This is a genomic window from Sphingomonas populi, from assembly GCF_004208535.1.
Lineage (GTDB): Bacteria > Pseudomonadota > Alphaproteobacteria > Sphingomonadales > Sphingomonadaceae > Sphingomonas > Sphingomonas populi.
In genome coordinates, this window is the sequence record NZ_SGIS01000012.1 from 1 (window position 1) to 114,308 (window position 114,308).

General features: G+C 65.2%; 100 protein-coding genes and 4 pseudogenes. 56 read left to right on the plus strand and 48 right to left on the minus strand.

Annotation, left to right across the window (positions count from 1 at the left end; genetic code table 11):
- Positions 1–223: 223 nt before the first annotated feature.
- The 4 genes from EWE75_RS09475 to EWE75_RS24970 form a co-directional block, all read right to left on the minus strand.
- Positions 224–571 (minus strand): hypothetical protein, encoded by a 348-nt coding sequence (locus EWE75_RS09475; RefSeq protein WP_130156784.1) that lies wholly within the window; start codon positions 569–571, stop codon positions 224–226.
- Between the two features lie 37 nt (positions 572–608).
- Positions 609–1,427, minus strand: coding sequence for a DUF1444 domain-containing protein (locus EWE75_RS09480; RefSeq protein ID WP_130156786.1), 819 nt, complete (start codon positions 1,425–1,427; stop codon positions 609–611).
- A 336-nt stretch (positions 1,428–1,763) separates the two neighbouring features.
- On the minus strand, positions 1,764–2,153 hold the full coding sequence (locus tag EWE75_RS09485; RefSeq protein WP_130156788.1) for a DUF4259 domain-containing protein: 390 nt from the start codon (positions 2,151–2,153) through the stop codon (positions 1,764–1,766).
- 40 nt (positions 2,154–2,193) lie between these two features.
- The gene (locus EWE75_RS24970) at positions 2,194–2,343 is read right to left on the minus strand and encodes a hypothetical protein (protein ID WP_165388323.1); all 150 of its coding nucleotides are present in this window, start codon (positions 2,341–2,343) and stop codon (positions 2,194–2,196) included.
- Between the two features lie 87 nt (positions 2,344–2,430).
- On the opposite strand from EWE75_RS24970, the gene EWE75_RS09490 reads away from it, so the two are divergent.
- On the plus strand, positions 2,431–3,618 hold the full coding sequence (locus EWE75_RS09490) for a glycoside hydrolase family protein (protein ID WP_165388324.1): 1,188 nt from the start codon (positions 2,431–2,433) through the stop codon (positions 3,616–3,618).
- A gap of 236 nt (positions 3,619–3,854) precedes the next feature.
- Here EWE75_RS09490 and EWE75_RS09495 read toward each other — a convergent pair whose 3' ends face one another.
- From EWE75_RS09495 to EWE75_RS09510, 4 genes are all read right to left on the minus strand, one after another.
- The gene (locus EWE75_RS09495; protein WP_130156792.1) at positions 3,855–4,559 is read right to left on the minus strand and encodes a hypothetical protein; all 705 of its coding nucleotides are present in this window, start codon (positions 4,557–4,559) and stop codon (positions 3,855–3,857) included.
- Positions 4,560–4,633: 74 nt separating this feature from the next.
- Positions 4,634–5,236: a hypothetical protein gene (locus EWE75_RS09500; RefSeq protein ID WP_130156794.1), complete on the minus strand. Its 603-nt coding sequence runs from the start codon at positions 5,234–5,236 to the stop codon at positions 4,634–4,636.
- Between the two features lie 133 nt (positions 5,237–5,369).
- On the minus strand, positions 5,370–6,020 hold the full coding sequence (locus EWE75_RS09505) for a hypothetical protein (RefSeq protein WP_130156796.1): 651 nt from the start codon (positions 6,018–6,020) through the stop codon (positions 5,370–5,372).
- A gap of 113 nt (positions 6,021–6,133) precedes the next feature.
- Entirely contained in the window at positions 6,134–6,484 is a 351-nt protein-coding gene (locus tag EWE75_RS09510; RefSeq protein ID WP_130156798.1) for a hypothetical protein, read from the minus strand.
- Positions 6,485–6,815: 331 nt separating this feature from the next.
- Here EWE75_RS09510 and EWE75_RS09515 point away from each other — a divergent pair, with 331 nt between their 5' ends.
- Together EWE75_RS09515 and EWE75_RS09520 are read left to right on the plus strand one after the other, a co-directional pair.
- Entirely contained in the window at positions 6,816–7,325 is a 510-nt protein-coding gene (locus EWE75_RS09515; RefSeq protein ID WP_130156800.1) for a hypothetical protein, read from the plus strand.
- A gap of 230 nt (positions 7,326–7,555) precedes the next feature.
- A complete protein-coding gene (locus EWE75_RS09520) occupies positions 7,556–8,065 on the plus strand; it encodes a DMP19 family protein (protein ID WP_165388325.1) in 510 nt (169 codons plus the stop codon).
- 49 nt (positions 8,066–8,114) lie between these two features.
- Here EWE75_RS09520 and EWE75_RS25515 read toward each other — a convergent pair.
- Positions 8,115–8,374, minus strand: a pseudogene (locus EWE75_RS25515) (hypothetical protein); the annotation flags it as partial.
- Between the two features lie 306 nt (positions 8,375–8,680).
- Positions 8,681–9,133 carry a YbjN domain-containing protein gene (locus EWE75_RS09530; RefSeq protein ID WP_165388326.1) on the minus strand — a complete coding sequence of 151 codons (453 nt, stop codon included), beginning with the start codon at positions 9,131–9,133 and terminating at the stop codon, positions 8,681–8,683.
- 669 nt (positions 9,134–9,802) lie between these two features.
- Here EWE75_RS09530 and EWE75_RS09535 point away from each other — a divergent pair.
- The 5 genes and pseudogenes from EWE75_RS09535 (at position 9,803) to EWE75_RS09550 (ending at position 14,559) form a co-directional block, all read left to right on the plus strand.
- Positions 9,803–10,639 carry an SPFH domain-containing protein gene (locus tag EWE75_RS09535; RefSeq protein WP_130156806.1) on the plus strand — a complete coding sequence of 279 codons (837 nt, stop codon included), beginning with the start codon at positions 9,803–9,805 and terminating at the stop codon, positions 10,637–10,639.
- A complete protein-coding gene (locus tag EWE75_RS09540) occupies positions 10,636–11,172 on the plus strand; it encodes a hypothetical protein (RefSeq protein WP_130156808.1) in 537 nt (178 codons plus the stop codon). Before EWE75_RS09535 ends, EWE75_RS09540 begins: the two co-directional genes overlap by 4 nt.
- Before the next feature lie 48 nt (positions 11,173–11,220).
- Positions 11,221–12,222, plus strand: a complete 1,002-nt coding sequence (locus tag EWE75_RS09545) for a zinc transporter ZntB (RefSeq protein WP_165388327.1) — start codon at positions 11,221–11,223, stop codon at positions 12,220–12,222.
- An 837-nt stretch (positions 12,223–13,059) separates the two neighbouring features.
- A pseudogene (locus EWE75_RS26240) lies at positions 13,060–13,176 on the plus strand (IS5/IS1182 family transposase); the annotation flags it as partial.
- Positions 13,177–13,236: 60 nt separating this feature from the next.
- The gene (locus EWE75_RS09550; RefSeq protein ID WP_130156812.1) at positions 13,237–14,559 is read left to right on the plus strand and encodes an alpha/beta hydrolase; all 1,323 of its coding nucleotides are present in this window, start codon (positions 13,237–13,239) and stop codon (positions 14,557–14,559) included.
- A 24-nt stretch (positions 14,560–14,583) separates the two neighbouring features.
- Here EWE75_RS09550 and EWE75_RS09555 read toward each other — a convergent pair whose 3' ends face one another.
- The gene (locus EWE75_RS09555) at positions 14,584–15,831 is read right to left on the minus strand and encodes an arsenic transporter (protein WP_130156814.1); all 1,248 of its coding nucleotides are present in this window, start codon (positions 15,829–15,831) and stop codon (positions 14,584–14,586) included.
- A 31-nt stretch (positions 15,832–15,862) separates the two neighbouring features.
- The gene (locus tag EWE75_RS09560) at positions 15,863–17,146 is read right to left on the minus strand and encodes an MFS transporter (protein ID WP_130156816.1); all 1,284 of its coding nucleotides are present in this window, start codon (positions 17,144–17,146) and stop codon (positions 15,863–15,865) included.
- Between the two features lie 212 nt (positions 17,147–17,358).
- On the opposite strand from EWE75_RS09560, the gene EWE75_RS09565 reads away from it, so the two are divergent.
- Together EWE75_RS09565 and EWE75_RS25295 are read left to right on the plus strand one after the other, a co-directional pair.
- Positions 17,359–18,291, plus strand: coding sequence for a VOC family protein (locus EWE75_RS09565; RefSeq protein ID WP_130156818.1), 933 nt, complete (start codon positions 17,359–17,361; stop codon positions 18,289–18,291).
- Positions 18,288–19,121, plus strand: a complete 834-nt coding sequence (locus EWE75_RS25295; RefSeq protein WP_206364733.1) for a hypothetical protein — start codon at positions 18,288–18,290, stop codon at positions 19,119–19,121. Before EWE75_RS09565 ends, EWE75_RS25295 begins: the two co-directional genes overlap by 4 nt.
- Here the strand turns inward: EWE75_RS25295 and EWE75_RS09575 are convergent.
- Positions 19,118–20,677 carry a carboxylesterase/lipase family protein gene (locus EWE75_RS09575; RefSeq protein ID WP_165388328.1) on the minus strand — a complete coding sequence of 520 codons (1,560 nt, stop codon included), beginning with the start codon at positions 20,675–20,677 and terminating at the stop codon, positions 19,118–19,120. The genes EWE75_RS25295 and EWE75_RS09575 overlap by 4 nt on opposite strands.
- Positions 20,678–20,845: 168 nt before the next feature.
- Here EWE75_RS09575 and EWE75_RS09580 point away from each other — a divergent pair, with 168 nt between their 5' ends.
- The 3 genes from EWE75_RS09580 to EWE75_RS09590 are packed head-to-tail and all read left to right on the plus strand — an operon-like array spanning position 20,846 to position 23,822.
- Positions 20,846–21,169 carry a DUF485 domain-containing protein gene (locus EWE75_RS09580; RefSeq protein ID WP_130156822.1) on the plus strand — a complete coding sequence of 108 codons (324 nt, stop codon included), beginning with the start codon at positions 20,846–20,848 and terminating at the stop codon, positions 21,167–21,169.
- Entirely contained in the window at positions 21,169–22,869 is a 1,701-nt protein-coding gene (locus EWE75_RS09585; protein WP_130156824.1) for a cation acetate symporter, read from the plus strand. Before EWE75_RS09580 ends, EWE75_RS09585 begins: the two co-directional genes overlap by 1 nt.
- Positions 22,870–22,916: 47 nt before the next feature.
- Positions 22,917–23,822 (plus strand): diacylglycerol/lipid kinase family protein, encoded by a 906-nt coding sequence (locus EWE75_RS09590; RefSeq protein WP_130156826.1) that lies wholly within the window; start codon positions 22,917–22,919, stop codon positions 23,820–23,822.
- Here the strand turns inward: EWE75_RS09590 and EWE75_RS09595 are convergent.
- Both EWE75_RS09595 and EWE75_RS09600 read right to left on the minus strand, forming a co-directional pair.
- Positions 23,810–24,919, minus strand: coding sequence for an alpha/beta hydrolase (locus EWE75_RS09595; RefSeq protein ID WP_130156832.1), 1,110 nt, complete (start codon positions 24,917–24,919; stop codon positions 23,810–23,812). The two genes, EWE75_RS09590 and EWE75_RS09595, sit on opposite strands and share 13 nt — an antisense overlap.
- Positions 24,906–27,296 (minus strand): DUF3772 domain-containing protein, encoded by a 2,391-nt coding sequence (locus tag EWE75_RS09600; protein ID WP_165388329.1) that lies wholly within the window; start codon positions 27,294–27,296, stop codon positions 24,906–24,908. The genes EWE75_RS09595 and EWE75_RS09600 overlap by 14 nt, the downstream gene beginning before the upstream one ends.
- 116 nt (positions 27,297–27,412) lie before the next feature.
- Here EWE75_RS09600 and EWE75_RS09605 point away from each other — a divergent pair, with 116 nt between their 5' ends.
- Complete coding sequence (locus tag EWE75_RS09605) at positions 27,413–27,670, plus strand: hypothetical protein (RefSeq protein ID WP_130156836.1); 258 nt, start codon at positions 27,413–27,415, stop codon at positions 27,668–27,670.
- Positions 27,671–27,741: 71 nt separating this feature from the next.
- On the opposite strand, the gene EWE75_RS09610 is transcribed toward EWE75_RS09605, so the two are convergent.
- On the minus strand, positions 27,742–28,389 hold the full coding sequence (locus EWE75_RS09610) for an outer membrane protein (protein WP_130156838.1): 648 nt from the start codon (positions 28,387–28,389) through the stop codon (positions 27,742–27,744).
- A 207-nt stretch (positions 28,390–28,596) separates the two neighbouring features.
- On the minus strand, positions 28,597–31,713 hold the full coding sequence (locus EWE75_RS09615; protein ID WP_130156840.1) for a helicase-related protein: 3,117 nt from the start codon (positions 31,711–31,713) through the stop codon (positions 28,597–28,599).
- Between the two features lie 185 nt (positions 31,714–31,898).
- Here EWE75_RS09615 and EWE75_RS09620 point away from each other — a divergent pair, with 185 nt between their 5' ends.
- The 3 genes from EWE75_RS09620 (at position 31,899) to EWE75_RS09630 (ending at position 35,863) form a co-directional block, all read left to right on the plus strand.
- Positions 31,899–34,286 carry a membrane-bound PQQ-dependent dehydrogenase, glucose/quinate/shikimate family gene (locus EWE75_RS09620; protein ID WP_130156842.1) on the plus strand — a complete coding sequence of 796 codons (2,388 nt, stop codon included), beginning with the start codon at positions 31,899–31,901 and terminating at the stop codon, positions 34,284–34,286.
- 73 nt (positions 34,287–34,359) lie between these two features.
- Positions 34,360–34,557, plus strand: a complete 198-nt coding sequence (locus EWE75_RS09625; protein ID WP_130156844.1) for a hypothetical protein — start codon at positions 34,360–34,362, stop codon at positions 34,555–34,557.
- A 94-nt stretch (positions 34,558–34,651) separates the two neighbouring features.
- On the plus strand, positions 34,652–35,863 hold the full coding sequence (locus EWE75_RS09630) for a dicarboxylate/amino acid:cation symporter (protein ID WP_130156846.1): 1,212 nt from the start codon (positions 34,652–34,654) through the stop codon (positions 35,861–35,863).
- Positions 35,864–35,881: 18 nt separating this feature from the next.
- Here EWE75_RS09630 and EWE75_RS09635 read toward each other — a convergent pair whose 3' ends face one another.
- Both EWE75_RS09635 and EWE75_RS09640 read right to left on the minus strand, forming a co-directional pair.
- Positions 35,882–36,847 (minus strand): methyltransferase, encoded by a 966-nt coding sequence (locus EWE75_RS09635; RefSeq protein ID WP_130156848.1) that lies wholly within the window; start codon positions 36,845–36,847, stop codon positions 35,882–35,884.
- Complete coding sequence (locus EWE75_RS09640; RefSeq protein ID WP_427915780.1) at positions 36,844–37,737, minus strand: iron-containing redox enzyme family protein; 894 nt, start codon at positions 37,735–37,737, stop codon at positions 36,844–36,846. Before EWE75_RS09640 ends, EWE75_RS09635 begins: the two co-directional genes overlap by 4 nt.
- 292 nt (positions 37,738–38,029) lie before the next feature.
- Here EWE75_RS09640 and EWE75_RS09645 point away from each other — a divergent pair, with 292 nt between their 5' ends.
- The 7 genes from EWE75_RS09645 to EWE75_RS09675 all read left to right on the plus strand — a co-directional run bounded on the left by EWE75_RS09645 (position 38,030) and on the right by EWE75_RS09675 (position 45,620).
- The gene (locus EWE75_RS09645; RefSeq protein ID WP_130156850.1) at positions 38,030–39,943 is read left to right on the plus strand and encodes a CocE/NonD family hydrolase; all 1,914 of its coding nucleotides are present in this window, start codon (positions 38,030–38,032) and stop codon (positions 39,941–39,943) included.
- A gap of 61 nt (positions 39,944–40,004) precedes the next feature.
- Positions 40,005–41,798, plus strand: coding sequence for a diguanylate cyclase (locus EWE75_RS09650; RefSeq protein ID WP_130156852.1), 1,794 nt, complete (start codon positions 40,005–40,007; stop codon positions 41,796–41,798).
- Between the two features lie 32 nt (positions 41,799–41,830).
- Positions 41,831–42,508: an HAD-IA family hydrolase gene (locus tag EWE75_RS09655; protein WP_130156854.1), complete on the plus strand. Its 678-nt coding sequence runs from the start codon at positions 41,831–41,833 to the stop codon at positions 42,506–42,508.
- Positions 42,509–42,655: 147 nt separating this feature from the next.
- Positions 42,656–43,792, plus strand: a complete 1,137-nt coding sequence (locus tag EWE75_RS09660; RefSeq protein ID WP_130156856.1) for a Gfo/Idh/MocA family protein — start codon at positions 42,656–42,658, stop codon at positions 43,790–43,792.
- A complete protein-coding gene (locus EWE75_RS09665) occupies positions 43,789–44,277 on the plus strand; it encodes a cupin domain-containing protein (RefSeq protein ID WP_130156858.1) in 489 nt (162 codons plus the stop codon). The genes EWE75_RS09660 and EWE75_RS09665 overlap by 4 nt, the downstream gene beginning before the upstream one ends.
- On the plus strand, positions 44,274–45,287 hold the full coding sequence (locus EWE75_RS09670; protein ID WP_130156860.1) for an SMP-30/gluconolactonase/LRE family protein: 1,014 nt from the start codon (positions 44,274–44,276) through the stop codon (positions 45,285–45,287). The genes EWE75_RS09665 and EWE75_RS09670 overlap by 4 nt, the downstream gene beginning before the upstream one ends.
- 60 nt (positions 45,288–45,347) lie before the next feature.
- On the plus strand, positions 45,348–45,620 hold the full coding sequence (locus EWE75_RS09675; RefSeq protein ID WP_130156862.1) for a hypothetical protein: 273 nt from the start codon (positions 45,348–45,350) through the stop codon (positions 45,618–45,620).
- Between the two features lie 37 nt (positions 45,621–45,657).
- Here the strand turns inward: EWE75_RS09675 and EWE75_RS09680 are convergent, their stop codons facing one another.
- Together EWE75_RS09680 and EWE75_RS09685 are read right to left on the minus strand one after the other, a co-directional pair.
- Positions 45,658–46,968 carry a sigma-54-dependent transcriptional regulator gene (locus EWE75_RS09680; RefSeq protein WP_130156864.1) on the minus strand — a complete coding sequence of 437 codons (1,311 nt, stop codon included), beginning with the start codon at positions 46,966–46,968 and terminating at the stop codon, positions 45,658–45,660.
- Positions 46,965–48,737 (minus strand): ATP-binding protein, encoded by a 1,773-nt coding sequence (locus EWE75_RS09685; RefSeq protein ID WP_130156866.1) that lies wholly within the window; start codon positions 48,735–48,737, stop codon positions 46,965–46,967. The genes EWE75_RS09680 and EWE75_RS09685 overlap by 4 nt, the downstream gene beginning before the upstream one ends.
- Before the next feature lie 209 nt (positions 48,738–48,946).
- On the opposite strand from EWE75_RS09685, the gene EWE75_RS09690 reads away from it, so the two are divergent.
- Complete coding sequence (locus EWE75_RS09690) at positions 48,947–50,278, plus strand: dicarboxylate/amino acid:cation symporter (protein WP_130156868.1); 1,332 nt, start codon at positions 48,947–48,949, stop codon at positions 50,276–50,278.
- A 368-nt stretch (positions 50,279–50,646) separates the two neighbouring features.
- Here the strand turns inward: EWE75_RS09690 and EWE75_RS09695 are convergent, their stop codons facing one another.
- Genes EWE75_RS09695 through EWE75_RS09705 form a run of 3 tightly spaced genes read right to left on the minus strand, consistent with a single transcriptional unit; the run spans position 50,647 to position 53,353 of the window.
- Positions 50,647–51,570 (minus strand): sugar phosphate isomerase/epimerase family protein, encoded by a 924-nt coding sequence (locus EWE75_RS09695; protein WP_130156870.1) that lies wholly within the window; start codon positions 51,568–51,570, stop codon positions 50,647–50,649.
- 19 nt (positions 51,571–51,589) lie between these two features.
- Positions 51,590–52,546 (minus strand): sugar phosphate isomerase/epimerase family protein, encoded by a 957-nt coding sequence (locus EWE75_RS09700; protein WP_130156872.1) that lies wholly within the window; start codon positions 52,544–52,546, stop codon positions 51,590–51,592.
- A 33-nt stretch (positions 52,547–52,579) separates the two neighbouring features.
- On the minus strand, positions 52,580–53,353 hold the full coding sequence (locus tag EWE75_RS09705) for a TIM barrel protein (RefSeq protein ID WP_130156874.1): 774 nt from the start codon (positions 53,351–53,353) through the stop codon (positions 52,580–52,582).
- A gap of 195 nt (positions 53,354–53,548) precedes the next feature.
- Here EWE75_RS09705 and EWE75_RS09710 point away from each other — a divergent pair.
- A pseudogene (locus EWE75_RS09710) lies at positions 53,549–53,644 on the plus strand (IS5 family transposase); the annotation flags it as partial.
- A 170-nt stretch (positions 53,645–53,814) separates the two neighbouring features.
- Here EWE75_RS09710 and EWE75_RS09715 read toward each other — a convergent pair.
- Both EWE75_RS09715 and EWE75_RS09720 read right to left on the minus strand, forming a co-directional pair.
- Positions 53,815–54,123, minus strand: a complete 309-nt coding sequence (locus EWE75_RS09715) for a hypothetical protein (RefSeq protein ID WP_130156876.1) — start codon at positions 54,121–54,123, stop codon at positions 53,815–53,817.
- A 34-nt stretch (positions 54,124–54,157) separates the two neighbouring features.
- A complete protein-coding gene (locus tag EWE75_RS09720; protein WP_130156879.1) occupies positions 54,158–56,896 on the minus strand; it encodes a glycosyl hydrolase 115 family protein in 2,739 nt (912 codons plus the stop codon).
- A gap of 596 nt (positions 56,897–57,492) precedes the next feature.
- On the opposite strand from EWE75_RS09720, the gene EWE75_RS09725 reads away from it, so the two are divergent.
- From EWE75_RS09725 to EWE75_RS09740, 4 genes are read left to right on the plus strand one after another with little or no spacing between them, the layout of a single operon-like run.
- Complete coding sequence (locus tag EWE75_RS09725) at positions 57,493–58,398, plus strand: diacylglycerol/lipid kinase family protein (RefSeq protein ID WP_165388330.1); 906 nt, start codon at positions 57,493–57,495, stop codon at positions 58,396–58,398.
- Positions 58,395–59,309 carry a hypothetical protein gene (locus EWE75_RS09730; protein WP_130156883.1) on the plus strand — a complete coding sequence of 305 codons (915 nt, stop codon included), beginning with the start codon at positions 58,395–58,397 and terminating at the stop codon, positions 59,307–59,309. The genes EWE75_RS09725 and EWE75_RS09730 overlap by 4 nt, the downstream gene beginning before the upstream one ends.
- Positions 59,306–60,049, plus strand: coding sequence for a nucleotidyltransferase family protein (locus EWE75_RS09735; RefSeq protein WP_130156885.1), 744 nt, complete (start codon positions 59,306–59,308; stop codon positions 60,047–60,049). The genes EWE75_RS09730 and EWE75_RS09735 overlap by 4 nt, the downstream gene beginning before the upstream one ends.
- Positions 60,046–60,720: an HAD family hydrolase gene (locus tag EWE75_RS09740; RefSeq protein ID WP_130156887.1), complete on the plus strand. Its 675-nt coding sequence runs from the start codon at positions 60,046–60,048 to the stop codon at positions 60,718–60,720. Before EWE75_RS09735 ends, EWE75_RS09740 begins: the two co-directional genes overlap by 4 nt.
- 5 nt (positions 60,721–60,725) lie before the next feature.
- On the opposite strand, the gene EWE75_RS09745 is transcribed toward EWE75_RS09740, so the two are convergent.
- Complete coding sequence (locus EWE75_RS09745) at positions 60,726–61,202, minus strand: DUF2141 domain-containing protein (protein ID WP_231708291.1); 477 nt, start codon at positions 61,200–61,202, stop codon at positions 60,726–60,728.
- Positions 61,203–61,392: 190 nt separating this feature from the next.
- On the opposite strand from EWE75_RS09745, the gene EWE75_RS09750 reads away from it, so the two are divergent.
- Positions 61,393–62,304 carry a glucosamine inositolphosphorylceramide transferase family protein gene (locus EWE75_RS09750; RefSeq protein ID WP_130156889.1) on the plus strand — a complete coding sequence of 304 codons (912 nt, stop codon included), beginning with the start codon at positions 61,393–61,395 and terminating at the stop codon, positions 62,302–62,304.
- Here EWE75_RS09750 and EWE75_RS09755 read toward each other — a convergent pair.
- On the minus strand, positions 62,279–63,598 hold the full coding sequence (locus EWE75_RS09755; RefSeq protein ID WP_165388331.1) for a lipopolysaccharide biosynthesis protein: 1,320 nt from the start codon (positions 63,596–63,598) through the stop codon (positions 62,279–62,281). The two genes, EWE75_RS09750 and EWE75_RS09755, sit on opposite strands and share 26 nt — an antisense overlap.
- A gap of 75 nt (positions 63,599–63,673) precedes the next feature.
- Between EWE75_RS09755 and EWE75_RS24975 the strand changes: the two genes are divergently transcribed.
- Complete coding sequence (locus EWE75_RS24975) at positions 63,674–64,792, plus strand: hypothetical protein (RefSeq protein ID WP_165388332.1); 1,119 nt, start codon at positions 63,674–63,676, stop codon at positions 64,790–64,792.
- Positions 64,789–65,952 (plus strand): hypothetical protein, encoded by a 1,164-nt coding sequence (locus tag EWE75_RS24980; RefSeq protein WP_165388333.1) that lies wholly within the window; start codon positions 64,789–64,791, stop codon positions 65,950–65,952. Before EWE75_RS24975 ends, EWE75_RS24980 begins: the two co-directional genes overlap by 4 nt.
- Positions 65,953–66,052: 100 nt before the next feature.
- Here the strand turns inward: EWE75_RS24980 and EWE75_RS09765 are convergent, their stop codons facing one another.
- On the minus strand, positions 66,053–66,280 hold the full coding sequence (locus tag EWE75_RS09765; protein WP_130156893.1) for a hypothetical protein: 228 nt from the start codon (positions 66,278–66,280) through the stop codon (positions 66,053–66,055).
- Positions 66,281–66,403: 123 nt separating this feature from the next.
- Between EWE75_RS09765 and EWE75_RS09770 the strand changes: the two genes are divergently transcribed.
- The gene (locus EWE75_RS09770; protein WP_130156895.1) at positions 66,404–67,147 is read left to right on the plus strand and encodes a prolyl hydroxylase family protein; all 744 of its coding nucleotides are present in this window, start codon (positions 66,404–66,406) and stop codon (positions 67,145–67,147) included.
- Positions 67,148–67,159: 12 nt separating this feature from the next.
- On the opposite strand, the gene EWE75_RS09775 is transcribed toward EWE75_RS09770, so the two are convergent.
- The 3 genes from EWE75_RS09775 to EWE75_RS09785 all read right to left on the minus strand — a co-directional run bounded on the left by EWE75_RS09775 (position 67,160) and on the right by EWE75_RS09785 (position 72,119).
- Entirely contained in the window at positions 67,160–67,897 is a 738-nt protein-coding gene (locus tag EWE75_RS09775) for a L,D-transpeptidase (RefSeq protein ID WP_130156896.1), read from the minus strand.
- 1 nt (position 67,898) lies between these two features.
- Positions 67,899–70,367 (minus strand): two-partner secretion domain-containing protein, encoded by a 2,469-nt coding sequence (locus EWE75_RS09780; RefSeq protein WP_130156898.1) that lies wholly within the window; start codon positions 70,365–70,367, stop codon positions 67,899–67,901.
- A 69-nt stretch (positions 70,368–70,436) separates the two neighbouring features.
- Positions 70,437–72,119, minus strand: a complete 1,683-nt coding sequence (locus EWE75_RS09785) for a ShlB/FhaC/HecB family hemolysin secretion/activation protein (protein ID WP_130156900.1) — start codon at positions 72,117–72,119, stop codon at positions 70,437–70,439.
- Between the two features lie 677 nt (positions 72,120–72,796).
- On the opposite strand from EWE75_RS09785, the pseudogene EWE75_RS25520 reads away from it, so the two are divergent.
- Positions 72,797–73,004: pseudogene (locus tag EWE75_RS25520) on the plus strand (site-specific integrase); the annotation flags it as partial.
- 184 nt (positions 73,005–73,188) lie between these two features.
- Here EWE75_RS25520 and EWE75_RS09795 read toward each other — a convergent pair.
- Genes EWE75_RS09795 through EWE75_RS09825 form a run of 7 tightly spaced genes read right to left on the minus strand, consistent with a single transcriptional unit; the run spans position 73,189 to position 80,473 of the window.
- Positions 73,189–74,211 carry an NADP-dependent oxidoreductase gene (locus tag EWE75_RS09795; RefSeq protein WP_130156902.1) on the minus strand — a complete coding sequence of 341 codons (1,023 nt, stop codon included), beginning with the start codon at positions 74,209–74,211 and terminating at the stop codon, positions 73,189–73,191.
- Entirely contained in the window at positions 74,208–76,277 is a 2,070-nt protein-coding gene (locus tag EWE75_RS09800) for a 3-hydroxyacyl-CoA dehydrogenase NAD-binding domain-containing protein (RefSeq protein ID WP_130156904.1), read from the minus strand. The genes EWE75_RS09795 and EWE75_RS09800 overlap by 4 nt, the downstream gene beginning before the upstream one ends.
- An 11-nt stretch (positions 76,278–76,288) precedes the next feature.
- A complete protein-coding gene (locus EWE75_RS09805) occupies positions 76,289–77,806 on the minus strand; it encodes a class I adenylate-forming enzyme family protein (protein WP_130156906.1) in 1,518 nt (505 codons plus the stop codon).
- Entirely contained in the window at positions 77,796–78,593 is a 798-nt protein-coding gene (locus tag EWE75_RS09810; protein ID WP_130156908.1) for an SDR family NAD(P)-dependent oxidoreductase, read from the minus strand. Before EWE75_RS09810 ends, EWE75_RS09805 begins: the two co-directional genes overlap by 11 nt.
- Positions 78,586–78,924, minus strand: coding sequence for an EthD family reductase (locus EWE75_RS09815; protein ID WP_130156910.1), 339 nt, complete (start codon positions 78,922–78,924; stop codon positions 78,586–78,588). The genes EWE75_RS09810 and EWE75_RS09815 overlap by 8 nt, the downstream gene beginning before the upstream one ends.
- A 3-nt stretch (positions 78,925–78,927) precedes the next feature.
- A complete protein-coding gene (locus EWE75_RS09820; RefSeq protein WP_130156912.1) occupies positions 78,928–79,725 on the minus strand; it encodes an enoyl-CoA hydratase/isomerase family protein in 798 nt (265 codons plus the stop codon).
- A gap of 43 nt (positions 79,726–79,768) precedes the next feature.
- The gene (locus EWE75_RS09825; protein WP_130156914.1) at positions 79,769–80,473 is read right to left on the minus strand and encodes a carboxymuconolactone decarboxylase family protein; all 705 of its coding nucleotides are present in this window, start codon (positions 80,471–80,473) and stop codon (positions 79,769–79,771) included.
- Between the two features lie 216 nt (positions 80,474–80,689).
- On the opposite strand from EWE75_RS09825, the gene EWE75_RS09830 reads away from it, so the two are divergent.
- The 5 genes from EWE75_RS09830 to EWE75_RS09850 all read left to right on the plus strand — a co-directional run bounded on the left by EWE75_RS09830 (position 80,690) and on the right by EWE75_RS09850 (position 88,133).
- A complete protein-coding gene (locus tag EWE75_RS09830; protein ID WP_130156916.1) occupies positions 80,690–81,898 on the plus strand; it encodes an acyl-CoA dehydrogenase family protein in 1,209 nt (402 codons plus the stop codon).
- Positions 81,895–82,977: a phosphotransferase family protein gene (locus EWE75_RS09835; protein WP_130156918.1), complete on the plus strand. Its 1,083-nt coding sequence runs from the start codon at positions 81,895–81,897 to the stop codon at positions 82,975–82,977. Before EWE75_RS09830 ends, EWE75_RS09835 begins: the two co-directional genes overlap by 4 nt.
- A gap of 66 nt (positions 82,978–83,043) precedes the next feature.
- Positions 83,044–85,320, plus strand: coding sequence for a TonB-dependent receptor (locus EWE75_RS09840; RefSeq protein ID WP_130156920.1), 2,277 nt, complete (start codon positions 83,044–83,046; stop codon positions 85,318–85,320).
- Positions 85,321–85,403: 83 nt separating this feature from the next.
- Positions 85,404–86,627, plus strand: a complete 1,224-nt coding sequence (locus tag EWE75_RS09845; protein WP_231708292.1) for a spinster family MFS transporter — start codon at positions 85,404–85,406, stop codon at positions 86,625–86,627.
- Positions 86,628–86,696: 69 nt separating this feature from the next.
- On the plus strand, positions 86,697–88,133 hold the full coding sequence (locus tag EWE75_RS09850; RefSeq protein WP_231708293.1) for a DUF1254 domain-containing protein: 1,437 nt from the start codon (positions 86,697–86,699) through the stop codon (positions 88,131–88,133).
- Between the two features lie 9 nt (positions 88,134–88,142).
- On the opposite strand, the gene EWE75_RS09855 is transcribed toward EWE75_RS09850, so the two are convergent.
- The 8 genes from EWE75_RS09855 to EWE75_RS09890 all read right to left on the minus strand — a co-directional run bounded on the left by EWE75_RS09855 (position 88,143) and on the right by EWE75_RS09890 (position 95,380).
- Positions 88,143–89,144: an acyl-CoA dehydrogenase family protein gene (locus tag EWE75_RS09855; RefSeq protein ID WP_130156926.1), complete on the minus strand. Its 1,002-nt coding sequence runs from the start codon at positions 89,142–89,144 to the stop codon at positions 88,143–88,145.
- Between the two features lie 2 nt (positions 89,145–89,146).
- Positions 89,147–90,322, minus strand: a complete 1,176-nt coding sequence (locus EWE75_RS09860) for an acetyl-CoA C-acetyltransferase (protein WP_130156928.1) — start codon at positions 90,320–90,322, stop codon at positions 89,147–89,149.
- Between the two features lie 20 nt (positions 90,323–90,342).
- On the minus strand, positions 90,343–91,521 hold the full coding sequence (locus tag EWE75_RS09865) for an acyl-CoA dehydrogenase family protein (RefSeq protein WP_130156930.1): 1,179 nt from the start codon (positions 91,519–91,521) through the stop codon (positions 90,343–90,345).
- 4 nt (positions 91,522–91,525) lie between these two features.
- Positions 91,526–92,674, minus strand: coding sequence for a thiolase family protein (locus EWE75_RS09870; RefSeq protein WP_130156932.1), 1,149 nt, complete (start codon positions 92,672–92,674; stop codon positions 91,526–91,528).
- Positions 92,671–93,087, minus strand: coding sequence for a Zn-ribbon domain-containing OB-fold protein (locus EWE75_RS09875; protein ID WP_130156934.1), 417 nt, complete (start codon positions 93,085–93,087; stop codon positions 92,671–92,673). Before EWE75_RS09875 ends, EWE75_RS09870 begins: the two co-directional genes overlap by 4 nt.
- A 66-nt stretch (positions 93,088–93,153) precedes the next feature.
- Complete coding sequence (locus tag EWE75_RS09880; RefSeq protein WP_130156980.1) at positions 93,154–93,924, minus strand: helix-turn-helix transcriptional regulator; 771 nt, start codon at positions 93,922–93,924, stop codon at positions 93,154–93,156.
- Positions 93,925–93,951: 27 nt separating this feature from the next.
- A complete protein-coding gene (locus EWE75_RS09885; protein ID WP_130156936.1) occupies positions 93,952–94,569 on the minus strand; it encodes a TetR/AcrR family transcriptional regulator in 618 nt (205 codons plus the stop codon).
- Between the two features lie 55 nt (positions 94,570–94,624).
- On the minus strand, positions 94,625–95,380 hold the full coding sequence (locus tag EWE75_RS09890; protein ID WP_130156938.1) for an SDR family NAD(P)-dependent oxidoreductase: 756 nt from the start codon (positions 95,378–95,380) through the stop codon (positions 94,625–94,627).
- A 90-nt stretch (positions 95,381–95,470) separates the two neighbouring features.
- Here EWE75_RS09890 and EWE75_RS09895 point away from each other — a divergent pair, with 90 nt between their 5' ends.
- Positions 95,471–96,223, plus strand: coding sequence for an SDR family NAD(P)-dependent oxidoreductase (locus EWE75_RS09895; protein WP_130156940.1), 753 nt, complete (start codon positions 95,471–95,473; stop codon positions 96,221–96,223).
- A gap of 6 nt (positions 96,224–96,229) precedes the next feature.
- Here EWE75_RS09895 and EWE75_RS09900 read toward each other — a convergent pair whose 3' ends face one another.
- Complete coding sequence (locus tag EWE75_RS09900) at positions 96,230–96,916, minus strand: carboxymuconolactone decarboxylase family protein (RefSeq protein WP_130156942.1); 687 nt, start codon at positions 96,914–96,916, stop codon at positions 96,230–96,232.
- 174 nt (positions 96,917–97,090) lie between these two features.
- Here EWE75_RS09900 and EWE75_RS09905 point away from each other — a divergent pair, with 174 nt between their 5' ends.
- The 15 genes from EWE75_RS09905 (at position 97,091) to EWE75_RS09975 (ending at position 114,197) form a co-directional block, all read left to right on the plus strand.
- The gene (locus EWE75_RS09905; protein ID WP_130156944.1) at positions 97,091–97,978 is read left to right on the plus strand and encodes an SDR family NAD(P)-dependent oxidoreductase; all 888 of its coding nucleotides are present in this window, start codon (positions 97,091–97,093) and stop codon (positions 97,976–97,978) included.
- A complete protein-coding gene (locus EWE75_RS09910) occupies positions 97,975–98,727 on the plus strand; it encodes an SDR family NAD(P)-dependent oxidoreductase (protein ID WP_130156946.1) in 753 nt (250 codons plus the stop codon). The genes EWE75_RS09905 and EWE75_RS09910 overlap by 4 nt, the downstream gene beginning before the upstream one ends.
- A complete protein-coding gene (locus EWE75_RS09915; RefSeq protein WP_130156948.1) occupies positions 98,724–99,884 on the plus strand; it encodes an acyl-CoA dehydrogenase family protein in 1,161 nt (386 codons plus the stop codon). The genes EWE75_RS09910 and EWE75_RS09915 overlap by 4 nt, the downstream gene beginning before the upstream one ends.
- Before the next feature lie 23 nt (positions 99,885–99,907).
- On the plus strand, positions 99,908–101,317 hold the full coding sequence (locus EWE75_RS09920) for a DUF1254 domain-containing protein (protein ID WP_130156982.1): 1,410 nt from the start codon (positions 99,908–99,910) through the stop codon (positions 101,315–101,317).
- A gap of 43 nt (positions 101,318–101,360) precedes the next feature.
- On the plus strand, positions 101,361–102,431 hold the full coding sequence (locus tag EWE75_RS09925) for a phosphotransferase family protein (protein WP_231708294.1): 1,071 nt from the start codon (positions 101,361–101,363) through the stop codon (positions 102,429–102,431).
- Positions 102,428–103,216, plus strand: a complete 789-nt coding sequence (locus EWE75_RS09930; RefSeq protein WP_130156950.1) for an enoyl-CoA hydratase/isomerase family protein — start codon at positions 102,428–102,430, stop codon at positions 103,214–103,216. Before EWE75_RS09925 ends, EWE75_RS09930 begins: the two co-directional genes overlap by 4 nt.
- 34 nt (positions 103,217–103,250) lie before the next feature.
- A complete protein-coding gene (locus EWE75_RS09935) occupies positions 103,251–104,024 on the plus strand; it encodes a DUF2889 domain-containing protein (RefSeq protein ID WP_130156952.1) in 774 nt (257 codons plus the stop codon).
- Positions 104,025–104,377: 353 nt separating this feature from the next.
- Positions 104,378–105,052, plus strand: a complete 675-nt coding sequence (locus EWE75_RS09940; RefSeq protein WP_130156954.1) for a response regulator transcription factor — start codon at positions 104,378–104,380, stop codon at positions 105,050–105,052.
- Positions 105,042–106,406: a sensor histidine kinase gene (locus EWE75_RS09945; RefSeq protein ID WP_130156956.1), complete on the plus strand. Its 1,365-nt coding sequence runs from the start codon at positions 105,042–105,044 to the stop codon at positions 106,404–106,406. Before EWE75_RS09940 ends, EWE75_RS09945 begins: the two co-directional genes overlap by 11 nt.
- A gap of 75 nt (positions 106,407–106,481) precedes the next feature.
- A complete protein-coding gene (locus EWE75_RS09950) occupies positions 106,482–109,700 on the plus strand; it encodes an efflux RND transporter permease subunit (RefSeq protein WP_206364734.1) in 3,219 nt (1,072 codons plus the stop codon).
- Positions 109,690–110,847 (plus strand): efflux RND transporter periplasmic adaptor subunit, encoded by a 1,158-nt coding sequence (locus tag EWE75_RS09955; RefSeq protein ID WP_130156960.1) that lies wholly within the window; start codon positions 109,690–109,692, stop codon positions 110,845–110,847. Before EWE75_RS09950 ends, EWE75_RS09955 begins: the two co-directional genes overlap by 11 nt.
- A complete protein-coding gene (locus tag EWE75_RS09960; protein WP_165388334.1) occupies positions 110,840–112,273 on the plus strand; it encodes an efflux transporter outer membrane subunit in 1,434 nt (477 codons plus the stop codon). The genes EWE75_RS09955 and EWE75_RS09960 overlap by 8 nt, the downstream gene beginning before the upstream one ends.
- Positions 112,274–112,596: 323 nt before the next feature.
- Positions 112,597–113,394 (plus strand): hypothetical protein, encoded by a 798-nt coding sequence (locus EWE75_RS09965; RefSeq protein ID WP_130156964.1) that lies wholly within the window; start codon positions 112,597–112,599, stop codon positions 113,392–113,394.
- 102 nt (positions 113,395–113,496) lie between these two features.
- Positions 113,497–114,027, plus strand: coding sequence for a hypothetical protein (locus EWE75_RS09970; protein ID WP_130156966.1), 531 nt, complete (start codon positions 113,497–113,499; stop codon positions 114,025–114,027).
- On the plus strand, positions 114,006–114,197 hold the full coding sequence (locus EWE75_RS09975; RefSeq protein WP_231708295.1) for a hypothetical protein: 192 nt from the start codon (positions 114,006–114,008) through the stop codon (positions 114,195–114,197). The genes EWE75_RS09970 and EWE75_RS09975 overlap by 22 nt, the downstream gene beginning before the upstream one ends.
- Positions 114,198–114,308 lie beyond the last annotated feature (111 nt).

A 114,308-nucleotide genomic window follows, 5' to 3' on the forward strand; every position in this document is an offset into this window, starting at 1 on the left:
ATCGCTCCGTCACCGGAACTGCGCGGCTCACAGGACAATCTGCTCTCGGCGCCATCCGCGACCTCGTCGACGGCACCTTCGTCGTCGCCTGAGCACCACAACACTCACCAACCAGGTGAGCAGTTACGGCTGAGGAGCAACGGAACAGAAAACCGGCTATCCCATTGCGGATGACGATGCCCGATCGGGAGCAGCGGTGCATGTGCCGGGATTGTATCCTTCGTCAGCTGGAGCCGTGATTTTCACTGGCGAGGATGCGGCGCGCGGCGATGTAGCCGACCGCCGCTGCCGGGATTGCCACCAGTAACGCAAGCAGGTTGATCGCAATGAAGGCGATCCCGCCCCCCGTCTGACCATATCGGTCGGAGCCGCTTGGTCGACCGGACAGGATCCAAGCAACGACCAGCCCAACCGCCAGGACCAACATCGGACCCGCGAAGCATGAGACCGTCACGAAGCGGCGTGGCGCCCAGTCTGGATAAAGCTGCCGCACCGCCTGTGCGCCGCGATAGGCAAGCAGCAGGTAAAGCAGCAGCATGACCGGCAGGCCGAGCGCGAACAGGATCGTCATGCGGCCCGCGCCCGCTTGCCCAAGATCGGCTCCGGTCTCAAAGTGGTTGAAGCTGATCGTGCCGCAAGGTCAGCAGCTGCGCGGAAATATCGTAGGCGTCGCTTGCGACGATCTGCGCAGCGATATCCGCCAGTTCCGCGACCGCCGGGGCATTGGCCGATCCGCAGACCAATAGCTGATCGCGGCTGGGGATGGCGAAGACGGGGTCGCCCCCCAGTCCCAATCGCTCGACCCACTGGGCCGCAATCAGGATCAGGCTGGCGTCGAAAAAACCATCGAGCTCGATCCGATAGCGGCCGTCGCCGCCGACCGCTCCCAGCGCGCTTGACCGCGCCGTCAGATTGGCGATTGCGCGTGCAGCCAATCGGTCCTCGTCGCAATCATCGTCGAGATCGCTGGTCTTCACGTAGGCGATCGTATCCGGCAGATCCTGGGCGAAGACGATGATCAGGTGGGCAACGAGCGGCTTGATCACAAATTCGACTTTGCCGCCTGCCTGCGCGGTGGCCGTCGTCAGCCAGGCTCGCGACTTGATGAGCGGCATGACAAGGTCAAGGTCGACGCCCGCCTGCACTCCGGCCGTTGCCCGAGCGGAGGCAAGCTGTGCCTCCAGCACGGAATCGATAGCGTCCGGATCGCTGAGATATTGCGCATAGGCATTACCCAGGAACTGACGCATCGAGCCACCATCCGGCCAGCTTAAGCGCACATCCTCATCGACCCGTTCGGCCGTCAGGTCGGGCGCGTTAGCCGCCAGCATGGCGATGTAGTGATCGGCAAATTGTCGCCGGCTCATGACCACTGGCTGAGATGAGGCATCATCTGATCGACCGAAGAGCTTGGAAAACAGGGCCATCGTCGTATCCTTATCGGTTGTGCGACCCACCGGAGGCCTCGCGAACTTTCGGCCCCCTCCGGGGTGTTCATTCGCTCCGATGGAAGGACGAACGCCCGCGTAACCCGTTCCGTCGGGCACTTACTTGTAGATATCAGCGCTAAATGTCACGTTGCAGAGCGGCGCGGGATTCTCGCAAACGATCGAGGCTGTGTGAAAACGCGGTGATGTGGTAAGGTTCTGGTGTGATGGAGGCGCCCGTGCATGTAGAAGGGCGCAAAGCGGCGGTTAGCCCAAGCAGACGCTCCGCCGGTATCAATCTCGGCGCCGATCAGTGCTATCCTGAACAGTAGTCTCCTAACGAAGGCCGTCCTGCACGCTCCTCAGTGTCGATAGCCACGCGAGATAGTCTGCATCGTCTTCGCCGTTTTCCGCCCACGCGTCATGTGTGTCCGCCTCGGGGTCGTCGAGAATGGCTTGAATGGCATTGAGAGCATCTTGCTTCAGCGCCGCCGGTGGTGCCGCCTTTCCGGCGCACCAGTCGGCGACGTCTGGATGAACGACGATTTTGTTGTGGCCGCCGAGCGTGGCCAGCACCGCACTGGCCGCGACGACGCTATCCGTCCACCCCCTGTTCAACGTCTCCTCGATGAACGTCAGCGGACTCGACGCTTTACGTAACTCGCCAAACCAGTCCAGTGCTGCGTCATTGCCAAAGCTCTCGGTAGACCAAGTACCCACGTTCATGCTCCCATACCAATGTCCTATCTTGCCAAAGGCTTGGCAATTATAAAACGAACAACAAACAGATGATTGCCGTGCCCAGCGCAGAGGCGACCGTTCGACCTGAGCGCATCGCGCTCAGGTCGCCACGTATCGCCTCCAGCGCCGCCTTGGCCTTGAAATCGCCTGTATATCGCTTCCGCGTCATCTTCATTGCCGTCCATCCCTCACGTCCGGGATAGCTTAGCCTCCTGTCCAGATTTCCGGTACCACCTCACTTGATCCTCTGGGGAATAAGATGATGACACGCATCCAACGACTACGCTTGGCATTTTTCGTCCTCGCCTCCATGATTCCGCCGGTCGCCCATGCTCAGGAGACGGCAGTTCCCGCAGAGCAAGCTCGCGATCTTCCGGTTCTCGGCCCAAAGGCCTTTATCTCCTATTTCAAGCCCATCCCGATTCAGGGAAAGCTCTCGACTACTGCATGGGGGGCAGATCAAGTCGGACCGCGCGACCCGGCGAACGGGCTTGAAGACCCGGCAATGACCCGGTGGAATTACTGGGACGGAAAGGTTTTGAAAGGACCAGATGGCAAGTATCGGATGTTCGCAAGCCGCTGGGACCAGGCCTTGGGACATAAGGCGTGGGGCGGCTCGAAGGCTATTCTTGCGGTCAGCGAGTCGCGCCTTGGACCTTATCATGATCGCGGGTTGATCTGGCCTGACGATCAAGCGGGGCTTGGCCACAATGTGACTGCGCTGCGCCTGCCGGACGGTCGCTATGCCGTTGTGATTAGCGAAACACGGGATGGCACTGTGTTCGTGTCCCGCGCGATTGATGGGCCTTTCAAGAAGCTCGGGACGATCGCGATCGACCAGTCTCACTATCCGCTGCTGAAGACACCTGGCGATCGCGTCGACAATCCAGGCACGCCGGCACAGCGCCTGTCCAATGCGAGCGTGATCCTGCGTCCCGATGGCGCTTTTCAGATCGTGCCACGCTCTGGTCAGGTGCTGATCAGCCGCACGGGCATTCTGGGGCCATATACGGTGATGGGTGACAGCATTTATTTTGGGCTGGCCGGCATTCCTCAGCGAGATATGGGTGCGTATGAAGACCCGGTCATCTGGTATAGCGGAGGCTGGTACCACGTCATCGTCAATCATTGGCGTGAGCGCCGGGCCTATCACCTTCTTTCGCGGGATGGGATTACAGGGTGGCGCTTCCAAGGCTTGGCTTATGAGCAGGGTTCTGACTTCGTCCGCTACGCGGGCGGCACGACGAATCATTGGAACAAGCTTGAACGCCCTAGCGTCCTGATAGAGGGAACCCATGTTACAGCGATGACTTTTGCGGTGACAGACACCCTAAAGGACTCGCAAACTGGCAGCAACGGACACGGTAGCAAGGTCATCGTTGTGCCATTCGATGGCGCTGCCATGGATCGCGATCTCGCCACGGTCGACGTGCAGGAACACCGGGATTAAGCCCCGATCTAATGCACATTCGCGCGTCAGTTCAACGTCTGTATTCCACCAACTATCGCCGTTCCGGCTAGTGCCGACCTTCTAATTTTCGCGCGCGCGGCGAATTTCGGGAAGCCGCTGAAGTTCCCGCTCAACCATCCTATCGGGAAGGCCACGAGTTTCACGATCGCCGTACCGTCTGGGGAAGGTTCGGGCCGCCGCCGTTCGGAAGATGACTGAAACGATTTCAGCCGTCGTCAATGCGACGACACATGACGCCGGTAGATGCCGGTCAGCGTCACGCCCATGCCGCCGCACGGCGAGTTGGAATCGTCGGTAACGCCGTCATTGGCCAGCAGCCACCGGCCGTATCGCCGCATCTCGACGCGGCAGACGAGGGTGCGATCTGCGCCGGGCGATCCGAAGCTGGCGATCGGGACACCACCGGCCCCCGCGTGGAAGGCCATTATACCGTCAGCGCCTCCGGTGCGTACATTGTCCCTCGCCACGGCATAGGTCGCGATCACATCCGCGTGGTAGCTCCCGGTCCCAGACCGCAGGATGGTAAGGATGGCATTGCCTTTGAGCCGCGTCCATTGCCCACTCCAGTCTCCTTGGACGGCGGGTAGCGGAGCAGCGATCAGGTTTGCGCTCTCGACCCACCCCGTGGTTTGTCGATCGTCTTTGAAATACGCCACGCACGTGTAGTCCCCGCGAGCGAGGGGCGACCGTGCCACGATATCGTCCCGTATTAGATACGACCTGCTCCGACAGAGTGCCGAGGGATCGGGGCACGTGTCACCATCCAGAATGGTCGTTCGCGCGACGACGCGGGCGCTGGTGATCGAGCCGGGATCAAGCGGGAACAGGTAGCTGTCGCACGTCTGCGCTCGCGCGCTGCCGCCCGTTATCGCGACAGCAGCGGCCATGATGGTCGGCAGGATCGAGCGGTTGGGTGACACAGGGATTTTCCTTGATCTTCAAATGAGGGCCACGACCTCCTCCGCTGCTCGGCGTCATGCCCGACCGGTGGGTGTCACCCATTCCATGCCGTCCAGGCCAGTAGCGCCAAAGCCGATGCGCTGGAAGATATCAGCCTTAGCCAGACGCCCCGCCGCGACCTTGGCCGGTAGCCCAAAATTACGCGGTGGATGGCGTCGGCGAGGAACAGCAGCAGGCCGATGACAAAAAACAAGCCGGCAAAAACCAGATAGCGAAGGTGGCCAATAGAGCCGCTCAGGGCAAAGGGTGCAATCAGCAGGACGAGGATGACCAGACCGGCGACGTTGCCGACACGGTGCCATCGCTTCCACCCGGCGATGGTCGCCACCGCCGTAGCCGCGACCAGGCCCGCGACAAGCATGATGGCGATGCCTGGGTCGAGCAGGTGCCACACCCCGGCACCACCAAGCATGACCGGCACAAGGAGGCCGATAAGGATTATCAGGCCAAACTTTCGCCATTTGCCCTCGATCGGAATATTGAGCACCGGCCGCGCGGCCGATGGCCCATCCCGCAGACATGTCGTCATCCAGACCGCATCGAGGACGAGGATCGTGATCGCCGTCATCGTCGCGATCGGCCCGCCCGCACGCCACGCAAACTCATGCCATAGCGCGACCGAGGTGGGAGTCGTCATCGGATCGTGCCTCCGCAGTCGACCAGGGTTCGCTTTTTAAGCGCGGGATTGAACGGGTGCCCAACAGAGCAGCGGCGATCATCGTGCCTGCGCTGCGAACGATCAGGAACGCTACCAGCAGTGCGGGCGGCCGTCATACCCGCAGGCTTATGATGGCCATGCCGCCTGTCATATGACAGAGTATTACCTCTGTCGTGAAGGCCATGACGAAGCCGGTCAACCAATTGAGCTCGGAACGCAGCAGAAGTTGCTCGCCGCCATCGAGCATTCCGTCATTGCGCCGCTGCATCTGGCGATAGGTCAGCAGGACAAGGAGGCCGACCATCAGGATCATGGGAATCCAGCCGAACAGCGCGTCGTCCAGACTGCCTGCCGTGGCGCTCCCATAACTGTGACGGCCGATGAAGAATGCGAATCGAACCTGATTGCCGAAAGGCAGGAACAACGCCGTCAGTCCGAGCATCGCGGCGAGGGTCATCGCTGCATGGCGGATGCGCAATCGCATCGGCCAGGCAATCAGGGGCGGAGGCTCCGTCGCTTCCGATCCGTATTGGGGTTGTTCTCCGGGCGACAGGGTTCCCAAAGCCCGGCGGCGATCAAGATGCCAACTCCAGCGGTACATGCCTCGCTGGAACAACGGGAAGGCCACGACCAGGACCACGACCGAAACTTCGTTCAGTGCCGCCGCGACCCCGTAGTTGCTTGCGGTCCCGTGCAGAAAAATGACGCCCACGATGGCCGCCATCAGTACCGGCGTGAACAGGAACACGGCAAGGAACAGCACTAGCCATGGCCGCCACCATCGTGCTCGCATCCAGCGGCCGAACCCTGCGAACCGGCCTTCAGGCCCCGGCGGAGGCAGGACAGACGACTCCGATTTACTTTCGCCGACGGGCCTCATCGGTTCGGAGACAGCTTTCGGTACAGCAAGCCGCCAGCGACCGCCAGAACGCCTCCCAATCCGATCAGAAACATCGCCAGCCCGTTCGACCCGACCTCGCTATTGTTCGCGGCACTGATCGACCGGGCTGCCGCGTTGGCGTCGGTAGCGGTCATGGCGGTCGCGAACGCGGTATCGGTGCAGCGGGCGCTCATGTCAGCATCTGCGCCACGCGACTTCATCTCCGCCTGACACCGTGCAACCAGGGAGGCATCTGCTTGCGGCGCGCGCCCACCGATCTTCATGAAAATGCCGGTTCCCAGCAGGAGGAGGCCTATAACGATAAGGATGAGCGCTTTGTTCCTCACTGCTTGCACCTCGGTTTCGGCATTGTAATTTGATTCTGACTATCCGCGCCAAAGGTTGCAATGCCTGATACATTCCCGAATCTCGACCCTTTGCGAGACAGCGCTGGCCGTCTCAATTGCCGTTCGTTTTCGGGAAGCCAACTGGATCCGCGTCGACCCGGAGGGGACCTTGGCGGCAGGTTATTGTGGAAAGCGTTTCTCCTGCACGGTGACAGGTGGCACGAGTGGTTCGCCACAGTTTTGAGGAAACTCTGGGGTGGCACCACGCGGCCTTCAGACCTAATCTGATCGCGTTCGAGCATGCGTGAGCGAGCGAGGGGAAGGCAAGAATATGCGTCATCGACTTGGCACAGTCGCCGTTGCCGCCATGATCGCCTTGGCGACGGGTGCGGCTGCAAAGGGACTTGCAACCAGAGATCTGACGGGCGTCAGTCAGGCGGCTGCTGCGGCGTTGGGCTCCGGCTTCGAGGCAAAAGCGGAACCGCAGCGGGCCACCTTGTTCTGCACGGATTGTGCGGGCGCACCGGTCGTTGACATTCTGATTGGTCGTCAGGCGGATGGAACGGAGGAACGGGTTCGGTCGGGCACGACAAGCATCGCCGATCTGCAACAGATCTGTCGCGCACGCAGCCCTCGATGCACCGTCACGGCACTGGGGGTGGCGCCGGCTGTGGGTTGGGTAAGCGGGTATCTGCTGGGCGACCGTGCGGGGGCCACGGCGATCATCATCCGCGACGGCGATCTGCTGACCGTTCGCTCGCTTGCACAGGATCCCGCATCGGCCAGACAGGCGATCGATCGCTTGTTGCCGCTGATCCGAACCCGGATCATCGGACCTTGATCAGCTACCCGGCCAAAAAAATCCGCGATGCGATGAGGGGCGAGCGATCACGCCCCGGGTGCTGCCAACGAGCATGAGAAGCTTTCCCAAAAATCGATCCCAATGGGAAAGCGGTGAAGCCGTCATTGCGCTATCGTTGCCGCCTGTACAACAAGGCGTTGATACACCCTACCCCGGCCTGGGCGAGACTGGCGGCCCCACCCTTTGCGCTATCAGAAGAGATGAAAACGATGTCCATGCCGATCTTGTTGCCCGAAGGCGCACTTGATGAAGTGGACGCAACCGTCGAGAGCTTCTTCTCGCTGGTCGATGCGGCGATACCCGGCAAAGTGCGCTGGAATACCGATGGCACCGACGAGGTGGTGAACCTTTATCATGCGTTGCAGTATGAGGGTGAAGTGAACAATGGCGGCCACGATCAGTACTTCCACAACCAAAACGGCCATACCCCGGTCTATGTCTCGGCGTTGGCAGGACTGCGGCTGATCGGGGCGCTACCTTACGCAGAACTCGTGGAGGCCATGCTATCGTGGGCTGAGGATCACCCCGAGGAAACCCATGGCACTCTCGATTCGCCGGTTTCGCCGACGCTCGAACGACTGGATGAGCGCTTCTTCGAAATCAGCGAAGAGCGCCTGGTGCGAAAACTCGTGCAAGAATGGCTCCGCCGATCGCCGGAGGTGTGGGCGGTCCCGTACGACGAATTCTGGGCTACGGTGTTCCGGTATCAGGGCTTGTAAGAGCGGCGTCCCTGACCGTCTATGCGGCCTGCACATTCGACTTGACCCCCTAGGCATATGACGTGGTCGCTTCACTAGAGCCCAGCCTCTTTGGCCGCCGGTTATCGAGACGGATGCATACTTGGTGCGCAGTAATACGCTCCCAATAGCCGCCCGCCAACGCAAGCCGTGCATTGGGCGCGATCGTATAGACCACTTCACCCTGCGCGCCCCCCGATTGGGATGATCGACGCGGTACCCCCGATAATGGCGATGCAGCAATCCAGCGCGGACAAGATAAGATACCGCCCGGCTAACCCTCGTCCGGCCCGGCATTGTACGCACCACTTGTTCACCTCAGCCGTCGGTGCGTCACCGCGATCCGAACGGCATCAAACAGCAACCAAATGGTCCGTCTGCGGATCGGCCGCGTACTCAAGACCGCTGGCCGCGACGCCGCCGATACAGCGCTCACCAGCGCGTTCAGCCGGGCGCGGCGCATGCGGTCCAAGGTTTATGCCGACGAAGTGTCCAACCTCTCATCCCGCGTGTTCCCGTATCGCGTCCCGCTCGTTCCGCGCGACGGCATTGAACTCGTCGCGCCGGCCAAAGAGTCCCCCCGTCACCGGAAAAGTCTCATTTCTTCGGTGTCTCGTCCTCGTTGATATAATCGACGAATTTTCCGACCAGCGAATCCCACAGTTCGAGGTTCTTGCGGAACAGCGTGGTGGACATCTGCTGATCCTCGAAGTTGAGGTCATACTCAATCGCGGCCTCGCCCTTACCGTCGGAATAGACCCGCGCGAAGCGGTGCTTCTGGGTCCACGCATTGGCGCGCTCGGCTGACAGCTTATTCGTCCAACCGGCATAGAACTGAAGGTCGCCGCAGGTGCTGCCCTTCTCGCAGCTCATGAAGAAGATTGTGTATCTATAACCCTGCGCGCCGCTGCGGATGACCGGATCGCCGTCGCTGTCCTTGCTTAACTCGGCCTTGTATCCCGCGTCCTGCAGCGCCTTGACGACAGATTGCGGATCGGTCGATCGCACCTGTGCCTGCGAGGGTATCGGGGCCAGCAGCCCAAGGCCCATCATAACCGCCGTCTTCATGTAGTCACCCGGTACGCCATTGCAGTGGCGTGCCCCGTAGGCAACGGTGGTCGAACTGCCAAGCCTCAGCGTTGCGCCAGTGTAAGCGTCCGGCAGATTCTCAGTCGAGAAGTCCTCTCTCCGCTTGCTGCGAAAACATCAGCGTCCAGACTCTTCTCCACCAACGAAGGCGGGTGCACCATCGGATCCGCAGTATCCGGTATTGTTAGATGTCATTTTTGACATTTGGCTTCTGGCCGAATCTCAAGGTACAGAGAGCAATAAGACCTGCGAGAGGGGCGCGATGCACGGACTTGTGAACGTCGTTTTCGTTGGTGCCCTGATCTTCTACATCGTGAGGCAGATTGGCAGGCGGCGCTCCATAAATCCGGCTCCCCTGCCCGAAGCTCGATCGACCATCGCGGCGGAGCCTGCCGGTCTTTATCAGCCCCCCGCCCCAACCCAACGGAAATTGCCCGCGCCCGTACAGAGGTCGGTTCCGCCCGCCACCTCGAGTGGCGGGACCCGTTACATTTTGGACGGCCGGCACGACGGCAAACGCCACGACAGGACCAAAGACATGCTTGAAATGATGTCTGGTCCCGGCATCTGCACGCCGGTTGACCGCTAACGTTCGCTCGGAACAACCCTTTCGTCTTTGGAGGAACCCGTATGGCACTCACCCGTCAGGTTATCAGCACGCTCCGCAACGATGGCACGGATGCACTCGGCACGCGCACCGTGGCGATGAAAGTGGGGGACGCGAGCATAGTCTCGGGATCGTTACTCACCGTCGAGAGCAATCATTTCTGCGTTCTCAAGTCGCGCGGTGCGGTACTCAACGTCTACGATACCGGCCAGTACGCGCTCGAAACGCCGAACGCGCCCATCCTCGGCTCGATCGCGCAAGGGTTCTTCGGCGGTAATTCACCGTGGCAATATGAAGTCATCTACATCAACCGCTCGAAGCTGCTCGTCCGCAACGAAGGCGTCGCGACGTCCGCCGAGATGGCAGAGATGTCCTATGTCGTGGACTATTATATCCACATCGATTCCAAGGAAGAAGCGCTCGACCTCATAACCCACATGCCGTTTGCAGGCATTCAGATCGATACGGCTGAAATCGCCGAATATGCCGGACCCGCGATCGAACAGGCGATCAACCAAGTCATCCAGGTAACCAAGATGGAGCACATAAACGAGCGCATCAACGACGTGCGCGAACTGGTCAAACAGCATCTCGGGGACTTCCTTGCCGTCTACGGCATCATGCTGAACGACCTGAAGGTCCTCATCATGCCGCGGGACGAGCGGATGCGCGAGTTGATCTCGCTTCAGGCGATCGGACTCTCGCCCATCGAAGCGGTCCGGTATTACCTTGCCCTGAGGATGGCGGAGAAGGGGCTGGTCTCTGCGCCGAATGCGGCGGCAGGGTTGCCCTTCAACATCGGTGCGCCGGCGACAGGCATCATGCCACTCGGCGACGTCACAGGAACCGCGCCGCGATGAGCGGTTTTTACGACGTCGGCGCGCTCGGCCAAATCGCTGTCACCCTCTTCCACGGCTATGGTTACAATTTCTACCGGGAAGAGAACCAGCTACGCGCCGACGACCAAAAGGTACGGACGCTGGTGTGCGAATTGCTGGCCGGCGCGCACCAGGCGATATCAGCCGCCGAGGGCACGTTTCGACGAGAGCGTATCCCCGCGCCGACGCGCGATATGCCCTTTCCCCCATCCGATATTGTGGCCGATGCGAAGCGGCTGGAAGAACTCGGCAAGGCGATTGATGCGGTCGAGGGACAGGTTCGCCACGCGCCCGTTCCCGAGAACGACCGTATGACACAGCGGTATCGGGAGGAGGCGGCGACGCTGCTCGCGCTGGTCGAGCAGGACAAACTGCTGGTCGGCCGGGCGCAAATGCTGCGCACGACCGTTACTGGCAAGACGCCGGACGAAATCCTCGCGGCGCGGGAAGACATTAAGCGGGGTATCGCCGCCATCACCGAAAGTCTGGCAGCGCGTCGTCTCATGACAATCTAGTCACACAGCCGGAATCGGCTTGTCGCTCGCAATATGGATCGGCATCCTATGACGATGACGACCCCAGCAGGAGAGCCCGCCAGCCCGGTGATTTTCGCGCGCGCCATAGCTGCGGACGGTATGACCCGTCACATGGCGTGGGGTGAGGTCATCGGCTGGAGGCCGAGCCTGCCCGGTGACCTGCTTTGGGTTCACCTCGATCGCAACGCTCCTGGCGTGGGCGAGTGGTTGCGCAACGATCTGGGCCTTTCCGGCGCGACGATCGACGCGATCACCTCCAACCAAAACCGACCGCGCGCGTTCCGGGATGGAAATGCGCTCGCCACCATTTTACGCGGTGTTAACAGCAGTGACGATGGCGATGCTGACGATCTCGTCGCGTTGCAGATCTGGGCCAATGAATCCCACGTTGTCACGCTGCGCCGTCGTCGGCTGGAGGCACCCAAGGACGTCCTCGCCGAGATCGAGGCCGGCGCTGGCAACATTACCGTCGGCGATCTGGTGACGCGACTGGTGGAGCGCACGGTCTCACACATAGGCGACGTCATCATCGACATGAACGACCGGATCGACCAACTGGAAGAACGTTGCCGAGGCACCAGAGTCGATGACGTTCTGACGGCGATCTCCGATATTCGCCGCAAATGCCTGTCGCTCAAGCGCCACATGTCACCGCAGCACGATGCACTTATCCAGATCGCCCGCAATGCACCGGACTGGCTCAGCGCCGACAACCGCGAGGCTATCCGCGAGACGATTGATCAACTGCATCATTATCTGGAAGATATCGACGTCACCAAGGAAAGCGCGCTGGTGCTGCAGGACGACCTCAACAACCGGGCGGCTGCAGAGACCAACAAGACTTCCTACCTGCTCTCCATCGTTGCCGCGATCTTTCTGCCGCTGGGTTTTCTGACCGGTGTGCTCGGCATGAACGTCGGCGGGATGCCGGGACTGACCGATCCGCATGCCTTTTGGGCCACCTGCGGTTTCATGGCCGCGCTGGCGATCACGCAGTTGGTCATATTTCGAAGACTGCGCTGGCTATAGGCTGGTTCTTGCGGGCAGATCGCTCCGAAGAGTCGGTGCGCTGGCCGTGCGTGACCGACATCGGCACGCCGGACAAAGTGACCCGCGATAGCGCGCCGCCGGGTTGGGCGTGAATCGGCGCCGACGCGGAACCACATATCTGCGCGATGTAACCATTTGATACAGTTTAAGAACTCGGATATTGGCAGGGTCCCAATCGGCGCTGATTGGACCTATAGCCTTGTGCTTTTATGTTTCATTCTCAGTAACTTGGCCTAATTAGAAAGGGGCATCGCTTCGGCGCCGATCCACACCCTCAACAGCCATGACTCTCGTGTATTCACCAATCGCTGTCTCTCGGGGTCGTAAAATGGTAAGTTCCTCTCCGTTGAAGGAACTCCACAGTCGGCCGGCGACGCCGCCCCCGCCGAAAGTCTCACAAATACTACACTACATCACCCCAAGCGACCCTCCCGCGGAGCGGGTTCGTGCTCTGGTCGACAGCAGCCCGCGAATCTCGAGCTTTTTGGGTCGTCTGGCAAAGGTTCGAGTCCGACTTTTTGAGGGTGGACCTTGCATGGACCACGTCGCGTAGGCCGAAAAGAACATCGTTATATATCAACGTGATAGAAAGCAGTTTCGAGTCCTGTAAGCGCACCACAACACATTGAGAACATTGTAGAAAACCGCAGAAATCTGCGGTATATTGCCTCCTGTTGGCGCCACAAATTCTCGCTTTCCCCGCTAAGGCTCGCTCAAAATGGGCCACGAATCGGGCGGCCACGAGCAGGTCAGCAGGCGCGGCCCCATGCTCACAAGTGTGCAGATTCAAGCGCTCACCCCCCGAGCGCCCCTTCAACTATCTGGAAGACGTGGAGCAGCTATCACCGTCGCAGTCTCGTCGAGACCAAAATGCGCTGCTTTAACCGCGTGATGGGAGACGCGCTCGTTCGGGCAGCCAATTCCTTTCGGTCATGCCTTGCCAGCGGCATGTGAAGCTGCAACTGTATTGTATTACTAATACAGAAGCGGACGATGCTGACATCCCTGATCGCGGCACTCGTCGCTGCTCTACCTGCTGGCGCACCGCCACTGGACGCCATTCCGCAAACGCGGTTGGATGCAAGCCTGCGTTGCCTGTTGGGGTCTTACCGCCTTCCGGCGGGGAAATCGGTGACGATCACCGGCGTCGGCGGACAACCTCGGGGGCTGCAATACACCCTGTCCAACGGCCAGTTCGGACCGTTGCGGGAGGACGCCGACGCCACATACACGGCGGGGACGCTCACCATCCGCTTCGCGCCGTGCGGGACCGGCACCATCAGGGTAACTCAGGATAAACTCGCCGAGCACGGTATCCGCCTCGACCTCATCGAGAAGAACACGACCTTCACGAGCGACGGCATCACGCTGCATGGCAAGCTGGTCCTGCCCGCCGATGGCCGCGCGACATCGGCGGCGGTGTGGATCGAAGGCTCGAACAACGATCCCTCGACCGACGATGCCATATGGCAATATGAACTCGCCCGCCGGGGCATCGCCGTCTTCGTCTACGACAAGCGCGGGACCGGCGCCTCCGCCGGAGCGCTGTCATCCGATTTTCATGCGCGCGCGCGTGATACGGCGGCGGCGGTCAGAACCGTGCGGAGGCTTGCGCCGGGCATCCGGCAGGTCGGGGTGATCGGCGGCAGTCAGGGCGGCTGGGTCGCGCCGCTCACCGCGACCTTGGTCCGCGTTGATTTCGTCATTGCCGCATATGCGATGGCGGAAGGTCCGATCGCGCAGGATCGCGAACTGGTCGAGCAACACCTCCGGCAGGCGGGGTTCGACGACGCCGCAGTGGCTGCGGCCGGAAACCTGACCGCTATCACCGAACGGATCGTGCGTTCGAACATGCGAGACGGTTTTGCGGAGCTTGACGCTTTCAAAGCGAAACATGCCGATGCGCCGTGGCTCAAGGCGATCCAGCCACGCTCGTACACGGGATTGTTCCTGAAACTTTCCACCGCCGAAATCCGGTCTGCCGGGCCGACGCTCGCCCAGGGTCTGACGTTCGATTATGAGCCGGAGCCGGTCATCGCGACGATCAAGCCGCGCCAGCTCTGGCTGCTCGGCGGCAGCGATCGTCAGGCGCCGAACGCCGCCACGCAAGCGATCCTTCGCCGCCTGCGGCTCCGGCGTCCGGGCATCGCCGTCGTGGTGTTTCCCAAAGCCGACCACGGATTGATCGAACGGACCAAAGCCGCCGAGGGTATGGCGACGGCCTATGCCGCGCAGTCATTCGAGGTGGCTGCGGACTGGATCAACAACCGGAAGCTTCCGATGATCGGCACATTCATCGTCATGCCAGCACCCTAATGCGCGGGCCGACACATTCCCGCTTCAGCCGAGCGCCAGCCGAGCGCCGAGCGCCGCGACCAGCGCCAGCGGCATCGCCACCGCGCCGATCTTGAGGAAAGCGAGGAACCCGACGTCCTCGCCCTCGCGCCGGATCGCCTGAAGCCACAGGATCGTCGCGAGCGATCCGGTCACCGACAGATTGGGGCCGAGATCGACGCCGATCAGCAAGGCATCCGTAACGAGGCGCGAGGGATGCGCCTGCGCCACCGCCGTGCTGGCGATCAGCCCGGCCGGCAGGTTGTTCATCAGGTTCGAGACGAACGCCAGGATCGTGCCCGATGCCGCCGCGACCCCGCGCGGATCTCCTGTGGCACTGCGCAGCGCATCGGCGACCAGCCCGATCACGCCGGTACGATCGAGCGCCTCGACCAGCACGAACAGCCCGGCGACCAAAGGCAACACGCCCCATGATACGCCCCGCACGAGGATCATCGGCGATCGGCGGGCGAGCGCCGACACGCCCGCCGCCGTAGCGATGCCGGCAAGCGCGGTGGGCAGGCCGAGCGGCCGGTCGAGCGCGGAGATCGTGACGAGCAGCGCCGCCGCCAGCAGGATGCCGATCGCGGCCACTTTCCCGCCGGTCGACAGCGCCGGCCGCGCCACGTCGCTCTCGCAGTCGCCGGTGAGCCGCTTGCGCTCGACCAGACGCAGCACCACGAACGTCACCGCGATCGACGCGAGCGACGGCAGCGCGAACGATCGCATCCATTGCCCGAGCGGCGGCATGTGCCCGCCATAGAGGACGAGGTTGGCAGGGTTGGAGATCGGCAGCACGAAGCTCGCGGCGTTGGCGATCAGCGCACAGGCGAACAGCAAAGGCAGCGGGTCCGCCTTCGCCTTTCTGGCGGCGGCGAACACGGCGGGGGTCAGCACCACCGCCGTCGCATCGTTCGACATGAAGGTCGTGACGATGATGCCGGTCGCATAGACCAAAGCGAACAGCCGCGCGCGAGAGCGCCCGGCATGGTTGACCGCCGTCGCCGCCACCCAGTCGAACACGCCATGTTCGCGCGCGGCTTCGCTCAAAAGCATCATGCCGATCAGGAACAGATAGACGTCGAGGCCTTTGGCGATGGCGGCACCGGCGGCGGCGAGCGGCATCAGCCCGAGCAGGATCAGCAGCAGCGCGCCCGCCACGGCCCAGATCCACTCGGGCCAGCGCATCGGGCGACCGATCACGCCGGCGGTGGAAAGCCCGGCGACCACCCAGGTGACGTATGTTCCTACCATCCGCCACCGCCGCCGTTCATTTCTGGAACACTCATCGCGTCGTGTCCGCGCGCGTGCCCGAGCAGGCAGGCCGCAGCGTGCCCGCGAAACCCAGCCACAAGGCCAGACTTACGAACGCGAAGCTGCCAAGGACGAAGAACGCGACGTGATAGCCGAGAAGCTGCGCGAGCCATCCGCCGATCGCGGGCGACAGGCTCGCGCCCAGGCCCTGCACGGTCATCACCGCGCCCTGCCCCACGTTCACCCGGCCCGTACCGTCGAGCAGACAGGCGACGAGGCCGGGCACGGCGACGCTTTGCAGGCCAGCGCCGATCCCGTCGAGCGCCTGAACCGGCCACACGCCCCAATGTTCGATGAACGATCCCGCGAGGAACCCGCGCAGCGGCAGCGCCGCGAACGAGATCAACAGCACCAGCCAATAGCCGCGCCCGGCGGCGACCTTCATCGCGACGAGGCTGGCGACGATCATCACCGCCTGCGCGACCACCACCGTCGTCGCGGTGAACATCGCCGCATTGCCCTTGCCCGCGCCGACCACCGCCATGCCGTACAGCGGCAGCATCGCGCCATTGCCAAGATGAAAGCAGGCGAGCGCGGCGGCGAGGATCAGCATCGGTTTGTGCTGGAGCAGGGCCTTGAAGCCTTCGGCTTGCCCGCCCTCCGCATCGTCGCCGTCCTGCGCCTTTTCCAGCCCGCGCGCCGCGCGGTGATCGATTGCGCGTTCGGGGATCGACAGCACGGTGATGATCGCGAGCACGCCGAAAACCGCCGCAAGGTAGAAGATCGCCGGCATCCCGTATTTCCAGCCGAGCCAGCCGGACAATCCCGCGCCGACCATGTTGCCGGCGTGGTTCCACGCCTGGTTGCGGCCGTTCTGCGCGTTGAAACCCTTCTGGCGGACCACACCCAGCGTCATGCCGGTAACGGCGGGGCCGATCGCCGCGCCGGCGATCGCGGTCGCCACCTGGCTCACCGTCACCACCGCCCAGCTATGCGACCACAGGATCAGGAACGATGCCAGCACCGTGCAGATGCCGGTGATGACGACGACCCAGCGCTTCTTCTCGGTATGATCGATGAAGGCTCCCGCCGGAACAGTCATCACCATGCCGGCGACGCCGCCGATCGTCATCACCGTGCCGATCGGTCCGGTCGCCCAGCCGCGCTGCTGGAGGAACACGCCGAGGAACGGGCCGATCCCGGCCTGCATGTCCGCCATGAAGAAATTGAGCGCCTGAAGCGCCCCGGTCGCGCGCTTCCGATCCGCATCCGCACTGCCGGAGGGCGGGGTTCGGGAAATGGCTGTCGCCGTCATGGATCTCTACCCCCTGCTGGTCAGCGCCCAACTCCGTATACGGGCGAAGTATCCGGGCCGAACTTGATCTGGATCGGTTTTTTTGGCGGTGTCCAGGATGCGACCGCCGGTCGGCACGGCGGCGGCGCACCGCCGAACGCGTAGCTATTCCCGCGACAGATGTGCGGAAACGCAGTACGGGAACGCTAACAATACAATCAGGAGCGGGTGGCATGGCGGCAAAGATCGGCTGGAGCATCGCGTTGATAGCGCTCGCATTTCCGGCTTGGGCAACGGCGCAAGCGCCGGCGCGCCCACCCCTCACGAGTGTATCGCACATCGCGGTCTATGCGAGCGACAGCGCGAAGAGCGAGCGGTTCTATGTCCACGATCTCGGCGCGGTGAAATTCGCCGATCCCGAAGATCCGGCCGGCATGCGCTATCATTTCGCGCCGACCCAGTTCGTCGAGGTGCTGCCGCTGCCGCCGGGCTATCGCGCTATCAACCGACTCGCGCATATCGCGTTCAACACGCCCGATGCGGAGGGCATGCGCGCCTATCTCGCGGCAAAGGGCATCAAGGTTCCCGCGCGGCTCACCACCGCGCCGGACGGCAGCCGCTGGTTCAGCGTGACCGATCCCGAAGGGACGCCGGTCCAGTTCATGCAGCCACCGGCCACCCTGCCCGCCGTGCCGGCCAACCCGTTGTCGAGCCATGTCATCCACGCCGGTTTCGTCATCCACAATCGCGGCAACGAAGACCGATTCTACAAGCAAATCCTCGGCTTCAAGCCCTATTGGGAAGGCGGAATGCGCGACGATCATCCGACCTGGATCTCGCTCCAGCTTCCCGACGGCCGCGACTGGATCGAATATATGGTGATCGGCACGCCCGAGACCACCGGCATCCCCGCCGACATGAGCGCGGCGAACCTCGGCGTGCTCAACCACTTCGCGCTCGGCGTGCCTGACATCCGCGTGGCGTATATCTTGTTGTGGAACGGCGAACGGCTCGACGGCCAGCAACAGGCGCCCAAGATCGGCCGCGATGCCAAGTGGCAGCTCAACCTGCTCGACCCCGACGGCACACGCGCCGAGATCATGGAGTTGCACGCCATCGGCAAGCCGTGCTGCTCGCCGTTCGTGGCGGCGGACCCCGAGAAGTGAGCATCGCGACGCGCGTCGGGCTGATCGCCCTCGCCGCCCTCGCCGCACCGGTTTCCGCGCAGGAGCACGCCGATGTGCCGGGCAGTTCGCTCCAGAACAGTCCGCCGGGTGCGCCGATCGCGCCCGACTGGGCCTATCCACAATCGACCACGCACACTCAGGTCGGCCCGCCGCCCGGCTTCCACCGCGACAGTCGGGTCGAGAGCACACCGATCGGCGTGTTCGAAGCGCAAGCCGATGTCGGCGCAGCGGTCGCGCCGGGCACCGCCAGCTTCGCCAACGACACCTACACGATCCGCTCGGCCGGTTACAACGTCTGGTACACGCGCGACGAGTTCCGCTTCCTTTTTAAAAAGATGTCAGGCGATGTCTCGATGGCGGCGGACATAGCCTATCCGTCGGGCGGGTTCGGCGACCACAAGGCGCTGCTGGTGATCCGGCAGTCGCTGGCGGACGATGCCAAGGAGGCATTCGTCGCGCTGCACGGCGACGGCATGATCCACCTCGCGCAGCGACCCGAGCCGGGCAAGCGGATCAGCGACATGGAATATCGCATCGGCAGCCGCGGCGGATTGCCCGGCGGCAAGTCCCCCGACAGCCTGGTGACGCTCCACGCCAAGCGCATCGGCATCGAGAAGAAGGGCGACCAGTTCACGCTCTGGGTCAGCGAGCGAGGCGAACCGATGCACCAATATGGCGCGCCGATCACGCTCCACGTCGATGCGCCCTTCTACGTCGGGATCGGCTTTGCGTCGCACCTTCCGAGCGTCGCCGAGACCGCGACGCTGTCGAACCTCGTGCTGGAGAGCCGCGCCGGGCGTGTGCGCTAACGCGCGGTCGCCCGACCGTCGGATCGCCTACGCGGGGTAGCTTCGGTGTGGAGCACATGATCCAGCGCGCGTAGCGTTGCCGCGCGCAACGGCGGCGCGCGCTTCGACCCCGAAGAGCGCAACCAGAGCGCCATGCGTCCGCTTGCATACGGCGCCCATTGCGGCAGTCCAACGCGGTTCGGGTTACCCGTCCGGGCGAAGGTGATCCAGTATCGCTGCATCAATCCGGCAAACGCGGTGTCCGTCGCCGGCCACCGCCGAGCTGGATCGTGGTTTCCCCAGACATAGTTGAGTTCGTCGGAATGCACCGCGCCGTCGCTTCGCGCCCCGTCCACGCCGGGCGGAGGATTGTCGAACTGGTACACGAACACCGGGGCGTCCCCCTTGGCCGTGCGCGCCTCGGCGATGCTCCAGCCACGCCAGCCGAAATCGGTGTCGCTCATCATATCCAGTGCGGCGCGCGTAGCCGTCGCATCGCTGCTCGCCGGATAGAGCCGCAACAGGTCCGGCGCGATCACCGGAAACGTCTGGCGGACGTCTGCGGCATATCCGGCGAGCGTCGCATGATCGAGGAAGCGCGCCGCTTCATTGCTGTTCCAGCCGAGCAGGACCGGCACGCCGGCATCGCGCCCGGTCCGATAGGCGGCGGTGATGTCCAGCGGCACGACCGTGCCGTCGCGGATCGGCGCGGTGACGATGCGCGGCGCGGCCGCCGCGACCAGCGCCGCCGCCGGCATCGCGCGAAGCTGCGCGATCGTGCCCGCGTGAAGCCGCTGCGCATAGGCCGTGCCGGCATCTTCGGCCTGCTTCAGTCCTGCCTCGCCCTCCGCCCCGGGCAAGCCCAGCGCCGTGCCGCTTTCGAAAATCGCCTTCTGGAACAGGCCGCGCGCCAATGGCGAGACCGTCACCAGCATCGCCGATCCACCGCCAGCCGACTGGCCCGCTATCGTCACATTGGCCGGATCGCCGCCGAACTTGGCGATGTTCGCACGCGCCCAGCGGAGCGCCGCGATCTGATCGAGCAGCCCGTAATTGCCCGAAGTGCCGAGCGGCGACTCCTTGCTCAGGGCCGGATGCGCGAGATAGCCGAGCACGCCGAGCCGATAGTTGATGGTGACGATCACCGCGCCCAGCCGCGCCAGCGTGGTGCCCTCATAGGTCCGCTGCGAGCCAGCCCCAGCGGTGTATCCGCCGCCGTGAAACCACACCAGCACCGGCAGGCGGCCACCGGCCGTCACGCGCGGCGTCCACACGTTCAACGTCAGACAATCCTCGCTCGTGCGATCGAGATCATGCCCGGCCCACGTCACCTGCGCCTGTGGGCACACCGCGCCGAACGCGGTCGCCGATCGCACCCCTTTCCAGGCTTGCGCCGGTCGCGGCGCGCGCCAGCGCAGGTCGTTGACCGGCGGCGCGGCATAGGGAATCGCCTTGAACGCGGACACGCCCCGCGCCGTGTCGCCCTCCAGCCGGCCTTGCGCGGTGTTCACGGTCGGCCCCGCCCATCCCGCAGCCCCGACGAGACCGATCAGCAGGGTAAGAAAGCGCGCCTTCATAGATCGACCTCTCGGTTCGGCAGCATGCGGCACCCACACGTCTGTCCTTACGGGCGAATTTGCCTGAGCGGTGGCGTTCACGCCACAGATTTCGGGCCTTGGCGCGATGCCACGGGGAGGCCCATCGGCAGACGTTGCCATCGCCCGCAACCTCGTCGATGATGGGGCATGGCGCCATCCTCCCCTCCCGACCTCGCCCGCGAAGCGCGGATCGCATCCGATCCGCGCTATGTCGCGCTGGTGCGCGATCGGCAGCGCTTCTCTTGGATGCTGACCGCGATCACCGTGATCGTCTACACCAGCTTCATCTCGCTGATCGCGTTCGACAAGCCGTTGATGGCGCAGCCGATCGCCGGCGGGACGACCAGCATCGCGGTCGTGCTCGGCGCGGCGATGCTGGTCGGCACGGTCGCGATCTGCGCGGTGTACGTCTGGCGCGCCAACGGCAGCTACGACGCGCGCCTCGCCGCCCTGCTGGAAAGCATCGCGTGATGGCGCGCCTGACACGCTCCGCACTGCTGCTGGCGCTGCTCGGCTGGGCCACCTGCGCGGACGCGGCAATCTCGGGCGCGGTGGTGGCGCGATCGACCAACTGGACCGCGATCCTGATGTTCCTCGGCTTCGTCGGGATCACGCTCTGGGTCACCGCCGCCGCCGCGCGGCGCACGCGCACCATATCCGATTTCTACACCGGCGGCGGCATCACCGGCTTCCAGAACGGGCTGGCGATGGCGGGCGATTATTGCTCGGCGGCGTCGTTCCTCGGCATCACGTCGCAGATCTTCAACGACGGCTTCGACGGGCTGATCTACGCGATCGGCTTCCTCGTCGGCTGGCCGATCGTGCTGTTCCTCGTCGCCGAAAAGCTCCGCAACCTCGGCCGCTTCACCTTCGCCGATGTCGCCTCATACCGCTTCCTGCAAGGGCCGGTGCGCAGCTTCTCGGCGGTGAGCACCTTGCTCGTCGTATCCTTCTACCTGATCGCGCAGATGGTCGGCGCGGGGCAGTTGATCCAGTTGCTGTTCGGCTTGCCCTATCTCTACGCGATCATCGTCGTCGGCGGGCTGATGATGGTCTACGTGCTGTTCGGCGGCATGCGCGCGACCTCCTGGGTGCAGATCATCAAGGCGGTGATGCTGCTGTGCGGCGCGTCGTTCCTCGTCTTCGGCGTGATGTCGCACGTCGGCTTTTCGTTCGAGACGCTGTTCGCGCGTGCCGTAGCAGTGAAGACGAAACTGGCGCTCGAAACCGGGCTGTCGCCTGCCGATGCCGCCGCGAAGGGCCGCGCGATCATGGGGCCGGGCGGGTTCATCAAAGACCCGATCTCGGCGCTGTCGTTCGGCTTCGCGCTGATGCTCGGCACGGCCGGTCTGCCGCACATCCTGATGCGCTTCTTCACCGTTCCCGACGCCCGCGAGGCACGCAAATCGATCCTGTGGGCGACGGTGTGGATCGGCTATTTCTACGCGCTGACCTTCATCCTCGGCTTCGGCGCAATCGTGCTGATCTCGTTCAACCCGGCCTATGTCGATGGCGCGGGCGCGCTGCTCGGCGGCAACAACATGGCGGTGATGCACCTCGCCCATGCGATCGGCGGCAATGTGTTCCTCGGCTTCATCTCGGCGGTGGCGTTCGCGACGATCCTCGCGGTCGTCGCCGGGCTGACACTCTCCGCCGCCTCGGCGATCTCGCACGACATCTATGCCAGCGTGATCCGCAAGGGCGATGCCGAGCCGGCCAAGGAACTGCGCGTGTCGCGGATTACCACCGTGCTGCTCGGCATCGCCGCAATCATCCTCGGCGTGGTGTTCCAGAAGCAGAACGTCGCGTTCATGGTCAGCCTCGCCTTCGCGCTCGCCGCATCGGGCAATTTCCCGGTGCTGGTGATGTCGCTGCTGTGGAAGGGCTGCACCACCAAAGGCGCGGCGTGGGGCGGCGCGATCGGCCTGCTAAGCGCGTTCGGGCTGACTGTGGTGTCGCCGGTAATCTGGGTCGCGGTGTTCGGGTTCGAGCACGCGATCTTCCCGTACAGCTCACCCGCGCTCTTCTCGGTGCCGGCCGGTTTCTTCGCGATCTGGCTGATCTCGGTCCTCGATCGGTCGCCGCGTGCCGCGATCGATCGCGCGGCCTATCCCGCGCAGCGGCTGCGTTCGGAAACGGGGATCGACGTTCACGGACCGGCGGCACACTGAGCGCGGTCCATCACGGACCCTGCAAGCCTCCCGCGAGTTGTTGCAGCATGGAAACGAAACCCCTGCCGCGCGACGCCACGCTGATCGTCAACACACATTCGCGTAAGGGGCAGGATCTCTACGATGCCGCGCGTACAAAGCTGGAAGCCGCTGGTATCCATCTCCTCGCCACGCATTCGGTCGATGACCCGAAGAAGCTCGCCGCCGTCGCCCGCGCGGCGGTGGCGGAGGGCACGCCGATGCTGATCGTGGGCGGCGGTGACGGCACTTTGGCCGGCGTGGTCGATGAAGTGGTCGGCAAGGATTGCGTGTTCGGCGTGCTCCCGCTCGGCACCGCGAACAGCTTCGCCCGCTCGCTCGACTTGCCGCTCGACCTCGACGCGGCAATTGAGGTGATCGCGAACGGCCGCCGAAAACGAGTCGATCTCGGCATGATCGACGACGACTATTTCGTGAACGGCGCCTCGATCGGCCTGTCGACGATGATCGGCGAAACGGTGCCGCACACTCTCAAGAAATACGCCGGGCGGGCCGGCTATCTGGCCTGGGCGCTCAAGTCGGCGGTCAGTTTCAAGGCGTTCCGACTCGAACTTGACGACGGAACGCAGACGCATCGGCTGTGGGCCACGGAGGTGCGTATCCTCAACGGCACGCACCACGGCGGCGTGGAGCTATCGGAAGAGGCCGGCGTCCTGTCCCACGAGCTTTTGATTCAGGCGGTGGTCGGCACGAGCAAGCTGGCGCTGGCGCGGGACTGGTTCGCCAAATTCTTCAAGCTGCGCGATCGGAATGCGTGCAGCCGCGATTTCCGCAGCAAAAGTTTCCGCATCACCACCCAGCCGCCGCAACGCATCTCGATCGACGGCGAAGTCCTCGCCTGCACGCCCGTCGTGGCGAAGGTCGCCCCCGCCGCGATCGACGTGGCGGTGGCGCGGGATTCTCAGCGCGGGTAATCGCGCCACAGCCATTCGAGCGCGCCAGGCAAGGTCTGCGCGATGACATCGCCGTCGACGTGCCCTGCCCCGGCGGCGGTCACGTAGCGATAGTCATAGTGTTTGGCGCGTAGCGCAGCCGCCATGCGATCATTGGCCATCGGCCAATTGTGGTAGGTGGCCTCCGGGTCTTGCCAGTGGAGGTCGCGCTCGCCCACCTCCATCCAGATGCGGATCGGCTTTGCCGGCGTCGCCGGGATGAGCCGATCATGATAGTCCCACGCGCCATGCGGTGTCGCGGGATCGGCGGGCGATGCCTGGTTCACAAACGTGCCCGAATAGGACAGCACCTTGCCGAACCATTCGGGATGGAACCACGCCATCGTGAAAGCCGCCGCCGCGCCCGAACTGCCGCCCATCGCCGCGCGGCCTCTGGGATCGTCGGTGAGGCGGACGCCGTAGAGGTGTTCGACGCGTGGCAACACCTCGGTCTGGACGAAGCGCGCGTAGCGATCCGAGACGGTGTCATATTCCAGCCCGCGTTCGGAGCCTTGCGCGTCGCCGCCGCCCGACTGGATCATCACCGCCACCATCGCCGGCACGCGATGCTGCGCGATCAGGCTGTCCAGCGCGGCGGCGATGCGCGCGGTATAATCGCGCCCGTCCTGCACCACCAGCAGCGGCGCTCTCGTGCCCGGCCGATAGCCTGCGGGGATATAGACGAACACCTCGCGCCGGTATGGCGCGGGTTCGGACTGGAGGTGCGCGGGCGCCGCGAGGCGGTTGCCGTATGGATCGCGCCGGCGCGTCGTCTCCGTGTCGAGCTGACGGATGCCGGGATAGATCCGGCTTTCGCGCGAGGTCATGATGAAACTGTGCAGCGTTCCACTGGGCTGGTCCGCATGCGCCACCATCTCGGGCGCATCCCGGTAGGGCGGCGCGATGTGGATGTCATCGGCTCGGGCTGGACCAGCACCGACGCACACGGCAGCGATCAGCGCCAACGATCTCGCCCACATATATCTCTCCGCTTCGTCGCCCTTGGCCTGAACACGGATGTGCGCCACTCCGCCCCGCCTGCCAACGATGAAGTCGGCGAGGCGCTTACGCGGCCTCACCGCCGATGACGCCCTGTGCGCCGGTCGGCTGCGCGCCGATCCACTGCACCTGCTGCGGGGTGGTGCCCAGTTCGATGCCGGCCTCGGGCAGCTTCGTCAGCAGTTCGAACCAGATGTCGCTGCGCGTCGGATACACCGCGCGCGGCGAGTTCACATAGGCGAAGCTGTTGAAATTGATCCGGCCATCAAGAAGCGAGTCGATGAACAGCACCGGCTTGGGATCATCCAGCACCGCGCCTTGCGCATCGTAGATCGCCATCAGCATCGCGCGGACCTGTGCGATGTCGCTCCCCATCGGCACCGAGAATTGCAACTGGATGCGGCCGATCGGATCGGACAGCGTCTTGTTGACGATCGACTTGGTGATCAGCTCCGAATTGGGCACGATCAGCGTCGAGCGGTCGGCGATCTGGATTTCGGTGGCGCGCACGCTGATCCGCTTCACGTCGCCCTCCTGATCGCCGATCCGCACCCAGTCGCCGATCTTGACCGGGCGCTCGGCGAGCAGGATCAGCCCCGACACGAAATTCTGCGTGATCGCCTGCAAGCCGAAACCGATGCCGACCGACAGCGCCGAAAGCAGCAGCGCGATCCGCTCGACACCGATGCCGAGCGACGCCAGCGACCACAACACGACGAGGATCAGCCCGATATAGCGCGCGACCATCGCGATCGAGTTGCGCGCGCCGGCATCGAGTTCGGTGGCGGGCAGGTAGCGCGTGGTCAGCCAAGTCTGGATGCCGCGTATCCCGAACATCCCAACCGCAAGCACCGCCAGCGCGCGCAGGATCGCGCCCGGCGAGATCGTCACCTGGCCGATCGTGATGCCTTGCGCGATCCGGCTGATCTGGCCGAACAGCGTCGGAATGTCCGACCCGAACGGAAACAGCACGGAGCCCATCGCGACCAGGATCAGCATCAGGCGGAGCAGCGCGGACAAGGCCACGCCGAACTGGTCGATCAGGCTGCGGCGCACGCCGAAGCCGTGGTGGACGGCGTCGGCGAGCTTGCCGTCGCGGCGAAACACGGTCGAGCAGATGTCGTCGATGCCGATCAACAACAGGTACGATGCGGCCGCGACCACCGCGATCCAGACCGTGAACCGCGCGAGGAAATAGCCGAATGCGACATAGCCGGTCGCGAGCGACACCACCGCCACCGCCAGCACCGCCCAGGTGGTGAGCGAGAGGAAGGCAACGATCGACTGGTCGCCGCGCTCCTCCTCCGTCGCCCGCGCGGCAACCGCCCGCATGCGTGCCCCGGTCAGCAGGATACCGAGCACGAGCACGATATGGAGGACCGCAGCGAAGACTTCGGTAACGGCCTGCACCGGGCCGCTCGCACCGACGCCGGTGCGCCCGGCAGCGAGCAAAAAGCTGAGCATCGTCACGGTGGCCGCCGCGAAGGTCCACGGGCGCAGCCGGTTGGCGGTCTCGTCGGTGATATCGATCAGCCGCCACGAGGGCTGGCGGCGCTGGAGCAGCGCGCCGCCCAGCGCCGCGATCAGCGCGGCGAGGAAGCTGCCCTGTTCGAAATTCGATGCCAGTTTGTCCCAGGTCGGCGCGACCATACCACCGGCCCGCAGACCGCTGATCAGCGCGACCGAGGCCAGCCACGGCACCAACGTGCCGACCAGCGTCAGCCACAGCGCGAGGCTCGATCGGCGGATGCGATTGCCGGGCACCCGCGCGATCACGTAGCGCCGCCCCGCCGCCCGCAGCCCGATCCGCACCGGCGAGATCAGCACGATGGCAACGATCAGGCCGAGCAGCCCGGCCAGCAGCCCGCGATGCATCACCCCGCTTTCGATCGCGTCCGTCTCCGCACCGATGAAAGCGGACAGTCGTCGCCCGTCGCGCGGCAGCGAACGAAACAGGGTCCCCCAGAAGGCCGGCGTCAGCGGGGAGTCGCCCTGCACGGACATCCGCTCCGAAAAGGCTTCGGCGCGGCTGCGGTCGATCTCGGTGGCAAGCTGATCCGCCTCGGTGCCGAGCAACTTGCCGCGCTTGATCGCCGAATCGACGACCGAACGCTGGCGCGTGAGCAATTTGCGCTGCGCCTGAATATCCGGCGTTTCGACGACGCCCGGCGTGACCGGGCCGAGCTGCGCGATCCGCGCGTCGATAAGCTGGAGCTGCGCCGACAAGGTGGCGACTTGCAGCGCGCTATCCTGCTTCACCGCGATGGCGCGGTCCTGAAGCGACTTCACCTCGGTCGCATCGGTATGGACGTTGAAGGCGGCATCGACCGCGTCGAACTCGCGGCCGTCCTGGTCCAGCGCGCGCGTGGAGACGAGGATCGGATCGACATCCTGTGCGGCGGCCGGAGCGATCGCCAGCAGCACGGACAGCAGCGGCACGAGAAAGCGGAATGTCATGCCGCTCCCTATCGCCTGCGAAACACCAAGCCCAGCCGTAACCCGCGCATCGCGTGGTGGCCTGCGACCGGGCGATCCGGTACGCGGTGCGGCTACGCGCATTCTGGAGGTGCCTGATGTCCGACGATTATGCACATGGCCAGCGTGACGGTCTGCGCCTTGCCCTGGCGATTCTGGCGGCGGAAGAGGCGAAATGGGCCGCCACGCTCGGCGAAAGCCGGTCGGGGCGAACCAACGCGATCCGCACCGTGCGGCACAAGACGCTGCAGGTCGCACAGAAGCGTATCCATACCGCGCTCAACCGGCTCACGCCCAAGGACAGCGCCGCGATCGACGACGAGCTCGCGGCGGCGCTCGACAAGATCGGCCTTTAGCGTCCGCTCACGAAAAAGGGCGGGGAATGTCGCCATCCCCCGCCCTTCAAGGCATTCCAAGACCGTAAGGCTTAGAAGTGCGTGATGACGCCCAGCATCGGACGGAAGCTGTGGAAATCGCCGAAGGTGTTCACTTCGGCGCGGATGCGGAAGCCCGCATTGCCGGTGATGCCCTTCAGGCCGATATCCTTCGGGCCGACCTCGGTGCCGATGCCATAGGTGATGCCGCTATGGCTCTTGTCGTTGGGATTGCCGCTCACGTAGGTCGCATAATGGTCGAAATCGATCCACTGATAGCCGACCTTGCCGTAGAACAGGCCACTGTCGCCAGCGCGAACGCCGAACCGGCCAGCCGCGCCATATTCCCAGTTGATGTTGCCGGAAACGCCCTTGGCGACGTTACCTTCGACACCGACGAACACCGGCCCGAGCGGCACGTTGACGCCCGCGACGCCCTGCACCAGCGCGCCGGCGAGGCGGTAGTTGTTGCGCAGCGAACCGTTGGCATTCAGCGCCTGCGGGATGCCGTGGTTCGGTTCGTTGTCGAACTGCTCCCAGCCGCCCATCACGCCGACATACGGCTCGATCCCGAACGCCTTGCTGCCGTCGGGCGCGGTCGGGCCGGTTTCGGCCGGGGCCGCAGACGTGGCATCCTGCGCGAAGGCGGGAGCGGCTGCGAAGACGGCCAGAGCGGCGGCGGCGAGTTTGAGTTTCAGCATCTGTATAACCTTATTAAACTGACAGATCGGGCTGGCCGCCAAGGCGTCCGGTGTCCCGAGGTCCACTCAAACAAGGTTGGGCGCTGGTTGTTGCACTGCAGCGGAGATTAATCGGCAACCCCGAATTTTGTCACATTTCTGCAACGGTTTCTTGCACAGGGATGAACGAAAGGCGGCGACTTTGTGGCCAGCGGCAGCGCCGACGCGTCAGGCCGCGAGGCCCTCCAGCAACGCGTGAACGCGATCGCCACGGCTGGCATCGTCGGTGGCTTCGCGGAGCAACAGCCGCCCGTTCTTCTCGTCCAGCCCCGCTGCCGTCGCATCGGCATCGAACCCGCGCTTGGGCGTCAGCGCGATCGCCGCTGCGCCGGCATCGATCCGCGCGATCCCGAGCGCATGCGCGGCGATGCGGATGCGCGCGCGCAGCATCAAAGCGGCGGCGGCGGGCGGCAACGGCCCGAAGCGATCGAGCAACTCCTCCTCAAACGCATCGAGCGCGGCATCCTCCTCGATCCGCGCAAAACGCACGTAGAGCGCCAGTCGCACATCGGGTTCAGGTATCCAGCTTTCCGGGAACGCGCCGGCCTCGCCGAGATGGAGCTCGGGCGTCCAGCGCTCGATCGTCTCGCCGCGTGCCTCGCGCAACGCGCCGCCGAGCAGATGCTGGTACAGATCGGTGCCGATCAGCTTCATGTGCCCGGTCTGATCGTCGCCGAGCAGATCGCCGGCCCCGCGCATGTCGAGATCCTGCGCGCTGATCTCAAAACCGGCGCCGAGCCGGTCAAACGTGGCGAGCGTGCGTAGCCGCTTGAGCGTGCGCTCGCCGATCGCGTCCTCGGCCTTGGTGAGCAGGATCACCTGTCCGCGCCGGTTGCCGCGCCCGACGCGACCGCGCAACTGGTGGAGTTGCGCCAGCCCGAAACGATCGGCCCGCCACACGATCATCGTATTGGCGCGCGGAACGTCGAGCCCGGCCTCGATGATGTTGGTCGCGAGCAAAATGTCGCCCTTACCCGCCGCGAAGCCAACCATCACCGCGTCGATCTCCGCCGCCGGCAGCTTGCCGTGCGCCTGTACGAGGTCGAGGTCAGGCGCGGCGCGGCGCAACTTCTCGGCCAGCGGGGCCATGTCCTCGATGCGCGGCACCACCACGAAGCTCTGCCCGCCACGCCCCTTCTCGCGCAGCAACGCGGTGCGCAGCCGGGCGTCGTCATACTGATCGACGCTGGTACGGATCGGCTGGCGTCGCGCCGGCGGCGTGGCGATGACCGAGATTTGCTGGAGGCCGACCAGCGCCATTTGCAGTGTGCGCGGAATCGGCGTCGCGGTGAGCGCGAGCAGATGCGTCTCACCCGATCCGCGCAGCCGCGCCTTGTCGGCTGCACCGAAGCGCTGCTCCTCATCGATCACCACCAGACCCAATTTGGCGTAGCTCACGCCCTTCGCCATTACCGCGCCGGTGCCGACGACGATGTGGATCGATCCGTCGGCAAGCCCGGCCTTGACCGCCTTCTTCTCGGCGGCGCTCGACAGGCGCGACAGCCCCGCCACGGTGATGTCGGAGGCTTCGAAGCGGCGCTGGAAGCTTTCGAGATGCTGGCGGACCAGCACCGTGGTCGGCGCGGCGACGATGACCTGATAGCCGGCGAGCGCGGCCAGCGCCGTCGCGCGCAAGGCCACCTCGGTCTTGCCATAGCCGACATCGCCGACGACGAGCCGGTCCATCGGCTTGCCGCTGGCGAGATCGGCCCGCACGGCATGGATCGCGCGTGCCTGATCGGCGGTCTCGTTGAACGGGAAGCCGTGGACGAAGCGCTCGTAGGCGGCGGGATCGGGTTCGATCACCGGCGCGGTCAACTTGGCGCGCGCCGCCGCCAGCTTGGCGAGTTGTTTGGCGCTTTCCGCGACCGCTGCCTGGATGGCGCCGCGCCGCTTCTGCCAGGATGAGCCGTCGAGCTTGTCGAGCGTGACTGCGTCGGCATCCGCGCCATAGCGCCAGATCCGGTCGGCATCGTCGATCGCGACGAGCCGGCGCGCACCGTCGGCATATTCGAGCGCGATCATCTCGCTGCCCGCGCCGCTTGCCTCGGGCGAGGGTTCCAGCCCGGCGACCCGTGCCGCGCCGTGATCTTCATGGATGACGACATCGCCGATGCGGATTTCGCCAACACTGCCGCTCCACCGATCGGACGCGGACGCCGGTGCATCGCCGAGCACGGCGCGACTGCCGAGGATGTCGGCAGCGGCGATCACGATCCGCCGCGCATCGACGAAGCCGGTATCGACCGGCATCACGATCGCGCCCGCCGTGCCGGGTTCCAGCGCGGCAAGATCGGCAAGGTTTTCCACCTCACCGATATCGACGCCGAGCCGCTTGGCGATCCTCGTGCGCAGAAACCGCACGTCGCGCTTGCTGCCGGCAAGCACCAGCGCGCGCGTGCCCAGCAGAGGTTTAACGAACTTGGCGAGCGCCGCCAGCGTGCCGCGCTTTTCGGCAAAGCGCGGCACCGCCTCGAAATCTTCGCCGATCTCGACCGTCTTCCACGTCGCCAGCGCCGCTGCCCAATCCGCCTCGGCGATCGCATCGACCACGCCGCCGCTGCGGTCTGCGGCATCCGCCGCGAGTTGAAGGAACCGCGCACGGCGCCGGTCCGCCTTCTCCGCAAGCACGATCGCACCCGCCGCCAGGTGCGTCAGGATCGGCACCGCCTGCCCGATCGGCGGCTCGGCGGCGCGACCGATCTCGACGACGTCGAGGTCTTCGACGGTGCGCTGGGTGGCGGGATCGTACGAGCGGATCTCCGTGATCCGCCCGTCCGCGATGTCGATCCGCGCGGGTAAACCGGCATCGGCTGGATAGATGTCGATCACCGCCTCGCGCACCGCCATTTCGCCGGGTTCATCGACCCGGTCGTCGGCAAAATAGCCGAGGTCTTCAGCCAGCGCGGCGAAGGCTTCGGCGTCGATCTCGTCGCCCGCACGCAATTCCGGCGGTGCGCTGTCGAACGCCTCGGCCGCTGGATAGCGCCGCGCCGCCGCCTCGCCGCTCAGGATCAGCGCGACGTGCGCGCGCGTCTTCCGCTGTTGCGTGTGCCGCAGCCGCCGCAGCGCGGCCACACGCCTGCCGGCATTGGCGGGCGACGCCGGCGAAGTGTCACCCGGCAGCCCGTCGCTGGACGGGACGAAGACAACACGGTCGTCCGAAACCAGCGCGCCGAGCGCGGCGGCGAGCGCCTCCGCCTGCTGCTCGTCATCGGCCAGGAAGACGACATCCTGCGCGCCAAGCATTTCCGCCAAACGGAACGCGGTGAAAGCCAGATTCACGCGCCCACGTCCGCGTATCGTTTTGCCGAACAAAGGATTTTTGGAAAGTCGGCCATCATCGCTTCACTCCTGGCACGCAAGAACAGGAGACCGCCGCCGGGGTTCCACACGACCTGACGGAATCGATCTCGGAACCATCGCGCCACCGCGATGGTAGTGCGGCAGTTGCCTCGCGGAGTTCTGTCATGCCCCATACCAGCCACCCTGCCCGGCTGCCGCACATTCTCGCCGTCCTCATCGGCACGGTCGGCGTGCTCAACATCATCGGTGGCGTGTGGCTGATCCTGCTGCGTGGCAGCCTGTTCTACGCGGTCGCCGGCGCCGTGTTGCTGGCAACCGCGATGCTGCTGTGGCGGCGGCATGTCGCGGCGCTCCATCTTTTCGCCGCGCTGGTACTCGGCACGGTAATCTGGGCATGGGCGGAGATCGGCGCGGACTGGTGGCCGCTGGTGCCGCGCGGCGACCTGATCTTCCTGTTCGGCGTGCTGCTCGCGCTGCCGTGGACGGTGAAGCGCCTCACGCCGCGTACCACTTGGGTGCGCGGCGCCGGGCCGCTGGCGATGACGCTCGCGCTCGCCGCGCTGTTCGGCGGCGTTTCGCTGTCGCGAGACCTGCACAACCTCGACGGCACGCTGCCGGGGCCGCGCAATGCGCTGGCGGCGAACCTCCACGGCGTCCCCGACGACGACTGGCAAGCGTATGCGCGGAGCTGGTACGGCGACAAATTCTCGCCGCTCACGCAGATCACCCCGGCCAACGTCGGCAAGCTCAAGGTCGCGTGGCAGTTGGAGACCGGCGATCTCAAGCGCGACACCGATCCCGCCGAGACCACCTATGAGATGACGCCGATCAAGGTCGGCGATACCGTCTTTCTGTGCACGCCGCATGATTGGGTGATCGCGGTCGATGCCGAGACCGGCAAGGAGCGCTGGCGCTTCGACCCGAAGATCGCGACCTCGAAGACCAACATGCAGCACCTCACCTGCCGGGGCGTATCCTATTGGGATGGCGCCAAGGCCGGCGCGAGCACGGCGGATTGCCCGCAGCGCATCTTCCTCGCCACCAACGACAGCCGGCTGATCGCGCTCGATCCGCGCACCGGCGCGCTGTGCCGCAGCTTCGGGCGGAACGGCACCGTCAGCCTGCTGCCGGGGCAGACCGACTACAATCAGGGCTGGTATCAGGTCACGTCGGCGCCACTCGTGGCGCGCGGGATGGTCATCACCGGCGGCGCGGTGTTCGACAACATCTCGACCAAAGTGCCGTCGGGCGTGATCCGTGGCTATGATGCCGCGACCGGCCGGCTGGTGTGGAACTTCGACCCCGGCAACCCTACCGACACCGCCCCGCTCGGCGCCGGCAAACACTATACGCCGTCGTCACCGAATAGCTGGAGCACGCCCGCCGCCGACGAAGCGCTCGGCCTCGTCTATCTGCCGATGGGGATGGGCGCGGTCGATCAATATGGCGGCAACCGCCCGGCGACCACCGAGAAGTTCGCGACCTCGGTGCTCGCGCTCGACATCGCCACCGGCAAACCGCGCTGGATCTACCAGACCGTCCACCATGATCTCTGGGACATGGACGTGCCCGCGCAGCCGGTGCTGGTCGATCTCACCCTGCCGGGGCGCGGCACCGTGCCCGCGCTGGTGCAATCGACCAAGACCGGCAATCTGTTCGTGCTGGACCGGCGCACCGGCGCGCCGATCTTCCCGGTGACCGAACGCGCAGTGCCGACCAGCGCCGCGCCGGGCGACCACGCTTCGCCGACCCAGCCCTTTTCCGCCGTCTCGCTGATGCCGCAGCGCGCGCGCGAAACGGATATGTGGGGCACGACGATGCTCGACCAGCTCTGGTGCCGCATCCGCTTCAAGTCGCTCGACTATCAAGGCCCGTTCACGCCGCCGTCGCTGAAAGGGTCGCTGGTGTTCCCGGGCAATTTCGGCGTGATGGACTGGGGCGGCATCTCGATCGATCCGGTGCGGCAGGTGATCTTCGCGCATCCCAATTACGTCGCGTTCGTCGACCGGCTGGTGCCGCGCAAGGACGATACCGGCGGCGCGGACGAACGTGGCCCGGCTGGCGGATCGGATCGGACGGGGTCCAACGCCAAGGGCTATAACCCCAACACCGGCGCGCCGTTCGCGGTCGACATGAACCCGTTCCTCTCGTTCGCGGGCCTGCCCTGTCAGGCGCCGCCGTGGGGCTATGTCGCCGGCATCGACCTGACCACCGGCAAGACGGTGTGGAAGCACAAGAACGGCACGATCCGCGACGAGACGATCCTGCCGCTGCCGTTCAAGCTCGGCGTGCCCTCGCTCGGCGGGCCGATCACCACGGCGGGCGGTGTCGCGTTCATGGCGGCGGCGATCGACAATTACGTCCGCGCCTATGACACGCGCACCGGCAAGGTGCTGTGGCGCGCGCGCCTGCCCGCCGGTGGACAGGCGACGCCGATGTCGTACCGCTCGGCGGCGAGCGGGCGGCAGTTCGTCGTCGTGGTGGCTGGTGGGCACGGTTCGCTCGGCACCAAGCTCGGCGATCACGTCATCGCTTACGCTTTGCCGAAATAGGCGGCACCGAGTTGCTGTCCGGGCGTTCACTGCACACCGGCGCACTTTCCGCGCTACCCATCAGGAGGACTTCATGGCCGACGAAACCGCGACCCCGACCAGCAACGGCAAGACCGGACTTTCCGACGCGTTCCGCGAACACTTCTCGGGCGACGCGCCGTTCACCGAAAAGGCCAAGAGCTTCGCCAAGGCGAAGCCGTGGACGAGCGCCGCGCTGCTCGGCGTCGCCGCCATCGCGGTGCTGAACTCGATCCGCGGCGTTCGGAGCTAACCGACCTCCAGACCAGCGCGGCGCGCGGCGGGACCACCGCTGACGCGCCGCGCCGCTCGCAGCGACTTCCCAACCGCCACTCGCGAGCCTGCCCATGACCCTGCGTTCGATCCTGATCCTCGCCGGCCTCGCGCTTGGCCTGACCGTCGGCGCGCTGCTCGACACGTCCGCGACGGGCGTCGCCGTCGTCACGGTGGCGCGGCCGATCGGAACGTTGTGGCTCAACGCGCTGACGATGACGGTCGTGCCGCTGGTGTTCTCGCTGCTGGTGACCGGGGTCGTCGCGGCGGGCCAGGAAGCGGGCGGCAGCGGGATCGGCGTGCGCGCATTGATCTGGTTCGCGATCCTGCTCGTCGCGGCATGCCTGCTCAGCGTCGTCGTGACGACGTCTTTGCTCGACATCTGGCCCGTTCCCGCAAGTGCGGCGGCGTTGCGCACCGGCGCCGAAGCCGCCCCCGCGATCGGCTCGACCGGCGACTGGCTGGTCGGGTTCATCCCGACCAACCCGATCAAGGCAGCGAGCGACACCGCGATGACGCCGCTGGTAGTGTTCGCATTGCTGTTCGGCTTCGCGATCAGCCGGATCGAACCCGAATTGCAGCGCCACCTCGTCATGGTGTTCAAGGGCGTCGTCCAGGCGATGCTCGTCATCGTGCAATGGATCTTGTGGCTCGCGCCGATCGGCGTCTGCGCGCTGGCGATCAGCGTGGGAGCTAAAATGGGCGCCGGCGCGGCGGGTGCGCTCGGCCATTATGTTATCATCATCGCGGTTGCCTGCATCGTCACCGCACTGGCCTGCTACGTTGCAGGGCCGTTACTGGGGCGGGTTTCGCCGCTGACCTTCGCGCGTGCGGTGTTGCCCGCACAGGTGGTCGCGCTCAGCACGCAATCCTCGCTCGCCTCGCTGCCGGCAATGATCGACGCGGCGGACCCGCTCGGCATCCGCAAGGAAGAGGCTGGCGTCGTGCTGCCGCTGGCGGTGTCGATCTTCCGCGCGGCGAGTGCCGCCGCGAACGTGGGCGTCGCGATCTACCTCGCGCACCTGCACGGCATTCCGCTCAGCCCGGGCGTGCTGCTGCTCGGCGCGTGCGTGGCGGCGGTGGTCAGCCTCGCCGCGGTCGGCCTGCCCGCGCAAGTGTCGTTCTTCGCATCGATCGGCCCGGTGTGTCTGGCGATGGGCGTGCCGATCGGCATCCTGCCGCTGCTGCTCGCGGTTGAGACCTTCCCTGATATCTTCCGCACCGTCGGCAACGTCACCGCCGATCTGACGGTCGCGCGGATCGTGGCGAGGCGCCAACCCGATTGACGGGAGCGGAAGCCGTGTTCAGGCGGGACGCGTGATGAGGGCGGCGACCAAGGCGATGCGCTCGACGTCGGCATAGCCGGGCTGGTCGAGTTCCTCGCCGAACACATCGGGGTCCAGTTCGCGGTAGGCTAGGCCGTAGCCGCGCGGCGATACATCATCTGCGAGCGCCTGCTTCAGCGCATCGCCTCCCGCGACGATCGCACTGCCGGTATACAGGATCATCCGCCCGCCCGGTGCGAGCCGATCTAGCGCCATCCGCGTCATATCGAACGAGATTTGCGCGCCGTGCATGCCGCCGCCGTCGCGGTACAGGCGGCTGTCGGCATCGATGATATAGGGCGGGTTGGCGGTGACGACATCGAACACGCCGTCGAGCGGGTCGAGCGTCGGGGCGTGATACGCGTCGATCGTCACCCCCGCAGCAGCGGCGTTGATGCGCGCGAACCGCAGCGCGCGCGGATTGATATCCGTTGCGCTGACCGGTGCGTTTGGACGCGCAAGTGCCGCGACGATAGCACCAACCCCCGAGCCCGTGCCGATGTCGAGCATCCGCAGCGATTCACCATCCGACAGTTCCGAGCGGATAAGATCGGCGAAGCGGTAACTGTCGGGGCCGAAGAACACCGCATCGGTGTCATTGGTCGGATAGGCCGAGTGCAGGAACAGCCTGCCGTGCAGCGACGAGACGCGAACGCGCGAGCGCAGCATCGCACCCTCGGCGTGCAGCATCCCCGCCCGATCAAGCAGCGCCTCGACCTCGGCGTCGATCTCGCCGCGCCGGAACGGCAGCGACCAGCCCAGCACATCGCGTACCGATCGCGCCCGCTGGCGGTCGGTACGCGCCACCACGCGCGCGTGCGTCAGCGGCGTCGGCGTGACGAACGCATAGCCACGCTCGGCCAGCAGCCGCAGCAGCGCCAGCAACGCCTCGTCCTGCGATCCGGTGGCGACCGGATCGGCCGCCCCGCCGAACGCGACTGTCACCCCAGCGCCCGATCGGCGCCGTTCCACAACGATGCGCGATACTGATCGAAGCAGCGCTCGCCGCAGCGCAGCCGGATCAGCGCGCCTTCCGCGATCGCGGTCGCGCGGCGCGGGTCTTCGGCCACCGCAGGGCGGAGCGCTTCCCGGTTCCAGTCTTCGCTATGCTTGATGTCGAGCACGGCGTGGAGCTGGAAATAGCGGCGCTCACGATCGGACAGGCCGATCCGACGCAGCCCCTGCGCAACGCACGCCGCGCGGGCCGGCGCGGTCAGTTCGATCACGCCGAGCGCGCCGACCGAATGCCATGCGTAACGCCGCGTCGTCGCCATCGCCGTCATCGCATTGGCGAGCGACAGGCTCTGCCAGACAGTGTTCTCGATCACCGGGTTCACCTCCAGCGTTTCGACCAGCGCATCGAGCATCGGGCCGTGCATGCCCTTGGCGTTGCCACGCCCCATTTCGTCCCAATAATTGCGGGCAAGTTCCATCTTGGGTGCGGTCGGCAGCTTGACCTGCGTATAGGCAACGAGATCGTCGAACCCCGCCTCGCCGGCGGCCTCCTGCTCGAAGAACCAGCGCAGTTCGTCGCGCGTCGCGTGCTCGGCGAGCCACGGGAACAGCGGATCGCCCTGCCCCGGCCCGGTCGCTTTCAATTCCTCGAACCAGGCGATGAAGCCCTCGACATCGGTCGGCACCGCCGCCGCCTCGTCGCGGATTTCGCTGCGGAGTTCTTCGAGGAACGCGCCTTCCAGCCGCAGCATGCGGCTGTCGCGGTCGAACTGGCCCTGCCAATCGGCACTGGGGAAACCGGGCTGAAGCCGTTCACGGTTCCAGCGGGCGAGGCCGCGCTGGAAACTGTCAGTCAGGAACTGCGATGTGCTGGTGGGCACATCTTTATCTAGAGTATGAAGCAAGGGATTGATCCTCTCAGTCTTGTCACCCCCAACGAACCGACATCGACGAAGTTGCTTTAACCCCTCCAGATTCATCATCTTTAGACGATCTTGATGTTTATCAATTCAAACACTTGTCGTAAAAACTGCCGCGCAGTTGCTCTCCTGGGGTGCAGGCATCGACACCGCCGTATCGCTTTGCTTGGTGCGTGCGCCGACGCAGCGAAAACCATCTGTGCGAGCATCCCGTGCTGTGGCACGATGGCGCGAACCACAGGACCGGACATATATGAAACTTCTCGGGATGCTGCTGACCGGCGCGACGCTGGCGATTTCGACTGCGGGCGGCGCCCAGACCCTGCCCAACGGCATCCCCGCCAAGTTCACCCCCGTCAAAACGACGTTCGATTACGATCGTCGCGAGGTCGATGTGAAGATGCGCGACGGGGTCGCGCTGCACATGGTCCTGATCGTTCCCAAGGGCACGCGCGACGCGCCGATCCTGCTCGAACGCACACCTTATGGCGCCGACAAGGCGACCAGCCGCGTCGAAAGCAGCCACGGCGTGATGCTCGTCGGCGCGGCCTTCGCCGAGTTCCTCAAGGCCGGCTACATCCTCGCGTTCGAGGATGTGCGCGGCAAACACGGTTCGAAGGGCGAGTATGTCAACGAACGCCCGCTGATCGGCCCGCTCAACGGCACCAAGGTCGATCATTCGACCGACGCCTATGACACGATCGACTGGCTGACCAAGAACGTCAAGGAATCGAACGGCCGCGTCGGCATCGTCGGCACCAGCTATGACGGGATGATGGCGGCGATGGCGCTGGTCCATCCCCACCCCGCGCTGAAGGCCGCCGCGCCGATGAACCCGGTCATCAACACCTGGATGGGCGACGACGACTTCCACGGCGGCGCATTCCGCCAGATCGGCTACGATTATTACTTCAGCCAGGATACCGCGCGCGGCCAGGGCGACGATCTGTGGCGCGACGCTTACGACGATTACGACACCTTCCTGCGCGCCGGCTCCGCCACGGGCTTCGTCAAGAGCCGGGGGCTCGACCAGATCCAGGTCGTCAAGGATCTGCACGATCACCCTGCGTATGACGCGTTCTGGCAGGCGCAGGCGCTCGAAACGATCCTGCCCAAACAGCCGCAGACCGTGCCGACGCTCTGGATCGGCAGCCAATGGGATCAGGAGGACATGTACGGCGCGGTCGCCGCCTATGAAGCGGTCAGCAAGAATGACCCGAACCACGTCAACCATCTCGCTTTGGGTCCGTGGGCGCATGGCGGCTGGAGCGGCACCGGCGACAGCCTCGGCGCGATCCGCTTCGGCTCTGATACTGGCGCATGGTTCCGCCAGCATGTGCTGATCCCGTTCCTAGACGGCCATCTCAAGACCGGCGCCGCGCCCGCCGACATCGCCCCCGTCACCGCGTTCCAGACCGGCACCAACACCTGGCAGCGCCTGCCCGGCTGGCCCGCTGCCTGCGCAAGCGGCTGCGCGACGCCGACGCGGAAACTGTATCTTCAGGCCGGCGGTGCGCTCTCCTTCACCCCGCCCACCGCCGAGGGTGCGGACGATTATGTGTCGGACCCGGCCAAGCCGATCCCCTATCGGCTCCGTCCGATCCGTCCGACCTACGCAACCGGATCGACGTGGCGGCAATGGCTGGTCGATGACCAGCGCCCGTTCGCCGACCGCACCGACGTGCTGACGTATGAGACCGCGCCGCTCGACGCCCCGCTCGCGCTCGCCGGCGCCCCGGTCGCCGATTTGATCGCCGCCACCACCGGCAGCGATGGCGATTTCGTCGTCAAGTTGATCGATGTGTACCCGGACGAATATTTCGAAAAGCCCGAACTCGGCGGCTATCAACTGCCCGTAGCGATGGACATCCTGCGCGGCCGCTATCGCGAGAGCTTCTCCGATCCCAGGCCGATCACCCCAAACACACCGCTCAGCTACCGTTTCGCGCTGCCCAACGTGAACCACGTCTTCCTGCCCGGTCACCGCATCATGGTGCAGATCCAGTCGAGCTGGTTCCCGCTCTACGATCGCAATCCGCAGACCTTCGTGCCTAACATCTTCGATGCCAGGCCGCAGGATTACCAAAAGGCGACGATCCGCGTGATCCATTCGCCGGCACAAGCCAGCGCGATCGAACTGCCGGTGACGGATGCCGGCGCGAAATAGCGGTACAATACGCCGGTTATTCTTAACGCTTCATCATGATCTGTAGCGTATAAGGCACTCCATGCGGCTCGCGACCATCACCAACTGGGCTTACGGCATCACCGTGCTGCTCACTTTGGCATCAGGCAGCACGATGTTGCTGGCATCGTCCGCGCAGGACCGAGAGCGCGTGGCGATGAGCCAGCGTGCGAATCTCGACCAGGCGACCTCGACCATCGATGAGGACGTCGCGCAATTGAGCAGCCTCGCCCGCCAGTTCGCGATCAGCGGCAGCCAGGCCGATCTGATCGCCTACCGGCGCGAGTCGGGACTGTTGAAAGCGGTCGAAACCCGCACCGCCGCGATCCGCGATGCCGGCGCGACTGCGGCGGAGTTGCGATCGCTCCACGAGACATTGCACTGGGCCGATGCGCTGCGCGACGAACAGGCGGCGGCGATCGCGGCGCGCATGCGGGGCGATCAGCACGCTGCGGTCGCGATCCTGTTTTCGCCGGAATATGAGCGCGAGCTCGACCGCATCCAGTCAAGCGTCGAGCGCTTTCAGGAACGCATCGATCAGCGCACCGGCGCCACCGTGGAGATCGCTGTCTCGGCGTCGCGGACGTGGCGGCGCGTATCGGAGATCGTGCTTGGTCTCACCGGCTTCGTCTTCTTGTGCGTGTTGTTCTTCGTGTTCCGTCAGCGCGTGCTGCGCCCCGTCGTGCGGCTGAGCGATGTCGTCAACCGGCTCGCCGCGCAGGATTACGCCACCGAATGGCCGCATTACCCCCAGGTCGACGAGATCGGCGACATGGCGCAGGCGCTGCGCGGATTTCGCGAGAACGGCATCGTCCGGCAAAGGCTGGAGAAGGAGCGCGATGCCGATCGAGCCGTCCGCGATCTGCTGTCACGGATGACGCAACGGATGCAGCGTTGCGATTCGGTGCAGGATCTCACCGGCGTGATCGATCGGTTCGCGCCCGAAGTCGCGCCACGGCTCGCCGGCAGCTTCTATCTGTTCGATGCCGAGCGCAACGTGATGGCGGTCGCGGCGCACTGGCTCGGTCCGGTCCACTCGCGTGACGAATTCGTACCGATGGCTTGCTGGGGGCTGCGTCGCGGGCGGCAGCACCGGCCGGCGGGCGACAACATCGACGTGCCGTGCGATCACGTCGCACAGGATGGCGACGTCTTGGTCGATAGTATCTGCCTGCCGCTGATCGGCCAGAACGGCATGCTCGGTTTGCTGTACTTCGAACGCCGCTCCGATACGCCGGAGATCGGCCCCGATGAGAATTATCTCAAGATGCTCGCCGAGAACGTTGGCCTCGCGCTCGACAATCTGCGGCTGCGCGATGCCTTGCGCGCGCTGGCGATGGTCGATCCGCTCACCGGCCTCTCCAACCGCCGCCAGTTCGACAAGGCGTTCGAGGCGCGCCTGGCGCAGGCGACGCGGACCAACACGCCGGTCAGTTGTGCGATGATCGATATCGACCATTTCAAGCGCTTCAACGACGACCACGGCCACGACGCTGGCGACGCGGTGCTGCGTGCGGTCGGCGAGGCGCTCAAGCGGTCGATCCGCAACGAGGATCTCGCGTTCCGGTTCGGCGGCGAGGAATTCCTGCTGCTCATGCCGGGGCTGGGGGTCGCCGACGCCCGCGCGCGCGCCGAGGACATCCGCCTGCGCATCGCAGGCCTGGCGGTGCGGTACGAGGAGCGTGATCTCGGCCCGATCACCGCGTCGATCGGCGTCGCGAGTTGGCCCGAACAATGCGCCACCGACCGGCTCGTGCGGGCCGCCGACGCCGCGCTGCTCCGCGCGAAGCGCGGCGGTCGCGATCAGGTCGCGACGGTGCTGACCCGAGACACTTGATCTCGCCCGCGTTTCCGGGGAACGCGGACGCGATGACCGAGAACCCCATCCCCTACCCCGACCGCCGTTTCCAGGCGCTCCTGTTCGACATGGACGGCACCTTGCTCACCTCGATCGAATCCGCCGAACGCGTCTGGTCGCGCTGGCTGACATGCCACGGGTTCGATCCTGTCGAGATCCTGCCGCGTATCCACGGCGTCCAGACGCTCGAGACCATCCGCCGGCTCGACATCCCCGGCATCGATCCGCAACAGGAAGCCGACTGGATCGCCCGCGAAGAAATGGTCGATCTCGACGGTGTCCGCGCGATCGACGGCGCGGCGGAGTTCATCGCCGGCCTGCCGCACGACGGCTGGGCGATCGTCACCTCCGCCACGCGCCCGCTCGCCGAGGCGCGGCTGGCGGCGGCGGGGCTGGTGCCGCCGCCTTTGTTCATCACCGCCGAAGACATCGCATGCGGCAAGCCCGCGCCCGATTGCTATATCGCGGCTGCGCGCCAACTCGGTGTCGACGTGACGCAATGCTTGGTGTTCGAGGACGCCCCTGCCGGGATCGCCTCCGGGCGGGCGGCGGGCACCGAAGTCGTCGTCATCACTGCGACCCACACCCATCCGTTCGCTACCGAACATCCGCACATCCGCGACTATCGCGGCCTCACCACCGCCCATGCGGACGGTGGGCTGATGCTCCGGCCCCGCATGGCCGTTTAGCGCGTTCCGCGCGCCAACCGGCGCTTGTGCTGCCGTGTATGTTCGCGCTACCATCACCGCACGTTCACCCGTGATCGCAGCAGGCCTGAGAGCTTGCGCAATGAGACAGCCGGGAACGTCCGGCGCTCCAGTGAGAGGATACGCCCGATGGATCTTGGACGCCGCGACTTCCTGCTTTCCGCCGCGATCGGCTCGATCGTCCCCGTCGCGTTGACACCGCACGCGCTCGCGCAGGGCATGCCCGCACCCAAGGCGGGCGAGCGCAAGCTCGGCTATGCCATCGTCGGGCTTGGCACCTATGGTCTTGGCGTCATCATCCCGCAATTCGTCAACTGCACGCACAGCCGGCTCGCCGCCGTCGTCACCGGCGATGCCGCCAAGGGCCGCAAGGTTGCCGCCGAACACGGTCTCGATGACAAGGCAGTCTATTCCTACGCCAATTTCGACAGCATCCGCGACAATCCCGATGTCGATATCGTCTATGTCTGCCTGCCCAATTCGATGCACGCCGAATATACGATCCGCGCCGCCAAGGCCGGCAAGCATGTGATGTGCGAAAAGCCGATGGCCGTCTCTGTCGCCGAATGCGAGGCGATGATCGCGGCGTGCAAGGCCGCCGGGCGCAAGCTCATGATCGGCTATCGCTGCCATTTCGAGGCGTTCAACCTCGAAGCGATGCGGCTGGCGCGTGCCGGGGCCGCCGGCAAGATCCGCTATGTCCGCACCGAGCATGGCTTCGTCCAGCGCGACCCGTCGAAATGGCGGCTCAAGCGCGCACTCGCTGGCGGCGGCTCTCTGATGGACATGGGGGTCTATTCGCTCCAGGCAGCGCGCTACATGACCGGCGAGGAACCGATCGCGGTGACGGCGCGCGAATCCACCGACCGCAATGATCCGCGCTTCCACGAGGTCGAGGATATGATCGAATGGACGCTCGAATTCCCCTCGGGCGCGATCGCGGGTTGCCAATCGATGTACAGCGCCAACCAGAACCACGTCCTGCTGATGGGCGACACCGGGCGGATCGAACTCGAACCGGCTACCCGCTATGATGGCAACCACATGTGGACCGGCCGCGACGGACGCGAACGCGAACTGACCCCGCCGCCGGGGCCGCGCGCGACGCAATTCGCCGGTCAGCTCGATTACCTCGCCGAGTGCATCCTGACCGGACGCGAGCCGATCGTCTCGGGCGAGGAGGGTTTGCGCGATCTGCGGATCGTCGAGGCGATCTACCGCTCGGCCCGCGAAGGCCGCACGATCCGGCTGGACGGCCGCGCATGAGCTTGCTTCGCACAGCCGTAGCCTTGGCGCTGCTCGCCACCGCCGCGCCGATCCTCGCCCAGACGCCGCCCGCCGATCCGACCGGGCTCGCCAAAGCCGCCGACATTCAGGCGCAGGTCGCGACGATGGCGCGCGAGATGAAGCCGGAGCAGCATTTCGCTTGGCGGCCGTTGCTCCGCGACGGTGGAACGACCGCTGCGCTGGAATATTGGACTGCGCCGGGCAAGCCCGCGATTCACCCGACCGATGCCGAATATACCATTGTCATCGAAGGTGCGGGAACGCTCGTCTCCGGCGGCCGAATGATCGACCCCGTCACCACCAAGTCCGGCATGATCGAAGGCAGCCGGATCGAGGGCGGCACCACCCGCGATCTCAAGCCCGGCGACGTGGTTCTGATCCCGGCCGGCATCCCGCACTGGTTTGGCATCACCGGCGGCAAGCTCGTGCTGCTCGGCATGAAGCTCGCGCGGCCGGCGAAATGAGCACGTATGCTATCGACCGGCGCGGCTTCCTCGCCGCCGGCGCGGCGCTGGTCGCAACGCCGGGCTTTGCCGCCGCCCCCGCCCCGGAGGTTCGCCGGCTCTCCCCCGCCCTCGACCGGATCATCGCGCCCGGCAGTATTGTCGAGACGATCGCCACCGGCATCCGCTGGGCGGAAGGGCCGCTGTGGGTGCCCGGCACCGGATTGGTGTTCTCGGACCCGCCCGCCAACCTCATGCGCCTGTGGACCCGCAAGCGCGGCGTGGTCCCGTTCCTGTCGCCTTCGGGCGCGGCGGGCACTGATCCCAAGCTGGTGCGCGAGCCGGGATCGAATGGCCTTGCCCTCGCGCATGACGGCGCGCTGCTGATCGCCAATAGCGGCGGACGCAGCATCGATCGGGTCGATCTCAAGACGCGGCAGCGCCGCGTGCTGGCCGATCGCTTCGAAGGCGCGCGCTTCAACAGCCCCAACGATCTGCACGTCGCGCGCAGCGGCACGATCTATTTCACCGATCCGCCTTACGGCTTCGCCGATGGCGACACCTCGCCGCTCAAGGAGGCCAAACAGAACGGCGTCTATCGCTGGTCGCCGGACGGCAAAGTCGCGCTGATCGACGGCGGTTTGACTCGCCCCAACGGCGTGGCGCTGTCGCCGGACGAACGCCGGCTCTACGTCTCGGTGTCGGACGAGGCAGCGCCGCGCATCATGGTGTACGATCTCGACGCCCACGGCATGCCGACCACCTCTCGCATATGGCTCGATGCCACGCCGCTGCGCGCCGGCAACGCGCCCGGCCTGCCCGACGGCATGAAGGTCGCGCGCAACGGCACGATGTTCTGCTCGGTGCCCGGCGGCATGATGGTGCTGACCCCCGAGGCCCAGCCGCTCGGGGTGATCATATCGGGCAAGGCGATCGCCAATTGCGCATTCGGCGAGGATGGCGCGACGTTGTTCATGACCGCCAGCGACCGGGTGCTCCGCCTGCGGTTGCGCACCGGCGCCGGCATGTGATGGGAACATCCGGGCGCCCACGCGCGCTGTGACGTCAGGCGAACCGAACGAGGACAAGGCATGACCGAAGCAAGCTGGGGCGACACCACCAAGACCCCGACGATCGACTGGCGGATGAGCGCCTCGCTCGAAAACGTGCCGCGTGGCGACAACGATGTCGCCGAGGTCACCAGTCTGGAGCGGGCGGTTCGCGCCTGGCTGGAACTCGACCCCGCCCATCGCACCGCAGCCACGCTCACCCCCGAACGCCCGATCCAGCTCGACGGCGTCGCGACCGCATCGTTCGAAGGCGAAGGGATCGCTGTGCTCGCGGAACGCCTGCCCGCCCGATAAGCACCGCCGTGGCCTGCGTCCCGTCGAACACCGATACCTACTTCCGATAGTCGCCGATCTCGATGCCATGCCGGTTGAGCTTGTCGTAGAAGGTCTTCCTCGGCAATTCGAGTTCGGCCATCGCCGTTCGGGCGTCGCCATTGGTCCGCTCGAGAACCCGGCGGATCACCGCCGCCTCGAACCGCTCGACCTGCTGGCTGAGCGCGATCCGCTCGCCCGCATCGGGCGCATCGGCTTGCATCCCCAGCACCGCGCGCTTGGCGAAATTGGCAAGCTCGCGGACATTGCCGGGCCAGTCGTGGTCAGCCAGATAGGCGCGCGCGTCCGGGCCGATGCGCGGCACCGCGCGCTTCATCTGGTCGGCCGCCTGATGGAGCAGATAGCCGAACAGCAAGGGGATATCGGCACGACGCTCGCGCAAGGGCGGGATGCGCAGCCGCACCATGTCGAGCCGGTAGAGCAGATCGGCCCGGAAGCGCCCATCCGCGACGCTCGCCTCGATCCCCGGCTTGGTCGCGGCGATCACGCGCAAGTCGACCGATTGCGGCCGCTCGGCACCGACCGGCAGGATTTCGCGCTCTTCCAGCACACGCAGCAGCGCGCCCTGCAACCACGCCGGACTGCTCTCGATCTCGTCGAGGAACAAGGATCCCTTGTCGGCGCGCGCGATCCGGCCCGATTGGGTGGTTCGGCTATGCGCCTGTCCGAACAGATCGACCTCGGCAATCGCATCGGGCAGCGCGGCACAGTTGATCGCGACGAAGGTGCGCCCGCGCCGGCGGCTCCAGCGGTGGAGCAATGTCGCGACCAGTTCCTTGCCGGTGCCGGTCTCACCTTCGATCAGGACATCGACATCGGCATCGGCGACCTGCCGCATATTGTCGCGCAGCCGGATCATCGCCGGGGTCTCGCCGATCAGCACCTCGCCGGTCGCGCTGTCGTCGGCGGCGGCGCGCAGGCGGCGATTGTCGAGCACCAGCCGCCGCATCTCGATCGCGCGGCGCGCCGATGCGATCAGATGATCGGTGGCGAACGGCTTGGCGATGAAATCGAACGCGCCGGCCTTGAGCGCGGACACCGCCATCGGCACGTCGCCGTGGCCGGTCATCAGGATCACCGGGATTTCATGATCAATCGCGGCGACTCGCCGGAACAGCTCCATCCCGTCCATGCGCGGCATGCGGATGTCCGACACGACCGCGCCATCGAAGCCTGCGGACAATCGCGCCAGTGCCGATGCACCATCGGCGAACGCCTCGACGGGGACATCGGCGAGTTGAAAGGACTGCACGAGCGCGGTGCGCAGCGCATCGTCGTCGTCGATCAGCAGGATCGGCATGTCGCTCATGCCGAGGCCAACGTCATGCGGAACAGGGTATGGTCGTCACCGGCGACATGATCGAGCGTACCGCCGAATTCGATCACGATATCGCGGGCGATGTGGAGGCCAAGCCCAAGCCCGCCCGCCTTGGTGGTTGCGAAAGGCATGAACAGTTCATCGACGATCGCCGGATCGATGCCGCTGCCGCTGTCGCGGACATTGATGATGATGCGGTCGTCGTGCTGGCTGAGCGTGACGGTGACCCACGGATCGCGCTGCCCACGCACCGCCTCCAGCGCGTTGGTGAGCAGATTGACCAGCACCTGTTCGAGTCGCACGCGGCCTGCGCGTACCATCAGCGCCGCATCGGGGATCGGCAGATCGAGCCGCACCCCGGCGCTGCGGAATTGGTCACCGACCAGCAGGCGCACGCCGTCCACCACCTGCGCCAGCGGCAACGGACCGATCGTGCCGACGCCGCGCCGGGCATAGCGGCGCAACTGCGCGGTGATACTGCCAATCCGGTCGGTCATCGCGACGATCTCGCGCAGGTTGGTCGCGGCGTGGTCGGGCTGGGCGCGATCGAGAAATGCGACGGCATTCTCGGCGAAGGCGCGGATCGTCGCGACCGGCTGATTGATCTCATGCGCGACGCCCGCCGAAATCGTGCCGAGCGTGCCAAGCCGGTTGGCATGGGCGAGCTCCTCACGCGCTTGCCGATACCGCCGGTCGGCGGTTGCGCGCGCCTCCATCTCGCGCGCGAGATCGGCGGTACGCAACGCTACCTCCTCCTCCAGCCGCGTGCGCGCCGCGCTGGTGCGACGGCGGCGTGCGAGCGCCCACGCAACCGCAGCGACCAGCAGCGACAAGAGCACGGCGAACAGGATGGCGGCGATCTGCACGCGCTGCCGCGCCGCCTTCAAGGCCGCATCCATCGGCTCAATATGGTAGAGCCGCCAGCCCGCTACGGGCACGGGCAGGCTTGCCGTCATTGCCAACGATCCATCGTGCATAGTGGTGAGGCCGTCGGTGGCGATGGTGATGGCAAGCGGCGTCAGCGGGGCACCGCCGAACTGCAGTGCCGCCTTGATCTGCGCCTTGCGCGCCGGGGCGATCGGGTGAAGCGCGCGAAACCGCAGCGCGGTATCGCTGCTGAGCAGCAGCACGCCGTTGGCATCGGTCACGAAGCTGAGCGCCTGTCCGTCGCGCCACGCCCGTTCGATCGGGTCGAATTCGACCTTGACGACGATCACGCCGATCGGGCCTGCGCCGTCCTCGATCCGCCGCGAGAGGTACAGGCCGGGGCGACCGCTCACCGTCCCCAGCGCGAAATATTCGCCGCCGCCCTTGCTCCAGCCAAGCCGATAATAGGGGCGGAAGCTGTAATCCTGCCCGACAAAGCTGGTCGGCAGGCGCGCATTGGACGCGGCGATCGTCCGGCCGGTGCGATCAAGCGCGAAGATCGCCGCCGCGCCGGTCCTGTCCTTGAGCACCGCCAGCTTGTCGTTAAGCGCCGGATCGACCCGGCTGGACCGCAGCGCCGCGCGCAAGTCGGGATATTCGCCCAGCACGGCGGGCAACAGCCGGAATTTCTGAAGTTCCGATTCGAGCAGGCGCAACACCGCGCGCGTCTGCTGCGTGGTCTGCTCGCGCTCGGCTTGGATGACTTGGGTGCGCAGCGCGAGGTGATAGCGATCGAGGAACAGAGCCGTCGCTGCGATGATCGCGACGATCGCCAAAACCGCCGGCGCGATACGGCGACTCCAGGCGAGCGGGGAAGCGGAGCGGCTCATCATTGTGTGGATTACCACACAAAAGCCGATGGGGCGATGTGATAATCCACATCGATTATCCCAAAATTGGCGAAGAAATCACATCTTTATCGTTATTACACAGGAACTTATGGAATTTCTCCGCCGCGTATTGGCCGCATCGCGTTTTGGCCTCACCCTCTCCAGGCCGCAAACAAAAAGCCAGCGGCGGCAATGGAGCAGGAACACCCGTCATGATCAGCCAGACTGTCTCGGCCGCCTCGCCACCCGCGCGGCACAAAGGCTTCGCCTCGCAACTCTATGTGCAGGTTCTGGTCGCGATCGTGCTGGGCGCGCTGCTCGGCCATTTCTGGCCCGATTATGGGGAGGCGATGAAGCCGCTCGGCGACGGCTTCATCAAGCTGGTGAAGATGATCATCGCGCCGGTCATCTTCCTGACCATCGTCACCGGTATTGCCGGCATGCGCGAACTCGGCTCGGTCGGGCGGGTGGCGGCGAAGGCGTTCGCCTATTTCCTGACCTTTTCCACGCTGGCGCTGGTCGTCGGGCTGATCGTCGCCAATGTCGTCCAACCGGGCGCGGGCATGAACATCGACCCCGCCACGCTGGATGGCGCCGCAGTCGCCGATTACGCCGCCAAGGCGCATGAATCGACGCTGACCGGGTTCCTGTTGGGCGTGATCCCGCACACTTTGGTCAGCGCGTTTACCGATGGCAACATCCTGCAAATCCTGCTGGTTGCGATCCTGTTCGGGATTGCCATCAGTCTGGTCGGCGAGCCGGCTGACCCGGTGCTTCGGTTCATGGAACGGCTGAGCCTGATCGTCTTCAAGCTGGTGTCGATCCTGATGCGCGCCGCGCCGATCGGTGCGTTCGGCGCGATTGCCTTCACCATCGGCAAATATGGCGCGGGTAGCCTCGTCAACCTCGGCGCGCTGGTCGCGACCTTCTACTTCACGTCGATCCTGTTCGTGGTGGTGGTGCTCGGCACGGTCGCGCGGCTCAACGGCTTTTCGATCTTCAAGCTGCTGCGCTACCTCAAGGCGGAATTGCTGCTCGTGCTCGGCACGTCGTCCTCCGAAGCCGCGCTGCCCAACCTCATCGAAAAGATGGAGCGCGCCGGCTGCGAAAAGTCGGTGGTCGGGCTGGTCGTACCCACCGGCTACAGCTTCAACCTTGACGGCACCAACATCTACATGACGCTGGCGGCGCTGTTCATCGCGCAGGCTACGGGTGTGCAGTTGACGCTGGGGCAGGAATTGCTGCTGCTCGGCGTCGCCATGCTCTCGTCGAAAGGCGCTGCGGGCGTGACGGGCGCGGGTTTCATCACGCTGGCGGCGACGCTGTCGATCGTGCCGACCGTACCGCTGGCCGGCATGGCGCTGATCCTCGGCGTCGATCGCTTCATGAGCGAATGCCGCAGCCTGACCAACTTCATCGGCAATGCCGTCGCGACGATCGTCGTCGCGCGCTGGGAAGGCGGGCTGGACCGCGAGATGTTGAACGCCGCGCTTGATGGCCGTTCGCCCGCGCGGTCGTCGCCGATGCGCCAGCCCCAGCGCTGACCACCGCCTGATATAACCCTCGGCGGGCGCGCCCTTTTATTTCAGCTACGGCCTGTTGCTGACCGCCACCAACCTGATCGCGGTAGCGCCCAACGTATCGTTTCAGCCCGCCAAGGGCGTGCGCGCCAGCCTTTCTCGCGACCTGGGTGAGTGTCCGGTTCTGATCCGATCCCTGCGGATCATCGCGTGTCGCCACCGCCGGATTGCTGGGCAGAATGCATCCGCTCGTCGCTTCGGGCGCTACGATCAGCCCCTCCCAACCCGCCGTCCTGAACGCCGGTCCGGCCGTGAGCCCCACGATTTCGCCGCCCGCTGCGATGATCCGCATCGTTCGGGAAGGGTCGTGGAGCGCAGCCGGTCGTGCGATCTCAGTCGTAGATCGGTCGCAGTTCGGTATCGAGATGGTATCGGGTCAGCGCCATGGATGCCAGCATGTCCGGCGAGCCATCATATTCCACCGACATCCAGCCTTTGAACTGGTGCTGCTTGAGAAGGCGGTAAAGGCCCTTGAGATCGAGCTCGCCCAAACCGGGTTCCCAGAACCAACGCGTGCCATCGTCAGCAATCTCGGGATCTTGGGCATAGCGCACACTGTCGGGCTGACGCGCGGACGCGGTATCCTTGAGGTGAAAGGTGCTGATCCGATCGTGATAGTCGTTGTAGAACGTCAGCAAATCTTCACCCATGATGGCGACCTGCGCGGTATCGATGCAATAATGCACGAGCTTGGGATCGGTCAGCTCGATAAACTCGCGATGATTTGGCAAGTTTATTGCGCAGAAGAACTCGTTGTGCAGGCCGATCTTGACCCCGTTGTCGGTGGCATAGCGACCGATCTCGTTCATGACCTTTGCGCATTGCTGCACATCGTCCCTGGTGAGGGGTCCCGATCCGTAATAGTTGTTCGTCGGGCAGGTGTTCATATACTCGCCGCCAAACTTGACGATCGTGTCCACCGCCTCACGCCCTGACTTCACGACCTCATCGAAATGATCGACCGCTTGGGATGCGTGTGCGCCGTGGAACATTCCGATCACTTCAACGCCGCGATCCTTGGCGAACGCGGCAAAGTTTTCGGGCGAACCGAACAGCGGCAGGATATCGGCGAGGTCCCACGGAGCGATCTCGATACCGTCAAAGCCTAGCGCCGACTGATATTTTAGAACCGTGTCCCAATCAGAATAATACGCGCTATTCGTCTTATCCTCATAGTAGAAGTCACGGAAGTTATCGATCTGGCGATAGGGTATCGATTTCCAATGACACATATTGGCGTAGCGGATGTTGGGCATTGCGGCGTCTCCGTCCAGCTTAATTTTGCAACGTGTTGAGAAGAGCGCGAATCCGCAGCAGGGCACGGAAGGGGTCGCGTGTCTGGCGGGCACTGCACGTCATCGGCCCCTGATAGCCTAGCCCGTCCAGCAGCGAGATGACCTGTGGGAGGTCAATGCTGCCCGTGCCCGGATCGCGAAACACCTGCGTGGCACGGTTGTCTGGAAACTCGGGGTTTGGGCTCCGCCAGGTCTCCGCCGTGTCTTCAAAGCTGGTGTCGGTCAGATGCACGCAGCCGATACGGTTTGAATGCGCGACAATGAAGTCCGACAGCGAGATGCCGGCGATCGTCAGGTTGGCGGTATCGACGTCGAGCTTTACGCTGTCCGGCAGGGTATCGAGCAACTGGAAAATGCGCTCGCCGCGAAACAGGCTCCAAAACTCGTTGCGCAGCACCAAGCGGACACCCGACGCCTCGGCCTTTGCGGCGAGACCTTGAAGCAGTTCCGTTACCCGCTCGGTGAAACTCTCGGCCTCGGCTTCAAGATTCGGATGATAATGTGCGACCCGCCCGTAATACGGAGACGGGCTGATCGCGAAATACTCGGCACCGAGATCTGCCGCATGCGCGAGCGCCTCATTGGCGAAATGGCCGGTCGCGCCGAAATAGAAGCCAAGGTTATCGTTGCGCATGAAAAGGTTCGGGTCAAAGGTGACGCCGGCAACGCGATAAATGCCGCCCGCGCTCAGAACCTCGCGATAGTTTGCGGCAGTTTCATATTTGGTGTTGATACAGTACCGATTCATCGGAACGCCGCTACGGCCGCCGAATTGCCAGACCGGCTCATAGGGGATTTCTATCGAGCGAAAGCCGCTGGCGCTAATCAGCGGATACAACTCCTCCCAGAAATATTTTCCTTCGTAGCGGTTCCGGTTGGGCTCTTGATAATGACGATTGATCAAGTCTAGGCTGATGGCGAACGCATCAAGGTTCATGGCTGAATTCCGTTTGATCTTGGGCTATGTGAGTCAGTCAGCGAGCGTCTGGCGTGACAGCGCGAACGACTGATCCATAGGAAGCGTCGGGAAATATTCGAGGCCGATGGCGCCCGTATAGCCAAGGTCGCGCAAGGTTTGCGTGACCTTGGTCCAATCGACGTCGCCGGTGCCCGGTTCGTTGCGGTCGGGCATATCGGCCGCCTGCACATGGGCGACCAGATGCATGCGACCGGCCAAGACTTGCGCCATGTCCTCGCCCATTACGGCGCTGTGCCAGACGTCGTACAACAGGCGCAGATTGGAGCTATTGACCGCCTCCACCAGATCGAGGCCCAGTTTGGTGCTGACCAGATACATGGTGGCGAACAGCCGCGTGTTGAGCGGCTCGAGCAAGAGCATGACGCCAGCCGCTTCGGCGGCGTCGGCGGCGGCGCGCAAAGCAATGACGGCATTTTCGAAATGCGCTTCCTCGCTCATCCCTTCGACGCGGAAGCCGGAGGCGACGATCAGGGCCGGCTGGCCGAGCCTGGCGGTGGCGGCGATCGTCTCGCGGACGGCGGTGACCATCTCTTCGCGTTGCGCAGGATCGACGATCGAGCGACGCGGATCGACGCACAGGCTCGTCAGCCGCATCCCTGTTTCAGCGAGCGCATCGGCCAGAGCGTCGATCGGCTTGTCACGCCACAAGTGGAATTCGGCGAGGTCAAACCCTGCCGCCTTCGCGGCGCGCAAACGCGCATCGAGCTCGCCGGCCTCGGCAAAATGCCATTCAATACAAGACGAAAATTCGTAAGCCGCAGACATAGGATCCCTTCCCATTCTACGGCCCCGTGGTGCTGGACGCACCCGTATGCCTGGCGAGGTTGATTCCCCGCTATTTTGTGGTCGCTACTTCGCCTATTTGATCGCTCGGTGCAAGCTGGATCGGCAGGATGGCCGATCGGGAAGCGGCGATTTCGTGCTTTCTGGAGCCAAGCTGCTTAGCGTCAGACCTCTTTGCGGATGATCGAGGGGCTGGCGGCCGCTGACGCCAAACCAAAGACCGTCATCATCGACCCCACCTATTTAAAAGCGCACCGCACGGCATCGAGCGTGTGGAGTTAAAGCGGCGGCCGAAGCGGAACCCCATAACCGTCACTCTGTTAATGTCCCGAATAACCGCGCGTCGCGGCCCTCGACCGGCTCGCGCTCCGACGGCGCGAGCCGGTTCGGCTCGGTTGATACGATTCCGCGATGCTTATTGCTTCACAGTCTCCGCCTCTGCCTTATCCTGTGTGGCGGGACCTGACAGCAAGGCCACGCCTTTTTCCGAAAGCAGCATTCCGATCAACGCCTGCGATAGAGGCATTGGCCGGCGACACGAAAATCGCCGCAAGCGGCATTGCAAAGAAGTAAGCCGGTACGACGAAGTGCAGATAGGCGCCGCCGATCAACCGCCATGCCGATATCCTGCCGGCCCAACGATGAATCGGGATAGTATTGGCTGTCACCATAGGACCTGTCTTGCCACGACCAAACGCGCCGACCAATGCCTCAAGTCCGTCGCGGATTGCGTGGCGTGCGATCGGCAGCATCGGGCTCGGCGCCGCTCGGTGTCGCGTATCACCTTCACCGCGTGGCCGGCGCTCCATAGAGGTCGGGCGCGCCGTCAAACCGAACGTCGATGCGATCGAGGAGGAAGCCCGGATCGAGAGCGACGATGCGGATGCTGTGACGGCCCTTGGCAAGTCGGGAGAGAAACAGAGTCCGTTTCGCCGAGTTCGACAGGACGTTTTGCTTCCATTCGTCACTACGGCCATGCGTCTCGAAATCGAGTGTCCGGGCGGGTCCGTCATCGACGCGGACCGCCACGCGGAGGCCGTTCGCGGAGGTCAGCGCATGAACGGGAAGAGCCTCGACCACCAGATTGGCATCTCCGCTAGTCGCCGCTTCGAACGTGTAGACGAGGGGCGCGCCGTCATGGTCGTCCTTGCGTGACGCGAGGTTCAGCCTGGAGCGCAGGAGCACGCCATGCGATCCGAGGCCGTCGATCCGCTCCCAATCGGCGCTGTCTGTGGACGCGTCGGTGGCGGGAAGCGACACGATGCGGTCCACGTCCACCCCGCTCAGGCCTGCGGCCGGCGTCGCGAGCGTGGCGGCGACCGCGAATATCTGGTCGCCGCAGCGGATCGAGCCGCCATTGATGGGTCCATGCCCGTCATAGAAAAAGGCGACCCGCTGCTGAAAGCCGTTGGCCGGCTGCAGGCTTCCGCGCAACGCCTCGGGCCGAAGCCCGGTCGCGCCGTCGAGCGACCATTCGAGCGGCTTGCCCCAGGTGTAGATCGTCAACGCGTGGCGCGCCGGACGCCCGCTCACGAACTGCAACGCGCCGTCGTCGATCGCGCAGCCGGGCTTCTGTGGAAAGTCCGCCTTCGGATACACGGGTTCAGCGAACACGGGAAGCCGGCGGGGCGCCATGTCCATGATGTTACGCCACTTACCGCCCGCCTGGCGGTTGTACGTCTCCGTATCGGCGACGATGCGCGCATGTGCGGCGCGCGCCTCGTCGGACAGGAGGTTCGCCACCGGCCGGCCTTGGCGGGCGTAGAGCGCGGCGAAATCGAGCTTGAGGTTGCGTTCGTTGAGATTGGCCGCACCGCGAACCGGATACAGCACCAGTTCGAAATAGGCGTCGCGGCGGTCGGCCGGGATGCGGGACGCCAACGCGTCCGCGCGTGACGCCAAGTCCGCATAACGATCGATACGCCGCTGCGCCTCGTCGCCTCCCGACCGCACATAGTCGCCGATACGGATCGGCGTAATCGGCTCCACCTGGCTGAACCCCATGAATTCGGGCCGCCGCTCGAACGCGAGATCGTAATAGTCGGTCAGGATATCGGCGATCGGGCGCCCCAGCGCCTCGCCAAATTGCGCGCTTGCCCAGTCGGCGAGATGCGCCTTCGCCGGGCGGATGAGCGTCTTGTGGTCGAAAGCGGCGTCGAGGAAATATTGGGTGAGATATTCGCCGGGCTTGATGTCCCCGACGTTCACCATCCAGATTTTGTGGGCATCCATCGTCCACGCACGATCGAGCTGCTCGCGGATCAGCGCGGGATGGGTCGTCGCGAGCCACAGATAATCGTGGGGCCGCCCCCAATAGGAGATGTGATAATATAGGCCAGAACCGCCACTGCGCGCCTGCTCCTGCGGGGTCGGGAGCTGGTTGATGTACCCGTAATTGTCCTCCGGCCAGACCAATGTGACGTCGTCCGGCACCTTCAGGCCGAGCGAGTAGAGGTCGAGCACCTCCTTGTAGAGAGTCAGGGCCTGAGGAATGGCGGCCGCCGGGCGCGTCTGGACCTGCGAGAGCAGGTCGCGCTGCACGCCGATCGCCTCAGCCAGCGCGTCGCGCGCGACGGTGGGCGATGCGGCGCCTTCCATCTCCGAATCGTGCTTCCCGCGCAGGCCGACGCTATAGATGTTCTCGAAGCCCTTCACCGCCTGCGCGCGATCGCGCCAGTATCGTACCATCGCGTCCCGGTTGGTGAAGAAGTTGAACGGGCCTTGCTTGGCCTCGTCCCACTCGCGGACATTGTTGCGCATGAGCGGCTCGGCGTGGGAGGTGCCGACCACGATGGCATGATCGCGCGCGGCTTCGGCATTGCCTGCGACCTGATAGAAAGGCTTCGTGCTCTCGTGCATCGCCGGCCAGATGAGGTTAGCCTTCAGGCGCCACATGAGTTCGTAAATGCGGCCGTAGGTCTTGGGGCCGATATCGCCGACGTCCGGCTCGAACGTCTTCGCTGCCCAGGGCTGGAGGCCCCAGTCCTCGTCGTTCAGGAAGATGCCGCGATACTGAACGGACGGGGTATCCGAAAGCCGCGATCCACCATCGACAACGACCTTGCTCCGCCGGCGCGGCGTAACGTCCGCCCACCATTCCCACGCGGAGACCCCCATCTCGCGGGTAAGGTCGACGGTTCCCCAGATCGCGCCACGCGTGTCCGATCCGGCGATGATGAGATAAGTGCGCCCGGCATGGCTGCGCGACGGGAGCGCCACGCGGAGATAGCGTTCCCACTGGCCAGCGAGGGCCGACGCGTCGAGCCCGCTGTCCTTCGCGACGGCATCGAGCAATCCGGTTCCCTTTTGGGCGACGATCACGCAGGTCGCCGCGCAATCGTCCAGCTTCGCGGACAGGCGGGGCTTGGCGCCGGTGACATGCTCCAGGTCGCCGGCCAGCATGGCGGCAGCGAGTGACAGGGGCTTGCCATCGTCATGCACGATCGTGGCGATGGCGCCGCTGTCGAAGAGCGCGACGTCCTGAGCGGAGGCCGGGTCGGCCCCTACACCGATCGCGATCACCATTCCGCCGGCACTGGCGACGGACCGCAGGCCCCGCAAGATAGCTCGCCGAGCGCCGCGTTGATTTACCAACGCGAGGATGCTGCTCTGCGACTGCCCAGAAACCGCATCGTGACAGAGCCGACGTCCAGCATTGTTCCGCCTTTTCATTGCGCGCTTCTCCCCGGCGGCCGTTTACGGTTGAGCTACCAACGTGTCGAGCAGCGACTGACCAAGCCCTGCCCCCCGGCGGCTGGGACCCAATGCACGAAGCCGCTCTGCAGAGACGAAACCGCTGCTGCCCGCCACCGATCGGCAGGTCGGCGCTGCTTGAGATCAAACATCTCGCCACGTCAGCCACGGATCGCCTCCGCTCGTCAGAGCGCGGACCAGCCCCAATTAAAGGTTTCAAACCGCGCCGCTTTATGACAGTTGCATGACATATGAGGCGTGTGACTATACAAGACGGCACCGGGCGACTAACACATGCGGTTTCGCGAAGCGCAGGTACGGACACGCTGCTGGCTCGCGCAATAGCGCGCATCGGAAACGCCGCTTTGGCGCCGATGAAGCCGCAGCCGGAATCCTACGGGGTATTGGCGAGAGCGCCTGCGACCAAGGTGGGGATCATTTTCAATCGTCACGCCCATCGCAATATCGGGCAGGCGCAATCCCTGCCGGATACCACCCAGGCGGTGGACTGGACTTTCCCCCATACCGAGCAGGATTTGCGGAAAGCGCTGGCGCGGTTCGCCGATCGCGGGATTGACGTGCTGGTCGTGGATGGTGGCGACGGAACGATCCGAGACGTGCTCAGCATCGCGCCCGCGTATTTTCGCAGACTCCCAAAACTCGCGATCATTCCTTCGGGCAAGACGAACGCTCTGGCTTTGGACCTTGGCATTCCGATCGACTGGTCGCTCCACGACGCGCTCGGAGCGATCGCAGCGGGGCGCACAAAGCAGCGCAGCCCGATCGAAGTGCGTCATGCCGCCGCCTCGGCGCCGCATTTGCGCGGCTTTCTGTTTGGTGCCGGGGCATTCGTCGAAGCGACGGCAATTGCGCAGGGCGTCCACGGAATGGGCGGTTTCCGTGGCGTTGCGGTGGGTCTCTCGCTCGCGGCCGCGATCGCGCAAACCGTGTTCGGCAAATCGAACAATCGTTGGCGGCGCGGGCTGAAGGTCGGTGTCGCGCTGGACGATGGCATGCGGATCGAGCGGAATTTCTACATCATCCTGGGATCGACGCTGAAGCGCCTGCCGCTTGGGCTGCGCCCATTCGGGCGCGAGCGGGCGGGTTTGAAGGTGCTCGGCGTCGATGCACCGCCGCGCCACGTGCTCGCCACGCTGCCGGCGCTGCTGGCCGGATCGGAATCGGCATGGCTCGAACGGTTCGGCTATCATCGCTGCGCCACGGACAGCGTCCGGCTAACGTTCGACGCCGACTTCGTGCTCGATGGCGAAACCTATCCCGGGGGTGACCTGATCCTCGCGCGCGGCGGTCCGCTCGATTTCGTGGTGCCATGACGATCACGTTGCAAACGGTGGTCGCGCAGGAAATGTTGGTGCCGGTGCCGCAGGAGATCGAAGCGGTGGCGCGGGTGCTGGCGAAGCAGTTGGGCGGTGTCGCCGTGTTGTTCTACGGCTCGGTGCTGCGAACAGGGGCGCTCGGCGACATCCTCGATTTCTACGTTCTCACGCCAAGGTCACGCGGCTCCCTGCTGCGACGCATCGCGCTCGGCAACCTCTGGCCCGACGTCAGCTATCACGAGATACCGGTCGGCGGGCGTACGATCCGCGCGAAGGTGGCAACGATGCCGCTGGCGACATTCGAGCGGGCGGCCACCGGGGCGTTGCTCGACACGACGATCTGGATTCGCTTTGCACAGCCAAGCGCGCTCGTGTGGAGCCACGGGCCGGTGGATCGGCAACGCACGCTCAGGGCGGTGGCCGAGGCGGTCAAGACCGCAGGCCGGTTCGCGGCAGCCCTGGGGCCGCGCCAGGGGCAGCCGGACGAATTCTGGAAAGCCTTGCTGCGCGAGACATATCGCGCCGAGTTCCGCGTCGAACCCCCCGGCCGCGAGACGCAGATCCTCGACTATGCCCCCGAGCGCTACAATCGCCTGCTGCCGCTCGCGTGGCAGGCGAGCGGGATTGCCTTCGATACGGTGGAGGCCAGTCTGGTGCCGTCGCTCGGGTTCGACGAGTGTCGGCGGCTCGTGCAGGCCTGGCTGACACGGTCCGCCGCAGGCAAGCTGCTGAACGTCGCGCGGCTGGTGAAGGCGGCTTTCACCTTCGACGGTGCCGCGCGCTACGGGCTGTGGAAGATCGAGCGGCACACCGGCGTCCACGTCGCGCTGACGCCGTGGCGTGAGCGTCATCCTCTGCTCGCGGCGCCCGGCGTGCTCTGGCACGTCTTTCACGTTGCCGGCAGATGAGTTTCAACGCAGTGATTCTCGCGGGGTCTCGCGGCGGGATCGATCCGGTGGCGGCTTATGCGGGCGTCGCGAACAAGGCGCTGATTGCGGTCGGCGGGCGGACCATGCTTGCCCGCGTCGTCGATGCCCTGCGTGGAGCGGGCGCGGGACGGATTCTGGTCAGCACGAACGATGAGATGGTCCGGCGCGAGGCACTGGCGCTCGGCGCCGAGCCGATCGCTGCCGAGGCCGGGCCGAGCGCGAGTGCCGCGCGCGGCTTCGAACTGGCCGGAGCGCCGCTGCTGTTGACCACGGCCGACCACGCGCTGCTGCGCCCGGAGTGGATCACGGCGTTCCTCGGCGCCGTGGCGGATGACGCCGACGTCGCCGTCCTGCTCGCACGGCGCGAGACGATCGCGCGCGACGCTCCCACAACGAAACGGACTTATTTGCGCTTCGCCGATGGCGACTGGTCGGGCTGCAACCTGTTCTGGCTCGCGACGCCGGCGGCGAACGCCGCGCTCGACCTGTGGCAGCAGGTTGAGCGAGACCGCAAGCGGCCCTGGCGGATCGTCCGGCGGCTGGGCATCATGCCGCTCCTCCGGTACGCGACCGGACGACTGACGCTGGCGAGCGCGCTGGCCGACATCGGTGCCCGTGTCGGGGCTCGCGCGCGCGTGGTCGAATCGTCGTTCGGGCTGGCCGCAGTCGATGTCGACAAGCCGGGCGATCTCGATCTGGTGCGCGGCCTGGTGGAATGATCGCACCGCGCGTTCGGATTTCCGTCTACGATCTCGACCGGACCATCACCAGCCTGCCGACCTGGACGCCGTTCCTGCTCCACGCCGCCAAGGCGATGGCGCCGTGGCGGCTGGCGCTGATCCCGCTCGTCGGCATCGCCGCGCTCAGCCATCGTGATCGCGATCGGCGCAAGGAGGCGATGCACCGGCTGATGCTAGGCGACGCGGTCATCTCGGACGTGGCCGCCGGATTGGCGGAGGGTTTCGCCGAACGCCTGACCCGCGATCACATCCGACCCGGCGCGCGCGGGCAGATGGCAGCGGATCGTGCGGACGGGCGCCGCATCGTGATCGCGACGGCTGCCCACGCCTTCTACGCACGCGCGATCGCCGATCGGCTGGGCGTCGCCGATCTGGTCGCTACGCGAGCGCAGCGGGACGCGGCGGGCGATATCACGCCGCGGCTGGACGGCCCGAACTGCTACGGCATGGCGAAGCGGGCGATGCTGGAACGATGGCTGGCCGGCGCGGGCATCGACCGTGCGACCGCGCATATCCGCTTCCAGTCGGACCATGTTTCCGACGTGTCGAGCTTCGAATGGGCGGACGAGCCGATCGCGGTCAATCCGCACGCCCGACTGCGCAAGCTCGCTGTCGAGCGCGGCTGGACGATCCTGGATTGGGGTGCCTGACGCGATCAGCGTCCGGCGGCGTCCCGCATCGGCGCAATCGAAAACCCCTGACGGTAGTTCATCGCGATCGGGATGGCCGGCGTGTCACGGCGCACCGTCACCACCACGTCGGCATAGGCTGGCTTGAGGTGAAACAGCGAAAGCCTGGGGTTGCGCGAAAAGCCGCCGCCATCGTTCCAGTCGGACTTTCCATTGGCATTGGCATCGTGGCGCACGGCCACCGCATAGTCACCGAAGCGCGGCAGACGCAGGCACACGTCGAGCGAACGGCGCCCCTGAAGCGGGACCTCGACCCGGCGCACCCACTTGCCGGTGGCGAGGAAATCCGCCGGATTGGACCCATAGGCCTGAACCCGCACGCTGCCGTCGCCGGTCTTGAAACCAGTGATATGAACGCGGACGGCGGCTGCGCCCGGGTCGCTGCACGCCACCGCATCCGCGCCCACCACCTGCGCGACCGCCGGGCCGGCGAAACCTGCCATTCCGGCCGCGATAAAGGCGAGCGAGGCCCGCGATGATGATATCTCCATCCGGGATGAGATATGGTTGCGAGCAATGCGTTTCAACGCAGGGGCGCTGTTGCGGAATCGCATGATCGCAGCGGGCTGCGTCAGAACGCTTGGATAAACCCCCATCCGTAGCTTAGGGGGTTGGCCATCAAGGGGGACCGAAATGCTGCGCCCGATGGACATATGGCGCTGCGCGATCGTGCGGCAGAGCGTGGATGCGATCCTTCGCGACGGCATCGATCCGGCGGGCGTCGTATGGACCCCCGATATGCCGCCGCTGGCGTTCCGGGCGGACCCCTTCGGACTGTGGCGCGACGGCAAGCTCCATGTCTTCGCCGAAGCCTTCGATTATCGGACGCGGATCGGCCACATCGATGTACTGACCTATGATGACGGATTGAAGCTGCTCGATTGCCGCACCGTCCTCAAGACGCCCTGGCATCTGTCCTATCCGTTCGTGTTCGAAGCCGATGGCGAGACCTGGATGCTACCAGAGGCTTATAAGTCCGGCACGCTCACGCTCTATCGCGCGCGGCAGTTTCCTTTTGTGTGGGAGGCCGTCTGCGACATCCCGCTCGACGGCGCGGCGATCGACGCGACACCGCTCTTTCACGCGGGGAAATGGTGGCTGTTCTATGCGCCCTCCGCTGACAAGGCGGCGCGGCGCAGCCATCTCCATGTCGCATGGTCGGAGAGGCTCACCGGGCCGTGGCAGCTTCATCCGCTCAACCCGGTTCGCGTCGATCTGGCGAGCGCCCGGCCCGGCGGCGTGCCGATCGTGCGCGACGGGGGTATCGTGCTGCCCGTGCAGGATTGCCGGCAAACCTATGGCGGCGCGATCCGGCTGCTGACCATCACCGAACTGAGTGAGACGCGGTTCGAGGCGAGCGACTCCGCCGGCCCCGCTGCGCCGGCCTGGATGGCACCCTTCACCGAGGGGTTCCATACGCTCGCGCCGGCCGGGCCGGTGACGCTGATCGACGTCAAGCGCACCACGAACTCGCTGTACGGCAATGCGATCCGCATTCGTGGTATCGCGCGTCGGACGCTCAGGGAGACGGGGGTTCTGCCATAGCGGTGGTCCGCCGCGTGAAGACCCGCAACAGCGCGACAGCGACGATCGCGTCCACCAGCATGGCAAGTGCGGCCCCGATGATGCCGATGCGCGGCAACAGCAGCGCGAGCAGTCCGCCAAGACAGAGCAGCGCGGCCGCCCGTACCACAAGCAGCGTTCCGGTGCGCCCCAGCGCCATCAGCGCGGGTTCGAAACTCACCCCGACCAACTGAACTGCGGCGGCGGCGCCGAGGATGACGAGCGCGGGATAGGCCGGCAGATACGCCGCGCCGCCGATCAGGTAGAGCGCTGGCTGACCAAGGATCGCGACGACGGCGAAGACGGCGATTCCGCCAAGCAGCGCCGCTTTATTGGTTCGATCGAGCAGCGTGGTCATCGCGCCCTGGCTCCGGCTCGCGCTGACCCGCGCCATCTCGGCATATAGCGACCGGCTCAACATCTCGGCGAGGATGAGCAGCGCCTGGCCGAGCTGGTGCGCCAGACGAAAATAGCCCGCCGATACCGCGCCGGCGGAATAGCCCACCGCGAGCAGGGCGACCTGCTGGCTCGCCGACGAAAGGCTGGAGTTGAGATTCGTGAACAGCGCGAACCGCCAGAACCCGTCATAGGCGCGCGGAACCCCGGCGATATCCGTCGGTCGCAATCCCGCCGTGACCGGCCTGACCCTGTACCAGACAAGCCCCCAATAGGCGGCGGCGGTCGCGATCTCCGCCACCGCCCACGCGCACAGGAACCCGTCGACGCTCGCGCCGGCAAACACCGCGACGAACGCGCCGATCATGCGGAACACCGGAGTTGCGGTATCCGCCAGCGCGCCGTCGCGAAACCGGTCGTGGAGCCGCAGGGCGCCGACGGCGGTCGAGCGCACGGTGAGCAGCAGCACGAACGCGAACAGGATCGCGTGATCGGCGGTGCCGCGCGACCAGCCGAAATGCGGCGCAAGGAAGCGAACCAGCACGACGGTGATCGCGCATCCCGCGATCGCGGCGATCAGATCGAGGATGCCGCAAAACCACAGCAGCGCGGAGACCTGCGCGGTCCTGCCCGCCAGCAGCGGTTCAGTGCCCCAACGCAGCACGATCCGCCAGCTCTGGAAACCGACCAATGCGGCCATGCCCTGCGCCAGCCCGAGGATCAGAGCGAACTCGCCGAACCCCGCCGCATGCAACCCGCGCGCCGCCATCGCGAGGTAGATCAGGCTGAGCACCGCGCCGAGGATCTTCGAGATCAGGAGCCAGCCCGTGTTTCGGAACGTGCGGAGCAGTGGCGTTTCGCCCTTCAGCCTATCCCGCATCCGTAATGTCGATCGGCGCATTACAGCGTCATATGCGTTGACGGCATGACGCGAGCGCTCCTACGGCAATCGAAAATGAACATCGCGTTTCTTTTTATTGCTGAACCCTATCAGTGCTACCACGGGCTCGCGGTCGCTTTCGAACTGCGCCGCGTGCCCGGTGTCCGCGTCGCGATCTATTACAACGATCCAGAGTCGGTCTACCATCTGGAGCGGATCCGCCGTGCCTATGGCGAGGCGCCTTTCGACTATATTCGGATGAAGCGCAATCTGTTCGCGCGCGTGGTCGAGCGGATCAGGATATTCGGTTTTGCGAAGGGCTCGATCTACCGATCGAACGAGCCGGACCTGCTCGCATATGACGCGATCTTCACGGTCGAGGATACCGCCTTTCGGCTTTTCGAAGGCCGGCCTGCAACCGCACGGCCCAAGAAGATCTATTTGCCGCATGGTGCGGGCGACGGCACCGTCGGGTTCTCGTCGCGGCTCAGGATGTTCGATTTCGTTCTGGTGCCCGGGCCGAAATCCACGCAGCGCATGCTACAACTGGAGCATATCCGGGCCGATACGTATCGGGAGATCGGGCTGGTGAAGTTCGAAACCGCGAACCGGCTCTCGCATGCATCCGAGCCGCTGTTCGCGACCGACCGTCCAACCGTCCTGTACAACGCGCACAAGACGCGCGGACTCGAATCCTGGAGCAGTTTCATCGAGCCGATGCTCGCGGACTTTGCCGCGCAAGACGCCTATAATCTGATCGTGGCGCCGCATGTGAAGCTGTTTCGCAGGCGTAGCGCAAAGACCAAGGCCGATTGGCAATCGCGTTCGACCGGCAATGTGCTCATCGACGTCGGCTCGGACCGGTCGGTGGATATGAGCTACACGCGCGCGGCTGATATCTATGTCGGCGACATCAGCAGCCAGGTCTACGAATTCCTGGCCGAGCCCCGTCCGTGCGTCTTCCTCAACCCGCACAATATCGATTGGGTCGACAATCCCGACTTCGCGCACTGGCATCTCGGCGACGTGATCTCGCATCCGCAGGATCTCATGCCGGCGATCGCGGCGGCACCCGCCCGCCACCATCTCTACCGTGAACGCCAGGAGGCGCGCGCCGCCGCCTCGCTCGGCGACCGCAGCCCCGGCGCCGCCGCCCGCGCCGCCGAGGCAATCATCGCGTTCCTTCGTCGATGAGGATCGGCTTCCTCTTCAACCACGATGCCACGCATCAGATTCCCCATACGATCGCGATCGCGTCGGCGCTGGCCAAGCACGGTATCGATGTCGACATCCTGACGTCGAGTCTGGAGCAGTATGGTGCGGCGAGCGCCATCCTGCCGGCGGGCGGCACCGTCCGCTACACGATGCTCGATGTCGGATGGGCGAGCCGGCTGGCCGATCGGGTGCTCCACCATATCGCGCCGTTCCGCCGCATCGCCATCCTGCGCGAGAACCTGCCGGCGTTCGCGCGGCTTGACGCGCTGGTGGTGCCCGAGACCACGTCGACGCTGCTCAAGACCCGGTTCGGGCTGAAAGCGCTCAAGCTGATCTATCTGCCGCACGGCGCGGGCGACGGTGCGGCCGGCTTTCAGGCAGTCACGAAGCATTTCGATCTGGTGCTGCTGTCCGGCGAGAAGGTTCGCGACCGCATGCTGTCGCTCGGGCTGATCACCGAGCAGGGCCATGCGATCGTCGGCTATCCGAAGTTCGACGCCGTCGATCTCGCCGCCCGGCCCCGCTTCTTCGACAACGACAAACCGACGGTGTTGTACAATCCGCACTTCAACCCGCTGTTGTCGTCCTGGTATTCGCACGGCGAGCGGGTCTTGGACTGGTTCGCTGCGCAAGATACGCTAAACCTCATTTTCGCACCGCATGTCATGCTGTTCAAACGGCGGCTGCACACCTCGCTCATCCACCGCAGGTCACGGTTCCGGCGTGATATCCCCGCCCGCTTTCTCGATCATCCGGGAATATTGATCGACACGGGCAGCCAGCGTTCAATCGACATGAGCTACGTGCAGGCGGCGGACATCTACCTAGGGGACGTATCCAGCCAGATCTACGAGTGGATCCAGCGGCCCCGCCCCGCCATCTTCTTCAACACGCACAGACCGGACTGGCGCAGCTCGGCGGATTATGGCCATTGGGCGCTCGGTGAGGTGATCGAAACCGTCGACGAGATGCCCGCCGCGCTCGCCCGCGCGCTGGCGAGCCCGCACGCCCATCAGGACGTCCAGCGAAGTGCGGATGCGGCGACCTTCTCACGATCGGGACGCCCAGCCGCAGACCGCGCCGCCGACGCGATAGTCGAATATCTGCGGGCTGGTGATGGCGGGGCAGAGAATCGATAGAAGCATCGTCGCGGTTACGCGTCCTTTTCAGCACTTCCGAGCTCTATCGCGCTTCGTTGGGGCGGCGCACACGAGCGATCCGGGGGCCTTTTGGTGGCGGCTACGCGATGATCTCAGCCGATATGCTCGGCTGCTCGACCGCGCGCGCAACAAGGGCACCTGCGATAATCGGGCGACCGTCCGCCGTGATGAATTGGAGCGGCGTGTGCTGACCGCGCTTCACAGCCATCTCATAGGCCCGGCGCTCTTTGCGGCATTCTGTGAGGCGTTCACGCGCGAGTTGAACCGGATCAGGCTGGAGGGCGGTGCCGCGATCGCTGCGAAGCATGCGGAGGTCGATAAGCTTGAGCGTGACATAGCGGCCCCACCTGGCCAGTGAGCGGTGGATGGAAGCGGCATAAGTCGTAAAACACTGCTATCAGCGGGCGAAACGCAATCAGTGGGGCCAGCAATGTCCGAATGGTCGAACAGTCGCATCCCGTCGCAAGGCGTTTCGGAGCAAACCCCGCCGGCAGCAGCGCCCGTCGCTCTCGGCGATGGTAATGCCGAGGCGCTGGGCCGGTCGGAATCTGCCGCGCTCGTTCGCGAGCATCTGGTCTGTTACCCCAATGCCGTCAGAGTGCCGACGAACGGTCTCGAACTCTATATCGTTCGCGACTTTCTGACGGTGGAGGAGTGCAGGTCTCTGATCACGCTCATCGATGCCAGTCGGGTGCCCTCGCCGGTGGTCTCGGACGATCCGGTGCCATCGTACAGAACGAGCGAGACCTGCTATCTTTATGCCGGCCCCGACGCGGTCACTGTGGTCGAGAGCAAGCTGGACCGTTTGACGGCACTCGATCCGAGCCACGGCGAGGCATTGCAGGGGCAGCGCTACGCGGTCGGGCAGGAGTTCAAGCCGCATCACGATTTCTTCGATACCACCCAACTCTACTGGAAGGATCAGGTGTCGATCGGCGGGCAGCGAACCTGGTCGGCGATGACCTTCCTGAACGAACCCGAGGCGGGCGGGCGAACCAATTTTCCGGCGGCCAGCGTGATGATCGCACCGAAGGCGGGCAATCTGGTGATCTGGAACAACATGGACGCATATGGCGCGCCGAACATGGGATCGTTGCACCAGGGCATGCCGGTTGAACAGGGCGTCAAATACGTGCTCACCAAATGGTATCGCGAGCGGCCTTGGTGTCCGTGAGGCGCATCCGCGCTACCTCGATGCAGGCGTAGCGTTCGGAACGGGGAAGACGGTCCGCAAAGGCTTGGTTTCTGGCAGAATGTAGACGATGCCGACGGTGCCCGCAAACAGCGGCTTGACGATGTCGTCGTAGAATTGCGCGGGTACGTTGATGCAACCGTAGGAGATCCGATTGTCACTGGCCGAAACCGAGGCGAGGCGCGCGGCACGGTGGTCCTCGCTGCGCCCCACGATTACGCGGTGCATCGACAAAGCGGCGTCATAGTCGATCCACAGGATGTCCTGATCGAAATCGTGCCCGAGCGCTGCTTCGAAGCGGCCAGCGGGCGTGGTCCTTTCAGCCGGAGTGATCGTCGATAGCTTGCGATGGCCGATACCGGGGACGCTGTCGTCGCCCCGCGCCGCGCCGAGCAGGGCCGGAGTCGCACCACGCAAGTGAGCCGCACTGTCGAACGCGAAGACCCTGGCGTTGATCTTGTCGATGACGACGAACGGCAGCGCATGGTTGTCTCGCGAGGTCGCCACCCAAATCACCATATCGCGGGCATCGCTGGAGAGTGCTTCCCCGCCGAACCGCCCCGTATCGGCAGCCGATACCGGCGGTGCGATCTTGGCCGAAGGTGTGGCGCGCAAGGGCACCGCTGCGATCCCGGCGGCTATCCCGAAGGCCAGCCCGCCAAGGCCTAGGAACCGTGAACCGAGCCGTCTCGGCGACGCACGATCGCAGCCGTGCCCGCCGAGGCGATCCATATCAGTTCCGCGCCTGCTTACGCGGATAGACCGGGACCACTGGCTTGACCGCGACCGGTCGCACCGTTTCTGGCTTCTCGACCACGACTGTCTCCACATGCTCGGGTACGGGCGTTCTCAGGCCGCCTTCGACGATTTCGACCTCCGGCATGCCTGGAGCCGCAATCGGGAGGAGTGGACCCTCGATAAACGGTCGTGCCGCGCTGGGTAGTGCAGCGAGGATTATCGGGGTCGGTGCCGGTGCGGGAGCCGGTGCGGGAGCAGGCGCCGGCGCGGGAGCAGGTGCCGGCGCGGGAGCAGGCGCCGGCGCGGGAGCAGGCGCCGGTGCGGGAGCGGGCGCCGGCGCGGGAGCAGGCGCCGGTGCGGGAGCGGGCGCCGGTGCGGGAGCAGGCGCCGGTGCGGGAGCAGGTGCCGGCGCGGGAGCAGGCGCCGGCGCGGGAGCAGGTGCCGGCGCGGGAGCAGGTGCCGGCGCGGGTGCCGTGATCGTCCCGGTCGTGCGGAAACCGGCGGTGCAGCATGATCCGGCCAACGCGTATTGGTCGGCGTTCGCGCCAGTCAGCGTATAACCGCTATAGCTAACGCCGATTCCGGTCCCTTGGCCGGTGCTGTCGAAAGTTGCGGTCGCGTCGGGGCCGGCGACCAGCGATACTCCCGTCGGTAAGCCCGATGCAGCAGTGGTGTTAAAGCCGGCGAGGATAACCGCGTTGGTACCGTCCGAAACCTTCTGCGCGGTCGGGAACAGCAGCATCCGCTGGGTGACGGCGGCGCCCTCGGTCAGAACGAACTTGGTCGAAAAGTCGGTCGGCGTCGTGTAGGAAATCGGGTTGTAGTTGATCGTGACCGGCGCTGCGGTGACGGTGGTCGGGGGCGACAAGGCGGAGAAGACGATCGTCCCTCCGTTGACCCCGGGGCCGGTGCCATCCGCACCCGCGATGAGCGTCAGCCCGACCGGCAGGCCAAGGCTCTGCGCCGGGATCGTCGTCCCGCGCGTGAGCGTTACAGCAGCATCGATAAGCACATCATGGCCGGCGCACAGCGCGATGTTGCCGTCCGTCGTAGTGATCGCGTGATACACTCTCACATTCTGCCCGGCATTGAGCAGGATGCTGCCGTTGGTCGTCGTCAGAGGCGCGTTGACGTTCACATCGCGGCCACAACATGCAACGATATTGCCGTTCGTCGCGGTGATCGGCGCGTTGATGTTGACGTCGCGAAACGCGTTCATCGTCAGGGTCGTCGGCACGCCCGACGCAGTCCACGCGACAGCATCGTTGATGAAGATGTCGCCGTTGCCGGCCGTAGCGTCGCCGGCTGCCGGGATCGTGCTGATCGTGATGCTCGTCGTCACCAACTGCGCCGACAGCGTCGAGCCCGCGATATTGCCGCCAGCGCCGACGACGAAATCCTGCGGATCGATCAGCCACATGCCGGTCGCGCCAGACGGTGCGAAGGTCGAGATCCTGGCGCTGTTCGCGATGTTCACGGTTGCGGCGGAGGTCTCGATGAAACCTCCATCGCCGCCAACGGGCGCGCTCGCGTCGAGCGTGCCGCCGACCGTCACCGTACCGGTCTTCATGTCGCCGAGCAGCAGGATCGTGCCGCCGCGGTTCTGCAGTGTCCGCGCCTCGATGATGCCGGTGGTGTTGACCGCAGTATGGAGCAGGTCGCCTGCCGCTTGCGCGGTCATCACGACCTTGCCGCCGTCGGCGCGCATCAGGCCGCCGTTGCGGACGAGCGCGCCCACCGCGCCCTTGTCGATCGCGACGTTGAGCAAGCCATCGCCCGCCACGTCGAGCGTGATCGCCTCGCCGCCCGCCAGCACGACGGTGCCGAAATTGGCCTTGATCACCCCGCTGTTGCCGACGCTCGCGCCGAGCAGTGCGACATAGCCGCCGCCCTTCGCATTGATCGTGCCCTCATTCTGGACCGAGGCACCGCTGTCGCCGGCGAAACGGGTCTTACCAACAAGGAAGTCCGCGTTGGCGATGTCGAGCGTCGATGCGATCAGCCCGCCGACATTCACGTTCGCCGTCTTGCCGAACAGGATGCCATTGGCATTGACCAGGAACACCTTGCCATTGGCGGAGAGGTTGCCGAGGATCACGGACGGATCGGAACCGAGCACGCGGTTGAGCGCCACCGAGCTGCTGGTCGGCTGGTCGAAGACGACGCTCTTGCCGTTCCCGATCGAGAAGGATTGCCAGTTGATCGCGGCCCGATCGCTTGTCTGCGTCACGGTGAGCGATGTGCTGCCGGTCGCGATGCTCGCTTGGCCCGCGACGACTTCGCCGCCCCTCGGCAGCGTCTGCGCGTCGACCGGTCGCGATGCCACCGTGCCCGCCAGGCTCATTCCGATCAACCACGCGAACTGCGCGAGACCGGTCGTGCCGAACAGCCCTCCGCGGCGCAATCGCGAGATCGCCGGCGCGGCGGGGCGGATGTTCCTGATCGACGATGGGATGGGGGTCATGAGCGGTATCCTTGATGGCGGGCAGCAGTCGCAGCATTCGGAATGCGGGCGGGGGCGCGCGAAGCGTGATCAGAAGGTCTTGGCGACCTGAAACCAGAAGCGGCCGGATTTGTCTGGAGCCGAAGTCGCCCTGGCGTCGCCAAGTTTGCGCGCATAGGTCGCCTTTAGGACGAAGCCGGCCGGCGCGTTCCAGGTCACGCCGGCGCCATAGGCGCTGCGTGCGGCGTGGTTTGAGCCGTCGAAATAGCGGTGCTTGACGTAATCGACTTCGCCCACATCGGTGAAACCGAATAGCTGAATCGTGCCCGGCATCACCTGCGGCAACGTCAGACGCGCCTCGGCGGTGGCGACATAGCCCTGATCGCCATAGGCTTCGCCTTCTGGATAGGCGCGCACCGCATAGGCGCCGCCGAGTTCCATTTTCTCGGAGATGTCGAGATTGTCGAAGGCGATCTGGCCGCGTGCGGAGACGAACAGCGAGACCGGCCCGGCGATCTTCTGCAACCTGGCCAAGCTGAACTGCGCCTTCCCGTAGCCGCCATTGGTACGCGCCGTGGCGCGATCGACGGTACGTTCATAGGCGCTGCGGATGTCGAGATTGCCGACGACGTAGCTCAGCGAATAGGCGCTCCAGCCGCCGCCCAGCAGCGTGTCATGTTCGTCACCGCTCAAGCCGACCGTAACGACCTGCGTGCGTCGGTGCGTGACGACATCGACCACGCCGATCCTGTCCTCAAACCATTTCGCGTCGCCACCGACCAGCGCGTACAGGTTGTTGTTGCGCGACCGGATCAGCGGATAGCTGGCATAGACGCTCGCGATGTTCGCATTGCCGCTACCGTTGAGGCTGTCGAATTCCTTACCCAGCGTATAGCCAAGATGCGCGAACGCGACCCCTACCGTGGCCCGGCCGAGCGGGGCCTGATAGGAGGCGCGGCCATAGGAAAGTCCCGAGAACGAGGTCAGCGCGCGTAGACTGAGCACGTCGCCCGAGCCGGTGGGATTGTTCCAGTTTACCGACCCGCCAACGCGGTAGGCGCCGGTATAGCGGTTGCCAGCATTATCGACCTCGACGCTGCCGGTAATGCTCTGGCCGCGCGTGATATCGACCAGCAAGTCCGAGGTTCCGACTGCGGTGCCGGGGCTGAGCGTCGATTTCACGCGCACGCCGGGTAGGTCCGACAGCAACAGCAGCCGGCGTTCGAGCGGCGCCACAGCCACCGGATCGCCGACATCGAGACCGCTAAGGATGCGGTTGGCGACGCCGTTCGCGAGCCGGGAGTCGTTGTGCACCCCAACCGCGCCGAGGCGGCCTTCGACGACAGTGATGGTCACCGCACCGCTCTGCACGTCCTGCACCGGCAGATAGGCCCGCGCCACGAAATAGCCGCGGCTACGGTAATAGTCGGTGATCCGTGCGGCGAGTGTCTGAAGTTCCGAGAGGTCCAGTTCGGTGTTCGGCGTGAAGGCGGTCGCCGCGATCAGTTCGGCTTCGGGGAACAGCGTCGCGCCGCTCACGCGGAGCGATCGGACGACCGTCTTTGGGCCGCCCGCAGCAGCGACCACGACCGGCGAAGATTGCGCGAGGCCCAGATCGGATGACGACCTGTCGGCCAAAGGTGCCGGTGGAATCTGCTGGAGTTGCCCGCCTGCGCCGACGGGAACCTGCGCTTGTACTGACTCGGTGGAAAGCATCACCGCAGCCGGGCTCAAGGCCGCAAGCGCGGCCGTCCAAAGGGTAGACTTAAACATGAACACCTCGAAGGTCACCGCGGACGGGGAGACACGGATCTCCCGTCCGCAGGAGCGGGAGCCGCTTTCAAAGATCGTCGAGCGGGGAGGTGTTAAGACGCGCGCTCTCTTTTATTAAAGCGCTCGGCTGAGCCATCCCGAGAATGGCTTTCTCTCCCTAATATAGGTACGCTTATATATAAAACAACTTGGATCGTAACAGTTAATTGAAGATTATTATTTGTGTTTAATTCGGACCTTCGCCCCGGGATCGACTGGCGAAGTAGCGGTGAGAAGAAACCGCGTGATGAGACCCCGCGTCGAGCGGAATTCGCCGCTTCATTTGCCTGTATCCAGAAAAGCGCGAGCCGTCTGTATGGTGGCCTCGGGCTACTCCTACATCAGCCAATGGCCCACACCGGATGCGATATCTTCGATAACGTCGGAGGCCTGATCCACATGATGACAGCCATTGTCGACCCAACGACTTTTCGTCTCCGATCGACAGGAGCGGCATTGTCAGCTTGCCGTGAACGAGGAAGGCCTTGCTGTCGATCGCATCCTGATCGCACGCCACGAAGTGCGCCGACTCCGCGTACATGGCGCTGGACGCTGAATGTAATTGGGCATGATGTTGGCGGATGCGTCACTGAACTCGGCAGGATCGGCCTTGGAACCGCGGGGCGGCGCAGTAGGCGCCCAGCCGGAATAATCATAATGGGCATCTCAGTGCCCGCCAGTATGCACGGCTTGTCGATGAATGGATGACTGGCGTCGGTCTGATGCGAAGCGAGGCACGCACTCGCTTCGCATCAGAAGGCTTCGGTCACATACAGGGCGACCGACGCCGTTCGTGCCGCCCAAATCCTTCTCGGTCACAGCAAGATCGAGAACACCGAAATCTGACCCGATGGCTCCTCGCCTTCGGCGAGGGGCCTTCTTCACCGTGCTCTGGGACAGAGCCGCCGCTCTCAACGGGCCACTTGCATGACAGCTCCCGACGAAAGCCGTCGCTTCCGTCTTGCACGAAAACCCATGACGCGAATCGAAAGCAAGGGAAGCCGCCTTGTGAGCACTCACTTTATGCGCTCTACGCTCCCGTAGTCACCAGCAGCGTTCCCGCATTACGCCCGGAAAAAAGGTCGGCAAACGCATAGGGCAGCAGCCCGAACCCGCTCCGCAGATCGACCCGGCACCGCACCTGGCCGTTGGCCGCCCAGGCGCGGATCGCCGCCGTAGCTTCGGCATACCGTTCTGCGTAGTCTCCAACCACGAAGCCTTCCATCCGAAGCCCGCCATAAACGAGCTTCATCATATCGTCAGGGCCGGCGGCTGGTCGGCCGGTGTCATAGGCGGAAATCTGGCCGCACAGCACGATTCTGCCACGCGGCACCATCTGATCGATCGCGTCTTGCAGAATCTGGCCTCCGACGTTGTCGAAGAAGATATTGTATCCGTCGGGACTTGCAGCTTTCAGGCTGGCCGCCAAATCACCCGAGCGATAATCGATCGCGGTGGCCACGCCGCAATGGTCTTCGAGCCAGCGGCATTTTTCCTGCCCGCCCGCGACGGCGACCACGCGGCACCCCGCCAGCCGCGCCATCTGGCAGACCATCGCGCCCACCGAGCCGGCTGCGCCCGAAACGAGGACGGTCATGCCCGGCTCAGGCTCTGCAACCGCAAACAGACCGAAGTAGGCAGTCAGGCTGTTGGGAGAATAAAGCGTCATCGCATCGACTGGGTCGATGTCATGCGCCACTGCGGTGACGGGGACCGCCGCCGTATCGGGCCGCAGCACGGCATAGTCCTGCCACGGCGCCACTGCGGTGACCAGATCGCCGACTTTGAAGCGGGGATGCCGCGTGGCGAGGATCTCGGACGCCGCCATTCCCCGGATCGGTTCGCCGATGCCGATCGTGCCTCGATAACTTCGGCCGGGCGGGTTGAGCCAATTCCGGATCGTCGGCGCACAGGAGAAGATCCGCGTGCCAACGAGGAGTTCCCCTTCCGCGAGATCCGGCGCGACATAGTCTTCTTCGCGATACGTGAAGTCGGAGGCGGCGACTGGCCCATCGGGTCGCCGAGCCAGAACCCACGCGCGGTTACGCCTCACGCCGCATCGCCGAAAACAAGCCCCTTTTCCGCGAGCCTGACGAGAAGATCGGAAGGACGAAACGCTTCGCCATAGCGGCCTTCCAGTTCGCGCATCTCCGCGACGATCCTATTCAGCCCGATCTGATTGGCCCAGAACAGCGGACCGCCGCGATACACCGGCCAATTGTAGCCGAGGACCGCCGCGATATCGATGTCGGAAGCGCGAAGCGCGATGCCCTCGTCGAGAATCTTCGCGCCCTCGTTCACGACCGAGTAAAGCAGCCGCGCCAGCACCGCCTCGCTGCCGACGGTGGGATCGGACGCGATGTTCCGCGCGTTTGCAACCGCGTCGATCATGTCGGCGGTCGTGGCGGAGGCACTGGGGCGCCGCTTGTCGTCGTAATCGTAGTAGCCGGCGCCGCGCTTCTGACCGAGCCGCCCCGCCGCGACGAGATCGCCCATCACGGTGCGTTCGGTCGCATCGCGACCGATCACGTCCAGGCCGACCAGATCCATCATTTGGAAATGGCCCATCGCAAAGCCATACTCGACGAGCACGCGGTCGATCTCCGCAATCGGTGTACCCTCTAGCATCATCGCTTCGGCCTGCGCACCGCGCGGCGCGAGCAGGCGATTGGCGATGAAGCCATCGCAAACACCACTCAATACGGCGACCTTGCCTATCCGCTTGGCGAGATGCATCGCGGTCGCGATTACCGGTTTCGAGGTCTTGGCGCCCCGCACGACTTCGAGAAGTCGCATGACATTGGCGGGTGAGAAGAAGTGCAGCCCGACGACGCTCTCGGGTCGGCGCGTCGCCGCCGCGATCCGGTTGAGGTCGAGGAACGACGTGTTTGACGCCATGATCGCGCCTGGCTTGACGATGTTGTCGAGCTTGCCGAATATCTCGCGCTTCACATCGATATTCTCGTACACCGCTTCGATGACGAGGTCGACGTCCGACAGGGCTGCCATGTCGAGCGTGGGCGAGATCAGGCCGATACGCTGTTCCACCTGCTCGGCGCGCATTCGGCCCTTGCTCACGGTTGCCTCGTAATTGCGGCGGATCACCGTGACGCCACGATCGAGCGCGTCCTGCGTCGTCTCGACCAGCGTCACCGCTATGCCGGCGTTGAGGAAGTTCATGGTGATACCGCCGCCCATCGTCCCCGCGCCGATGACGCCGACCGAGTGGATCTCGTGGATCGGCATGTCGGCAGGCAGATCGGGCACGCGCCCCGCAGCGCGTTCCGCGAAGAAAACATGGCGCTGCGCCGCGGATTCGTGGCTTGCCACAAGCTGCTCGAACAGCGCTGCCTCACGCGTGAGACCTTCCTCGAATGGCAGTTCGACCGCCGCTTGCACCGCCGAAATAATCGCCCGCGGTGCGGCGAAGCCCTTGAAGCGGCGCGAGTTCGCGGCGGCGAAGTCGGAAAACAATGTGGGTTTCTCGCGATCCGCAGCGATCCGGTCGCTTCGGTCTCGCGCCTTCGGCAGCGCCGAACCCTGCGCGACGACATCGCGCGCATAGGCGATCGCTCCTTTGCGCAAGTTTGAGTCGGAGACGAGCGCATCGACGAGGCCAAGAGCAAGCGCCTCGCGAGCGCCGATCTGGCGGCCAGAGGTGATGATATCGAGCGCGGCTTCGGCACCGACGAGTCGGGGCAGCCGCTGCGTTCCCCCCGCCCCTGGCAGCAGGCCGAGATGGACTTCGGGCAGCCCGACCTTGGCGCTCTCCGCCGCGAGCCGATAATGGCAGGCGAGCGCCAGTTCGAACCCGCCGCCCAGTGCAGTGCCGTGGATGGCCGCGATTACGGGCTTCGCCGCCTGCTCGATCGCGGCGAACAGATCCGGGAAGCTCGGTGACTGCGGAGCTTTGCCGAACTCGGTGATATCCGCGCCTGCGATGAAGGTCCGCCCGGCGCAGATCAGCACGATCGCCGTGACTGCCGTGTCGCCCAATGCCTGCTTCAGCGCGCGCAGCAGACTGGCCCGCAGCGGCGCCGACAGCGCGTTCACCGGAGGATTGTCGAGCGTGATGATAGCGATTCCGCCGGTCACGGCGGTCGCTGCGAGTTCGGTCATGTGCGTCTCTCCTAAACGGTCGCGGAAGCCGCGCGACGTCGCTCGACCGTGTCGATCGCGACGGCGGCCATCGCTCTTTTGTCCAATTTGCCCGTGGCGGTGACCTGCATGGTGTCGACGATCACCAGATGTTCAGGCCATTTCTTTCGCGACACGCCCTGCGTCGCCATATGATCGAGCAGCGCGGGAAGCTCGATCGCGCCCGCGCCGGGCCGCAAGCGACACACCGCGCACGCCTGTTCGCCGAGCTTGCGCTCGGGAACCGCCACGACCGCGATCTCGGCGATCGCGGGATGACGCAGCAACGCCGCTTCGACTTCGGCCGGATCGATGTTGAAGCCGCCGCGGATGATCTGATCCTTGATGCGGCCCACCACGCGGACGAAGCCAGCTTCGTCACGGATGATTTCGTCGCCGGTCAGGTAGAAGCCGTCGGCGGTCTTGCACTCCTGTCCCGCGCCCAGCCCGGCAGCATAGCCCAGGAACAGCGACGGGCCGCGAACCCCCGCCTGCCCGCGTGATCCTCTCGGCAAGACGCGCAGGTCCGAATCGAACGCCTCTTCCTCGGTGCCGGGAAACGGGATGCCGTCGAACATTTGCCGATGCTCGAGCGGATGATCGGGCCGGGTCGATGCGTGGCCCATACATTCCGACATGCCGAACATGCGGAGCGCCTTGAGGCCGAGCAGCGCGTCAGCATCCGCGATCAGTTCGGCGGTCATCGCGCTGCCGCCGACCGCCATCGCGCGGAGCGGCAAGTCCCCGCGCCAGTCGCCCTGCCGCGCTGCCTCCACCATCGAGAACAGGTGAGTCGGCACCGCGATCGCCCAGCCACAGCCATAGCGCTCGGCGCGCCGCAACGCCTCGGCTGGCACCCACGGATCGACGAGGATCAGCGGATGCCCGAGTGAGAGCGCGAAATGCGCGGTGAAGGTGAAGCCCGGCGCGCTGTCCAATGGCACGATGCCGAGGATCGCGTCACCGGCCTGCAAGCCGGCGATGGCCGCGCAGGCGCGAGTCGCATAGTTGAGCGCGCCCGGCCCGTGCATCACGCCCTTCGGGATGCCGGTACTGCCGGAGGTGAAGCCGATCAGAACCGTCTGAGCATCACGCGGATCGGCCGATCGATCGCCTTCGGCAACGATCACATCGACATGGCTTGCGTCGGTCGGCAGGACTTTGGCGGCGTGGCCGATCCGCGCCTCGATCAGCGCGAGATCGGCGGGGCCGAGCTTGGGCGAGACCGGGCAGAATACCGCTTCGAGCGACGATACCGCCAGCGCGGTCGCGATCGTCGCAGGCGTCTTGCGCGCAGCGACGAGCACGCGCGACCCGGCGAAAACCCCCGCACCGGCGAGCTTAGCCGCAATGGCGCTGGCCAGATCGTGCAGTTCACGGCGGCTCCACAGCCGATCCTGACAATCCGCCATCGCCAGCGCGTCGGGGCTGGCGGCGGTCAGCGCGTCGAACTGCGGCCAGAGCCGCGCTTCGCTCCACTCGAACGCGGGATGCGTGGCGTCATCGGGCAAGGGATTGTCCCCCGTCGACGAGGAAAGTCTGTCCGGTAATGAAGCTCCCCGCGTCCGATGCGAGCAAAGCCAGCGTGCCGGTCACTTCCTCGGGCCTGCCGAAGCGGCGCAGCAGGATGCCGGCGCGGGTTTTTTCCTGTGTCGCGGCATCAAGCGTTTCTGTCATGCCCGTTTCGATCGACCCCGGCGCGATCGCGTTAACGCGGATGCCATGCTGCGCCCATTGCGCGGCGAGATCGCTGGTGAGGTGAACGATCGCCGCCTTGCTGGTGGTGTATGGCACGACCTGACCGGCATCGGGCTGGTAGGAAATGAACGCGCCGACCGAGGCGATGTTGACGATCGCGCCTCCGCCCTGCGCGATCATGTGACGGGCGGCATGCCGGCAGGCCAGGAACGTGCCGGTCACGTTGACATCCATCACCTTCTGCCAGCCCTTGAGCGGAATGTCCTGGGGCAAGCCCCACCAGGAGGCGCCGGCGTTGTTGATGAGGATGTCGAGCCCGCCCAGCCGATCGACGACCGTGGCGACGGCGGTCTCGACGGACGCCTCGTCGGCGACGTTGCAGGCAAGCCCGATCGCGGCGACACCGAACCGCTCGGCGATGTTCGCAGCAACGCCGCTACAATCCGCCTCCGATCGAGACGCGAGCGCGACCGAACAGCCGAGATCGGCGAGCGTCGCCGCCATCGCTTCGGCGAGCGCACCGCGCCCGCCGGTGATCAGCGCTCGCTTGCCGTCGAGGCGGAACTGCCCGGTCGAGAACCCGCGGACCATCTCAGCCATCGCTTTTCTCCACCAGAAGATCGACCTCTTGCGTAATCAGGATGATGCGCCGCCCGCCCATGCCCTTGGTTTGCGCGGTCGCCGCCTTCCATTCGGGAGATGCGAAGGCGGCATCCAGCGCGGCTTGATCGGCAAAAGTCAGCACGGCATGCCCGTCCCAGCCGGGCGCCTCGGGATTGTCATAATCCTTGGTGACGGCGCCGTGCCGGTACGCTGTCAGCCCGGGCAAAACTCTGGCGGCGTCGGCGTGAGGCCCACGCCACCAGATCGTAAATTGCTCGTGCGTCCAGTCTGCCGGCCGGCTGGCCAGAACGACCATGCTGACCGACATCGCTTAGTTGCCCGTCCAGACGGGTTTGCGCTTTTCGAGGAAAGCGGCGACGCCTTCCTTCGCATCGGCCGAGTGATGCACGACGTTGCAGGTCATCGTCTCGAGCGTGATGAGCGAGTTGGTATCCGCGTCCATGCCGCGGTTGAGCGCCATCTTGGTCATCCACATGCAGAACGGGCTCTTGTCGATCAGCGGCGCGCAGAAATCCTCGATCAGCGTGTCGAATTCGGCGGCTGGTGCTGAGGCGTTGCACAGATTCCACTCGACGCACTCGTCGCCGGTGAGGAGCTTGCCGGTCAGCATAAGTTCCTTCGATTTGCGCATGCCGATATAGCGCGGCAGCCGGTAGATCGGCCCGGCACCGCCGAACAGCGCGCGGCGGATGTGGAAGTCGCCGATCTTCGCCTCGGACGCCGCCAGCGCGAAGTCGCAAGAGATCATCAGCTCGAAACCGCCGGCAACCGCATAGCCTTCGACCGCGGCGATGGTCGGCTTACTCATGTTGTAGATCTTGTCGTAGGTGCGTGCCGAGTCGATCGCGAGTTGCAGCGACACCGTCGATTCATGCAGCACGGGGCCAACAAGCTGGTCGAGGTCAGCGCCCGAGCAGAAGGTGTTGCCGCGACCGCGGAACACCACGGCCAGTGCCTTCTTTTCGGCGGCGGCCCGGTCGACCGCCACTTCCAGTTCGCGCAGGAGCTGCGGACTCACGCAGTTGCGCTTGTGCGGGCGATTGAGCCAGATCGTGCAGATGCCATTATCGGCGAGCTCGTACTGGATGACGTCCTTTTCGGGTTCCACTGATTGTCTCCTTGGTGAACGGTTGGAAAGATCGACCCGTGCGTCAGCGCGGGATGCCGCCCTCTTCGGGGGGCGCAAGCATACCGCCGACCGCCATCCAGGCGGCGACGCCTGCTGCGGGCACGGCACACAATACGGCTTCGGCAATCTCTTCGTCGGACGCGCCGGCATTGCGCGCGCCGCGAACATGCGTCGCCGCCATCGGGCTGTACCCGGCGGCGAGGATCGCAAGCAAAAGCAACTCGCCATGTTTCGGCGAAAGCGGATTGGCGTCGATGCTGCCGCGCCGCATCAGATAATACGCGTCGGCCGCTTTGGGGCTCAAGCGGAGAAGCTGCCTGAGCGGCGGCGGGATCGTGCCGAAATAGGCGGTGAAATTCGCTTCGGCCTCGCCTGCCTCAGCGGTCGGAAGCTGCGCTGGAGCGGGCGCTTGCAGATCCTCGAACGCGGTGTCGAGGATGTCCGCGAAGTCCATCGCCGCAGCCTCGCCGCGCAGGCTGGTCAGGACGATCAGCCCCGCCGTCGCCTCGAGCGGCGTCAGCCCGAGCGCCACGCCGCGCGCGATCTCGCGTCGGGCCAGCCCAAGGTGGCGTCGGTCGATCGCGGCCACGGCGACGAACAGCGCCTTCAGCCGCGCCGGCACAGCTCCGTCGGTATCGATGACCGAACGGAAAGCCGCGAACCCGGCCAGCGTATAGGGCGCATGCCCTTTGAGCAGCGCGATATCCATTAGCGGACGTGTTGTCATTCTGCCCTCTCCTGCTCGAAAGATGCTCGACCGACTGGTCGGGCGTCAACTAAAAAATTCCGCACTGACCTATTTGACAGCCGACCGGTCGGTCGAGTAACCAAACAGTCGACCGGTCGGTCGGACGAGTCATAATAAGGCGGACGAAGCGAGTCGTGTCACGCATCGGGAGGGCAACGAGTGATATTCGAGCAGTCTGCAAGATCCAGGGAGTGGATGGAGCGCGTTCGCGCCTTCATGGACGAGCATATCGTCCCCGCAGTGCCGATCTACCACCAGCAACTCGCCGCGATCGACCGCTGGGCCGAGATTCCACCCATCTTCGAGCAGCTCAAGGCGAAAGCCCGCGCCGAAGGGCTGTGGAACATCTTCATGCCGCCATCGGAGCATGACGACGCGTTTTTCACCAGCGTCGGTCTCACCAACGTCGAATATGCGCCGATCGCCGAACTGATGGGCCGCATCTCGTTCGCAAGCGAGGTGTTCAACTGCATGGCGCCGGATACCGGCAATTTCGAAGTGCTGCACCGTTACGGTACGCCCGAGCAGAAACAGCGCTTCATGGTGCCGTTGCGTGACGGCGAGACGCGATCCGCCTTCCTCATGACCGAACCTGCCGTTGCCTCGTCCGATGCGCGCAATATCCAGACCGAAATTCGCCGCGAGGGAGACGAATACGTCATCAATGGCCGCAAATGGTGGTCATCCGGGGCAGGCCATCCGCGCTGCGCCTTCTACATCCTGATGGGCAAAACCGATCCCGACGCCGCACCCTATCACCAGCAATCGATGATCCTCGTGCCGCGCGACACACCCGGCATCACGCTCGTCCGCCATCTGCCGGTGTTCGGTTACGATCATGCGCCGCATGGTCATTTCGAGGTGCTGCTCGAAAACGTCCGCGTGCCCGCCGAGAACCTGCTGCTCGGCGAAGGGCGAGGGTTCGAGATCGCGCAGGGCCGCCTTGGGCCGGGACGAATCCATCACGCGATGCGAAACATCGCAACGATGGAGGTCGCGCTCGAAAAGACGTGTCGGCGGCTGCTGTCGCGCCGGGCGTTCGGAAAGGCGATCGCGGAACATTCCGTCTGGGAGGAACGCATCGCGCGCGCGCGCTGCGAGATCGAGATGGCGCGTCTGCTTTGCCTAAAGGCGGCGCACATGATGGACACCGTCGGCAACAAGGAAGCGCGCGCCGAGATCGCGATGATAAAAATCGCAGCGCCCAAAATGGCGCAGCGGATCGTCGATGAGGCCATCCAGGCGCATGGCGGCGGCGGCGTGAGCGACGATTTCGGGCTCGCCGAACTCTGGGCAAACACGCGCATTGTCCGGCTGACCGATGGCCCCGATGAAGTCCACGAACGCCAATTGGCGCGCATGGAACTCGCGAAATATCGCGAACCCGACGGAGCGGCATCGTGAGCGCGGCACAGCCCGCCGCGATGATCGGCGGCACGGTCGACGTGGCGGCGAACAGCGCCTTCGACGAAGCCAGGCTCATCGCCTATCTCTCCGGCCGTATTCTCGAATTCTCAGGCTCCGTGCGAGTCCAGAAGTTCGAGGGTGGCCAGTCGAACCCGACGTTCCTGCTGTCGACACCGGATGCGCGCTACGTGTTGCGGCGCAAGCCCGCCGGCGTCCTGCTCAAGTCGGCGCACGCGGTCGACCGCGAGTACCGTGTCACCAAGGCGCTGTTCGAAGCCGGTCTGCCGATCGCCGAGCCGCTCGTGCTCTGCGAGGACGATGACGTCATCGGCACCATGTTCTACGTGATGCGGCATGTTCCCGGGCGGAGCTTTTGGGACCCGCGCATGCCGGGTCTCGACCCGGCCGAGCGCGCGGCGATCTACGATTCGGCGAACGATACCTTGGCCCGGCTGCATCTGGTCGATTATGCGGCAATCGGTCTCGGCGATTATGGCCGTCCGGGCAATTATTTCGCGCGGCAGATCTCGCGCTGGACGCGCCAGTATGAGGCCTCGCGCACGCGCGATATCCCCGAGATGGAGCGGCTGATTGCCTGGTTGCCCGGCGCCGTGCCCGACACCGGTGATCGCACCACGATCATCCACGGCGACTATTCCTTCCACAATCTGCTCGTACACCCAACCGAACCGAGGGTCTCGGCGGTGATCGACTGGGAGTTGTCGACATTGGGCGATCCGCTTGGGGATCTCACCTATCACATGATGGAATGGTCGCGACCCGCAGGGGTCGACGTCCGCGGCACGTTGCAGGGCGCCGATCTCAGTGCGCTCGGCATCCCGACCGCGCAGGAATATGCGCAACGCTACTGCGAGCGCACCGGCTTCGACGGCGATCCTAATCACCCTTTCTACCGCGCCTTCAACCTGTTCCGCGTGGCCGCGATTCTGCAAGGGATTGCCGGGCGCGCGCGCGACGGCGTTCAGACCGGCGCGAACGCGGAGGAGATTATCTCGCGTGTCGAACCGCTCGCGCGCGCGGCCTGGATCGCCGCACAGGAAGCAGGAGCGAGCTGACCCAGACTATCCGAAGGCGAAACGATCATCATGGCCGCTAAAAGGCCAGTCGTAGGGGAGAGAAAGATGTCCAAGAAAGCGCAATACTTCCGTGCAATGCTGCTCGCTGGAGGGGCCGTCGCGTTCGCCGCCCCGGCATGCGCGCAGACGCCACCGGCCGCGCCCACGCCGTCGGCGATAGAAGATATCGTCGTGACCGCAACGCGCCGCGCCGAGCGCCTCCAGGACGTGCCGATTGCGGTCAGCGCGCTCGACGGGGCGCAGATCCAGGCGCAGCGCATCGACAACTTCGCCTCGATCACCAAGATCGCGCCGGGGCCGACGTTCGTGCCGGTGAAGGGCACCTCGACCATCTCGGTACAGATCCGCGGAAAATACTCGAACAACGACGCGCCCGGCCTCGAAAACCCGGTCGGCGTGTACATCGACGACATTTATTACGGCTCGCTCGCGTCGTTCGACGCCAATCTGTTCGACGTCAGCCAGGTCGCGATCCTGCGCGGCCCGCAGGGCACGACCTTCGGCCGCAATGCGGTCGGCGGCGCGCTCCAGATCACCAATAACCTCGCCGAACTCGGCAAGACCGACGCCCGGATCACGCTGACCGGACTCAGTAACGCGATGGGCCAGTTGGGGATCGAGAGCGACGGCTACGTCAACTACGCGCTCGGCGACTCGCTCGCCGCACGCTTCGCCTACAGCGTGAAGAGCGACGGTGGCTATCAGAAGAACCTGCTGAGCGGGACGTACCTCGATGACAATCGCGTCCAGAGCGTGCGCGGCTCGCTGACCTGGCAGGCAACCGAGCGCCTCAGGATCACCGCGAGCGCAGCCTATACGCACCGTGGCGGCTATGGCGACGGCGCGGTGATCGTCGGCCAGGGCAGCCTCGTCAAACAGGTCAGCGCGGCGAATGGCGGCGATCTCCACAAGACGCTGCTTGATGACGACGGCGAGACTCGCCGGCATCTGTTCGCGGGCACGATCAAGCTGGATTACGACACCGATGTCGGCACGATCACGTCGATCACCGGGTATCGGTCGCTCAATGCCTTCTATCAGGAGGATTCCGACGGCGGCCCGCTGCCGGCGAACTATCCCTCCATCAATCTCAACAGGGAAAAGCAGGTCAGCGAAGAGCTGCGTTTCACCTCGAAATTCGGCGGCCCGTTCGATTTCGTCTCGGGCGTCTATTTCGGATATGAAGATCTCTACAAAGGTATCCAGTTCAATTTCAACGGCACGCTGCCGCAATCCTATCTCTCGGTCCTGTCGCCGGGGCGGGTGGCGTCGCAGTTCGTCGCGGGCAGGATTTCCAACTACAGCGTCGGGCCGTTCGTGGAGGGCAAGTACAAGCTCACCCCAAAACTCTCGCTGACGGCGGGGCTTCGCTACAGCTACGAACGCAAGAACGGCTATACGTCGCATGTCGGCTCGTCACCGTTTTACGGCGCGCCCTATTTCGTCGATCTTGGCAAGAACGGATCGATCAATTCGTGGCAATCGTTCACGCCGCGCTTCATCGTCGACTACAAGCCGAGCCGCGACACCTCGTTCTACGCCTCGGTATCGAAAGGCTTCCAGGGCGGGGGCTGGGTGCTGACCGCGACCAGCGCGGCCAAGGCGCTCGTCCCGCTTGAGGCAGAGACGACCTGGAGCTACGAGATCGGCACGAAATCGAACTTCTTCGATCATTTCCTGACCACCAATGTCGCGGCGTACCTGTCCGATACGAGCAACCTTCAGGTCCGCTCGCTGATCAACGGCGTTCTGACCGACAGCAACGCCGGCAAGGAACGCGTCAAGGGCGTCGAGGTCGAGGCGTCGATCCACCCGGCTAAGGGTCTCTCGATCGGTGCGAATTACGCCTATACCGACGCGCGGTATCGAAGCTTCCCGGGTTGCGCGGCGGGTGGCCTGGATTGTACCGGCAACCGGGTGCCGTTCGTCTCTAAACACGATTTCACCGCGATCTTCGATTACAAGCTGGATCTGAACAGCGGCGCCAAGCTCGCCTTCCACGCCGACGACAAGTTCGCCAGCCCGTATCAACTGATCGCGACGAACCTGCAGCAGATCGGCGTGCCCTATACGCGGCGGCGCAACGTCGCCAACGTGTCGCTGTCCTATACCCCGCCCTCGAGCGCGTGGGATCTGCGGCTGTGGAGCACCAACCTGTTCGACAAGACCTATGCGAGCAATGGCTTGAACTATTATTTCTACCATCTCTCACCGGCGGAAGTCTCCGGGGTCGGCGGCGCCGCCAACGCCGATGTGGAACGGCTGACGATCGCCCCGCCGCGCGTCGTCGGCATCACCTTCACAGCGCGGGTCGGAGGTTAGAAATGGAAGGCGCCGTCTCTCTCAAGTCGGAAACGGCGTCTTCGGTTGCTTCGACAAACCGGACCCGGCGTCTCGTACTACTGATGCTGGGTCTGGTATCGATGTTCAACTACATCGACCGCACCGTGCTCTCGATCCTGCAGGAACCGATCAAGCGCGAGCTCAAGTTGAGCGACACGCAACTGGGTCTGCTGACCGGCCTCGCGTTCGCGCTGTTCTATGCGACGCTGTCGCTACCGATCGCGCGGTTGGCCGACCGGCTCAACCGGCGCAACATCGTGTCGGCGTCGCTCGCGGTCTGGAGCGGGATGACCGCGCTGAGCGGACTTGCCACCGGCTTCGCGACGCTGGTGGCGTTCCGGGTCGGCGTCGCGCTCGGAGAGGCGGGGTCGGTGCCGGCATCGCACTCGATCATCGCCGATTATTATCCGCCCGACAAACGCGTGACCGCGCTCGGCCTGTGGGGCCTGGCGCTACCGGCAGGGATCATGCTGGGCTATGCGTCCGGCGGATGGATCGCCGCGACGCTCGGCTGGCGTGCCGCGTTCGCGGTGATCGGCGGAGCGGGGCTGCTGCTCGCGCCTGTCGTGATGCTGCTGGTGCGCGAGCCGGTGCGCGGTGCCTTCAGCACGCACCAGCACGTTGCCGAGCCGATATCGCTCGGCACCGCCCTCGCCACGCTATGGAAGTTGCGGACCTATCGCTACATGCTTGCGGGAACGACGCTTCACGCCTTCGCGCAATATGCGATGATGAGCTGGACCGCCCCCTTCTACATGCGCGTGCATCACATGCCGCTGTCGGAAGTCGCCGCCTGGCTGGCGCTGATGAACGGCATCGGCGGCGGGGCCGGCATCTATCTGGGCGGGTGGCTGTCGGACACGGTAGCGCGGACCAGCCCGAGCGGGCGCGTCTGGGTCAGTGCGGTGGCGATGTTCCTCATGGTGCCGGCGGCACTCGTCCAGTTTCTCGTCCCCTCGCTAGGCGTGTCGCTGGGGTTCGGCTTCCTCTCATCGATGTTGATGTTCTTCTACTACGGCCCGATCGTCGGCGTGCCGCAGTCGCTGGTCGCACCGCACATGCGGGCGCTGACATCGGCGGTGACGCTGCTCGTCTTCAACCTGTTCGGGCTTGGCCTCGGGCCGGCTGTCACCGGCATCATCAGCGACCGACTGGCCGCTGGCTACGGCATGCACGATACGTCGCTGCGTTATGCACTGGCCGCCGTCCTGATCTTCTCGCTGGTGGGGGCGCTGAGCATCCTGCGTGCCAGCTGGTTCTATCGATTCGACATGCGCGAGGCCTGACCCGCAATGTCGCAGGTTTGCAGAGGCTTCCCGCCCACGAGCACGATACGGCGATCGCTACACTTGTGCATGGCAGCGGGGCTCGTGCTATCCGCGCCCGTTGCCGCCGGCCCGCTGGCCGACGCGACGAAGACGGAGCAGCTCTTCGCCAAACGCTCCACCGATCCCTACACGCTGGCGGTGCGCGCGACCGTCTGGGGGTATCCATTGGTCCGCGCCGCACAGTTGCGGCAGAAGGCGACTCAACCGGACAATCCCTTCGCCTCGCGCCCGCAGACAGTAGCCACCGCCGCGCTCAACAGGCTGGGCCGCGCGCGACAGCTTGCTGACCCCGACACGCGCATCGGCGTGGCGCCGAACAACGACACTTTGTACGTGCTGGCGTTCCTGGACACCGAAGATGGCCCGTTTCTGCTCGATACGCCCGACTTCGGTGCGCGATATTACACGTTCCAGTTCGGTGAGGCAGACAGTTCGACTCACCATTCCTATGGACAGAGCTCGCACGGCCACAAGCTGCCGCCCATTTTCATAGTCGGTCCAGCGTATCGCGGCGCGGCGCCCGAGGGCGCGCTCATGGTTCGGAGCGACCAGCGCTACTTGATGGTCGCCGGACGCATCTTGGTCGCCCGCGCGGAGGACTTGCCCGTTGTCCATCAGCTCGAAGATCGCATCGCGTTGAGTAAGTGGCTTGGCCCAGACCGGCTCGGCCCGACCACGGTGTCGCGGCAGCGCATTCTGGCGGGTGCGGGAGCGGACGTGCCAGAGGCGCTCAAGCCGCTCGCGGACCTCGGCACGGTGCTCCAGGATTGGCGGCCGACGCCCGAGGAAAGCCAGTTGCTGCAATCGTTCGAAGCGATCGGCCTGACGCGGCAGGACGGGTTTAACCTCGGCCGACTCAACACGTCGCAGCGTGCCGCGGTTGAAGCCGGGATCGTGGACGGGCTCAAAATCATCCGCGCCAAGACCCGCAACCTTGGTGCGATGGCGAACGGCTGGTCGACGAGCTATTCCGGCTCGACTTTCGGCAAGGACTATCTCCTGCGCGCGGCGGTGGCGATGGACCAGATCTACGTCGTGGACAAAGACGAGGCGCTTTACCCGGTCGCGCATGTCGATAGCGTCGGCGCGTCTTTGGACGGCAGGACTGCCTACACGATCTGCTTCGCCAAATCCGATCTACCGCCGGTCAACGCTTTCTGGTCGATCACGCTGTATTACGCCAAGGGCTTTTTGGTGCCGAACAGCCTGAAACGCTATTCGATCGGGGATCGCACGCCCGGCATCGCTTACGGCAAAAACGGTTCGCTCAAGCTCTATGTCCAGAACGACGATCCCGGAGCGGGCAAGACGGCCAATTGGCTACCCGCGCCGAAGGAAGGCTTCATGCTTATGATGCGGCTCTATCGGCCCAAGGCGAGCGCGATGACCGGACAGTGGCATCCGCCCGCAATCAAGCGGACAGTCGCAAGTTCGACAACCACCGACGCCTGCTCCGCTCAGTAGATCGCACGCTCAGGCGGCGAGCGCCATCCGCGCCGCCGCGCCACCGCCGTAAAGCCGCGACAGCAGCAGCACGCGGCGCAATCCTCGGCCGACCGCGAGTTCGTCGGTCACGCCCATGCCGCCATGAAGCTGCACGACATCCTCCGCCAGCCGCAGCGCCGCATCCAGGACATACGCCTTGGCTTCGGTCACGGCCCGCCCTCGCGCGTCATCGCCGGCGAGCGCGGCGCGGAGCATCATCGAACGCGATTGTTCCAGCACGGTATAGAGCCGCGCACAGCGATGCTGGATCGCCTGAAAGCTACCGATCGGCTTGCCAAACTGCTTGCGCTGGCGAACATAGTCGATCGCGAGATCGAGCAACGTGCCCATCGCACCTACCAGTTCCGCCACGATTGCAAGTTCGGCCATCGTGACGGCGACGCTCAAATCGGCCTCGGCGATGTCGAGCGGGACGCAGCGGGCGCCGTCGAAGCGAAGGTCGGCCGCGATGCTGCCATCGACCATCCGCACCGCCGATCGCGCGACGCCTGAGGCGTCCGCCTCGACCAGAGCGGCACCCCCCGTCTCCAGCGCCACGACGAACGCCGACGCCGCCATTCCGCCCGGAACGATGCCACTTGCGCCGGAAAGCACGCCCGCTTCTTCCCTCCCCCCGCGTGCGAAGGCGAGCACGGCGTCGCCCTGCGCGAGCGGCTCACCCCACCGCGCGCCGGCGTCGCCGCTGCGCGCGATCACCTGACCGCACAGGACAACGCTGTCCGCGAGTGGGGTGATTGCCAGCGCGCGGCCGAGTTCTTCGGCGACGATCATCACCTCCATCGCGCCGCCGCCCATGCCCCCGGCGGACTCCGGAAGCAGCAAGGCGAACAGACCGAGTTCGCCAAGCGCGCGCCAGTCCTTCGCCGGCATCGGCCCGTTCGCCATGCTGGTCGCGTCATAACGATCGGCGAGGAAACGCCGCACCATATCGCGGACCATCACCTGCTCGTCGCTTGGCGCGATGTTCATCGTCAGAGCACCTCGATGATCGAAGCGTTAGCAATGCCGCCGCCTTCGCACATCGTCTGAAGGCCGTAGCGGCCGCCGCGTGCCTTCAGCGCGTGGATCAGCGTCGCCATCAACTTGGTGCCGGTCGCGCCGAGCGGGTGACCGAGCGCGATCGCGCCGCCATTGACGTTGAGCTTCGCCGGATCGGCGCCGAGCGCCTTGGCCCACGCCATCGGGATCGAGGCGAAGGCTTCGTTGACCTCGAACAGATCGATGTCGGCCATCGACAGCCCCGCCCGTTCCAACACGCGGCGCGTGGCGGGGATCGGCTCTTCGAGCATAATGACCGGATCGCCCGCCGTCACCGCGAGATTAACGATGCGGGCGATCGGTGTGAGGCCGTGCGCCTTGACCGCGGCTTCGGATGCAACGAGCACGCCGCTCGCGCCATCGCAGATCTGGCTGGCGGTCGCCGCGCTCAATGTGCCGCTCTCGCTCAGCAGCTTGACCGAACCGATCGATTCCAACGACGCATCGCCGCGAATGCCTTCGTCGCGGTCGTGCGTGACCGTCTGGCCATCGGGCGTGACGACCGCGAGCGGCACGATCTCCGCAGCGAACGCGCCGGCGGCGGTGGCGGCAGCGGCCTTCTGGTGGCTTTGCAGCGCGAAACGATCATGATCCTCGCGGCTGAAGCCGTATTTGTCGGCGATCATCTGCGCGCCGACGAACTGGTTGAATCCCTCGACTCCGTACCGCTTCTGGATCGATTCCGCGAACGGGTTGGCGCCGATCCCGCCCGCCTTGGCAAGCGTGATCGGCGAACCCATCGGCACCCGCGTCATGCTCTCCACGCCACCGGCGATCACGATGTCCTGCATGCCCGACATCACCGCCTGCGCCGCGAAGTGTAGCGCTTGCTGCGACGATCCGCATTGGCGGTCGATCGTCACCGCCGGGACGCTGTCGGGCAGCTTCGACGCCAGCACGACATTGCGCCCGAGCGCGAAGGTCTGCTCGCCGATCTGGCTCACGCAGCCGATGATGACGTCGTCGATCGCCGCCGGGTCCAGCCCTATGTCGGCGACGAGGGCATCGAGCACGGCGGCGCCGAGATCTGCCGGGTGCCAGGCGGCAAGGCGGCCATTGCGACGGCCGCCAGCGGTACGACGCGCGGAAACGATATAGGCTTCAGGCATGGAGTACGTCCTTTTGTCTGTCACAGGCCGAGCGCGGCCTTGGCGATGATGGAAAGCTGGATTTCGCTGGTGCCGCCGAAGATCGACCAGGCGCGCGCGTTGAGGTAGCGGGCGGCCGCGACCTGCGCCTCCGCCGAGTGGATCGGTGGGGGGACGTCCGAACCATAGAAGGGCCGTTCGAGCGGAAGCTGGAGACCGGCAAGGCCGAACGCATCGACCGCAAGCGTTTCGATGCCCTGGCGGATTTTCGAGGCGATCAGCTTGGTAGTGAGGCTGCGCGGGTCGGGCGCGGCGCCGGCATCGATCTCGATCAAAGTCCTCAGCTCGGTCATTTCGAGCGCCTGCGCTTCCAACCGCAGACGCAGCGCGCGGTCGGCGCGTTCGCCGACGAGCGGCCCCGCCGCCTCGGCCAGTCGCCGGAGGTCGGCGAGCAATTGCGGCGCGAACGACGAGCCGCCGCGCTCGTTCTCGAGCAGGAACTTGGCGATCGACCACCCCTGCCCTTCCTCGCCGACGCGGTTCGCGACCGGTACGCGCACCTCGTCCAGAAACACTTCGTTCAGCTCGTGATCGCCCGATGCGCTGAGAATCGGCCGAACCGTTACGCCAGGCGCGGCCATGTCGATCAGCAGGAAGCTGATCCCCTGCTGCGGCTTGACGTCGGGATCGGTGCGCACCAGCGCGAACAGCCGGTTGGCGAACTGTGCCTGCGTGGTCCAGATCTTGTGGCCGGACACGATATAGTCGTCATCAGCGCGCACGGCGCGGGTACGGAGGCTGGCGAGATCGGACCCCGACCCCGGTTCGGAGAAACCTTGTGCCCAGACGTGCTCGCCGCTGCGGAGCGCCGGCAGATACTCCGCCCGCTGCGCGTCGCTGCCGAAGGTGTAGAGCACCGGTCCGACCAGCTTGAGCCCCATGCCCGGCAGCACGGGCGCGCCCGCTTCGGCACACTCCTTCTCGAAGATCCAGCGCTGGATGCGCGTCCAGCCGGGGCCGCCCGCCGCCGCCGGCCAATGATAGACCAGCCAACCCTTGGCCTCGAGGATCGCCTGCCATGCGCGCGCGATATCCGGCTCGGCGAACACGCCCGAGGTCAGTGCGGCGCCACGCCGGAGTTCGGGCGATAGCGCGTCCGCGAGGAAGGCGCGCACCTCGCCGCGGAACGCTCGCTCGGCGTCGGTCAAAGCCAGATCCATCACCTCACCTCTCGACGATCGCGACCGCAGACACGCCGGGCGCTCCATAGACGTGGCTGTAGCCGAGCCTCGGATTGCCCGGCGCCTGCCGCCGCCCGGCGCGCCCGGTGAGTTGGACGAAATTCTCATAAACCTGCCGCAAGCCCGAGGCTCCGATCGGCTCGCCACAGGCGAGGCAACCGCCATCAGTGTTGACCGGCAACGTCCCGTCGATCCGGGTACGGCCTTCCGCGATCCAGGCGGTCTGCTCGCCGTCGGCGCAGAACCCGTTCTCGGCCATGTGCATGATTTCGGCGCCGGTTTCGGTATCCTGAAGCTGCGCGATGTCGATGTCTTCGGGACCGACACCCGCCATGTCATAGGCGGCACGCGAGGCGATCGTGGTCGGCGAGCCGCCGCGTTCGAGATCGAGCGCTGGCGAGAACACCTCGAACGATCCAGGCGGCCGCGTCCGCACCGCCGCCGCGCGCAGCCGCACGCTTGGCAAGCCCAGCTCCCGCGCCCGCTTCCCACTCGCTAGGACGAGCGCCACCGCACCCTCTCCGGGCGAGCAGAACATGAATTTTGTCAGCGGGTCGCTTACCATCTGCGAGGAGAGGATCGTATCGATATCAACCGCCTCACGCCGCCAGGCGTGATCCGCAAGCACACCGTTCGCGAACGCCTTTTCCGCGACCGCGCCGAGCGTGCGCGGCGTGATGCCATAGGTCGCCATGTAGCGCTGGATCTTCATGGCAAAGAATTGGGTGGTGAGCATCAGCCCGGTCTCCCCATACCAGTCGGGCAGCCCCCAGTCGGCCGGCAGCGGCGAGAACGAGCCACGCGGATGCTTATCGAAACCCACCGCGATGCCGAGATCGAACTCGCCCGATTTGATCGTGCTGTATGCTCCGAACATCGCCGAGCCGCCGGTCGCACAGCCATTGGCGACGTTGATGAACGGCAGCCCGGTCAAGCCGAGTTCGGACACCATCGTATCGGCATTGCCCGCCGAATCCGAACCGCCGAACGCGAAGCGGATGTCGCTCCAGCCAAGGCCGGTTTGCGCCAGCGCCTGACGAACCGCGTAAACGCCCTGCTGAAGCCCGCTCAGCCCCGGCGTGCGGCCGAAGGGGTGGATGCCGGCGCCGATGATAAAGACATCGCTCATCACCTTGCCTCCTCGACCGGCGCGAAGGCGAAGCTGGTACGCACCACACCGCTTGCCAGCGTGAACGGGTGCGGGACGAGCCGCATCGGCATATCGATCCGCAAGTCATCGAAACCCACGTCGACCAGCCGCGATTCGACGATCAACGCACCGTCGAGCTGCACATAGCCGACCGCATAGGGTTCGAATGCGTCCGGCCCCGCATAAGGCGGGGATTTCGGCCGGAAGCGCTGCACCGTCCAGGACCACAGCCGCCCCTCGGGCGGGAGCAGGACGGAGTCGTAACGGTCATCGCTATCGGGTCTGGCTGGGAAAATCGTCCGGCCGCTGGCGCGGTCACGCGATGCGATCAGATGGTAGGCGCCGTCGACTTCGACGAGCAGATTGGCGGCGATGATCGGCGCGAGCGTGGGCATCTGGTCTCTCCTGCCCGCCTTGTAGCGCCCGACCGGACGGTCGGCTTCTGACCAATGCGACAGCGGCTAGCGGATCATCCCGAGAAAGCCGAGCTGTGCGGCCTTGAACAGCGTCTGGTCGCGGTTGACCGCATCGAGCTTGAGCGAGGCGGCGCGGATGTGGAACCGCACCGTCGTGCGTTGCAGCCCCAGGATGAGCCCGATCTCATCATTGGTCTTGCCGGCCGCCGCCCAGCGCAGGCACTCGACCTCGCGCTTGGTGAGCGACACGCCGGCCATGTCTTGGCGCACGCGCGCGGTGATCTTGACATAGCTCTGGATGAAGGCGCGCGCGAGCACGGCGAGCGCATCGACGGCGCTCGCATAGGGGCCAGACAGATCCTCTCGCTGCGGATCGGGAGACAGGAAACTGGCCGCGCCGATCTGACCGAACGGCAAATGGATCGGAACAACCAACGCCGCCGATGTCATCGCGCGCGCGCGGAAATCGGACAGGTCGATCGCATCGAGCAGCGGATTGGCAATGCGCGTGTGGAAGCCGCGCGCGTTGCACCAGAACGGCTCCGCTTCGACCCGGCACGCGTGGACGAGCGGCGATGACAGCGCCAATTGCGGGGCCTCCCACCAGCGCCCCTCGCCTTCGCGGAAGCCGAACACCTCGCTGGCGAGGATCGCACCGTCGCCGTCGCGCATCGGCTCGCGCACCGCGATGTTGTGCGATACCGCCGTTCGCAGCCCGCACATCTTCGCGACTCTGTCCCGAAGCGCCTCGGCCGCCGAACGGATGTCCGCCGGCTCCGTGAAACGCACCGCCGCCACATCTTCCGGGGACGGCATATGCTGGTGGACGGAGACGATCACGGCCTAGGATTTCGCCAAACTGAGTCCCTCGAAAAACGGACGGCACAATGCGTCGGCGACATCCTCGGGAGGATGTTTCTTTGCCAGTGGCGGATACCATTTATAGGCCCAGTTGCACATCCCGAGGAACCCGTAGGTGGTCAGATCGGGGTCGCAATCCAGAAACTGCCCGGTCTCGATGCCGGACACGACGGTGCCGCGGACCCGTTCGAAATAGTCCTTGCGCTGCGCCCGGATCTGGTTGCGCATCGTACCCTCCAGATCCTCATAATGGTCCATGAACGCACGGACATAGCCGGGATGCTCGGCGATCTGCCGCAGGATGTTGATACACGCCGCCCGCAGCTTGCCGAGCGGATCGTCGGAGAAAGTTTCGTCCGCCAGCCCATCCAGCAACGCGGTCATATGCGCTTCGTGAATCGCATAGAGGATCGCATGTTTGCTCGGGAAATAATGGTAGAGCGTCGGCTTGCCGAGGCCGACCTCGTCGGCGAGCATCTGCATCGAGGCTTTGTGATAGCCGACCTTGTCGAACAGGTTGGCGCAATGCCTGAGAATCTCGTTGCGCTTCTCGTCATGCGCTTCGGTCGTCTGTCGTTTCTTTGTCGCCTGTCGCGCCATACCGGACCCAGATCCTCATGTCTTCGGACGGCCGCAGGGCCGCCAGCCTGTCACCCTATTGCACCGAAGCGCCACCGTCCACGGCAAGCGCGGCGCCGGTGATGTACGACGCCTCGTCGCTGGCCAGGAACAGAATCGCCGCGACGACCTCCTCCGCAGTCGCGAGCCGGCCGATCGGCACGCGCGCGAGACGCGCCGCCAGCGCCTCCGCATCGGTATACGCCGCACGCGCGAGCGCACTGTCGATCGGCCCGGGATGCACCGAGTTGCAGCGTATGCCCTCGCCCGAATGCTGAGCGGCGGTGATGCGCGTCAACATCGTCAGCGCGGCTTTGCTGCAGGCATAGGTGGCATCCATGATCTGCGACTGGCCGATCCCGGCCACCGACGACACGTTGACGATCGCGCCACCGCCCTGCGCGCGGAAGTGCGGTAGCAGCGCGCGCGTGCCGAGAAACGGACCCTTGGCATTGACCGCCATGCTCCGATCCCAATCCTCGGGCACGCGCTCCTCGATCGGCGTCAATGCCGACGCGACCGCCGCATTGTTGACGAGGATGTCGACCCCGCCCCAGCGCCGACGAGTCTCCTCGACCGCCCGATCCCAGTCGTCGGGCTCCGTGACGTCGAGCGCCACCGCGCAGGCATCGCCGCCCGCCGCGACGATGGCGTCCGCCAGTTCGGTTCGGGCATGCGCGTCGATGTCCGCGACGACGACACGCGCGCCTTCCGCGGCGAACGCCTTCGCCACTGCCGCACCAAGACCACCCGCCGCTCCCGTGACAAATGCACGCTTGTTCGCGAAACGCATGGCCTCTCCAAATGGTAACTCGACCGTCCGGTCGGGTGTGGGTATCGTTGGTCGTGTTTGGGCGACAACGCAAGCCCGGAGGAGAGCGAAATGGAACTGAACGGCAAGACCGCGCTGGTAACGGGTGCAAGCTCGGGATTGGGCCGGCATTTCGCGATGGTACTGGCGGCGCGGGGCGCGACCGTTTTCGCCGCCGCCCGGCGTATGGCGGCGCTCGAGGCGCTGGCGGAGGATGTCGGGCGCGCCGGCGGACAGTGTCTGCCGATCGTCATGGACGTCACCGATCCCGCTTCTGTGTCCGCTGCGTTCGATCGGATCGCGCAAGACTCGCCTGCCCCCTTGTCGATCGTCGTCAACAACGCCGGAGTCGCGCAGACCCGTCGGGCGGTGGATATGTCCCACGACGAATGGCATGCGGTGCTTGGCCCGAACCTCACCGGCGCCTTCCTCGTCGCGCAGCAGGGTGCGCGCGCGATGCGCGAGAGTGGCGGCGCGATCGTCAACGTCGCCTCGATCCTCGGCGAGCGCGTGTCCAAGGGGCTCGCCGCTTATGCCAGCAGTAAGGCAGGATTGATCCAGCTCACCAAGGCGCTGGCGCTCGAATGGGCGTCGCTCGGCATTCGCGTCAACGCGCTCGCGCCCGGCTATATCGAGACCGACCTCAACCGTGAGTTCTTCGCATCGAGCGCCGGTCAGCGCCTGATCGCCCGCATCCCGCAGGGGCGGCTCGGCCAGATGCACGATCTCGATGCACCCTTCCTGCTACTCTGCTCGGATCAGTCCCGCTACATGACGGGGGCGGTCGTCGCGGTCGATGGCGGCCACCTCGTCAGCGAGCTTTAGGGCGGATCAGGCGTCCATCGCCGTGGCGCCGATCACCCAGGCCGAAAGGCCGGCGGTCGGCACCGCGCAAATCACCGCCTCGGCAACGGCTTCTTCGCTTGCCCCGGCCTTGCGGGCGCCCTTCATATGTACCGACGCCCACTCGCTGTAATCGGCGGCGAGCACGGTCACGAGCAGCAGTTCCGCATGGACCGGCTCGAGCGCGGTTCCGGACAGCGTGCCCTCCCGCATCAGATAATAAGCATCGGCGCCGAGCGGCTTGACCTCGAACAGCTTGCCGAGCGAGGGCGGCATCGTGCCGAAATAGTGGAGGAAATTGGCCTCAGCCGCACCCGGCTCGACAAGGATATCCTCGTTGGTGGCTTCGATCTCGGCGGCGTCGGGATACACCTTGCCGAACAGGCCGTGGAAACGCAGCGCAGCCCCCTCACCGCGAACGCTCGACAAGATCGCGACGGCGGCGCCGGCCTCCGCCTCGGCCAGCCCCTCGTCTCGTGCCGCCTGCAATTCGCGAAGCGCCATCTCCTCATATCCCTTCACGGTCGCGGCGCACGCCACGAACAGGCGCTTGATGCGCGCCGGCACCGCGCCATCGGTATCGATGATGGTGCGCCACCGGCGAAAGCCCGCGACCGTCTTGGGCGCGTCCCGGCGCAGGCGACCCACCGCGACGAGAGGATTGGGTTCGGACATCACGACACCTCCTAAAACTCCAGACCGTCCGGTCGGCTGGGTTACTGCTATTCCGCCCTCCCCGCCCGGTCAACAGGCCGAAGGTAGTTGACGTCCGACCGGACGGTCGATTAAAGCAACGACGATGGCGAGTCCGCAGGCAGGACCGCGCGAACCGATGGGAGCGAGGCCGGCATGAAAGACTTTTCCGGTAAGACCGCCATCATCACCGGCGCCGGAAGCGGCATCGGCGCGGCGCTCGCCGAGCTTGCCGCCGCGCAGGGCATGAACCTGGTGCTCGCCGACATCAACGGCGCCGATCTGGAGACAGTCGGTGCGCGCCTCTCGGCGAACGCGGTCCTCCTCCAGCAAACCGACGTGGCCGATCCGGCGGCGGTTCAGGCGCTGGCGGATGCCGCCTGGGATCGCTTCGGCGGCGTCGATCTGCTGTGCAACAACGCCGGCGTCGTGCCGGGTGGGCGGCACCGCCCGGTGTGGGATTACGCACCCGAAGACTGGCGCTGGGCGTTCGGCGTCAATGTCGACGGGGTGGTCAACGGCATCCGCAGCTTCGTGCCGCGCATGCTTGCCGACGGCAGGTCGGGTCATATCCTCAACACCGCCTCGGTCGCCGGATTCGTGAGCGGATCGGGGTCGGCGGTCTATGGCGCGTCGAAACATGCCGTGGTTCGCATCACCGAGGCGCTGTACGCAGGCTTGCGCGACGAAGGCGCGCCGATCGGGGTGACGATGCTCTGCCCCGGCCTCGTCGCCACCCGGATCTACGATGCCGAGCGCTCTCGCCCGGATCACCTGCAAACCGCGCACGGTCGACCGGAGGAGGCCAAGGAACTGCGCGAGGTCGCCGACACGCTGTATCGCAACGCGCCGTCGCCAGACGCGGTCGCCGCGCAGGCGTTCGACGGCATCCGCGAGGACCGCTTGTACGTCTTCACCACGACTCGCTTCGACGAGCCGATCCGCGAGCGCGCGGACGCGATCCTGTCGCGCACCAACCCGATCTTCGAAAGCCTGTTGTCGCTCAGCAAAAATGACGCCGGCGTCGCGGGCGCGCCGGCATGAGCCGGTTTAGCGATCGCGTCGCGCTGGTCACGGGCGCGGCCTCGGGCATCGGTCTCGCCACCGCGAAGCGTTTCGCGACAGAAGGCGCGACCGTTCTGCTCGCCGATCGCGACGTGGAAAAACTCGGGGCGGCGCTCGCGGATCTTGGCGGTGCGCCGCACGACGCGATCCCGCTCGACGTGACCGATGAACCCGGCTGGATCGCGCTGGCCGATCGCATCGGGCAGCGCTTTGGTAAACTCGATATCCTCGTCAACAATGCCGGCTTCGGCAAATTCGCGACGATCGCCGAGACCAGTCTCGACCAGTGGCGCGCGATCCTCGCGGTCAATCTCGACAGCGTTTTCCTTGGCACCAAGCACATGCTGCCGCTGCTGGCCGCCTCCGGCCACGGCGCGATCGTTAACATGTCGTCGATCCGCGGCATCGTCGCCGGCTCCGGCACCGGCTCCTACTGCGCCGCCAAGGGCGGAGTGCGGATGTTCACCAAAGTCACCGCGCTCGAATGCGCGGAGGCTCGCAACGGCGTGCGCGCAAACTCGATTCATCCGGGTCACATCGCGACTCCGCTGTCCGCGCCCGCCTATGCCGATCCCGACATCGCGAAGAAACTGCTGGCCGACGTGCCGCTCGGGCGGATCGGCGAGGCCGACGAGATCGCCGACGCGGTCCTTTTCCTCGCCAGCGACGAATCACGATACATGACCGGCGCCGAACTCGTCGTCGATGGGGGAACGACAGCGCAATGACCGAACGCGCCCAGAAGATCGCGGCGAAGGTGGAAGCCTTCGTGCGGGATGCCGTAGTCCCGTATGAGGCTGATGAGAGGTGCGGCGGTCACGGCCCCGCCGATACGCTGGTCCACGCGTTGCGCGAAAAGGCGCGCGCGGCGGGCGTGTTGACGCCGCACATCTTGCCGGACGGCTCGCATCTGACCCAGCGCGAAACCGCGATCGTGCTACGCCGGTCCGGCCTGTCGCCGCTCGGGCCGCTCGCCTGCAACACCGCCGCACCGGACGAAGGCAATATGTATCTGCTCGGCAAGGTCGCGAGCGCCGAGCAGAAGGCGCGTTTCCTCGATCCGCTGGTCGCCGGCGCGGCGCGCTCGGCATTTTTCATGACCGAACCCGCCGAGGATGGCGGCGCGGGTTCGGACCCGTCGATGATGCAGACGACCTGCCGACTCGACGGCAACCATTGGGTGATAAACGGCCGCAAGAAATTCATCACCGGCGCGGAGGGCGCCAGCGTCGGCATCGTCATGGCCAAGTCGGACGATGGCGCCTGCATGTTCCTCGTCGATCTGCCCGACCCCGCAATCCGCACCACCCGCGTGATCGACACGATCGACAGTTCGATGCCCGGCGGCCACGCCGAGATCGACATCGTCGACCTGCGCGTCCCCGCCGATCAGATGCTCGGCGCAAGTGGCGAAGGCTTCAAATACGCCCAGATTCGGCTCAGCCCGGCGCGGCTCTCGCATTGCATGCGCTGGCTGGGGCTGGCGATCCGCGCGCAGGAGATCGCGTGCGATTATGCCAACCGTCGCCACGCCTTCGGCAAGCCGCTCATCGATCATGAAGGTGTCGGGTTCATGCTCGCTGACAATCTCATTGATCTTCAGCAGGCCGAGTTGATGATCGACTGGTGCGCGGGCGTGCTCGATATCGGGTCGCTCGGCACTGCCGAAAGCTCGATGGCGAAAGTCGCCGTCTCGGAAGCGCTGTTCCGGGTGGCGGACCGCTGCGTACAGGCGATGGGAGGGACCGGCGTTTCCGGCGACACGATCGTCGAGCAGGCCTTCCGCGAGATCCGCGCCTTCCGCATCTATGACGGCCCAAGCGAAGTTCATCGCTGGAGCCTCGCCAAGAAGATCAAGCGCGATTGGAAAGCGGCGCAAGCATGAGCACGGTCACGCGCGCTCGGCTGATGGCATATGGTCTTGCGGCGCACGCCGCCTGTCTCCCAGCCATTCCCCTCCATGCAGAGCAGGACAATTTTGCGGCGCCCGAAGCCCCGCGCTCCATGCGCGATTACGGCGACGACCTGCTGCCGAAGGACGAGAAAAGCCGCAACGAGGTGCTCAAGTCGGCGGCGTTCGACGCGACGATCTACGGCATGTCGGCCTATCTGCAATATGAACAGATGTATCGGCAGGTGTTCGATCGGACCTCGTCGAACTTCACCGGCTTCAACCGCTTCGCGCACGAACGCGCTTTGGCCGGGCCGGGCTACGCGACGTTCAAAGTGCCCAATTCGGACACATTGTACTCGACCGCGTGGATCGATCTCTCAAAGGGTCCGGTCGAGATCACGATCCCGCCGACGAGCCTAAAGTATTTCACGCTCAACATCTTCGACATTTTCGGAAATCCGAGCAACCTGAGCAACCGGACGATCGGGTTCAAAGGCGGCCGTTTCCTGCTGGTGCCACCGGGGTGGCATGGCTCGCCCCCGCCCGGTACGACCGTCTACCGCGCCGCCACGGTGCAGCTCTGGGCCTTGATGCGCGCGTTCGCACAGACCGACAAGGAAGTCGTCTACGCCCGCCACTTTCAGGACAGCGTCACAATCACGCCGCCCACTGCTTCGGCGACACAGGCCAGCGCCGATATCGCACCGCCCGCGCCGGCACCCGGCGCGAAAGGCTTCCTGCGGGTTCTCGATTACATCCTGCGCACCGATGGCTGCCAGCCGGGCGAGGACGCCTTGGTGTCGCGTTTCCGCCCGCTCGGCGTGCTAGGTGATCGTCCGGCTGATCCATCGACGCTCGACACGGCGTCGCGCGCCGCGATCGAAAGCGGCTACGCCAGCGCGGTCGCGGTCATCGCGGCTTCTAAATCACAGCTTGGCGTTTCGACTGGAACCGGCTGGATGAAGGTGAACAAGGGCGAGTATGGGTTCAACTATCTCCGCCGTTCCGTCACCAACACCGCCGGCCTTGGCGCGAACGTGCGCGAAGAGAACGCATCCTACACGACCTTCTCGGACGCAAACGGCAAGCCTCTGAACGGCGCGACCGCGAACTACACGCTGCGCCTGCAAACCCCACCGCCGGTCAACGCCTTCTGGTCGGTGACGCTGTACGACGCCAAATCGTTCGCGCTCCATCCCAATCCGATCAACCGCTATCTGGTGAGCGACCGCACGGCGGGGCTGAAGGTCGCCGCAGATGGATCGATCTCCATCCAGATCCAGCATGCGCCAAGCAGAAGCGGCAACTGGCTGCCCGCGCCGACCGGGCCGTTCTTCATCGTCCTGCGCGCCTATAGTCCGAAACCGGAGATGCTCGGCGGCGGTTGGCTGCCGCCGGGCATCGAGGCGGATATGGCGGCATGATCGCGGCGCCTCGTCTCCGTCGCTCGATCGGAAGGTATCGCCCGTGACCATTTCCGCCACGTCGAACACCGGCACGACGGCGGTTCGCGCGGGCTATGCCCTCGACGCTCACGCGCTCGACACATGGATGCGCGAGACGGTCGAAGGCTATGCCGGTCCGCTTACGATCGAACAGTTCAAGGGCGGCCAGTCCAACCCGACTTACCGGCTGGTCACTCCCGCCAAAAGCTATGTGCTGCGCAAGCAGCCGCCGGGGCAGTTGCTCAAGGGCGCGCATGCGGTCGATCGGGAAGCACGGGTTATCGCCGGTCTCGCCGAGGCGGGATTTCCGGTCGCGAGACTGTGCGGCGTCTGCACCGATCCGGCGGTGCTCGGCACGATCTTCTACGTCATGGACATGGTCGAGGGCCGTATCGTCTGGGACGCGACGCTGCCCGGCCTCGCCAATGCCGGACGCGCCGCGCTGTACGACGCCATGAACGCAACGATCGCGCAGCTTCATAGCGTGGACTATGAAAGCGTCGGTCTCGGTGATTACGGCCGGCCGGGCAATTACTTCGAGCGTCAGATCGGGCGCTGGTCGAAGCAATATCTGGACGACGCGGACGCCGGTCGTGATGCCAACATGGACCGGCTCGTCGAATGGCTGCCCGCCAACATTCCCGCGAACGACGAGACCAGCATCGTCCACGGTGACTTCCGCATCGACAATATGATCTTCCATCCCACCGAACCACGCGTTCTGGCGGTGCTCGACTGGGAATTGTCGACGCTGGGCCACCCCGGCGCGGATTTCGCTTATCATGCAATGATGTACCGCATGCCGCCGCACATCGTGGCAGGGCTCGTCGGAGCTGACCTTGCCGCGCTGGGCATCCCGAGCGAGCAGGACTATCTTGCGGCTTACAATCGGCGGCGGGGTCAAGCCGTCATGCCCGAGTATGATTTCTACATGGCGTTCAATTTCTTCCGTCTCGCCGCCATCTTCCACGGCATCAAGGGACGGGTGATCCGCGGCAACGCGGCCTCGCAGGAGGCGAAGGCGCGAATTGCGGTTCTGCCCGAGCTCATGGCTCTCGCCTGGGCACAGGCACAACGGGCGGGCGCAAAATGAGCGACGACGCGATCGCGTTCGAACTGCGCGACGGCGTTGCCTGGCTGACTCTGGCGCGGCCGGAACGGCGCAACGCGATCGGGCCGGAGATGGCGCGGGCACTCCAAGTCGTAGCGGATCGATGCGCGGATGACCCGGCAGTACGCTGCGTCGTCCTGACCGGCAGCGGCCGCTTCTTCTCCGTCGGCGGCGACGTCGATGTTTTTTCGCAAGCGGGCGGCGATGTCGAGGCGATCGTCCTCGATCTGGCGCAGAGCTTTCACGCTGGCGTTCACCGGCTCGCCACGATGGAGAAGCCGCTCGTCACAGCGATCAACGGCCCCGCCGCCGGTGCCGGCCTGAGCCTCGCGATCCTCGGCGACGTCGCGATCGCCGCCGCGTCCGCGCATTTCACTTCGGCGTACAGCGCGATCGGCCTTACTCCGGACGGTGGCGCGTCTTGGTGGTTGCCCCGGCTGGTCGGCCTTCGCCGCGCGCAGGAGATCGTGCTGACCAACCGACGCGTCGACGCCCGGGAAGCGGCCGCTATCGGGCTCATCACGCGGGTGGCTACCGACGAGGATCTCGCCGCGACGGCGCGTGAGGTCGCGGTCGCGCTCGCGAACGGCCCTACCCGCGCGATAGGCCGGTGCCGGAGCCTTCTACTCGCCTCCAGCGAGCGCGATCTCGCGACGCATCTCGCCGTCGAGGCGCGGTCGATCGCATCCGCCGCAGCCGGTTCCGAGGGGAAAGAGGGCGTGAACGCCTTTGTCGCCAAGCGCCCGGCAGATTTCACAGCGACGTGATAGGAGACCGTGCCTACAAAGCAGAGCTGTCGGCATGGCCGTCCACGCTTGGGTTTTACAGCGCATGAGACCCAAGACGCTCAATTATCCAGTCAATCCCGACTACGGCTCCGGTGCTTGCTACCGGCGTGTCACGATTGAAGCGACGGACGGACAGGTTACGGCGTATCTGACTGACAATTTCCACGAGATGCGGTGCGTGGTGCATCACGATGGTGAGACCGTCACAGCGATCGATGGCGCGACCATCAGGATACCGACGAGCGTATGCCCCGGCGCGGTCGGGCACCTTCGAACATTGATGGGCGTGCCGATCGGGACGCCGGCTCGCGAATTCTACCGCGGTGCACTCGCGGCCAGCCACTGCACCCATCTCCTTGATCTGGCGGTGATCGCCCTTCGTCACTGTGGCGCGCCGCGCGACACCATCATCTACGACGCCACGGTTCCGGATGAGACGGCGGGCGAAACCACTGTGGAGCTCCGCCGGAACGGTGTGCAAGTTCACCGCTGGCGGGTTCGCGATGGCCGCATCCTTTCGCCCAGCGTGCTATGGGACCGCACGTTGGAGGGGGGCTTCGCGGTCTGGGCGAGCGACATGTTCGACGCGGACGATTTCGAAGCCGCGACGATCCTTGCGCGCACCTGGCTCATCGCGATCGGCCGGCGCTACCGTGTCGCCGACGCAGCAGGCCAACCCGCGTCGCTCAACCCGCAGATGTTCGGCCGGTGCTACGCCTATAGCATGCCCAACATCAAGACTGCCGTCTTCACCGGCGAGCCGGAGAAAAACGTTCCGCCGTTCTGAAGCGTGTTGCTGATCGTCGCCCCTGACGTGTGCGAACGGCAGCTTCCAGCGGAACCGGATAGTCACCGAAGATTAAGCGAACGTCCGGCTCTGGTCGGAAGCAGCCGCGACGCCGTTTCAGAATGATGGTTGATCGGGAAGGCCATCGTCGTCCAGACGGATGGCGCGTTATAAACCGCCACACTCTCCCTCAACTCTCGCAGGCAGGTTGAGATGCGGGCGTCAGAACAGCAAGCAGAGCATGCGATGGCTTGATTGTCTTGAGGTTCGAAGTGCCGCAATGGCAATCCCGTCGATCCAGGCGCTGACGTGCAGAGATCCGTAACAAGCGTCGCCGGCGCGAAGGAAGGTTTATGGCTCGTATTCTCGTCATCGAGGACGATCACGATACCGCTGGCGAGATCACCGGCACCTTGCGATCTCATGGGCACGAGGTCGTTCATATCACCGACGGTCAACGCGCGCTCGAACATCTGCTGTGCGAACCGTTCGATCTGGCGACGCTCGACCGCATGCTGCCCGGTCTCGACGGTCTCGCCCTGGTCGCGTCGCTTCGCGAGCGACGGCTCATGTTGCCGGTGCTCATGATCAGCGCGCTCAGCGATGTCGATGAACGGATCGCCGGCCTACGCGCCGGCGGGGACGATTACCTGGTGAAGCCGTTCGTGCCCGATGAGATGGCGATGCGAGTCGAAGTGCTGCTGCGCCGGCGGCAGGAGTCGACGGACACCGTGCTACACTCCGGCGGCATCGCGCTCGACCTGATCCGGCGACAGGCGACGGTCGACGGCATGCCGGTGCGGCTGTTGCACATGGAGTTCCGGCTGCTTGAATTCTTCCTGCGCCACGCGGGCGACACGCTGAGCCGCCGGATCATCTTCGAACAGGTCTGGGGCTATTATTTCGATCCGGGTGCCAACCTCATTAACGTGCATATCGCGCGGCTGCGCAAGAAGCTCGACCGGCCGGGCGCTGCCTCGGTCATCACCACCGTTAAGGGCGAAGGCTATCGGTTCGATGCCGTTTGAACGGTTGCGCCTGCGCGAGATCCGCAAGACGAGCACGTTCCGGCTCACCGCATTGCTCGGCGTAGTGTTCGCGCTCGGGGTGGCGGCCCTGCTCGGCCTGATCTACGCGCTGTCCGCGCACGAACTGACCGCGCGCAGCGATCGCATCCTGCAACGCGAGGCGGCCCGCTTGCAGGCGGTATCGGCAGAGGCGCTGCCCGACCGGATCATCACCGAAATCCGCCATAACGCCAGCGGCCTGACCCTGTTCGGCCTGCAATCGCATGACGGCACGCATATCGCCGGCAATCTGCGCGTCTCGACCGATCTCGGTTTCAATCGCCCGACCAACATCCGCGAGAAACCCGGCGCGCACGGCCCGCTGCGCGTGCTGGCGATCCGCGCGACGACCGGAGAGACCATCTTGATCGGGCGCGATATCGCGCCGATCGTCGATCTGCGGCACCGGATGCTCGCCCTGCTCCTCGCCAGCGGCGCGGCGATGGTGGTGCTGGTGTTCGGCGTCGGGTTCGTCCTGAGCCTCGCGCCGCTGCGCCGTGTGCGCGATCTGCAAGCGGCCAGCCGCGAGATCGCCGGCGGCCGCCTCGACCGGCGCATGCCGATCAGCAAGCGTGGCGATGAACTCGATCTGTTCGCCGGCACCGTCAACGCGATGATCGAAGAGGTCGAGCGCGTGGTCGCGCAGGTGAAGGGCGTCACCGATGCCATCGCACACGATCTGCGCACGCCGCTGGCGCACGTTCGCGGACAGTTGCAGCGCGCGATCACGCTTGCGGACACCGACCCACGGATCGTTCGGCTTGCCGAGGCGGCAACGGCCGATCTCGATCTGGTGCTGGAGCGATTCGCGGCCCTGCTGCGGATTTCCGAACTCGAGGCGCGGGGTCGCCATGCCGGGTTCGCGGTCGTGCCCGTCGCACCGATGCTCGCGGCCGCATATGATCTGTACGAGCCGCTCGCCGAAGACGCGGGCGTGCGGCTCAACCACGCCGCCGCGCCGGATGCGACGATCACCTGCGATTCCAAGCTGCTTTTCGAGGCGGTCAGCAATCTGCTGGACAATGCGATCAAGTTCACCGGCGTCGGTGGCGACGTCTGGCTCTCCACCGAAATCGACGACGGGTTCGTCACCATCGTGGTGCGCGACAACGGGCCGGGCCTGGCCGCCGGGGAGCGGCAGGCGGCGCTGCGGCGCTTCTATCGGGGCACCGAAGCGACGGGCATTCCCGGCACCGGGCTCGGCCTCAGCGTCGTCGCGGCGATCGTTCACCTGCACGGCTTCGATCTCGAACTCGGCGACGGAGCGCCGGGCCTCACCGTGCGAATCCGCTGCCCGATCACGCCCGCGAGGTGAAATTCATTTAAGGTGCGCTGCGGTGCAGCGGCTTTAGATGGAGCGCCTCGTTCCTTGGAAAGAGGCGGGCGATCCGTGCTGCAACTCGTCAAACTTGCGCTCAGCAAGCCCTATACGTTCGTCGTCCTCGCCATTCTGATCGTGCTGTCCGGCTCGATCGCCTGGGTCCGCACGCCGACCGATATCTTCCCCAACATCAAGATCCCAGTGATCGCGGTGGTGTGGACCTATCGCGGCCTCCCGCCTGAGGACATGGCCGGCCGTGTCGTCTATTATTACGAACGCCAGCTTTCGAGCACGGTCAACGACATCGATCATATCGAGAGCCAGTCGCTCAACGGGGTCGGCATCGTGAAGATCTTCTTCCAGCCCGGCGTCGATATCCGCACCGCCTCGGCGCAAGTGACAGCCGCATCGCAGACCGTGCTCAAGCAGATGCCACCGGGCATCACCCCGCCGCAAATCCTCAACTACAACGCCTCGACCGTGCCGATCCTCCAGCTCGCGCTGTCGGCCAAGGATCTGTCCGAACAGAAGATCTACGATCTCGGCCAGAATTTCATCCGGCCTGCGCTCGCGTCGGTGCAGGGGGCGGCGATTCCGTCGCCTTATGGCGGCAAGGAGCGCCAGATCCAGATCGATCTCGATCCCGGCGCACTTCAGGCCCGGCATTTGTCGGCGAGCGATGTCGGTGCGGCGCTGGCGGCGCAGAACCAGATCGTCCCGGCGGGCACCACCAAGATCGGCCAGTACGAATATAACGTCCGCCTCAACAACTCGCCCGAGGTGGTCGAGCAGCTCAACGACCTGCCGATCAAGACCGTCGATGGCGCAACCGTGACGATGCGCGACGTGGCGCATGTCCGCGATGGATCGCCGCCGCAGCGCAACGTCGTCCGCGTCGACGGTGGCCGCGCGGTGCTGATGACCGTGCTGAAGTCGGGCGCGGCGTCGACCATCGCGATCGTCGATCAGGCCAAGGCGTTGCTGCCCAAGATCCGCGAGACTCTGCCGCCGTCGCTCAAGGTGCAGCCGCTGTCGGACCAGTCGCTGTTCGTGAAGGCGGCGGTATCGGGCGTCATCAAGGAAGGCGTGATCGCCGCCGCGCTCACCTCGCTGATGATCCTGCTGTTCTTGGGGTCTTGGCGTTCGACCGTCATCATCGCCGCCTCGATCCCGCTGGCCATTCTTGCTGCCGTCGCCGGGCTGGCGATGGCGGGGCAGACGCTCAACATCATGACGCTGGGCGGGCTGGCGCTCGCAGTCGGCATCCTCGTCGATGACGCGACCGTGACGATCGAGAACATCAACTGGCATCTCGAACAGGGCAAGCCCGTTCGCGCCGCGATCCTCGACGGCGCCGAGCAGATCGTCGGGCCGGCGTTCGTCTCGCTGCTGTGCATTTGCATCGCCTTCCTACCGATGTTCTTCCTGCCCGGCGTCGCCGGTTTCCTGTTCGCGCCGATGGCGATGGCGGTGGTGTTCGCGATGATTGCCTCGTTCGTGCTGTCGCGCACGCTGGTCCCGACGATGGGCAATTACCTGCTGCGCCAGCACGCAACCGAGCACACGTCTGAGGTGATGGTGAGCCACGACGCGATGTCTGGTCGGCCCAAGAGCCGCAACGTGTTCCGACGCTTCCAGAGCGGGTTCGAACGTCGGTTCGAGGCGGTGCGCGGCTATTACGTCACGCTGCTCGATTTCGCGCTCGCCCGGCGGCGCGTGTTCGTGCCCGCCTTCATGGCGGTCGTCCTGATCTCGTTCGCGCTGGTGCCGATGCTGGGGCGCAACTTCTTCCCGACTATCGACGCAGGCCAGATCAACCTCCACGTCCGCGCGCCGATCGGTACGCGCATCGAGGAGACCGCAGCGATGTTCGATCATGTCGAGGACCGCATCCGCTCGGTCATTCCGCCGGACGAACTGGCATCGATCGTCGACAACATCGGCATGCCGGTATCAGGCATCAATCGTGCCTATTCGAACACCGGCGGAGTCGGCCCGCAGGACGGCGACATCCTCATTACACTATCGAAAGACCACAAGCCCACCGCCGGCTATGTTCACGCGCTTCGCAAGGCGCTGCCCGATGCGTTCCCCGGCTCGGTCTTCTCGTTCCTGCCGGCCGACATCATCAGCCAGATCCTCAACTTCGGCGCCCCCGCGCCGATCGACGTGATGGTGACCGGCAGCGACATCAAGGGCAGCAAGGCCTATGCGCAGGCGCTGGCCGAGAAGATGCAGCATATCGCCGGCATCGCCGACGTGCGCGTCCAGCAGACCGAGGCGTATCCCGAACTCGGCTTCGACGTGGATCGCGCGCAGGCAGATCGGGTCGGCATCACCGAGAACGACGTGACGCGCAGCATGGCGGTCAATCTCGCCGGCAGCTTCCAGGTCGCGCCCGCCTTCTGGCTCAACCCGAAGAACGGCGTGTCCTATCCGATCGTCGTGCAGACCCCGCAATACCGCACGGATTCGCTGTCGGCGCTCCAGAACCTGCCGGTCACCGGATCGGGCGGCACCTACCAGATCCTCGGTGCGCTAGGCACGCTCCACCGCGAGCCATCGCCAGCGGTGGTGACGCACTACGCGGTGCAGCCCTCCTACGACGTCTACGCGACCACACAGGGCCGCGATCTCGGCGCGGTGGCGGGCGATATCCAGAAGGTGCTCGACGATGCCACGGGTACGCTTCCCAAGGGGTCGAGCGTCAAGCTGCGCGGGCAGGTCGAGACGATGAACACCGCGTTTTCGGGGCTGATCTTCGGCCTGATCGGCGCGATCGTGCTGATCTACCTGCTGATCGTCGTCAACTTCCAGAGCTGGATCGATCCGACCGTCATCATCTCGGCGCTACCGGCGGCGCTCGCCGGGATCGTGTGGATGCTGTTCGCGACGCACACCCCGCTCTCGGTGCCGGCGCTGACCGGCGCGATCATGTGCATGGGCGTGGCGACCGCGAACTCGGTGCTGGTGGTGAGCTTCGCGCGCGAGCGGCTCGCCGCCACCGGCGATGCGCTCCTCGCCGCCGCCGAGGCGGGTGCAACGCGCTTCCGCCCGGTGCTGATGACCGCGCTCGCCATGATCATCGGCATGGCGCCGATGGCGCTGGGTTTGGGCGAAGGCGGCGAGCAGAACGCGCCGCTCGGTCGCGCCGTGATCGGCGGGCTGATCTGCGCGACGCTCGCCACGCTCGTCTTCGTCCCCGTCGTCTTCTCGATCGCGCACCGCAAACAGCGGCGCGCCGCTTCCGATCCTCTTGCAACCGGAACTCTCGCTCATGCAGGCTGAACCCGTTCAGGCCCCCGCCCCCAAAGGCCTCAAAACCGCCGGTATCGTCGCCATGGTGGCGGCGGTCAGCATCGTCGCCGCAGGCGCGCTGGTGCGCCGCGGCGACACGAAGGAGGCGCAGAGCTGGTCGGACGCGCGCTCGGTGCCGACCGTCCATCTCGTCGCCGCCAAAGGATCGTCGACGAACGACGCGCTGACGCTGCCCGGCACGATGCAGGCGTGGAACGCCGCCAAGCTGTACGCGCGCGTCGGCGGCTATGTCAGCGCATGGTACAAGGATATCGGCGCGGTCGTCGGCGCGGGAACGCCGCTCGGCAAGATCGACACGCCCGAACTCGACCAGCAGATCGTCTCGGCCCGCGCCGCCCTGGTCAGCGCGCAGGCGCATGCCAGCCTCGCGCGCAGTACGGCGGCGCGCTGGAACGACCTGCTCACCGATAATTCGGTGTCCAGGCAGGAGGCCGACGAGAAGAACGGCGACCTTGCCGTCCGCAACGCGGCGGTACAGGCCGCGCGTGCCGATCTTGGCCGGCTGCTCGCGCAAAAGGCGTTCTCGACGGTGCGCGCGCCGTTCGCGGGCACAGTGACCACGCGCAACGCCGACATCGGCGATCTGGTCGGCCCCGGCGCGTCGGTGCAGCAACCGATGTTCTCGGTCGCCGACACGCGCAAGATCCGTATCTATGTCAACGTGCCGCAGAAGTATTCCGCCGGGATGACGCCCGGGCTGAGCGCCACTCTCACGACACCAGATTACCCCGCGCGCAGTTTCAGCGCGCGCGTGATTGGTAATTCGGGCGCGATCAACCAGCAGACCGGCACCTTTCAGGTCCAGTTGATCGCCGACAATCCCGATGGCGCGCTCAAGCCCGGTGGCTACGCGCAAGTCCGCTTCGATGTGCGCGGGCAAGGCGGGACGGTGCAGATTCCGTCGAGCGCGCTGATCTTCCGCGCACAAGGCACGCAGATCGCGACCGTGAGCGCGGATCGACACATCCACCTGCGACCCATCACGGTCGGTCGCGACCTCGGGCAGACGGTCGAAGTGACGTCGGGCCTGTCGGCGGCACAGAAGATTGTCGACAATCCGCCGGATTCGCTTGCGGATGGCGAGTTGGTGCGTGTCGAGGATGCCACGCATGGCTAAGCGCGCATGGGCTGCGATGGCGCTGCTGGTCACCACCGCCGGCTGCTCGTTCGCGCCGGCCTATCATCCGCCGGTCATGCCGACCGTCACGGCGTTCAAGGAAGCCGGACCCTGGCAGCCCGCCACCCCGGCCGACACCGCGCCACGCGGCGACTGGTGGGCGGTGTTCAGCGACCCGACGCTCGACGCGCTCGAACGCAAGATCGCAACCGACAACCCGAGCTATGCTGGCGCGCTCGCCCGATATGACGCTGCGCGCGGCTATCTCGGCCAGAGCCGCGCCGCGCTGCTGCCGCAGGTAGGCGTGGATGCCGGCATCACCCGCAATCGCCAGTCCGACAATCGCCCCTTGCGGGGTGCGAACCAGCCCGACATCTACAGCGCCGACACGGTCGAGGCGAGCCTGGGCTATGAGCTCGATCTGTGGGGGCGGGTGCGCAACAGCGTCGCGGCGGGCAAGGCGGAGGTGCAGGCCTCGGGCGACGATCTCGCCGCGATCCGGCTGAGCTTGCAGGCCGAACTCGCCACCGACTTCATGGCGCTGCGCGGCTATGATCGGCAGGCCGTTTTGCTGACGCAGACCGTCGACGCCTTCGCCAAGGCCGACCACCTGATCCAACGCCGTTTCCAAGGCGGCATCGTCAGCGGTATAGAGACGAGCCGCTCGGGCGCGCAACTCGCCGAAGCGCGCGCGCAGCTCGCCGACGTGGCGGCGTCCCGGGCTTTGACGGAACACGCCATCGCCAGTCTCGTCGGCACGCCCGCGTCCAGCTTCACCATCGCGCCGGTCGCAACCGACTTCGACGTCCCCGCCGTACCGCTCGGCCTGCCCGCCACGCTGATCGAGCGCCGCCCTGACGTCGCCGCCGCCGAACGCCGCGTTGCCGCCGCCAATGCCGGGATCGGCGTGGCCAAGGCCGCGTTCTTCCCCGCGATCCGGCTCGGCGCGAGCGGCGGTTTTCAGAACACCGGACTGCCGGGACTGTTCTCGGCGCCCAACCAAATCTGGTCGATCGGGCCGAGCGCGCTGCTCACCCTGTTCGACGGCGGCCGCCGGCGCGCCCAACTCGCCGTCGCCCGCGCGCGCTGGGCGAGCGCGGGGGCGGACTATCGCGCCACCGTCCTGACCGCGTTCCAGCAGGTCGAGGACAATCTCGCGTTGCTCCACCACCTCGGCGACGAAGCTACGGCCCAGGACGAAGCGGTGCGGCAGGCGGCGATGACCGAAAGACTCTCGCTCAACCGCTACAGCAAGGGTGCCGTCACCTATCTGGAGGTGTTCACCGCCCAGACGACTGCACTGCAAGCGCGGCGTGCCGCGCTGGATTTGGATACGCGACGGCTGCAAGCGAGCATTCGCCTGATCCGTGCGTTGGGCGGGGGATGGACGAGCGGCGACCATCTCGCGCCCGCGATCGACCAATGATCGCATCAGCGCCCAAGCGACATCGGCTGCTGGGCCGTCCTTCGCGCGCCGCTGGGATACGCCGATAGCCGAATGATGCGCTCGTCGGCCCGAAAGACGGCTTTCGGTCGAAGCGGCCGTTGGCGAGCCCGGCCGTGATACGTCCGAACTTGGTCGATATCGGCAGGTGGCAATTCGGACGAAGCCTTCGTTCGCAGGCCTGAAGGGGAAATCGGCTTCCCGCAGAGGCGGACATTATAGTGGGCCGGTCATCCTGCAGATTAGCTTCCGCATGATATCGATTATCGATTGATCGCGCTCCCTTTCTCATCAAGATTGCCCTCATGGATCCTGTTGATGTTGCCCGACGCCTGATCGCCTTTGCGTCTGAAGCCGAGCTCGATGAGATCGAAGTCGAAGATTTCCCCGTGACCGATAACGAAGATGAGCTTTGGTTACGGATATTCGGCGTGCACGAGCGCTACCGGCGTCCGGCTCAAATTATGATCGAGGAACTGCGAGGGGCGCTCGCCGAGACCGATTGGGATCCCGACCTTTCCGACATTAGGCCGGACGATCGCGACCGCTGGTCCTTTGGCGAGGCCATAATCTTCCGCGGATTTGAGAGGATGATCCTTCGTGGCCTCCTTGTGCCGCGGCGTAAGGTCCCGATCCTACGGCGCGTTCCTGACGACGTCGCGCTGTTCCTCATCAGCATCGACGACGGTGAGGATTATCTGACGCGCGAGAGCCACGGCATGGGTTGGCACTATCACTATCAAAACTGGCGCAAGGACCGCTCAAATGTCATTCTGTCTTGGGATACGCGCTGGCACGAGCCTTCCCCCCAGACGGAGCCGCCTACGCAGCGCGCCCTCTTCGTCGAACCGCATGGCGAGAAGAACAATGCCGACTTTGAGGCGAAGCCATGGCTCTGGCGCGAGAAGAAGCGAAAATCGATGTACGACGCTTGCTCAACGGACCTCGTCAGATGGCGGATCGGCGAGTTTAAATGCGCTGCCAACAAGAGCGAGGTTGTCTATCCGGCGGGACGGGTGCTGACTCCGCATCCTGCGGCCACCGCCACTGTCGTTCAGAAAGCCGCCGCCAGTGCAAAGACGATCAGGAAGCGGCGGCGCTAATCTTAATCCTGGGCGGGTGACGAAGCATCGGATTCCGGCTGGCGCCGGGCTGGATCCCTTCTTTAGACTCTATGTTGACTAACCCCGCACGGAGGCAAGCGCTTGGCCTTTCTCGACCTTAATGACGCCTGCAAGGGCCTGCTCCTGACAACCGTCGGCATTCTCAACGCGAGCGGTCTGCGCTATGTCGTGGCCGGCGGGTATGCGAGCGGGCGCCGGATCTATGTCGTCCAAGCACGGATGGACGCTCGCACCCGAACCGTCACGATCGGCGATGCGCGCGTGATCTCGCGCGCACAGGCGCTCGATGTCGCGCGGCGCGTCCTGGTGCGCGCCCAGATCGGCGAGAACCCCGCCGACACGCTTATGAGCACCCGTCGAGTCCCGCGCTTCGACGCGTTCCTCTCGGAATTCTGGGACAACGTATCCCCGCGCTGGAAGCCGTCGACGCTCGATCGCAACATCTACTATCGCAGGCACCTCGAACGTGGGTTCGCCCGGCGCTTCCTCGACAAGATTGAGCCTGCGGATGTCTCGCACTGGTTCGCCGGGCTCTGGCGCATGTCCGCATGCATGATCTTCGTCACAGCTTCGCAAGCCATGCCGCCGCCATGTCCGAGACGCTGCCGATGATCAGCAAACTGCTGGGGCATTCGAGCGTGAAAATGACGGCACGTTATGCGCATTTGTCGGACGGTGCCGCTATCGAGGAGAACGAGCGTATTGGTCGATTGATCAGCAAGTTGATGGAGTTGCCTGACGAACGAACGACACGAGATTTCCGACGATATGCCAGAGAGTAGGGTTCGTGGCCGATCCGCTTGTCACGTCCCGCTGAACGAAGATCCTTACCGAGTGCCGCATCGGCGGCGCCGATGTGCGTCATCTATTACGAAGCATGGGCATAGCGGCCT

Excerpts from the sequence above, each read along its gene's own strand:
- EWE75_RS09585 (WP_130156824.1), top strand. The coding sequence starts at position 21,169 with ATGGCGCGCCTGACACGCTCCGCACTGCTGCTGGCGCTGCTCGGCTGG.
- EWE75_RS09500 (WP_130156794.1), bottom strand. The coding sequence starts at position 5,236 with ATGACGACTCCCACCTCGGTCGCGCTATGGCATGAGTTTGCGTGGCGT.
- EWE75_RS09650 (WP_130156852.1), top strand. The coding sequence starts at position 40,005 with ATGCGGCTCGCGACCATCACCAACTGGGCTTACGGCATCACCGTGCTG.
- EWE75_RS09875 (WP_130156934.1), bottom strand. The coding sequence starts at position 93,087 with ATGCCCACGCTCGCGCCGATCATCGCCGCCAATCTGCTCGTCGAAGTC.
- EWE75_RS09610 (WP_130156838.1), bottom strand. The coding sequence starts at position 28,389 with ATGCTGAAACTCAAACTCGCCGCCGCCGCTCTGGCCGTCTTCGCAGCC.
- EWE75_RS09660 (WP_130156856.1), top strand. The coding sequence starts at position 42,656 with ATGGATCTTGGACGCCGCGACTTCCTGCTTTCCGCCGCGATCGGCTCG.
- EWE75_RS09590 (WP_130156826.1), top strand. The coding sequence starts at position 22,917 with ATGGAAACGAAACCCCTGCCGCGCGACGCCACGCTGATCGTCAACACA.
- EWE75_RS09630 (WP_130156846.1), top strand. The coding sequence starts at position 34,652 with ATGACCCTGCGTTCGATCCTGATCCTCGCCGGCCTCGCGCTTGGCCTG.
- EWE75_RS09540 (WP_130156808.1), top strand. The coding sequence starts at position 10,636 with ATGAGCGGTTTTTACGACGTCGGCGCGCTCGGCCAAATCGCTGTCACC.
- EWE75_RS09665 (WP_130156858.1), top strand. The coding sequence starts at position 43,789 with ATGAGCTTGCTTCGCACAGCCGTAGCCTTGGCGCTGCTCGCCACCGCC.
- EWE75_RS24975 (WP_165388332.1), top strand. The coding sequence starts at position 63,674 with ATGAACATCGCGTTTCTTTTTATTGCTGAACCCTATCAGTGCTACCAC.
- EWE75_RS09655 (WP_130156854.1), top strand. The coding sequence starts at position 41,831 with ATGACCGAGAACCCCATCCCCTACCCCGACCGCCGTTTCCAGGCGCTC.
- EWE75_RS09965 (WP_130156964.1), top strand. The coding sequence starts at position 112,597 with ATGGATCCTGTTGATGTTGCCCGACGCCTGATCGCCTTTGCGTCTGAA.
- EWE75_RS09675 (WP_130156862.1), top strand. The coding sequence starts at position 45,348 with ATGACCGAAGCAAGCTGGGGCGACACCACCAAGACCCCGACGATCGAC.
- EWE75_RS09565 (WP_130156818.1), top strand. The coding sequence starts at position 17,359 with ATGGCGGCAAAGATCGGCTGGAGCATCGCGTTGATAGCGCTCGCATTT.
- EWE75_RS09815 (WP_130156910.1), bottom strand. The coding sequence starts at position 78,924 with ATGTCGGTCAGCATGGTCGTTCTGGCCAGCCGGCCGGCAGACTGGACG.
- EWE75_RS09905 (WP_130156944.1), top strand. The coding sequence starts at position 97,091 with ATGAAAGACTTTTCCGGTAAGACCGCCATCATCACCGGCGCCGGAAGC.
- EWE75_RS09475 (WP_130156784.1), bottom strand. The coding sequence starts at position 571 with ATGACGATCCTGTTCGCGCTCGGCCTGCCGGTCATGCTGCTGCTTTAC.
- EWE75_RS09490 (WP_165388324.1), top strand. The coding sequence starts at position 2,431 with ATGACACGCATCCAACGACTACGCTTGGCATTTTTCGTCCTCGCCTCC.
- EWE75_RS09740 (WP_130156887.1), top strand. The coding sequence starts at position 60,046 with ATGATCGCACCGCGCGTTCGGATTTCCGTCTACGATCTCGACCGGACC.
- EWE75_RS09910 (WP_130156946.1), top strand. The coding sequence starts at position 97,975 with ATGAGCCGGTTTAGCGATCGCGTCGCGCTGGTCACGGGCGCGGCCTCG.
- EWE75_RS09825 (WP_130156914.1), bottom strand. The coding sequence starts at position 80,473 with ATGACAACACGTCCGCTAATGGATATCGCGCTGCTCAAAGGGCATGCG.
- EWE75_RS09775 (WP_130156896.1), bottom strand. The coding sequence starts at position 67,897 with ATGGATCGCCTCGGCGGGCACGGCTGCGATCGTGCGTCGCCGAGACGG.
- EWE75_RS09935 (WP_130156952.1), top strand. The coding sequence starts at position 103,251 with ATGGCCGTCCACGCTTGGGTTTTACAGCGCATGAGACCCAAGACGCTC.
- EWE75_RS09915 (WP_130156948.1), top strand. The coding sequence starts at position 98,724 with ATGACCGAACGCGCCCAGAAGATCGCGGCGAAGGTGGAAGCCTTCGTG.
- EWE75_RS09550 (WP_130156812.1), top strand. The coding sequence starts at position 13,237 with ATGCTGACATCCCTGATCGCGGCACTCGTCGCTGCTCTACCTGCTGGC.
- EWE75_RS09780 (WP_130156898.1), bottom strand. The coding sequence starts at position 70,367 with ATGACCCCCATCCCATCGTCGATCAGGAACATCCGCCCCGCCGCGCCG.
- EWE75_RS09860 (WP_130156928.1), bottom strand. The coding sequence starts at position 90,322 with ATGCCTGAAGCCTATATCGTTTCCGCGCGTCGTACCGCTGGCGGCCGT.
- EWE75_RS09880 (WP_130156980.1), bottom strand. The coding sequence starts at position 93,924 with ATGCCGTCCCCGGAAGATGTGGCGGCGGTGCGTTTCACGGAGCCGGCG.
- EWE75_RS09700 (WP_130156872.1), bottom strand. The coding sequence starts at position 52,546 with ATGAACCTTGATGCGTTCGCCATCAGCCTAGACTTGATCAATCGTCAT.
- EWE75_RS09890 (WP_130156938.1), bottom strand. The coding sequence starts at position 95,380 with ATGCGTTTCGCGAACAAGCGTGCATTTGTCACGGGAGCGGCGGGTGGT.
- EWE75_RS09840 (WP_130156920.1), top strand. The coding sequence starts at position 83,044 with ATGTCCAAGAAAGCGCAATACTTCCGTGCAATGCTGCTCGCTGGAGGG.
- EWE75_RS24980 (WP_165388333.1), top strand. The coding sequence starts at position 64,789 with ATGAGGATCGGCTTCCTCTTCAACCACGATGCCACGCATCAGATTCCC.
- EWE75_RS09690 (WP_130156868.1), top strand. The coding sequence starts at position 48,947 with ATGATCAGCCAGACTGTCTCGGCCGCCTCGCCACCCGCGCGGCACAAA.
- EWE75_RS09945 (WP_130156956.1), top strand. The coding sequence starts at position 105,042 with ATGCCGTTTGAACGGTTGCGCCTGCGCGAGATCCGCAAGACGAGCACG.
- EWE75_RS09580 (WP_130156822.1), top strand. The coding sequence starts at position 20,846 with ATGGCGCCATCCTCCCCTCCCGACCTCGCCCGCGAAGCGCGGATCGCA.
- EWE75_RS09800 (WP_130156904.1), bottom strand. The coding sequence starts at position 76,277 with ATGACCGAACTCGCAGCGACCGCCGTGACCGGCGGAATCGCTATCATC.
- EWE75_RS09830 (WP_130156916.1), top strand. The coding sequence starts at position 80,690 with ATGGAGCGCGTTCGCGCCTTCATGGACGAGCATATCGTCCCCGCAGTG.
- EWE75_RS09730 (WP_130156883.1), top strand. The coding sequence starts at position 58,395 with ATGACGATCACGTTGCAAACGGTGGTCGCGCAGGAAATGTTGGTGCCG.
- EWE75_RS09530 (WP_165388326.1), bottom strand. The coding sequence starts at position 9,133 with ATGGGCCTTGGGCTGCTGGCCCCGATACCCTCGCAGGCACAGGTGCGA.
- EWE75_RS09515 (WP_130156800.1), top strand. The coding sequence starts at position 6,816 with ATGCGTCATCGACTTGGCACAGTCGCCGTTGCCGCCATGATCGCCTTG.
- EWE75_RS09865 (WP_130156930.1), bottom strand. The coding sequence starts at position 91,521 with ATGGATCTGGCTTTGACCGACGCCGAGCGAGCGTTCCGCGGCGAGGTG.
- EWE75_RS09975 (WP_231708295.1), top strand. The coding sequence starts at position 114,006 with ATGTCCGAGACGCTGCCGATGATCAGCAAACTGCTGGGGCATTCGAGC.
- EWE75_RS09810 (WP_130156908.1), bottom strand. The coding sequence starts at position 78,593 with ATGGCTGAGATGGTCCGCGGGTTCTCGACCGGGCAGTTCCGCCTCGAC.
- EWE75_RS09555 (WP_130156814.1), bottom strand. The coding sequence starts at position 15,831 with ATGGTAGGAACATACGTCACCTGGGTGGTCGCCGGGCTTTCCACCGCC.
- EWE75_RS09785 (WP_130156900.1), bottom strand. The coding sequence starts at position 72,119 with ATGTTTAAGTCTACCCTTTGGACGGCCGCGCTTGCGGCCTTGAGCCCG.
- EWE75_RS09850 (WP_231708293.1), top strand. The coding sequence starts at position 86,697 with ATGGCAGCGGGGCTCGTGCTATCCGCGCCCGTTGCCGCCGGCCCGCTG.
- EWE75_RS24970 (WP_165388323.1), bottom strand. The coding sequence starts at position 2,343 with ATGAAGATGACGCGGAAGCGATATACAGGCGATTTCAAGGCCAAGGCG.
- EWE75_RS09670 (WP_130156860.1), top strand. The coding sequence starts at position 44,274 with ATGAGCACGTATGCTATCGACCGGCGCGGCTTCCTCGCCGCCGGCGCG.
- EWE75_RS09645 (WP_130156850.1), top strand. The coding sequence starts at position 38,030 with ATGAAACTTCTCGGGATGCTGCTGACCGGCGCGACGCTGGCGATTTCG.
- EWE75_RS09535 (WP_130156806.1), top strand. The coding sequence starts at position 9,803 with ATGGCACTCACCCGTCAGGTTATCAGCACGCTCCGCAACGATGGCACG.
- EWE75_RS09755 (WP_165388331.1), bottom strand. The coding sequence starts at position 63,598 with ATGCGGGATAGGCTGAAGGGCGAAACGCCACTGCTCCGCACGTTCCGA.
- EWE75_RS09960 (WP_165388334.1), top strand. The coding sequence starts at position 110,840 with ATGGCTAAGCGCGCATGGGCTGCGATGGCGCTGCTGGTCACCACCGCC.
- EWE75_RS09930 (WP_130156950.1), top strand. The coding sequence starts at position 102,428 with ATGAGCGACGACGCGATCGCGTTCGAACTGCGCGACGGCGTTGCCTGG.
- EWE75_RS09685 (WP_130156866.1), bottom strand. The coding sequence starts at position 48,737 with ATGATGAGCCGCTCCGCTTCCCCGCTCGCCTGGAGTCGCCGTATCGCG.
- EWE75_RS09770 (WP_130156895.1), top strand. The coding sequence starts at position 66,404 with ATGTCCGAATGGTCGAACAGTCGCATCCCGTCGCAAGGCGTTTCGGAG.
- EWE75_RS09520 (WP_165388325.1), top strand. The coding sequence starts at position 7,556 with ATGTCCATGCCGATCTTGTTGCCCGAAGGCGCACTTGATGAAGTGGAC.
- EWE75_RS09895 (WP_130156940.1), top strand. The coding sequence starts at position 95,471 with ATGGAACTGAACGGCAAGACCGCGCTGGTAACGGGTGCAAGCTCGGGA.
- EWE75_RS09750 (WP_130156889.1), top strand. The coding sequence starts at position 61,393 with ATGCTGCGCCCGATGGACATATGGCGCTGCGCGATCGTGCGGCAGAGC.
- EWE75_RS09605 (WP_130156836.1), top strand. The coding sequence starts at position 27,413 with ATGTCCGACGATTATGCACATGGCCAGCGTGACGGTCTGCGCCTTGCC.
- EWE75_RS09695 (WP_130156870.1), bottom strand. The coding sequence starts at position 51,570 with ATGCCCAACATCCGCTACGCCAATATGTGTCATTGGAAATCGATACCC.
- EWE75_RS09855 (WP_130156926.1), bottom strand. The coding sequence starts at position 89,144 with ATGAACATCGCGCCAAGCGACGAGCAGGTGATGGTCCGCGATATGGTG.
- EWE75_RS09885 (WP_130156936.1), bottom strand. The coding sequence starts at position 94,569 with ATGGCGCGACAGGCGACAAAGAAACGACAGACGACCGAAGCGCATGAC.
- EWE75_RS09545 (WP_165388327.1), top strand. The coding sequence starts at position 11,221 with ATGACGATGACGACCCCAGCAGGAGAGCCCGCCAGCCCGGTGATTTTC.
- EWE75_RS09560 (WP_130156816.1), bottom strand. The coding sequence starts at position 17,146 with ATGACGGCGACAGCCATTTCCCGAACCCCGCCCTCCGGCAGTGCGGAT.
- EWE75_RS09720 (WP_130156879.1), bottom strand. The coding sequence starts at position 56,896 with ATGGTGATCGCGATCGGTGTAGGGGCCGACCCGGCCTCCGCTCAGGAC.
- EWE75_RS09625 (WP_130156844.1), top strand. The coding sequence starts at position 34,360 with ATGGCCGACGAAACCGCGACCCCGACCAGCAACGGCAAGACCGGACTT.
- EWE75_RS09845 (WP_231708292.1), top strand. The coding sequence starts at position 85,404 with ATGCTGGGTCTGGTATCGATGTTCAACTACATCGACCGCACCGTGCTC.
- EWE75_RS09680 (WP_130156864.1), bottom strand. The coding sequence starts at position 46,968 with ATGAGCGACATGCCGATCCTGCTGATCGACGACGACGATGCGCTGCGC.
- EWE75_RS09715 (WP_130156876.1), bottom strand. The coding sequence starts at position 54,123 with ATGCTGCCGATCGCACGCCACGCAATCCGCGACGGACTTGAGGCATTG.
- EWE75_RS09765 (WP_130156893.1), bottom strand. The coding sequence starts at position 66,280 with ATGCTTCGCAGCGATCGCGGCACCGCCCTCCAGCCTGATCCGGTTCAA.
- EWE75_RS09735 (WP_130156885.1), top strand. The coding sequence starts at position 59,306 with ATGAGTTTCAACGCAGTGATTCTCGCGGGGTCTCGCGGCGGGATCGAT.
- EWE75_RS09745 (WP_231708291.1), bottom strand. The coding sequence starts at position 61,202 with ATGGCAGGTTTCGCCGGCCCGGCGGTCGCGCAGGTGGTGGGCGCGGAT.
- EWE75_RS09705 (WP_130156874.1), bottom strand. The coding sequence starts at position 53,353 with ATGTCTGCGGCTTACGAATTTTCGTCTTGTATTGAATGGCATTTTGCC.
- EWE75_RS09575 (WP_165388328.1), bottom strand. The coding sequence starts at position 20,677 with ATGAAGGCGCGCTTTCTTACCCTGCTGATCGGTCTCGTCGGGGCTGCG.
- EWE75_RS09620 (WP_130156842.1), top strand. The coding sequence starts at position 31,899 with ATGCCCCATACCAGCCACCCTGCCCGGCTGCCGCACATTCTCGCCGTC.
- EWE75_RS09940 (WP_130156954.1), top strand. The coding sequence starts at position 104,378 with ATGGCTCGTATTCTCGTCATCGAGGACGATCACGATACCGCTGGCGAG.
- EWE75_RS09480 (WP_130156786.1), bottom strand. The coding sequence starts at position 1,427 with ATGGCCCTGTTTTCCAAGCTCTTCGGTCGATCAGATGATGCCTCATCT.
- EWE75_RS09900 (WP_130156942.1), bottom strand. The coding sequence starts at position 96,916 with ATGTCCGAACCCAATCCTCTCGTCGCGGTGGGTCGCCTGCGCCGGGAC.
- EWE75_RS09485 (WP_130156788.1), bottom strand. The coding sequence starts at position 2,153 with ATGAACGTGGGTACTTGGTCTACCGAGAGCTTTGGCAATGACGCAGCA.
- EWE75_RS09955 (WP_130156960.1), top strand. The coding sequence starts at position 109,690 with ATGCAGGCTGAACCCGTTCAGGCCCCCGCCCCCAAAGGCCTCAAAACC.
- EWE75_RS09920 (WP_130156982.1), top strand. The coding sequence starts at position 99,908 with ATGGCATATGGTCTTGCGGCGCACGCCGCCTGTCTCCCAGCCATTCCC.
- EWE75_RS09600 (WP_165388329.1), bottom strand. The coding sequence starts at position 27,296 with ATGACATTCCGCTTTCTCGTGCCGCTGCTGTCCGTGCTGCTGGCGATC.